Below are 101,600 nucleotides of genomic sequence, written 5' to 3'. Positions count from 1 at the left end.
AAGAAAAAGTGACTAGCTGCCGGGCTACCCCCGGCAAGCGTCCACGGAGTAGCTACAGTGTTATCAACCCGCAGGCCATTCTTGGCATGCCAAGACCTGTGCTCCGCAGCCCGTTAAATAGGGTCGGAGTCTGACCCCATTTGACTGCACGACCTCAATTTGGACGGCAAACCCTGCGCCCGAATTGGCTATTGAGACGCTGGCTTCTCGCTGCCATACGTGATTGCCAGGTACTCGCCGATTTGCTTTACCTGGTCGTCGCTCAACGGCGCCCCATAAGCATGCTGCATCTTCGTCACCTCCGCCGTCCACTGCGTCAAGGTCATCTTGCCAGGCTGCTGATTGATATAGTCAGCAGAATGGCAAATTGCACACATCTGCGTCGCAATCACATAGCCCGGATGAGAAGAAGGCCGCAACTGCGCCGTCTCCTGCGGCAAAGTAATCGTCACCGGCGCAGCCGATACCCCAAGCACCACACCAAGCAAACCCCCGCCCACCACCGAATTCAGATATTTCATGGCCATCCCCTAAGCGACATTGATCCTGGTGGTTTCAATCACATTACGCGCATAGCCCGCCGGATTCCAGGTAGCCTCCAGCGGCTGCACCTCGCCGCCGTTAGAGGTCGCCCTCACCATCAACGGCAACTCACCCTTGCGCAACGGCGTCATGCCAAAGCGCCACTCGCGGAAAGAATACTTGCCCAGATCCTTGCCCAGCACCGCACTCTTCCAGCTCTGCCCGCCATCCGCCGAAATATCCACCGTCCTGATACCCGTGCCGCCATCAAAGGCAATCCCCTTCAGCTCCAGCCGCCGCCCCGCATGCACCACCGAACCGTCATGCAGGCTGGTGATGAACGAACGCGTCTTCAAACGCGCAATCGGCCGCGTCTTGGCCGCCGTCGTCCCCGGCTCCACGCACATGCAATCGTTATCCGGCACCCGGTACGCCGTCGCCATGAAAAAACCGTCGAAGACATGGTCCAGCACCTCGATCTGGTTCAGGTGCTTGACCCAGTAGGTGCCGAAATAGCCCGGCACAATCAGTTTGAGCGGATAACCGTTCAGGAAAGGAATATCCGTTCCATTCATAGACCAGGCGATGATCGGTTCGCCGCTCAGCGCATGGTCGATATCCAGCGCCTTGATGAAATCCGGCGTAGTCGGCAGCACCGGCTCGTCGAGGCCGTTGAAGCTGACCTGGCGCGCATCGCCCAGCACGCCTGCATGCTCCAGCACCGCCTTCAAGGGCACGCCGGTCCAGCGCGCATTGCCCATGGAGCCATTGCCCAGCTGCGCGCCGAACACCCGCGGCGTCGAAAACGCCCGGCTGTTGCCGGAACACTGGTTGACCGCCACCACCTCCACCGCCGGCGCCAGCGCCTTCAGTTCAGCCAGCGACAAGGACAGCTCGCGCGTCACGCGGCCGCCGATCTTCAGCCGGTAGCTGTCGGCGTCGATGGAGGTCGGTATATTCGCCAGGTGATAACGCACGAAAAACGCATCGTTGGCGGTGATCGGCCCTTCATTGAAAACGCTGAACGGCGTTTCCAGGTGCGGCGGACGCGTGGTGATGCGCATCAGCGGCCGCTTTTGCGGATAAGCGACCAGGTCGCGCTCGCCGTTATCTACCGGGATGCTGGTGGTCGCCGCCGCAAAACCCTGCATGGGCGCGAGCGCCAGCGAGGTGGCGGCAAATCCGGCCTGTTGCAAAAACCTGCGGCGCGCATTGCCGCCTCGATTGAATTCCATGCTGGCCTCCTGCCATGTCAATATTGTTGTAACGGTCCGAGCCGATTTTCCGCCTCGATAACGAGCGGCCGCTCGCCCGGCAAGCGTCATCGGTTAACATGAGCGGAACTTTAGTACGATAATGGCAAGCGGTAAAGCGAATTGCAAAGCTAATATCTACCTGCCGGACAGGTAGATCGCAGACAACTGATTTCTGGAGAAAACGCATGTCCTCATCACACGCCAGCTTCCACTGGGACGACCCGCTGTTGCTGGAGCAGCAGCTCAGCAGCGAGGAGCGCATGGTGCGCGACAGCGCCGCCGCCTACGCACAGGACAAACTGGCGCCGCGCGTGCTGCTGTCCTTCCGCAATGAACGCACCGACGTCGAAATCTTCCGCGAAATGGGCGCGCTCGGCCTGCTCGGCGCGACTATTCCCGAAGAGTACGGCGGCGCCGGCCTCAACTACGTCAGCTACGGCCTGATCGCCCGCGAGATCGAACGCATCGATTCCGGCTACCGCTCCATGATGAGCGTGCAAAGCTCGCTGGTGATGCTGCCGATCTTCGAATTCGGCAACCTGGCCACCAAGCAGAAATACCTGCCCAAGCTGGCTAGCGGCGAATTCATCGGCTGCTTCGGCCTGACCGAGCCGGACCACGGCTCCGACCCCGGCAGCATGGTCACGCGCGCGCGCAAGGTCGACGGCGGCTACGCGCTGAGCGGCAGCAAGATGTGGATCACCAACAGCCCGATCGCCGACGTCTTCGTGGTCTGGGCCAAGGACGACGAGGGCGCGATCCGCGGCTTCGTGCTGGAGAAAGGCTGGCCGGGCCTGTCGACGCCGGCGATCCACGGCAAGGTCGGCCTGCGCACTTCGATCACCGGCGAGATCGTCATGGACCAGGTGTTCTGCCCGGAAGAAAACGCCTTCCCCGACGTCCGTGGCTTGAAGGGGCCGTTCACCTGCCTCAATTCGGCACGTTTCGGGATTGCCTGGGGCGCGCTCGGCGCCGCCGAATTCTGCTGGCATGCGGCGCGCCGGTACACCATGGAGCGCAAGCAGTTCGGCCGGCCGCTAGCCGCCAACCAGCTGGTGCAGCTCAAGCTGGTCAACATGCAGACCGAGATCACCATGGCGCTGCAAGGCTGTTTGCGGCTGGGCCGCATGAAGGAAGAAGGCAGCGCCTCGGTGGAAATCACTTCCATCATGAAGCGCAATTCCTGCGGCAAGGCGCTCGACATCGCCCGCCTCGCGCGCGACATGTTGGGCGGCAACGGCATTTCCGACGAATTCGGCGTGATCCGTCACCTGGTGAACCTGGAAGTGGTGAATACCTATGAAGGTACGCATGATGTGCACGCCCTGATCCTGGGGCGGGCGCAAACCGGGATCGCGGCCTTCGCCAACTAGAACTGGAACGTGTGCGGCTGGGACAACGCCGCACACCTGCAGCACCAGCAAGCGGCCGGCCGAATGCTCGCGCCGGCATCGCAGCGTTGATCAGCCGCGCTACTCCCAAGCTATCGCCAATCTCCCCCTTCCCCCATCAGCGGCAAAAATTTGTATAAATAATTGCCCGTTTCGTGTCCCCTTTTTCCATCTCGCCGGGCATAACAGATAAGACTCCATGCTTGAGAGTCGTGTCGCTGCAGCTGCTGTCCAGGACGAAATCCGTCCGTTCAATCCCATACCAATAACGATACGCTGCAACCGGCAGCGTGTCATAGAGGAGCTCGAACCATGAACAACCATATCAGGAATTTGTGCAAGGGCGCGCACGCCCTGTCGCTCGCCCTTGGCGTGGCGGCGCCGATGGCCGCCTCTGCAGCCGAACCGTCTCCCCCGCCAAACAAGACTCCCCAGACTGCTGCCGGCGATAATGCTGCTCGCCAGGGCGCGCGCGCTGGCGACGGTGTGGCGATGAAAGTTGAAGCGATGCCGCCGCTGGTCGCTGTCAAGGCCGCGGACGGCACTATTGTGGTGCAGCACTCGGCCGAAATCTCGGCGCCTCAGAAGAAAGCGGAGGTGCGCTGATGAAACGCCTTGTTCATTGCACAGCAATACTGGCCCTGCTCTGCGGCATGCAGGCAGCACAATCCGCCGAACTGGTCCTGGTCAACCAGGATCCCCCCGGCGCAGGCTTGAATGACCTCACCGCTGCCGCGCCGGTGGGCGGCAATCCGGGCGCAACCCTGGGCGAGCAGCGCCGCCTGGTCTATCAGTTCGCGCTCAATATGTATGGCGCGCTGCTGAACAGCGCGGTGCCGATCAGAGTCCAGGCCTCCTTCAAATCATTGGGCAAAAACTCGGCCGGCAACGACATCCTGGGCCAGGCCTACGCGATCTATACCTTTCGGGATTTCGCCAACGCCCCGCTCGCCAACACCTGGTATAGCAAGGCGCTGGCCAATTCACTGCGCGGCGTGGACAACGATCCGCAATCGGACGACATCCATTCCGAATTCACCACCGACATCGATGTCGGCGGCGCGGCCAAGGGCTGGTATTACGGACTGGATGGACGCACGCCGAAAGGCCAAACCAATTTCCTCGACGTCGTCACCCACGAAATCGGGCACGGCCTGGGTTTTGCCGGCAACAGCGCTACCGATCGTGCAGCCGCCGATCCCAGCAATATCTACAATCGCTTTGTCCGCAGCGCCGGCGGCGCCGACTGGATTGCGATGAGCAACGCCGAACGGGCCGCGGCCCGGATCGGCGACCATCTGGTGTGGACCGGCCCTCAGGTTACCGCCGAGGTGCCGATCAAGCTGAAACCCGAGCCGGCCTTTCAGATCACGGCGCCGGCAGCGGCGGCCGGCTATAGCGCATTCGTCATCGCCGATTTCGGTTCGCCGGCAACTGCCGCCGCCTTCACCGGCGCTGTGGTGCAGGCGGTCTACACGGACGCTGGCAATGTAGTGCATACCGACGGCTGCCAGCCCTTCACCAACGCCGCCGCGCTGCTGCAGCGGATAGCGCTGATTGACCGCGGCTCATGCAATTTTTCGCAAAAAGTCCTGTATGCCCAGCAGGCCGGCGCAGTGGCGGCGATCATCGCCGACAATGGCGGCTCGACTGTCGGCCTGATGGGTACCGGCAATGGCTCAGACCAGGTTGCCATCCCTTCGATACTGGTGCCGCAGGCGTTCGGCAAGCAGCTCCGCGCCAACCTGCAAGGCTTGGCGGCCGGCGGCATCGGCCCCTATGCGGACCGCCATCTGGCCGGCGTGCTTGCGGACGGCGTGGACCCTGCCGGCGCAGCGATCCGGCGCGCCAAGATCAATGCTCCGCCAGGATTCCTGCCGGGATCGACGTTCTCGCATTTCGACCAGAATCTCTTGCCGACCCCGCTGATGGCGCCGAGCGCCAGTTCCACCGTGATCGCCCAGGCCGACCTCGACCTGACGCCCGCGCTGTTCATGGATATCGGCTGGGGCGTCAACCGCGGCAACCTGAGCCTGCTGGACTGCAATACCAGCGTGCCGGTCTCCTCTCCGGGCGGCCTGATCCCCGGCGCCAACGCGGTGACCAATCTCAAACTGTGCGCCAAGACCTCAGCCAGCGTCAGCGATTACCGCGACTGCACCGGCCGCTACATCCAGTCGCGGCTGGAAGCCAAGCTGTTCAAGCCGGCGCAGGCGCAGAGCCTGAAGATGTGCCTGGTCGGCAGCAAGGCTGATGCGCAATATGCGGCATGGCACTGAACTGCTCTTGTCCTTTACCTTACCTTAGGGAATTTCGATGAAGAATAGCCGCACAAGAGATGGCGTATCCGGTCTTTCGCTGTTGCAGATGAGCCTGTGCATCGCCGCACTGGGCTGGTTGCCGGCCGACGCCGGCGCCCAAGCTGCATCTTCCTACTTTGATGCCAACGGCTTCAAGGACGGCAGCGACAACGCCAAGGCCACAGGCGTCGACGCCGTGGCCGCCGGCAACACCAGTGTCGCCTCAGGCGCACTGGCTACGGCCCTGGGCAGCGGCGCCCAGGCCATCGACCAGAACACCACTGCGGTAGGCGCCTATGCCGCAGCCGCCAAGGCCAACGCCTCGGCCGTCGGCGCCAACAGTTTTGCCGGCGAGGCCGGCAGCACGGCAGTCGGCGCAAATGCCAATGCCTTCAGCGTCAACGCTACGGTGGTGGGCGAATCGGCGCTGGTCAATGGCAAGAACAGCACCGCACTGGGGCGGCTGAGCCGCGCCAGCACCGACAACAGCGTGGCGCTGGGCGCCAACTCGGTGGCTGACCGCGCCAACACCGTATCCGTCGGCAGCGTGCAAAGCGTGACCGACAGCGACGGCAACATCACGACGCCGTTCCAGCGGCAGATCATCAACGTCGCCGCGGGCACGCAAGACAACGACGTCACCAACCTTGCCCAATACCGCAGCCTGGTGACGGCGCTGGGCGGCAATGCCTCGGTCAATGCAGCCGGCGCGCTGGTGGCGCCGTCCTATGTAATCCAGGGCGTCAGCTCTGCCAAGGTCGGCGATGCATTCTCAGCCGTGGATATCTGGATGACCGGCATGCGCTCCTCGCTCACCAGCCTGGATACACGCGTGGTCGGCATCGATGCCCGCGCCGCCAAGCTGGAACAGACCGCAGGAAGCAGCACGACCACGACTACCACCAGCGCCAGCAACTCGGCCCAGTACGGCAATGGCGGCAAGGCGCTGGTGCTGAACGCCAACAACGGCGCCGGCACCGTCATCAACAATGTGGCGGCCGGCATTGCTGCTACCGATGCCGCCAATGTGGGGCAGCTGACGGAGATGCAAAAAGCCCTGGTCTCGCTGTTCAACAGCGGCGCCTGCAAGATCGGCGCCAGCGGCAGCGTGGCTTGCGGCAACGGCGTCTCGGCCAAGGGCGCGAACGCCATCGCCCAAGGCACCAACGCCAGCGCCAATGGCGACAACACGGTGGCATTGGGCGCCGGCGCCACGGCCAGCTTCAACGGTTCGGTGGCGATAGGCGCCGGTGCGCAAGCGGTTGCCGACCCGGCCACGGCCATCGGCAACAATGCCATCGCCAGCGGCAATAACTCGGTAGCCGTGGGCGCCAATGCGGTGGCCTCGGCCTCCAATTCGGTGGCGCTGGGACAAGGTTCGGTGGCGACGCGCGCCAATACCGTATCGGTCGGCTATGCCGGCGGCGAACGGCAGATCGCCAATGTCGCTCCCGGCACGGCTGGCACCGACGCCGTCAACCTGAACCAGATGCAGGCGTCGGCACAGGATACGCTGAACCAAAGCAAGAGCTACGCAGCCCGCGCCACCGCCCAGGCGATGGCGATCCCGCACGTGTACATCGCGCGCGGCGACAGCAGCGGCGTGGCGCTGGGCACCGCCAGCTACGGCGGCTACGGCGCGCTCGGCATCGCTTTCGCTTCCAGTATTTCCCAGCATACCCAGCTGGCTTTTGGCGCCAGCGCCGCCAACGGCGGTCAGGTGGCGATCCAGGGCAGCGGCAGCTTCTCCTGGTAGCGGCAATAAAGAATGGAAGCCATTGGCAACTGGCTTCCATTCTTCATCCTGCACGATACTTCCCTGCGCTCAGAAAGCGATGCGTCCCTGCACGTACACCGTGCGCGGCGCGCCCACCAGCTTGCCGATATTCGAATCGGTGGTGCGGGTGAAATAGCGCTTGTCGGCAAGGTTGTTGACGCCGGCCAGCAGCTCGGTTCCCTTCAGCCCCGGCACCTTCCAGCTGGCTTGCGCATTCCAGGTGCGGAAACCGGGAATCTCGCCGTTGCCGCCGTTCGCGCTTTCGGCAATAGTGTTGGCGTTATCGGCAAACTGCCGGCTTTGATGCGTGGTCGACAAATCGAAACCCCAGGCGCCGACAGCGTAACGGGCGCCGATGGTGTCGGTATTGCGCGAGTAGAACGGCACGTCGAGGCCGGCGGTCGGGCCGGATTTCTGCAGCGCGCGGGTGTAGGTGTAGTTGGCGTAGAGATTCAGGCCGGCCAGCGCGCCCGCCTTGTCGAAGGCATAGTCGATCGCCGTCTCGATGCCGTCATGGCGGGTGGCGCCGATATTCTGGAACACCGCCGGCGAGCTGCCTGCCACTTGCTGGATCTGGTTGTCGAAGCGGATGTCGAAAGCGGTGATCTCCGCCGACAGCTGGCGGCTCTTCCAGCGCGCGCCGATTTCGGCGGTCTTGGCCACTTCCGGCACCAGCGGGTTGCCGGCGATCGCCGCATTCAGCTGGGTATTCTGGACCGGGCCGAAGGAAGTGCTGTAATTGCTGAACAGCGTCAGGTTCTGGTTCAGCAGATAAGCCACGCTGAGCGACGGCAAGGCCTTGTTGTTCGCCACCGGGAATACCGGACCGTTGAGGACGTCGGTGCGGGTCGAACGGATATGCTCATAGCGGACGCCGGGCGTAATGCGCCAGTCGCCCAGCGCAATCTTGTCGTCGATGTAGACCGCATGGGCGCCGGTGAAATTATCGAAAGAACTGGATGGCGGCGCGGCGGTGCCGGTTGCTACCGATGTGTTGTACACCAGATCATTGCCGGTTTCGCGGATATAGCGGTAGCCGACCGTGACATCGTTGATGCTGCCGCCAAGGTTGAAACGTTGCGTATAGCGTGGCTCGATTCCCAGCGTCTGGTAAGTGCGCGGCTGATGGCCGAGGACTTTGCCGCTGATCAGCGTGCTCTGGCGGAAACTCTCGTTGTAGTAGGTGCGGATCTCGAATTCCTGAGTATCGGAAATCGTATTCAGGTAGCCGATGTCGGCGCCCTTGCGGGTGCCGCTCCAGAAATCGGTGGGCCGGGTGTTCTGGAAAGGATTGGCGGCATACTGCGCCGCAGTCAGGCCGCCCGGCGTCTGCGAGCGCACGTCGTAGTAGGACAGCTTGCCGTAGATCTCCGAACTCGGGCTCAGCTGGTAGCGGTATTTCAAGGCGAAATCGTTGACTGTCTCGCCGCTGTCGGCGCGCCAGCCGGAGCCGTCGACGCCGGAATACAATACCGCCAGGCCGAGGCCGTTATCGAGCTGGCTGCCGACGAAGGCGCTGTACTGGCGGCTGGCGCCGCCGGCCTCGGTGGCGTTATTGGTGCGCACGGTGGCGTCGCCGTTGAAGCCCGGCTCGGTCGGCATCGAGCGAGTCTTGAAATTGATGATGCCGCCGACGTTCTGCGGGCCGAAGCGGACCGAGCCGGCGCCGCGCACGACGTCGATAGACTCGATGTTGTTGAGGCTGACCGGCGCAAACGACAGCTGCGGCTGGCCATACGGCGCGACCGCCAGCGGGATGCCGTCGAGCAGCACGGTGGAACGTGGCGAGAAACGTCCTGCCAGGCCGCGCACGCCGATATTCAGCGAAACGGAGCTGCCGGCGGAACTGGAATTGTCGCTCACCTGTACGCCGGGAATGCGGCGCATGACGTCGCCGATGCTGGCGGCGCCGGAATTTTCGATATCTTCTTTCTTGACCACCGTGCGCGCGCCGGGATAGCGCTTGACGCTGTTTTGCAGGCCGCTGCCGAGCCAGTCGCCGCTGACCTGGATCGACTCCAGCGCATGCTCTTCAGCCGCAGCGGCCTGCATGTCAGCCTGTTGCGCATGCAGCGTCGCCGGCAAGGCCAGCACTGCCAGCGCCAGGGTGACGGCGGCGGAGCACTTCAAGCGCGGGATGTTCAGAGTCTGGGGAAGTTCGAGGGCGGCCATGCGGTTTATTCTCCTGATACGCGTCATGTTCGCACTGGCTGTTCTATTGCTACGCGACATGGTCGGGAACGGAAGATACTGGCTGGCGCTGGGTTTGCAAAGGTCGAAACAATAATGATTCTCATTATATGTGTCAATGCAAACCCGGGAAATGTTGTTTTTCAGTTTCGCCGATGCCGCTCGTTACCGGACGGCATCGGCAGTACGGCTGCATTGCAAATAGCTGCCGCAACCCCTATGATCTGAACGTATCGGAACGGCATGCAGCCATCTGCGCGACCTAAGGAAACTTCATCCAGGGGGAAACGGAAAATGAAAACCATATTGGCGCTAGCCGCAGTGCTGCTGATGAACGCAGCCCCTTCTTTCGCCGCCGAGCCGCAAGCAGAAATCATCAAGCAAGCCGAAACCGCAGCCAAGGCATGGATCGCGCTGACCGATGCCGGCAAATATGGCGAGAGCTGGGAACGCGCCGGCACGTTTTTCAAGACGGGCATTTCCAAGAACACCTGGGAAACCGGCGTGCGCTCGTTGCGGGCGCCGCTTGGCAGCGTCAAGGCGCGCGAACTCAAAAGCACGGAATATGCGACTACCCTGCCCGGCGCGCCTGACGGCGAATACGTGGTGATCCAGTACGAGACCCAGTTCGAAAACAAAAAGTCCGCGCTCGAAACGATCACGCCCATGCGTGAAAAGGATGGCAGCTGGAAAGTCTCAGGCTATTTCATCCGCTGACGGCGAGAGCAGCCGCAGGCGAAAAACAGAGAGTGAAAAAAGGAGTATAAAAGCAGGGATATCAGCAGGAGTACAGGCGCGGCGTAAAGCGCAAGCAGCAACCGAGGCGCGGGCTGGGGTGATGTAACCCCAGGATCCGAAAGCCACCTTGTGAGGGCCTCGAAATCTCTAAAAACAGGGCGCCTTGTGGGCAAATCTGGACATAACCAGAAATCTTCAACTCCGCCGGCGGCAAAACTGGCAGCACATCGACTGGCAGCACATCGGCCGAAGCAATCATCGAACCGCGGCTCAATCAAAAAATCCATATGACAAACGTTGATTGCTGTGGTGCACAACAACATTTCAGTGCACACAGTGTTACAAGAATGGAATATCATGTCCACTCACAAATTCGTATGTGCCATAGCTGTTTGTTATAGCGGTTGCTGCCGCTGTCTCCGACGGTTTTTGTTGCAGCGCTTATTGCCTAACGGGGCCTTAGCAGCTCCATGCACTCACGAGACCGCACTCTTGCATTGACACCACATCATGATTCGTTTCCGCCAAATCGAAGCTTTCCGTTCACTGATGATCTCCGGCACCAGCGTCTCCGCCGCCCGCCGCATGCACGTCACCCAGCCCGCCATCAGCCGCCTGATCGCCGACCTCGAAGCCGATCTCGGCTTCCGCCTGTTCAACCGCGCCAAGGGCCGGCTGGAACCGACCAATGCCGGCGTGCGCTTCTACAAGGCGGTGGAGGAAAACTTCCTGGGCCTGGAGCGGCTGATGCAAGTGGCCGGCAACATCCGCCATGAAGCGCCGGAAGGCTTGACCATCGCCTGCCTGCCGGTGCTGTCCACCACCCTGCTGCCGGAAGTGCTGCAACGCTTCTTCAAGCAGCATCCGGATGTCTCGGTCAAGATCGACAGCTGCACCGTGCCGGAAATCCTGGTCAGCCTGCAGGATCTCAAGGTCGACATGGCGCTCAGCCTGGCGTTCCCGCCGTTCGCCGGCATCGAGGTCGAACCGATCATGGAAGCGACCGTGCTGTGCGCGATGCTGGCCACCCATCCCCTGGCGCAAAAGGACATCATCCTGCCGGAAGACCTGGACGGCGAAAACGTCATCGGCTGGATGCCCAACAGCGCGCAATCCTACGACCGCGAACTGTCGACCCTCAAGGCCGCCGCCATCCGCCCCAACTACACGATCCAGACGCACACCTCGCACACACGCTATGCGATGGTGGCCAACGGTTTCGGCGTCGCCATCGTGGAACCGTTCGCAGCCAAGATCTGGCGCCCGCACGGCGTCGTCACGCGACCCTTCAAGGCCGACATCACCTACAAGTACGTGCTGGCCTACCCGAGCGGCGGCATCCGCTCCGAGCTTGCCCACGATCTGCGCGAAGCTGCGCTGCACGTGGCAAAGAACTATTCCTTCGGCCTGTAACAGCCAGCTTGGCATCTAGACCCAAAAAGGCTGCAACCGGGCTTTTCGGCGCGCTTCACACATGAAGCTAACTAGGGTCGGGGTGTAGTTCTGCGCGCTTTTTGCAGAAACTTCACTCTGACCCCAGATGACTCCTGACCCCAGATGATTCTGTCAGCGCAATGCCGCGTTGATCAAATGCGATTCCATGGGCGCGGGAACGGCGCAACAATCAAGTCTTGGGCAAGACGATGGTCGCCACCAGGCCGCCGCCGGGGTGGTTGCGCAATAACAGTTCGCCGCCGTGCGCCTGCACGATATTGCGGGCAATCCCCAGCCCCAGCCCCATGCCGCCGGCATTCTGGTCGCGCCCGTGCTCCAGCCGGGTGTAGGGATCGAACAGGCTCAGCAAGGCTTCTTCCGGCACGCCGGGGCCATGGTCGCGGATCTGGATCTGGATATTGGCGCCGGACTCATTGATCAGGCTGGCCACCGAGATTTCCACCTTGTGGCCGTAATGCAGGGCATTGTCGAACAGGTTGCCGATAGCGCGCTTGAGCGCCAGCGGCTTGGCCATCACGGTCAGCCCGGATTCGCTAAACGCCACCTCGTGCCCCGCCATGCGGGCATCGCGGATCATGCGCAAGATCAGGGCGTCGAGCCGCACTTCGGTGCGGTTCTCATGGATGTCGCTATCCTTGACCGACTGCAAGGCGCCCTTGACCATCATGTCGAGCTCGTCCAGGTCCTCGTGAAATTCGCCGCGCAACTCTTCGTCGTCCAGCAGTTCGGTGCGCAGCTTCAATCGCGTGATCGGGGTCCGCAAATCATGCGAGATCGAAACGAACAGCCGCTCGCGGTCATCCAGGTAGCGTTTGATGCGTTCGCGCATGGCGCGGAAAGCGCGCGCTGTCTTGATGAATTCGCGGCTGCCGGTTTCCGGCAGTTCCGGCGGCGCCTCGCCCTTGCCGAAGGCGTCGGCGGCATCCGACAGCGCCGCCAGCGGCCGCGTGGTCCAGCGCACCACCAGGATGGACAGCAGCAGCACGGTCGCCAGCGACACGCCTTGCAGCAGCAGGCGTTCGGCCGACAGGGGGTTATCGCTATCGAGGAAATACGGATTGGGCATCAGGGCTGCCAGATACAGCCAGTTGCCGGGCTCGAGCTCAGTCTGGATCACCAGCACCGGCGCCGGATTGGGCTTGATCAGCAAGGTATGCTGCACCCAGCTGTCCGGCAGGTCCGCCACCTTCAGGCCGTCGGTGGATACCATCAGGTCGTCGGGCCAGGCAAACGCCAGGCGAAAACCGGGCAGGAACGGCAAGTCGGTTTTCAGGGTCGCGCCGATCTCGCCCAGCGCCATGTCGGCCAGCGGGTTGTCGGCGATCTTGCGAATGGTGATCGGGCCGTCGTTGGTGTTGACGAAAAAGCGCGTGCCGCCCATTTCGCGCAGCTGCTGGATCAGGATAGGCCGGTAATTGGCCGGCAGGCTCATGAAGAAACGGATGGCGCTGGCGGCGCTGTGGGCCAGGTGCTGGGACGCGGTCCTGGTTTCGACCTCAGCCTTGCTGCGCAGCTGCGCCGACCAGATCAGGCCGCCGGCCAGCTGCGTCACCAGCACGCCGAACACCATCACCACCGACAGCCGGCCCAGCAGCGTATGCGGCAACAGCCAGGACAGCAGCCGGTTGTAGCCGGCCGACCAGGTCGCTCGCGACATGGCTTCAGCTATGCGCGGCCGCCACGTCGGCCGAGAATACATAGCCGACGCCGCGCACGGTCTTGATCAGGTGCGGATCCTTGCCGCCGTCGTTGAGGCGCAGGCGCAATTTGCTGATCTGCACATCCAGCGAACGGTCCAGCGGACCGACATCGCGGCCGCGGGTTTCCTCGCACAGGACGCCGCGGTCGAGCACGTCGCCCGGATGCTCGACAAAATACTTCAGCAACTGGTAATCGAGGCCGGTCAGCGCCACCAGCTGGCCTTCCGGGTCGCTCAGGGTGCGCTCCACCGTATCCAGGGTGAAGCCGACGAAACGGTAGTAGCGCGGCGCCACCGCGCTGTCGATGCCGCTGCGGCGGTGGATGGCCTTGATGCGCGCCAGCAGCTCGCGCGGGCTGTAGGGCTTGGCGATGTAGTCATCGGCGCCCAGCTCCAGGCCGACCACGCGGTCGGTCTCGTCGGAACTGGCGGTGAGCATGATGATCGGCACATTCGACTTGCGCCGCACCGTCTTGCACAGGGCGAAGCCGTCGGTATCCGGCAGCATCACGTCCAGGATCACCAGCGACAGTTCTTCCGCGTAGCGCTGGAACTCGGCCAGGAAGGCTTCGCCGTTATGCGCCAGGCGCACTTCGTACTGGTTCTTTTCCAGGTAGGCTTTCAGCAGCGTCCGGGTCTTCTGGTCATCGTCGACTATGAGTATCTTGCGCATTATTCCAACTTTCCTGTTTTCGTCACGGTCCGCGCAATGCTGGCGAGCTTGCGCTGGACATCGCTCTCGGACATCTTGTCGTCGATGAAGTAACGATGCACTTCGGCGACGATGGCGTCCTTGGCGGTTTCGTCGGCGGCCATGCGGTGCACCAGGCTCGGCGCCTGATAGGCGCTGCCCTTGCTGAACGCGGCCCATGAGGCGCGCGCGCAGCTGTCCATCTTCGACAGATCCGGCGCACGCCACACCGGGATCGCGCCCTTGACCTGATTGTATGCGGTTTGCACCGGCGGCGACATGATGATCTGCGCCAGCTTTTCCTGCGCTGGCTGGTGCGAATAGTCGCCGGCGAACATGGCCAGGGTATCGACACTATACAGATGGTAGTCGGCGGTGCCCGGCACTGTGCTGCAGGCAAAGTCCTGGTCGGTGTTCAGGCCCCAGGCCAGCAGCTCGCCCTTGGCCCAGTCGCCCATCACGAACATGGCGGCCTCGCCGCTGGCCAGCTGGCGCGTCATCTCGGGCCAGGGCCGCTCCCTGAGCGGCGCCGGCATCCATTCCTTGAGCGCGCGCAAGCGTTTCAGCGCATGGGTCATGCGCTGATCGCCAAAGGCCAGCGGATTGAGATCGACGAACAGCGAGCGGTAATAGGCCGGACCGCTTTCCGCCAGCACCAGCGTCTCGAACAAGGTGGCGACCTGCCAGGCTTCGCTGCTTTGCGCCAGCGGCGTGATGCCGGCTTGCCTGAGCCTGTCGGCGACGCGGCTGAAATCGGCCCAGGTCTTCGGTGGCGTTAAATTCAGGCGATCGAAGATCTTCTTGTTGTAGAACAGGTTGTTGATGCGATGAATTCCCAGCGGCGCGGCCACCACATGGCCGCGGTTGAGCACCAGCGACCAGACGGTAGGGAACAGCAGCTTTTGCCAGTTGCCGGGCGTGGCGACATCGTCCAGCTCCAGCAGCAGGCCGAGATCGGCCCACTCGCCGAACACGACGCCGTTGAGCTGGGTCGCTTCCGGCGCTTTGCCGGCCAGCACCATGCTCTTGAGCACCTTGCTGGCGCCGAGGCCGGCGCCGCCGGGAATGGCGGCGTCGCGCCACTGGATGTTTTCTTCCGCCAGCTTGCCGGCGATGACGTCAACCGCCTTGCGCTCGCCAGCCGAGGTCCACCAGTGCAGCACCTGCAAGGAAGCCGGCGGCTGGCTGGCATTGACGGCAGGCGCCAGGCTGGCTGCGCCTGCCGCGCCGATCGTGCCGATCGTGCCGTTAAGCAGAAGGCCAAACGCCAGCAGCGCCAACCTGCTGCGATATGCTGTCAGCCACCTTCCCCTGTCATCCTTGCATCGCCCCGAGCGCTGTTCAAGGAGTCGCTTATCAATCATGTGTGCCTTGTTGATATTTTTATGAACTGCATACAAACACTAGCCTGGTCTCCCCACAACGCGTGTGACTATAGCGCAAGTCCTGCACGCAACGTTAGCGCTCTTCTCGTTTTGTAAAGAAACGTAAATTTTCGTAAAGTTATCTTTTCAACCAGCATCGCCTTCACGCAAGTATTCTGGATAATTGCCGTATGAGAGCATAAAATTTCATAGCCCATACTGTAAAGATATGTAATCGCCAAAAGCTGCCCACTCCGCCTTTTATCAATAAAATCAATAGATTACGCAAATCGTGCAGCCGATTAATGCGAAAGATGGCGGCACAATTTTTATGGTGCTAATGTCTGTTCGCGGCGGTTTGCTCTGCATGGAGGGCCGCAAAATCCAATCCGATAAAAATCCAAGAGGAGACTTAGATGCAAACGGTCAACCGAATTCGCACCATCCGCAACGCCGTACTGATCGCCCTGGCGGCCTGCGGCACGGCACAAGCCGGCACGCTGACCATCGAAAGCTGGCGCGTCGACGACAAGACCCTGTGGGAAACCGTGCTGATCCCGGCTTTCCAGAAAAAAAATCCGGGCATCGAAGTCAAATTTGCCCCTACCGCACCGACCGAATACGATTCCAGCCTCTCCGCGCGGCTGGCCGGCGGCACTGCCGGCGACCTGATCGCCTGCCGTCCGTTCGACGTCTCGCTGTCCCTGTACAAGAAGGGCAACCTGGAAAAGCTGGACGGCAAGCCAGGCATGGAACACTTCCCTGCTTCCGCCAAGACCGCCTGGCAGAGCGACGACGGCAAAGACACTTTCTGCATGCCGATCGCTTCCGTGATCCACGGCTTCCTGTACAACCAGAAGATTTTCAAAGACCTGAACCTGCAACCGCCCAAGACCGAAGCTGAATTCTTCAAGGTGCTCGACACCATCAAGAGCAACGGCAAATACGCGCCGCTGGCGCTGGGCACCAACGACCAGTGGGAATCCAGCCAGATCATCTTTACCGGCATCGGTCCTAACTACTGGAAGGGCGAAGAAGGCCGCAAGGCGCTGATCGCCGGCAAGGAAAAATTCACCGATCCTAACTTCGTCAACGCTTTCGAATACGAAGCCAAGCTCGGCAAGTACCTGTCCAAGGGCGCCAGCTCGCAAACCTATGGCGACAGCCAGAACCAGTTCGCCCTGGGCAAGGCAGCGATCTATCCTGCCGGCTCCTGGGATATCGCCTATTTCAACGACAACTCCAAGATCTCGATGGGCGCCTTCCCGCCGCCGGTGCCCAAGGCCGGCGACAAGTGCTATATCTCGGATCACAACGATATCGGCATGGGCGTCAACAAGAAGTCCAAGAACAAGGAAGATGCGTACAAGTTCCTGGCCTGGCTCGGCTCGCAAGAGTTTGCCGACATCTACACCAACAAGGTCACCGGCTTCTTCTCGCTGTCGGATCACCTGATCTCGGTCAAGGATCCGGTCGCCAAGCAGATGATCGACTGGCGCAAGTCCTGCTCCTCGACGATCCGCCTGAATGCACAGATCCTGAACCGCGGCGAACCGAGCATGGAAAACCAGCTGTGGAACGTCAATGCGCAAGTGCTGAACGGCAAACTGGCGCCTAAGGAAGCTGCAGCGCAGATACAGACCGGTTTCGCCAAATGGTACAAGCCGCAGCAATAAGCCTTTATTGCACTAATGCTATCGTCTGGCAATGGATGGGATTAAGACAGCCCCATCCTTTGCCGACAAGCCAGCTAGCGTAGCGCTTCGCCAGAAACACTACTCAAGAAGTACTACACTAGCATCCAAGGCTCGCTACGAAGGTGAGCCCGTGAAGAACGGCATCCGTATACAAGAATAAGCCGCCATCACGTTCGTATTTCAGAGTTCGCTCAGCGGGGCCGGAGTCGTCTTCACGTTCTTCCCCGTGAGATTGCTGCGCCTGCGGGTGAACTTGCATTCAAAGAAAACCAGAATGAATCTTCAAAAAAAGACCTTTCCCTGGCACATCGTGGTGTTCCTGGCGCCTGCGGTCATCATCTATTCCATGTTCAGCGCCCTGCCTTTGCTGGACACCCTGCGCCTCGGCTTCTATACCAGCAACGATGCCGGCGTCCACAGCTTCGTCGGCCTCGCCAATTACCACACCATCCTGTTCGATTCGGACTGGTCCAAGGCGTTCTGGAACGCCATGCTGAACAACCTGAAATTCTTCGCCATCCACATGCTGCTGCAGAATCCGATCGGCTTGCTGCTCGCCACCCTCTTCAGCCTCAAGGGGCTGCGCGGCGCGCGCACTTACCGTACCCTGATTTTCCTGCCTACCCTGCTGTCGGTGGTGATCATCGGCTTTATCTGGCAGCTGATCCTGTCGCCCTTGTGGGGCGTCGGCGAAGGCTTGATGCAGCACATCGGCCTGGGCGACTACTTTGCCCCTTGGCTGGGCCAGGAAAGCAGCGCCCTGCTGACGCTCGGCCTGGTCTCGGTCTGGCAATACGTCGGCATCCCGATGATGCTGATCTATGCGGCGCTGCTGGCGGTGCCGGAAGAAGTGCTGGAAGCCGCCTACGCGGAAGGCGCCAGCTCGTTCCGCATCTTCTGGCAGATCAAGCTGCCGCTGATCCTGCCGACCCTGGGCCTGGTGACGATCCTGACCTTCGTCGCCAATTTCAATGCCTTCGACCTGATCTATTCGGTCAAGGGCGCGCTGGCCGGACCGAATTACAGCACCGACATCCTGGGCACTTTCTTCTACCGCACCTTCTTCGGCTACCAGGCGCAGATCGGCAGCCCGACCATGGGCGCGGCGGTCGCCACCCTGATGTTCCTGGTGATCCTGCTCGGCGTCGCCGGCTATTTCTATCTTGTGCAGCGCAAGCTGACACGCTACGAACTGTAACGAGGACTGATCATGACATCCATCTCCTCGCTCTCTTCCGCCGCGGCTTCCACTGCGGCGCCGGTGGTTGCGCGCAGCCGCTTTGCCAACCTGGGCCGCATCTGGGTCCACGTGGTGCTGTGCGCCTATGCCGTGATCGCGCTGTTCCCGATCGCACTGATCCTGATCAATTCGGTCAAGTCGCGCGACGCCATCTTCGACAACCCGCTGGCGTTCCCGACGCCGGATTCGTTCTCGCTGATCGGCTTTGAAAAGGTGCTGCACAACACCAACTTCATGCTCTACTTCGGCAACAGCCTGGTGGTCACGCTCGGCTCGCTGGTCCTCATCGTGCTGTTCGGCGCCATGGCCGGCTGGGCGCTGTCGGAGTACAAGTTCCGCGGCAACCGCCTGATGGCGCTCTACCTGGCGCTCGGCATCATGATCCCGATCCGGCTCGGCACCGTCTCCATCCTGCAGCTGGTGGTGAGCCTCGACCTGATCAACACCCGGACCGCGCTGATCCTGGTCTACACCGCGCAGGGCTTGCCGCTGGCGGTGATGATCCTGTCCGAGTTCATCCGCCAGATCCCCAAGGAACTGAAGGATGCGGCGCGCTGCGACGGCGTCGGCGAATTCAAGATCTTCTTCCAGATCATCCTGCCGCTGATCCGCCCGGCCATCGCTACGGTGGCGGTGTTCACCATGATCCCGGCCTGGAACGATCTCTGGTTCCCGCTGATCCTGGCGCCTTCGGATGAAACCAAGACCGTGACGCTCGGCGTGCAGCAGTTCATCGGCCAGTATGTGACCGACTGGAATTCTGTGCTGGCGGCGCTCTCGCTGGCCGTGATCCCGATCCTGATCATGTACGTCATCTTCTCCCGGCAACTGATACGCGGCCTCACTTCCGGCGCGGTCAAGTAACAGACAAAGCAGACAAAGCAGAAACGAGACCTCCAATGGCAAATGTAAGCGTCAAGCAACTCACCAAATCCTACGACGGCAAGCAGAACGTGCTGGCCGACCTCAACCTGGAAATCAAGGACGGCGAATTCGTCGTGCTGGTCGGCCCTTCCGGCTGCGGCAAATCAACCCTGCTGCGCATGCTGTGCGGCCTGGAATCGATCACCAGCGGCGAGCTGTCGATCGGCGACCGCGTGGTCAACCACCTGCCGCCGGCCGAACGCGGCATCGCCATGGTGTTCCAGAGCTACGCCTTGTATCCGCATATGACGGTGTACAAGAACATGGCTTTCGGCCTGAAGATCGCCGGCGCCGACAAGGCCGCCATCGACCAGCGCATCCGCCACGCCGCCGGCATCCTGAAAATCGACCATCTGCTAGACCGCCTACCGCGCGAGCTCTCCGGCGGCCAGCGCCAGCGCGTCGCCATCGGCCGCGCCATCGTGCGCAAGCCGAAACTGTTCCTGTTCGACGAGCCGCTGTCCAACCTGGATGCCGCCCTGCGGGTGCAGACCCGGCTGGAAATCGCCAAGCTGCACAAGCAGCTGGAAGCCACCATCGTCTACGTCACCCACGACCAGGTCGAAGCCATGACCCTGGGCGACAAAATCGTGGTGATGAACGACGGCTTCATCCAGCAGGCCGGCTCGCCGCTGGAGCTGTACCAGCGTCCGAAAAACCTGTTTGTCGCGACCTTTATCGGCTCGCCGAAAATGAACCTGTTCACTGGCGCCGTCAGCGCTGTGGAGGCCGACTGCCTGCGCATCAAGCTCGGCAACGGCCAGGAAATCCGCGCCGACGTCGCCGCCGGCACAGCCAGGGCCGGCGATGCGGTCACAGTTGGCCTGCGCCCTGAACATATCCTGGAAAACGCGCATAGTGGTGAAGTATTCAACGGCAAGGTCAGCATCGTCGAGCACCTGGGCGAAGCCAACTTCATCTATGTCACCCTGCAGGACGGCCAGGACCTGCTGGTGCGCGGCGACGGCAACAATCCGGTGCATATCGGCGACAGCGTCACCCTGTCGGCGCCGAGCAACGCGTTTCACGTGTTCGATGCCGAGGGCCTGGCCCTGGAAAGACTGAAACCGGGAAATATGATTTCATCCAAACAATAGAAATAGAAATAGAAATGGATGAATAAATGGATACACTATGCGCCTTCAAAAAGGCGTGGGAGTTGAGTTGAAAACAGCATTCGAATATCTGATCGGGGTCGACGGCGGCGGCACCAAGACCGTAGTCCGGGTGGAACGCCCGGACGGCAGCCATGTCGCCGACGGCAGCAGCGGACCATCGGCCCTGATGCATGGCACCAGCAAGTCCTGGTGCGCCATCGTCACGGCGCTGGACAACGCCTTCCTGGCGGCCGGCATCGCGCGGCCGCCGTATGCGGCGATCGCCGCCGGCTGCGGCCTGTCGGGCATCAATAATCCACAATGGGCGAACCAGTTCACCGAGCAGAATCCGGGCTTCGGCGCGCTGGCCATCGGCACCGACGCCTTCACCACCCTGCTGGGCGCCCACCTGGGCCAGCCCGGCGTGGTGGTGGCGATCGGCACCGGCAGCGTCGGCGAAGTCTTGCTGGCCGACGGCAGCCGCCGTGAAGTCGGCGGCTGGGGCTTCCAGACCGGCGACGAAGCCAGCGGCGGCTGGATAGGCCTGCGCGCCGCCAACCACGTCGAACGGGCGCTGGACGGCCGTGCCGCAGCCGGACCGCTGGCCAAGGCCATCGTCCGCTTCTGCGGCGGCGCCGACGACTTCAGCAACAGCCAGAACCGGGAACGGGTGATCGCCTGGGTCAACAGCGCCAACCAAAGCATCTTCGCGCAGCTGGCGCCGCTGGTGGTGGCCCATGCCGGCGAGGACCAGGCAGCGCAGACCATCTTGCGCAAGGCCGGCGTCGAAATCGACCAGATCGCGCTGGCGCTGGACCCGTCGCAACAGCTGCCGATCGCGCTGTGCGGCGGCCTGGCCGCGCCGCTCCAGGCCTATCTGCCGGAACCATTGAAATCGCGCGCAATCACGCCGCGCGCAGGCGCCGCGGCTGGCGCACTGCTGCTGCTGCGCCGTCAACTCGCCACCGTCGCCGCCGAACCTGCAGGAGAACAAGCATGAATACCACCAGCAACCTGACGCAACTGCATGGCAATGTCCTGACCACCGAGGGCTGGGTCGCCGGCAGCATCGGCTTCAGCGACATGATCGCCGAGATCAGCGGCGAGGCGCTGGAACAGCCGCCGGAGCAAGGCGACTATATCCTGCCCGGCTTTATCGACCTGCACGTGCATGGCGGCGGCGGCAAGGACATCATGGAGGCCGGCGACGCCGTCCATGTGGTCTCGCGCCTGCACGCCCAGCACGGCACCACCAGCATGCTGGCCACCACCATGACGGCGCCGCTGGAAGAGCTGGAAGCAGCGCTGGGCGCGATCGGCAAGGCTTGCCGCGGCCGCCGCGCCGGCAGCGCGCGGGTGCTGGGGGCGCATCTGGAAGGCCCCTACATCAATCCGGGCAAGCTCGGCGCCCAGCCTGACTTCGCAATTGCAGCCACGGTCGAGCAGATCGACTGGCTGCGCAGCTTCGCGCCCTTGAAGCTGATCACCATCGCACCGGAAATCAACGGCCACATGGCGCTGGTCAAGACGCTGTCGAAACTGGGCATGCGGGTGCAGATCGGCCATACCCTGGGTACTTATGAAGACGGCGTCGCCGCCCTCAAAAACGGCGCCGCCGGCTTCACCCACCTGTTCAATGCGATGAGCTCATTCCATCACCGGCAGCCGGGCATGGCCGGCGCCGCCCTGGCGCATGCCGAATATGCCGAGCTGATCCCGGACCTGCTGCACGTCCACCCGGGCGCCATCAAGACCGCGCTGCGGGCGATCCCGCGCCTGTTCTGCGTCACCGATTCGACCGCCGCCTCCGGCATGCCGGACGGCGACTACATGCTGGGCCGCCAAGTGGTGCACAAATGCCTGGGCGGCGTGCGGCTGGACAACGGCACCCTGGCCGGCAGCACGCTGACCATGGACCAGGCGCTGCGCAACCTGGTGTCGCTGGGACTGGAAATCGCCGAAGCCTCGCTGCGGGTCTCCACCTATCCGGCCGACTACCTCGGCATGCAAGAACGCGGGCGCCTGAAAGAAGGCTGTTTCGCCGACATCCTGGTGCTCGACCGCCAGCTCAAACTCAAAGCCGTCTATGTAGAAGGAGAAAGAATTGACCTCGTTGATGCTTAAAGAAGCCCGCTCGGCGGCAGAACATGTCGCCTTGCAGCTCAGCTGCGACCGCGAGCGCTATGCCGAACTCGGCCAGCGCCTGCGCGCATCGCCGCCGTCCAGCATCCTGACCGTGGCGCGCGGCAGCTCCGACCATGCCGCCAATTACTGCGCCTACCTGATCATGGCGCGCCTGGGCCGCATCGTCGCTTCGCTGCCGCTGTCGCTGGTGACGCTCAACAAGGCGCCGCTGATCGCCCGCGATGCGCTCGCCATTGCGATTTCACAATCGGGCCAGAGCCCGGACGTGATCGAACCTGTCCGTTATTTCCGCGACAGCGGCGCCGCTACGGTGGCGCTGGTAAATGACGCCGCATCGCCGCTGGCCGACGCTGCCGAATGGGCGCTGCCGCTGCATGCCGGCGCCGAACTGAGCGTGGCCGCCACCAAGAGTTTTATCACCAGCCTGGTCGCTGCCGCCCGCCTGACTGCGCACTGGCAAGACGACGCCGCCTTCCTGGCCGCCATCGAAGCCCTGCCGCAAGCCTTGAGCGCCGCCACCCAGCTTGACTGGAGCCCGGCCATCGAGGTGCTGGCGCCCTCCTCCCGCATCATGGTGGTCGGCCGCGGCATCAGCTTGCCGCTGGCGCTGGAATCGGCATTGAAATTCAAGGAAACCTCGGCGATCCAGGCGGAAGCCTTCAGCGGCGCCGAAATCAAGCACGGCCCGATGGCCCTGATCGATGAAGGCTATCCGCTGCTGATCTTCGCCACCCGCGGACCGACCCAGGCCGGCTTGCTCAAGCTGGCCGACGAAATGCGCGGCCGCGGCGCCAAGGTGCTGCTGGCGGCGCCGGACGATGTGGCAGCGCGCGACCTGACTTTGCCTGTGGCCGCTACGCCGGACCTCGATCCGATCGTGGCGATCCAAGCCTTCTATGTGATGGCGGCTCAATTGTCGGTAGCACGCGGCATGGATCCCGACCAGCCGCGGCATTTGAGCAAAGTGACGAAGACGCAGTAAATCTTGCAGCCGTTTTTGTCGCGCCGGACACGCCGCTAAATAGGGTCAGAGTGAACTTTCTGCGCGCCTTTTGCAGAAACTTCACTCCGCCCCACTTAGCGGGCTACGGAGTGCGTGCCGCGGTGTCAGAAAAAATCCGGTCAACACGCTCCATCTCTCTCCGAATCCGTCATGTGGGGTCAGAGTCGAGTTTCGCGATAAAGCGCCGCGAAAGTCGACTCTGACCCCAGATGACTCCTCCCGGGCTCGCGCCTTGACAAAACCATGACCTGGTTTTCGTCGCGCCTGATGCATGCAGCTAACTGGGGTCGGAGTGAACTTTCTGCGCGCTTTTTGCAGAAACTTCACTCCGACCCCAGATGACTCCGCGCCTTAAAACACGTGCCGCATCCCCATGCGCAGCAAGCCCTGCGCGCTATTACTCGACGGCGCGAACGAATTTCCGATGACGCCATTCACGCCGCGCGACGTCCGTCGGTAATCGGCAGATACATACAGATCGCTGCGCTTGGATAGATGGTAATCCAGCCCCAGCGACAGCTGATTCGCCTTGGTCCCTTCGAAATGCATGCGCTGGTAGCCCAGCGTGCCGTCCAGCGCCGCGCTGAGATGGTAGCGGCCGCCGACCTCGATCAGGCGCAGATCCGATGCCTGGCCATAGCCGCGGAACGCGATATCCGCAAAATTCGCCATGGCGGTCAGGTTCCCGATGTCATAGGCGGCGCCGATGGCGAAGATCTTCTGGCTGTCGATCGCCATGTTCTTGAACGGAACGCGCTCGCCGCTTTCGGCATCGATGACGAAGGTCGGCTGGCCGAGGAAATGGGTCAGGCCCAGGCTTGGATAAGGTCCGATCGCCTGGGTGCCGCGCGGCGTGTTCAGACGCATGTAGGCAACGCCGGCGGCAAACGGCCCGCGGGCATAATGGGCGCCGATATTCCAGGCCGTGCCGCTGCCGGCGCCTTCGCTGTCATTTTCGTCCGGATGCAGGCTCTTGTCGGCAAATGAATACAGCGCGCCGAAGGTCAGCCCGTTGAAATCGGCGCTGGCGAGCTTGACCGAACGCTGGATGGCGTTGCCGGCAATGCGGTCGAAATTCCCCTGGTGCGCAGCGTAGCCGCTGGCGCCGGCGCTGATGTTGAAGGGCGTGACATAGTCGTTGATCAGATCGTACTGGGTGCCGAAGGTCATTTGCCCGTAGCGGTTGGCAAAGCCGACCATGGCCACCCGGTCGAACATCGTACCCGGCGAAGACAAGGAACCGTCGTCCAGATTGAAGCTGCTTTCCAATTGGAACACGGCATTCAGCCCGCCCCCCAGGTCTTCCACTCCCTTCACGCCCCAGCGGTTCGGTTCCATCACGCCGGTATCCAGCTTGGCGTTGCGATGCCCGTTGTCATTATTGACGAAGGTGACGCCGGCATCCAGCACGCCATAAAACACGACGGAGCTTGGTGCGGCGGCTTTCTTTTCGCTGACCGGGATCTCGGTTTGCGCCTGGGCGACGGGAGAAAATGCCAATGCGCAGCTGCCGCCGATGATGCTCAATAAAATTTTCATAATGTATTCCGATAATGTGTTCCACAGTTTTCAGATGCCGCAAACCTGCTGCCGGAGGTACTGCGTCCGGCGGCGGCTTGCTGTTCAAACAGGTATCAATGCAGGTTCAGAACCACTGCCCGTAACGGCGGATGTAGATGGTCTTCACGGTTTGCGCCAGGATCATGTAGCCGACCATGGTGGCGACCAGCCAGTAGAAGTACGATGTATCCAGCGCGACGAAGCCGATCGATTGCGCCAGCGGCGAGAACGGCAGGTAGCAGCCGATCGCAATCGCGATGCCGGTCGACAGCAGCACCGGCAGCGCCGCCGTGCTTTGGAAGAACGGTACCTTGCGGGTGCGCAGCATGTGCACCACCAGCGTCTGCGACACCAGGCCTTCGATGAACCAGCCTGAATTCATGATGCTCTGACCGGCGCTGCCGCCATCCGCCGCATACATCGCGCCGGCGCCGAACACGGTCCACATCAGGATATAAGTGGTGATATCGAACACCGACGAAGTCGGGCCGATCCAGATCATGAAGCGCCGGATATTGCCGGCATCCCATTTGCGCGGCTTCTTGAGGAAGTCTTCATCCATCTTGTCCCAGGGCAGCATCATCTGCGAGATGTCATAGATCAGGTTCTGAATCAGCAGATGCACCGCCAGCATCGGCTCCCAAGGCAGCCAGGCGGAAGCCACCAGCACCGAAAACACATTGCCGAAATTGGAGCTGGCCGTCATGTTCAGGTACTTGAGGATATTGCCGAAGGTCTCGCGGCCTTTGACCACGCCTTCTTCCAGCACCATCAGGCTCTTTTCCAGCAAGATGATGTCGGCGGTTTCCTTGGCGATATCGGCGCCGGTATCGACCGAAATGCCGACGTCGGCGTCGCGCAGCGCCGGCGCGTCGTTGATGCCGTCGCCCAGGAAGCCGACGGTGTGGCCATTGGCCTGCAGCGCCTTGACCACGCGCGATTTCTGCAGCGGCGTCAGTTTGGCGAACACAGTGGTGTACTTGACCGCCTCGTTCAGCTGCTGCTCGGACATGGCCTCGATTTCCTGGCCGGCCAGCGGCGTGCCGGGATCGAGGCCGACGTCGCGGCAGACCTTGAGCGTGACGATGGCGTTATCGCCGGTCAGCACCTTGACGGCTACACCGTATTCCTGCAGGGCGCGGATGGCCGGCGCCGCTGAATCCTTGGGGGGATCGAAGAAAGTGAGGAAGCCGCGCACCACCAGTTGCGCTTCGTCTTCGGTCTTGTACTGCGCCTTGGCGTGGGCGGGGTCGATCTGGCGCGTGGCGACGATCAATACGCGATAGCCCTCCTCATTGTATTCGCGCGCCTGTTCCAGCAGCGCGGTACGGGCTTTGGCATCCAGCACGCCTATCGCATTGCCCTGTTGCGTATGGCTGCATACCGCCAGCATTTCTTCGACGGCGCCTTTCGACACCATCAGCTGCGCACCGCCCTGGTCCTCGACGATCACCGACAAACGGCGGCGCACGAAGTCGAAGGGCATTTCATCGATCTTGCTGTATTGCAGCAGCTTGGCGGCCGGACCGCGCTCGTCGGCATGGCTGACGATGGCGATATCCATCAGGTTCTTTTGCCCGCTCTGGTGAAAACTGTTCAGCCACGCCAGCTGCAGGATGCTTTCATCCTTGTTGCCGCTGATGTCGAGATGGCGTTCCAGGATGATCTTGTCCTGCGTCAGGGTGCCGGTCTTGTCGGTGCACAGCACATCCATGGCGCCGAAGTTCTGCACCGAGTTGAGGCGCTTCACCACCACCTTGCGGCGCGCCATCGCCATCGCTCCTTTGGCCAGGTTGGCCGAGACGATCATCGGCAGCATTTCCGGCGTCAGCCCGACCGCCACCGCCAGCGCGAAGGTCAGGGCCGACATCCAGTCGCCCTTGGTGACGCCGTTGATCATGAAGACGATGGGAACCATCACCAGCATGAAGCGGATCAGCAGCCAGGAAACACTGCTGACGCCGCGGTCGAAACTGGTTTCGATACGCTTGTGGCTAACCACATTCTTGGCCAGCGAACCGAAATAGGTATTGGCGCCGGTGGCCACCACCACCGCAGTGGCGGTGCCGCTGACGACATTGGTCCCCATGAAGCAGATATCGGACAGATCGAGCAGGTCGGCCTGGCTGTCTGCCGCAAGATTGGCGTCGGCGGATTTCTGCGCCACCGCACCCAGCGTGTCGTATTTTTCCACCGGCAGCGCTTCCCCGGTCAGCACAGCCTGGCTGATGAACAAGTCGCGCGAGGTGAACAGGCGGATATCGGCCGGGATCATATCGCCGGCCTGCAGGCTGACGATATCGCCCACCACCAGTTCGCGCATCGGAATTTCCTGGCGCTGGGGATTGGCGGCGTCATTGGTCCGGCGCAGCACGGTGGCGGTGGTGCGCACCATCGATTTCAGCCGTTCGGCAGCCTTGTTCGAACGGTATTCCTGGAAGAAGCGCAGCAGGCTGCTGATGGTCACCATCGTCACCAGGATGATCACGCCCTTCCAGCTGCGCTCGTCCGGCTCGGCCAGGTGGACATCGAGGATATAGCTGATGGTAGCCAATATCAGCAGCACGATCACGAAGGGATTCTTGAAAGACAGGGCCAACTGCAGCAGGGCGTGCGGCGCCTTGTCGTGCGCTACTTCATTGGGTCCGGAGCGCTGCAGGCGTTCGGCGGCGTCATCGTTGAACAAGCCGAAAGGCGAGGTTTTGGTGCGGTTGAAGGTCGATTGAATCGGCTTGCCGGACTCTTCGACGACGCGCATCGAGATTTTCTGTTCCGGCGCAGAGGATCCGGAAATGAACCCTTTCTGCTTCTGCTTGGGCTTGCCCGCTTTGGTCTTGGGTGTCTGGTGCATGTGATTTTCCTGTGCCGCATGGACGGCACGGGAAAATCCTGTCTTTATTCAGACAATACGATCCCCTGCCGCGCCACGGCTAAGCGTGTTCGGTTGGTCAAAAATTTGGGACGAAGGTCGCCCGCTGTGGTTATCGCGCTGACTATCCAAGCGGGCGGCCTATCGCCACCTTCGCTGTCGTCTTCCATATGCTTCCTTGCATTGAAAAGTAGTTGAGTGGATGCCCCCGTAAAAACGGGAGCGGATTTTTACTGCGGCATGAAGAGGGGCGCCACGTGCGCATGCGGCCGGCTGTGCGCCGCCTGCGGCCACAACAGGTTCAGCAGAATGAACAGCCAGGCCAGCGCTGCCATCAGCGCCAGCAGTACGGCGCTTCTTGCGCTCAAAAATTGATGATGCATGCCGATTCCTTAGCGGCCGCTTATCAGCGTGCCGTACATGCCATAGCTCTGGGCTGGCTGGCGCTGTTGCCGCGAGCCCACGTCACCGGAATGGCGTGCATGGCTGGCGGCCTGGGAAGAAGTCCAGCCGAAAGTCCAGCCCTTGGACGGCGTTCCTGCGATGCGCTGTTGCTGAGCGTTGATGAATGATTTGATAGTCATGATTGGCCTCGATAGACGTGTTTGCATAGCGGCTCTCCGGAGGAAGAACCGTGATCGAAGGCAGGGGCGGCGGACTAGAGCCGTTGACTATGCAACAGGCTGAAATTGGAAACGCTGTGCGCCCTGCTTGCGTATTAAAGATGTTTTACGTAAGCGGCAACTGGGGGGACAGTCCATGTCAACATTCCTTTATAAACGCGCTGGAGCGGCAGCAAAAGCAGCCGGCAGCTGGTGGGCGGACTGGACGAGCGATGGCGCTCATGCAGCGTGGGGCGGCAACGGCGTGCCAGGAAAAATCGACCATGCCAATCTCCTCGAACCGAGATCCGGTAACGCAAGGACGCGATCAGTCAGCGCGAACACAGCCGCAAACGCGGGGCGCGAAGAATCTCGTCGCTGCACGGCAGAAACGACGGAATAGCCGGAACAAACGGATTAAATGACTGGATGGGGATGTAAAGTGCGGTCTTGCTGATCGCATCTACAACTCGGCGTGCGCAGAGTCGTAGCGGAGGGAGGTCTGCTACTGCTATGCGTGCTGTGCCGGGCTGATCGCCCATCCACTTCTACTATTAGAACCAGAGTCCACAGAGGACCTCCATATAATGCAATGCCCGAAGTTTATCGATGAAAGAATAGCCATGTCAAGCACAAATCCAGCTATTTCCAAAATCGCCCGCTGCCTGAAACATGGCTCCGGCTGTGGCAATCCAGCCCATGGCACTAAAAATCCGACAGTCGGATAAACTGTGCGGCTGTACTCCACTTTCGAAACCATCATGCAAAACATCCAAGCTGTAGAACTGGCCAAAGCCTATCGCCTGCTGAACCACGGCCCTACCACCATCGTCACCAGCGCCCATGCAGGCGCCAGCAATGTGATGGCGGCGGCGTGGGCCATGGCGCTGGATTTCGATCCGCCCAAAGTGCTGGTGGTGATCGACAAAAGTACGCTCACGCGTGAACTGGTGGAAGCCTCGGGCGAGTTTGCGCTGAACATTCCTACCCGCGCGCAGGCCGAACAGACATTGGCGGTAGGCTCCAGCTCAGGGCGCGACGGCGACAAGTTCGCGGCGCTGGATATTGCGACTTTTCCATCGCAGAAAATCGGCGCGCCGCTGATGTCCGGCTGCCTGGCGTGGCTGGAATGCAAGATCATTCCGGAGCCGCATAATCAGCAGCGCTACGACCTGTTCATCGCCGAGGTGGTGGCCGCCTGGGCCGATGCCGCGGCGTTCTCGGAAGGCCGCTGGCACTTCCCCAGCGAAGACCGGCATTCCGTGCACTACCTGTCCGGCGGCGCCTTCTTCGCCACCGGCGAAGCGTTCAACGTGCAGCTGAAGCCGTAGCGAGGATTCAATTCACGGCAAGCCTGCATCTGCGTGTACCGAGCTTAGCCGCGGCCGATAAATGGCATATTGGTCGCCATCACCGTCATGAACTGAACGTTCGCATCCAGCGGCAAGCTCGCCATGTAGAGCACCGCATTGGCGACATTCTCCACCGACATGGTCGGCTCTACCGCCACCTGGCCATTGGCTTGCAGAATGCCCTGCTCCATGCGCTCCGTCATGTCGGTGGCGGCATTGCCGATGTCGATCTGGCCGCAGGCGATATTGTATTTGCGGCCATCCAGCGAAGTCGACTTGGTCAGGCCCGTAATCGCGTGCTTGGTGGCGGTATAGGCCACCGAATTCGGCCGCGGCACATGCGCGGCGATCGAGCCGTTGTTGATGATGCGGCCGCCGCCCGGCGTTTGCGCCTTCATGATCTTGAACGCTTCCTGCGTGCACAGGAAGGCGCCGGTCAGGTTGACGTCGACCGATGCCTTCCACTGGGCGAAATCAACCTCCTCCAACGACGCCGATTTGGTGAAAATGCCGGCATTGTTGAACAGCAGATCCAGGCGGCCGAACTGTTCGCTGACCTTGGCAAACAGCGCCTTGACCGATACCGGATCGCTGACATCCGCCGATACCGGCAAGGCATGCGCCGCCAGCGCGCCGGCTGCCGCCATCGTCTCCTCCAGCGCTGCAATGCGCCGCCCGGCCAGCACTACACTGTAATCGTTGCGCAGCAGCGCCAGGGCGATGTGCTTGCCGATGCCGGAACCGGCGCCGGTGACTAATGCGACTTTCTTGCTGACTGCCATTTTCCACGCTCCTGACTAGTTATTTCCTTATTCTAACGATGTTTCGGTTTCGGCTCCTCGTTCTCCTGGAGATGGCTTCCAAACTTGTAATAATCAAATGCGACTTTGATCGTTCACGCGGTGATTTTGTTTTGTTAATCTGCCCTGCATGGCGCGCGATTTTTCGGGCGGCCTGAACGACGGAAACAAACGGGAACATCAACCAGGGACCACAACAATATGAAATCAACTGCCATCTTATTCGCAGGCCTGACGCTGCTGTCAGGCCTGGCCCATGCCGACAAGCTGGACGATATCAAGAAAGCCGGCGTGCTGCGCGTGGCTACCTTCGACGGCAATCCGCCGTTCGGCTTTGTCGACCAGAAGACCAATAAAATCATCGGCCTGGATGTCGATTACGCCAATGCCGTCGCCAGGAAACTCGGCGTCAAGGTCGAACTGGTGCCGACCAATCCAGCCAACCGGATTCCCTTGCTGACATCGGGCAAAGTCGACCTGGTGTTCGCCAATTTCACCATCAATCCCGAGCGCGCCCAGGTGATCGATTTCAGCATCCCCTACTTCGCTTCCGGCCAGCAGTTCCTGACCAGGAAAGGCGTGCTGAAAACGGCTTCCCAGATTCCTGATCTGCGCATAGGCACAGACAAGGGCACCACCATGGAAACCACCTTGCGCGAGAAATATCCAGCCGCCAAGGTCGTGCTGTACGACGATACCCCGTTCGCCCTGGCCGCCCTGCGCAATGGCAACGTGCAGGCGATCACCCAGGACGGCTCCAAGCTGATTGCGCTGCTGGCCAATATTCCGGACAAGGAAAAATATGAAATTCCGGCTTTCGCCATTTCCGAAGAATACGAAGGCGTCGGCGTGCCCAAGGGCGAAACCCGGCTGGTGAATACGCTCAACGACACCCTGCGTGAATTTGAAAAGGATGGCACCGCCCTCAAGATCTACGACAAGTGGTTCGGCCCTGATAGCAAATCGCCGCTGCCGCGCCTGTTCAAGATCGGCGACACCAGGCTGAGCCAGAACTGATCTTTCTGCTGCGATTTTTTTACGATTTTCTCTTGCTCTCTGTCTTGCGCTGGCGGTCTTTGCCGATCGCCAGTGTTTTTTTGTTCCTGGCCGTTAAGGGCCGGTGCCTGGCTGTAAAGTAAACATGACTGAGTTTCAATCGCTGCTGGGGCAGGCGCTGGCCCCCAAATACCTGGGCTGGCTGGTGGACGGCTTGTGGATGACGCTGCACGTTTCCGCCGCGGTCGTCCTGCTTTCCACCTTGCTGGGCATCGCGATCGCCGCAGCACGCTCCAGCGAACGCCGCTGGCTGGCGCTGCCGGCTGCTGCATTTCTAGCGGCATTCCGCAATACGCCGCTGCTGGTGCAATTGTTTTTCTGGTACTTCGGCGTCTCCAGCCTGCTGCCGGAGGGTTCGGTAGAGTGGCTCAATACGGTGCATAGCCTGGCGCTCGGCAGCTACCTGACGCTGCGCTGGCCATCCTTCGAGCTGCTCTGCGCCGTGATTGGCCTGAGCCTGTATTCCGCCGCCTATGTCAGCGAAGAAATCCGCGCCGGCATGCGTGGCGTCGCTGCCGCCCAACACCTGGCGGGCGCCGCGCTCGGCCTGACGCGCTGGCAGGTGCTGCGCCACGTGATCCTGCCGCAGGCGCTGCGGATTGCCTTGCCGCCGCTGCTGGGCCAGTACATGAATATCGTCAAGAACACCTCGCTGACCATGGCGATCGGCCTGGCCGAGCTGTCCTATACCTCGCGCCAGGTGGAGGCGCAAACCTTCAAGACTTTCCAGGCTTTCGGCGTGGCGACCTTGTTTTACATCCTTGTGATCGCCGCGCTGGAAGCGGCCGGGCAATTGCTGCAGCGGCGCCGGCGCCTGGCCATGACTGGGAACACGCGGCGATGAGCATGCAATTCAGCGTATTGACGGACAACCTGCCTTATCTGCTGTGGGGCGCTTATCCCGACGGGCCGCTGGGCGGCGCTGCCTTGACGGTGTTGCTGAGCCTGGGCTCGGCGCTGGCGTCGGCAGTGCTGGGGTTGCTGCTGGGGATAGCCTTGTCGATGTCGCGCGGCTTTCTTCATTTTCTGCTGACTGCGGTAATCGGCTTCTTCCGGGCGATTCCAGTGCTGATGTTGATTTTCTGGACTTATTTCCTGTTGCCGGTCGTGTTCCATGTGGACATGCCGGGGGTGTTGTCGGTGATGTGCGCCTTGGCGCTGATTGGCGGCGCTTATCTGGCGCATTCGGTGCATGCGGGGATCAGCGGCATCGGCGGCGGTCAGTGGGATGCGGGGTTGTCGCTGGGGATGACGCAGGTGGCTGTATTGCGGCATATCGTGCTGCCGCAGGCTTTGCAGATGATGCTGCCGTCTTTCGTGAATCAGTGGGTGACCTTGATCAAGGACAGTTCGCTGGCGTATATCGTCGGCGTGGGCGAGTTGTCGTTCGTGGCGGCGCAGGTCAATAGCCGGGTGATGATTTATCCGGCGGAGATTTTCATGTTTATCGGCTTCATTTATTTTGTGCTGTGTTCGGGGCTGGGGTGGTTTGCGCATTGGGTGGCGGACTATTTCCGCCCGACCCAGGATAAGCGCTTGCTTCAGGCCACCACTACCTGAGTGTGGCCGGTTGCATTCCGGCCGGCTTTCTTCACCACGATGTCGACGTCGCGCCCCAGACGGTTCAGACACTCCACCATCTTGGCCTGGCTGATGCCTCTGAATTTTCCTCGCAGCATTTCCGAGAGCTTGGGTTGGGGCATTCCCAACAGTTCGGCGGCTCTCTGCTGAGTCAAGTGCCGGCCCTTGATGATTTGTGCGATTTCATGAGCCAGCTTGGCCTTGACGAGCATCTCATCAGCATCAGGGAAACCCAGGTCGGCATAGGGATTGTCGCTGCCGATTTCAATATCGATGCCATTAAAAGTAACTTTCTGATTCACTCTCTGCTCCTTTGCATTGCGATTACAGCTTTCAATCGCGTTCGAATCAAATCCATATCCGGCTTGGGTGTGGCGCTACCGCTAACGGACTTTTTCTGAAAACAATGCAGTACGTAAAGCTTCTCGATATAGCGTACTGTGTATATGGCGCGATATGTATTCCCCTGGCAGTCTTCTACTATTTCCAGGACACCTGCGCCGCCAAAGCCTTTCAACGGCTTGGCCTGATCGTGCTTACTACCGATTTGGGCCAAATGCAGCGCATAACCAAAAGCAGCCTGAACTTCTACCGGCATCTCACCCAAATCTTTTTTCGCTGATCCGACCCAGCGCAAAGGCCGTAAAAAAGAAGATATCATGGATTATACCCAAATGTAGATAAAATACGACCCCACCGTTCAGTAATCAATGTGCAGATCAACCTGGATTGACTAACAGCAGATTGAATTTATACTGTACATACATACAGTATAATATCTGCTCTCATATACTTGGGCCTAATTCCATTTCGTCATGCCTCTCTCTGCCAACGCCTCATCCAGCCTCGCCGCTGCGGTTCAGTCGGTTGTTTCGACTTTGCCGCATGCCTTGTGGCGGGCGGATCAGATGGGGTCTTACCAGGGGGCGGTCACGGCTTCCGGGTATGCGGCGCTGGATCGGGAGTTGCCGAATGGCGGCTGGCCGCATTCGGCGTTGATTGAACTGCTGCTGCACCAGAGCGGCTGCGGCGAGATGCGGCTGCTGCAGCCGGCTTTGCTGCAGATTGCGCAACAGCGGCGGATCGTGCTGCTGCAGCCGCCGCATTTGCCGCAGCTGGCCGCCTGGGAGGATGCCGGACTGGCGAGCGAGAAATTGCTGTGGATTAAGACCTCTCGCAGCGTCGATGCGCTATGGTCGGCTGAACAGGTCTTGCGCAACGGCAGTTGCGGCGCGCTGCTGATGTGGCAGATGCATGTCCGTGGCGAAGCCTTGCGCCGCCTGCATCTGGCCGCGCAGGCCAGCGACACCATGCTGTGGATGATCCGCCCGCTCAGCGCCGCCCACGAATCGTCGCCCTCGCCCTTGCGTCTGTCCTTGCAGCCGGCCCGCAATGGCGTCGAGATCCAGCTGCTCAAGCGCAAAGGACCTCAGCATGAATACGCTTTCTACCTGCCGCTGCCGCCCATCGTCCCCGAAATCGCCGCGGCTACGCCCACTTTGTTAACCCCTTCGGCAACACCCCATCATGGCTCTCTGGATAGGCATACACCTTCCGCTGTTGGCACTGGAAACCTTGCGCCCGCGCTGGTCTAAGCCCTGCATGTTCGCGGTGCTGGAACATGAACAGGTGCTGGCCATGAGCGCCAGCGCAGCGGCCGCCGGCGTGCGTCCGGGCATGCGCCGCGGCGGCGTGCTGGCGCTGGCGCCGGAAGCCTTGCTGTGCGAACGCGAAACAACGCGTGAGCAAGGCGCGCGCGACGATATCGCGCTGACGCTGCTGCAGTACACGCCGGAAGTCGCGCATGCCGAAGAAGACTCGCTGCTGCTCGACGTCAGCGCCAGCCTGAGCGCTTTCGGCGGCCGCTTGGCGTTGTGCCGCCGCATCCGCGACAGTATCCAGGCGCTTGGCTTCAGCCTTCAGCTCAGCATGGCGCCGACCGCCCAAGGTGCATGGCTGCTGGCTCGCTTTCGACGACGCCATCGCAACCCTCCCTTGCCACGGCAACGGCGCAGCCTGGGCATGGCCAGCATGCAGCGCCGGCTGGATGCACTGCCGTTCGTGATCCTGCCGGCGGCCCGCCCTTATCAGGAATGGCTGGCCGGCATCGGCTGCCAGACCTTGGCCGATCTGCGCAAGCTGCCGCGCGCCGGCCTGCAGCGGCGCAGCGACCAGCAGCTGCTGGCCAGCATGGACCGCGCCTACGGCACGGCGCCGGAAATTTTCGCCTGGGTGCAGCCGCCGCCGACTTTTTCCGCCTGGCTGGAACTGCCTGACCGCATCGAGCATGCCGAGGCGGTGCTGTTTGCCGCGCGCCGCCTGGTGCTGCAGATGACAGGCTGGCTGGTGGCGCAGCAGCTGGCGGTTTCCTGCTTCCGGCTGTCGCTGGAACATGAACGCGGCCGCCAGGCGATTGCGCCGACGCCGCTGGAAATTTCGCTGGCCGAAGCCGCTTGGCATGATGAACATCTGCTGCGTTTGCTGAAAGAACGGCTGGGCCGATTGCAGCTGGAAGCGCCGGTGATCGCCTTGCGCCTGCAAGCCACGCAGGTAGCTCCCATGCTGCCGCCGACCGCCTCGCTGTTTCCCGAACCGGGCGGCACGCCGGGCGCCTACGCCCGCTTGCTGGAACTGTTAAGCGCGCGGCTGGGCAGCGAAAATGTGCTGCAGCCTGCAGCCCAGGCCGATCACCGCCCGGAAGTGGCGAATGCCTGGCAACCCGCTACCGCCCAAGGCCGCCGGACGCCGGACGAGAACAGACGCGCACTCCCGCCTGCGCGCCCGTTCTGGCTGCTGCAGGCGCCGCTGGCCCTGGCAGTGCGCAATCATCGTCCCTTCTACAACTCTCCTTTGCGGCTGCTGGCCGGCCCTGAACGCATCGAATGCAGCTGGTGGGACGGCGCGGCGGCGGTGCGCGATTATTTCATCGCGGAAGGCGAAGACGCCGCCTGCTACTGGATCTACCGGCAACGCAGCGGCGATGAAATCCACTGGTTCCTGCATGGCTTGTTCGCCTGATGACGGGGATGCAGAGCCATGGATGAAATCAGCGCCTCGCCAACCCCCATTCTGCCAGGCTCGCTACCGGAATACGCCGAGCTGCAATGCGTTTCCAATTTCAGTTTCCTGCGCGGCGCCTCGCATCCCGAGGAACTGGTGGAACGCGCAGCCCAGCTCGATTACCGGGCGCTGGCGCTGACCGATGAATGCTCGCTGGCCGGCGTCGTGCGCGCTCATGTGGCAGCCAAGGCACATCATTTGCAACTGCTGATCGGCAGTCAGTTTCAGCTGCATGAAGCCGACGGCAGCCCGGCCTTTTCATTGATTGCACTGGCGCAGAACCGCGAAGGCTACGGCAACCTGTCGGAACTGATCACGCTGGCGCGCAGCCGCGCCGGCAAAGGCCATTACCTGCTGACGCCGCAAGACCTGGACAACCCCGAGGCCGACCACGCCCATCTGCGCCAGCTGCCCGACTGCCTGCTGATCCTGCTGCCCGCGCATGGCATAGCCAGCGCCACGCTGATGCAGCAAGCAGCATGGCTGCGCGCCAATTTCCCGCAGCGCTGCTGGCTCGGCCTGACCTTGCTGCACCAGGCCGGCGACGAACGGCAACGCGCCGTCGTCGAGCAAGTGGCGCAGGCGCAAGGCTTGCCGATAGTGGCCACCGGCGATGTCTGCATGCACCGGCGCTCGCGCAAGCCGCTGCAGGATACGATGACGGCGATCCGCATCGGCAAACCGGTCGCCGCCTGCGGCTATGCGCTGGCGCCCAACGCCGAGCAGCACCTGCGCGCCCGGCTGCGGCTGGCCAACCTGTATCCGGCGGCGGCGCTGGCGGCCACAGTGAAGATTGCCGAACAATGCAGTTTCTCGCTGGATGAACTGCGCTATGAATATCCGGATGAAGTGGTGCCGGCCGGCCATACAGCCGCCAGCTACCTGCGCCAGCAAACCTATCTCGGCGCGCGGCGGCGCTACGCCGATGCCATTCCGGCAGCGGTGCAGAACCAGCTGGAGGACGAACTGGAGATCATCCATGCGCTGAAGTACGAATCCTATTTCCTGACGGTGTACGACATCGTCCAGTTCGCCCGCAGCAAGGAGATCCTGTGCCAGGGCCGCGGCTCGGCCGCCAATTCGGCAGTGTGCTACTGCCTCGGCATCACCGAGGTCGATCCCTCGCGCAGTACCTTGCTGTTCGGCCGTTTCATCAGCAAGGAGCGCGACGAGCCGCCTGACATCGATGTCGATTTCGAGCATCAGCGGCGCGAAGAAGTGATCCAGTACATCTATGAAAAATACGGCCGCCGCCGCGCTGCTCTGACCGCCGTGGTGATCAGCTACCGGCCGCGCAGCGTATTGCGCGATGTCGGGAAGGCGCTCGGGGTCGATCCCAGCCTGGTCGACCAGGTCGCCAAATCGCAGCGCTGGTGGGACGACAAGCAGCAATTGCAGCAGAACTTCCGCGAACTGGGCATCGCCCCCGATACCCCGATTGCCGAGCACTGGGCCGGGCTGTCGCATACGCTGATGGGTTTTCCGCGCCACCTGTCGCAGCACCCGGGCGGCTTCGTCATCTCGCGCGGCAAGCTGTCGCGGCTGGTGCCTATCGAGAACGCGGCGATGCCGAACCGCAGCGTGGTGCAATGGGACAAGGACGACCTCGATGCGCTGCGCATCCTCAAGGTCGACGTGCTGGCGCTAGGCATGCTGTCGATGCTGCAGCGGGCGCTGGCGATGGTTTCCCAGCAGCGCGGCGCTTCCTTTGAAATGCAGGACATCCCGCGCGAAGATCCGGCCACCTACGAGATGATTCGCAAGGCCGACACGATAGGCGTGTTCCAGATCGAAAGCCGAGCCCAGATGAGCATGCTGCCGCGCCTCAAGCCCAAGGAATTCTACGATCTGGTGATCCAGGTCGCCATCGTCCGGCCCGGGCCGATCCAGGGCGGCATGGTGCATCCCTACCTGCAAAACAGGAAGAAAGATCCGGAGCAGATCGTTTATCCGAGCAAGGAATTAAAAAAGGCATTGGAACGCACCCTGGGAATCCCGATATTTCAGGAACAAGTGATGCAGATCGCCGTCATCGCCGCCGGCTTCACCCAGGGCGAAGCGGACGAGCTGCGCCGTTCGATGGCGGCCTGGAAGCGCAAAGGCGGCCTGGAAAAATTCGAGCGCAAGCTGATCGACGGCATGGTCGCAAAAGATTATAAAAAAGATTTCGCCGAAGCCATCTTCAAGCAGATCCAGGGCTTCGGCGAATACGGTTTCCCGGAAAGCCACGCCGCCAGTTTCGCCCTGCTGGCTTACGCCAGCTCCTGGCTCAAATGCCACGAACCGGAAGCTTTCCTGGCGGCGCTGCTGAACAGCCAGCCGATGGGATTTTATTCGCCTTCGCAGCTGGTGCAGGATGCGCGCCGGCATGGCGTCGACGTGCTGCCGGTGGATATCAACCGCAGCAACTGGGAAGCCGCACTGGAGCCCACCGCATCGGCGCGGCCGGCGGTCAGGCTGGGACTCAGCCTGGTGCGCGGCTTGAGTTTCGACAATGCCGAAGAAATCGAAGCCGCGCGCGCGGTGCGCCCCTTCAGCGACCTCAAGGACATGGCTTTGCGTACCGGCCTCAGGCGCGACCAGCTGCAGGCGCTGGCCGCCGCCGGCTCGCTCGCGCCGATCTCCGGCAACCGCCGCCAGGCCTTGTGGCAGGCCTTGGTCAGCGCACCCGAAAAAGGCTTGCTCAGGCCCGCCCAGGTCAACGAGGAAGAACTGTTGCTGGCGCCGCCGGGAGAAGCGGAGAACATCCTGCACGATTACCACGCGCTGGGCCTGACCCTGGGCCGCCATCCGCTGGCGCTGCTGCGGACAACCCTGAACGCCAGGCGCTTTCTGCCGGCCGATGTGCTGAACACCTTTGCCGACGGCCAGCTGGCGCGCGCCTGCGGCATCGTCACGGTGCGCCAGCGCCCCGGCACGGCCAAGGGCGTGGTGTTCGTCACCCTGGAAGATGAAACCGGTACCGTCAACGTGATCGTCTGGCCCGACCTGGTGGACCGCCAGCGCAAGGAATTGCGGGGAGCAGCCTTGATGGGCGTATATGGGGTCTGGCAAACCCACGAAGGCGTCAGCCATCTGGTGGCCAAACGGCTGGTCGATCTGTCGCCGCTGCTGGGCAGGCTGAACACCAGCAGCCGCGACTTTCATTGAAGCGAAAGCACCCTATTTTTGCTGCGGCATGTGCATGTGGTCGGGATGCGCATCGAGCATCAGGTCGATGCCGGCGCCGGGATCTTCGCTGCCGTCTTCCTGCACCGCCACCGCGCGCTGCAAACCCTCCTCATGCGCCAGGTCGCGCTTGCGCTGCCAGTTGACCGCCGCCAGCCCGCCCACGCCCAGCACCGCCAGGCAGGCCGCCGGCACCAGCATCGGCGTCACATTGCTGTTGGTCAGCTTGCCGACATAGGGCATCAGGTTCTGGCCGAAGAAGCCGCCCAGGTTGCCGATCGAATTGATGGCGGCGATGCTGGCCGCCGCGCGCGCGCCCTGGAAGAACTTCGGCGGCAAGGACCAGAAACAGGGATACAGCAAGGTGATGCAGGCGCCGCCGACCACCAGCGCGCCGAAGCGCAGCACATTGGAATCCAGCAGCGCGCTGGAGGCGAAGCACACCAGCCCCAGCAGGCCGATCACGGCGATCGCCTTGTACACCACGCGGTCATGCCGCAATTTCCCCGGCAGCCACAGCAGCAGCAAGACCGCCAGGCCCCACGGCATCATGTTGAGCAAGCCATTGATGGTGGAACTGACGCCGAAGCCCTTGACCAGCGTCGGCAGCCAGTAGGTGACGCCGTACAGCGAAGTCGACATCAGCATGTAGGTGGCAGCAAACATCAGTACGCGCAGGTCCCACAAGGCCGCCAGCGGATTGCCGCGGGTGACGTTGGCCGGCGTGTCGCGCCGCATCATGTCGTTCAGCTTGATCTTCTGCGCCGCCGACAGGAACCTGGCTTCATCGATGGAACCCGGCAGGTATCCCATCACCACCAGCGTCAGCAGCACCGCCGGCGCGCCGGTGGCGATGAACACCCATTGCCAGCCCGCCAGCCCCAGCGTGCCGTTCAGGTTCAGCAGCAAGCCGCCGACCAGCGCCCCCAGCATGTTGGCCAGCGCGCTGCCGAGCGTAAACACGCCCAGCACCCGGGTCCGGTATGCCTGCGGAAACCAGAGCGTGAGGTAATAGATCACGCCAGGATAGAAGCCGGCTTCGGCCACGCCCAGCATGAAGCGCAGCACGTAGAACATCGGCAGCGAAGTGGTGAAGCCCAGCAGGATCGTCACCGCGCCCCAGGTGAACATGATGCGCGCCAGCCAGACCCGGGCGCCGTATTTGTGCAGAGCCAGCGTGCTGGGGATTTCAAACAGCAGGTAGCCGATGAAAAACAGGGAAGCGCCAAGGCCGTAGGCCGCCTCGCTCATGTGCAAGGCATGCACCATGTCCAGCTTGGCGAAGCCGACGTTCTGGCGGTCGATGAAGGACACCAGGAACATCACGATCAGCAATGGCATCAGGCGCCACGCTACTTTCTTCATCAACTGGTCTTCAGACAGCGCGGTATTTGACTGCACGATGGGTCTCCGTTTTCTTGTGTGAGTCCGTCGTCTGCGGCGACGGATGAAGTACTGCAAACATCTGCTGCGAAATCAGCCAGGCCAGTGACGCTGCCATATGGGCGCCACCTTGGGATGGGTTTCTATATTGTCGAGCAGCGCCAGGAAATCCGGCCGGGCTTTTCCCAGGTGTCCCCGTGCGCCCGACCATTTGCTCACCACAGCCGCCAGCAGGTCGAGCGCGCCGGGCTCGGCGCCGTTCAGGAATGGGCTTGCGGCATATGTATCGGCAAAGATTTCCCAATAGCGGTACAGGCGCTCGCGCGCCCCTTGCCGGATCCGCTCCTTGATCGCCTCGTCGGCGTTGAGACACCAGCGCTCCGGATAATCGATCACGCCGATGGCCGCATAGCAGTTAGCCGCGATGAACACCAGGCCGCGAATGGCCTGGGCGCGCTGCATTGCGTTGTCAGGCAACAAACGGGCGGAGGGATAGGTCAATCCGAGATGCAGCAGGATCGCGGCGCTTTCGGTGAGCACGCTGCCATCCGGCAGCTGCAAAGTGGGGATTTGCCTGAGAGGGTTGCATTGCTGCAGCTCGTCGACTGCCGAACCCGGCTCCCAGGAGGCCGCATCAACCAGCCGGCAGCCCTGCCCGGCCAGCTCCAGCGCGATTTCCACCACGGCAGAGCCGCAGCCCTTGAAGCCATAGAGTGTGTACATGCGACCCCGCCGTTCTATCTTTTGGAAGATAAATTCTAACAGGGAGTGAAGCCGTCAGATCGTCGGAGCCACTTCGAGATAGAACAGGAGTCCGGGAGGCTTCTTCTTTATCCACAGACGGCCATCATCGCCAGCATATCCAGGATGCGGCCAAACCTGCATGCCACGGTATTTATCCCACGGGGCGTTTTGCGATCCTCTATCCCGACGCTTATTTTTCAGCATTTTGGAAAATATCAAAAATTTAACTAAGTTCCATAATAACAATAGAATCGACAAGGTATGTTGACGTATTATTAACAAACATTGGCTGCACGCACTGCCGCTGGTTCTCCCACTCTTTGACGACTTGATTGAAGGAACACAACATGTATTTCGGCGTCGATCCACACCATCCCGAGTTAAACAGCCTGATCCAAACCACCATCAGCGCGACGATCGAGAAGCACGGCAAATTGCATGTTTATGCGCTGGTCGATGGCGTCTTCGACGACAACCTAGGCCGCCAGCTTTGGGAGTACAGCCAACAACGCGACAGCGGCGTCGTCTCGCTGTATGACAACACCGTGTTAAGCGGATACGAAGAATGCGCGCCGTTTCTGGTGGCGCTGTCGCCGGAGAATCTGCCGACTCTGCTCACATTCGCTGAAGACAAACCGATGCTGAGCATCCTGCAAAGTCCGCTCTCCATCGGCGCCCTGCAACAGCATTTTGCGGCATTTCTTCAGATCCGCACCACGTCCGACGGCTTGCGCATGCCACTGCGGTTTGCCGATGCCATGTGCAGCCAGAATGCCCTGAACATGTTCAATGACGCGCAGCGCAGCGCGTTCTGTGCCGGCTTCATCGCCTGGCATCTGATCAACCGCCAAGGCACGCTCAGCACCGTCGACGGCACTTGCCTGGATGCGACAGCCTATACGCAACCCGCCGTCGGCGAAGGCAATGCCATCGATATCACCGACCGGCAATACGTTGCGCTGATCGACGGCGGCGAGGCGGATTACATCCTGTGCAATTTTGCTGAAAAAGTACCGCAAATCACTACGGGTCGTAAAGCATCCGTACTGTACACGATGATTGCCGGGTTGCTGGTCGAGATGGATCAACGCCGCATCAAGAACGATGCCGACCGGCGCAATTTAATGGTAGAGGCATTATTGATGCCGGATCGACAGCAAGCCCTGTCCTTGTTGGATACAGCGCAAGAACACGGCGTCGAGGCTGCACTGCAACGTGCCACCTAATCAATTGAAGACTGGCCATGCCATCCAACTTCAATCAAAGGAAACCTATGCGCCTCAAACATGTACTGTTATTTACCGTAACGCTGGCACTTACCGCGTGCGCAACAACACCGCCATACGTCCCGTCAGAAAAGATAACAAAGCTGCTCAATCTTAAGTTGGTGCCGGTTGATATATCTTGTGCAGCCCATCCAGGCGTGGGTTACATCCACGATTTTTACGTAAAAGAGCCTTTTAGCTCGCGCATGGCAGGCGGACTCAGTTGTGGTGGCACGGTCGCAGCCGGTTACATGCTTCCCAAACAGTGGGAGCCGGGGATGAAAGTCAAGGTGCGCTGGAAACCCAATGGGCGCGACTGGATAGAAAAGACCACCACGATCAGGCGTTATGAAAGAGTCGGCACGCTGTTTGTCCATTTCTTTGCGAACGATGAAGTACGTGTATTGTCGGCTTTTGCTTATCCCGGTCCACATCATCCAATTCCAATGGATCTTACCGTTGCTCCACCGGAGGAAGAATAAATGAGCACTCCTATCCAATCAGCACCGCTGCACATTTCCGATAGCGCCGAAAATAAAATGCTGATGACTGCCGCCGAATGCCGCGCTGTGCAAGGCATGGATGGGCAGCCGGCAAAAAATGCGCCGCCATCCAACTTCAACCAAAGGAAATCTATGCGCCTCAAACAGGTACTGTTATTTACCGCAACGTTGGCGCTTACCGCCTGCGCAACAACACCGCCGTATGTCCCGTCGGAAAAGATAACAAAGCTGCTCAATCTTAAGTTGGTGCCGGTGTCGATAGCTTGTGCAACCCATTCTGGCGTGGGCTACATCCACGATTTTTACGTAAAAGAGCCTTTTAGCTCGCGCATGGCAGGCGGACTCAGTTGTGGTGGCACGGTCGCAGCCGGTTACATGCTTCCCAAACAGTGGGAGCCGGGGATGAAAGTCAAGGTGCGCTGGAAACCCAATGGACGCGACTGGATAGAAAAATCCACCACGATCAGGCGTTATGACGAGGCGGGGGATATTGTTGTTCATTTTTTTGTAAACGATGAGGTACGAATAGTCTCATCTGCTCGTTATGGTTCAGAAAGCCCAAACCATCCAATTCTTAAAAACATCGCCGTCGCTCCGCCGGAGGAAGAATAAATGAATGCTCCTATCCAATCAGCACCGCTGCGCATTTCCGATAGCGCCGAAAATGAAATGCTGATGACTGCCGCCGAATGCCGCGCTGTGCAAGGCATGGATGGGCAGCCGGCAAAAAATGCGCCGCCATCCAACTTCAACCAAAGGAAATCTATGCGCCTCAAACATGTACTGTTATTTACCGCAACGCTGGCGCTTACCGCCTGCGCAACAACACCGCCGTACGTCCCGTCGGAAAAGATAACAAAGCTGCTCAATCTTAAATTGATGCCAGTGTCGCTATCGTGTTTTTCCCATCCTGGAGTGGGTTACATTTATGCGTTTTATGTTCAGGAACCGTTTAGCTCCCGCATGGCAAGTGGGCTGGATTGTGGCGGCATTGTCGCAGCCGGTTACATGCTCCCCAAACAGTGGGAGCCGGGAATGAAAGTCAAGGTGCGCTGGAATCGGCCAATCAAGAGAGAAGACAATTGGATAGAAAAAACCACCACGATCAGGCGGTATGAACGAGCAGGAACGCTTACCGTTCACTTCTTTAAAAATGACGAAGTACGCGTCGTTTCTTCTCCTCTTTACTCATCAAGCAGTCCCCTCCATCCCATTCTTAAAGATGTCGTGATTGCCCCGCCGGAGGAAGAATAAATGAGTGCATCTATCCAATCGGCACCGCTGTACATTTCCGATAACGCCGAAAACGAAATGCTGATGACTGCCGCCGAATGCCGTGCCGTGCAAGACATGGACGGGCAGCCGGCAAAAAATGCACCGCCCTGCCAGAAATTTGTCCACATTGGTTTGTTCTTCGACGGCACCAACAACAACATGATTCGGGATGAGCCGTTGCAATCCCATACGAATGTCGTCAAATTGTACAAAGCCCATAAAGCTTTTGATCGCGATGGTGCTCTGCAAGAGCCGGGACACTATCGGATTTACGTTCCAGGCTTGGGAACACGCTTCCCAGAAAACCGCGAATGGCGTGAAACAGCAGAGGGCAAGGCGTTCGGCAAAGGAGGCCAAGCACGTATTTTGTTTGGCTTGCTCCAAGTGTATAACGCTGTTCATCACGCATTTAGCGACGGCAGGGTTATGTTTGAAGACGACGCTATCACCACCAAAATCCAGCAATACGCCAAAGACGTAGAAACCAACGACCCGCTGCGCGATGCCAACGCGCCGCGTCCCGACCGCCGCACCTGGTTTGGCGATCTCAGCAAGGAACTCAATGACAGGCTGGAGGCAGCGCGCGCACGCAGGCAGCGGCCAGATATCCCCAGCATCACCTTGAACGTGTTCGGCTTTTCCCGCGGCGCGGTGGAGGCACGGGCTTTCTGCTACTGGTTTGACGACGTGCTCAAAAACGGCAAGCTTGCCGGCATGCCGGCCGAGATCCGGTTTTTGGGCTTGTTCGATAGCGTGGCCTCGATCGGGCTGGCAAATTCCGCCGCGGAAAGCACGCCGCTGTTCTTTGCCGACGGCCATTTTTCCTGGGCCAAGGAGGTGCTTAACCCCTTGCCGGGCTGTGTCAAAAAAGCCGTGCATTACATCGCCGCCCACGAGCAGCGCCGCAACTTCCTGATCACGCGTGTGACTGGCCGCGATGTCTCCGAATACCTGTATCCCGGCGTGCATAGCGATGTCAGCGGCGGTTACGCCCCTGCCGATCAAGGGCGCGGCATGACCATGGGAACGATGCTGTCGCAGATTCCCTTATTGCATTAATCAATTGACGACAGACTACGCCATCCAACTTCAATCAAAGGAAATCTATGCGCCTCAAACACCTGCTGTTATTTACCGCAACGCTGGCACTTACCGCCTGCGCAACAACACCGCCATACGTCCCATCGGAAAAAATAACAAAGCTGTTCAATCTTAAGTTGGTGCCGGTGCCGATAGCATGTGCATATCACCCTGGAACAGATTACATCCACGATTTTTACGTGAAAGAGCCTTTTAGCTCGCGCATGGCTGGTGGACTTAGTTGTGGCGGCACAGTCGCAGCCGGTTACATGCTCCCCAAGCAGTGGGTGCCGGGGATGAAAGTCAAGGTGCGCTGGAATCGGCCGATCAAGGGAGAAGACAATTGGATAGAAAAAACCACCACGATCAGGCGGTATGAAACGGCTGAAACTCTTTTTGTCCATTTTTTTGCACATGATGAGGTTCGTGTCGTTTCCTCATTTTTTTACCCAGAGAGCCCAAACCATCCAATTCTTAAAAACGTCACTATCGCCCCGCCGGAGGAAGAATAAATGAGTGCATCTATCCAATCGGCACCGCTGCACATTTCCGATAACGCCGAAAATGAAATGCTGATGACTGCCGCCGAATGCCGTGCCGTGCAAGGCATGGACGGCCAGCCAGCAAAAAATGCACCGCCCTGCCAGAAATTTGTCCACATTGGTTTGTTCTTCGACGGCACCAACAACAACAGGGAACGGGATGAGCCGTCGCAATCCCATACCAATGTCGTCAAATTATACAAAGCCCATAAAGATGTCGATGAAAAAGGTTCACTCAAGGAGCCGGGGCATTACCGAATTTACGTTCCGGGCTTGGGCACACGTTTCCCCGAAAACCGCGAATGGCGTGAAACTGCAGATGGCAAGGCGTTCGGCAGAGGCGGCCAAGCACGTATTTTGTTCGGTTTACTCCACGTGTATAACGCGGTGCACCGGGCGTTTAGTGACGGTGCTCCGATGTTTAATAAAGAAGAACTCGCTTCCAAAATCCAGCAATACGCCAAAGACGTAGAAACCAACGACCCGCTGCGCGATGCCAACGCACCACGTCCCGACCGGCGCACCTGGTTTGGCGATCTCAGCAAGGAACTCAATGACAGGCTGGAGGCAGCGCGCGCACGCAGGCAGCGGCCGGATATCCCCCGCATCACCCTGAACGTGTTCGGCTTTTCCCGCGGCGCGGTGGAGGCACGGGCTTTCTGCTACTGGTTTGACGACGTGCTCAAAAACGGCAAGCTTGCCGGCATGCCGGCCGAGATCCGGTTTTTGGGCTTGTTCGACAGCGTGGCCTCGATCGGGCTGGCAAATTCCGCCGCGGAAAGCACGCCGCTGTTCTTTGCCGACGGCCATTTTTCCTGGGCCAAGGAAGTGCTTAGCCCCTTGCCAGACTGTGTCAAACAAACCGTGCATTACATTGCCGCCCACGAACAGCGCCGCAACTTCCCGATCACGCGTGTAACCGGCCCCGATGTCTCCGAATACCTGTATCCCGGTGTGCATAGCGATGTCGGCGGCGGTTACGCCCCTGCTGATCAAGGGCGCGGCATGACCATGGGAACGATGCTGTCGCAGATCCCCTTGCTGCATATGCACCTGGCGGCTACCGTTGCAGGCGTGCCGCTGGCAGCATATTGTGTGATGGACGATCGTTTGAAAAAGGACTACGACATTGATCCATCCCTGAGCCGTGCCTGGAACAGCTACATGGTCTATGGCGAAAGAGAATTCAAGAGCAATGACTACGACAACCTCGTGCGTGAACATATGCGCCTGCTGTATCTGTTCCGCGCCAGATGGCTCCATGATTTCGATAGCATCCCCCCGTATACCCGCGTCGCGGGTGCGCAAGAAGAAGAGGATCTGCGCAGCTACAACAACTTGCTCAAGGGCGATGTGGCGATACTGCGCAAGCGGGTGGCCAATGCCGGCCAGGGCATGCATTCGTTTGACGGTCCGCTCAATCGCATGAATCATCTCACTGCGGACGAGATTGCCCAGTCCAATAAATGGCAGGCAGATCTCTACCTTCGCAATGTCAAGCCGACAGCCGAAGAGCTACGGGCTTTGGCGCCGTTTACGCATCCGCCGGTGTCGTTTGACGAACCCTATATGCTGTTATTGCGCGACCAGGTGCATGATTCGCTGGCGGGATTTTCCATGGTGGGGTATGGCGGCAATGAAGAAAAAGCCGACAAAGTGCTGGAAATGGCGCGCAAATACGGCGACAACGGGGCCCCGGTTTCACCCTACGACCAGCAGGTGTGGAAGAACTACCAGGCCGTGCGCGACACGGATCCAGACCTGGCCGCCATGATGCAGGAAAAACTCGCTATCTATACAGCTGCTGAAAATACGCCTGGCTATCGCCTTGAAAAAATAAATGCCATGGAAGAAGCCGACCGCTTGACCCCGTTCGATCCGGCGCAACAGGAGAAATTGGCAGCGCTTTTCCCGCTGCAAACCGATACGAATGTCGCGGATTTGCGCAGCAAGGCCATCTCCCCGCAAACCAACAAGCGACGCGAGGGCAGCGGCTATTTGCGACAGCGGGTCGTGTTTCTGTCGAAAGATGCGGGAATGCGCCCGGAGTCAACGCCACCAAGCGACAATATACAGCCACCTCGATAGGCTCATTACCGAGGGCCGTGCACCCGTGCCGCTGGCGTTATCGCCGCATTTACAGGACGTGCCTCCTGATCGCTTCCAGGCGTTGCGCAGCCTGCCGGTGTGGGTCTCGGCCACCGTGATGGCGCTGGTGGTGGCGGCGACATGGGGCTATTGCAAATACCAGTTGGCGGGAATGCAGCATCAGGTGGTTGACACCATCGTTGCCATCGGCAAAATCACAGCCCCGCCAGCGGTGGCTATTTCGTCCAAATAATCAAGGAAAATCTATTAGACAAGGACGATGGACATGTCCAGGCCCAGCGCATGCCGCACCCGCCCGCAAAATTCGTCCGGCGAACGGGAAATGATCTCTTCCGGCACGCTGAATTTCTTGATCAGGCGCTTGTGGCTCTCAAAACCGTAGGACACCATGAAAGGGTGCATGCCGGAGCCGATCGCCGCCAGGTAATCCTTGTGTTCGTCGCCGCAGATGTAGCCGCGCGCCGGGTTGATGTCCATGCGTTCCCGGATCGAACGGAATTCCTGCATCTTTTCCAGGTGCAGCGGCACGTGGGCGAAAAAATCGAAACTGTCGATATCGATATCGTGGCGCCGGAACAGCAGCCGCAGCGTATGCTCCGGGTCGTTGGTCATGTTGCGCGTCACCAGGCCGACCGCGATGTCGGGCGCGGCGACCAGGCTTTGCACCAGTTCGGCGATGCCGGGATAGAGCCGGGCTTCTTCCCGGTAGACCTCGGTCAGGGTAGCGATCAGCTGCTTGCGGTTCTGCTTGCCGATCTGCTTTTTCAGATTGGCCGGAAATTCTTTCAAGCCGCCCAGGTATTTGAACAGGCGGCGCCGCTTCTGGAATCTTTCTTCATCGCCGATCTCCATGCCGTGGCGGGAAAAGGTCTTGTCGATGGCGCTGTAAGCGTCGATAGTGGTGCCGTCTGCATCGAGAATGATTAATCGCTTGTTGTTTTTGTACATTGTCTATCCGTCAGGGAGAACCAGGGCCTTCAAGGCCGTTCTTGACGTCAACATATAGCAGTCGTATGACAGGACGATGACTTCGCCCGCCCACCTGTCAGGTATGATAGCGGCTCGCCAACCAGCCATCTCCGACCATGAGCGCCATCACCGATCTCGACACCCTGCTCGGCTCCATGAGCCCGCTCGCCGGCGACGGCTTGTTCGTCTTCTGCTGCATTGCCGACGGCCGCTACGGCGCGCACGCGGACCTGGCACCGCTCGCCTCGTTCCAGGAAAAGGAAGGCCTGACACTGATCCTGCCGCAGCCGGCCGCCGACCGCGCCGGACTGGCCTACGAGGGAGTGTTCGCCATGATTACGCTGAACGTCCATTCCAGCCTGGCGGCGGTCGGACTGACCGCCGCGGTGGCGGCAGAACTGACCAAGGCCGGCATCAGCGCCAATGTGCTGGCCGCCTGTTTTCACGATCACATCTTCGTGCCGGCCGCGCGCGTCGGCGAGGCCCTGGCAGTGTTGAGCGCGCTGGCGCAGCGCCATGGAAGCAGCGGCGCGGGCTAGCACAAGCGGATAGCGAGCCGCGTCAGGCGCTCCGCAGCGCCCGTTCTTTCTGCAACAGGCGCACGCTATGCACCGCGGTCAGCGCCACCGCGCACCAGATCGGGATATAAGTCAGCAACTGGCCCGGCGCCAAAGCTTCGCCCAGGAACAGCAGCGCGACGCCGACCAGCAGCACCGGCTCGACATAGCCGAGGATGCCGAACAAGGCCATCGGCAGCAGCCGGCTGGCGCCCAGGTAAAGACCTAGCGCCACCGTGCTGAGCAAACCCAGGCCGGGCAGCAGCAACAGCCACAGGCCGGACTGCTGCGCCACCAGCGCCAAGGAATCGCGCGCATACAGCATGGCGGCGGCAAACGGCAGCAGCAAGGCGATTTCGAGGACGAAGCCGGCCACCGGATCGGCATTGATCTTGCGCCGCAGGATAAAGTAAGGGGGATAGCCGAGCGCCACCACCAGCGTCGGCCAGGCAAAGCTGCGCGTCATCCACAGCTCATGCAGCACGCCCACCAAGGCGCAGGCCACCGCCAGCCATTGGAAGATATCCAGCCGTTCGTGATAATAGAAGCGGCCGACCAGCACCATGCTCAAGGGCAGCAGGAAATAGCCGAGCGACACTTCCAGCGCGCGCCCGTGCAGCGGCGCCCACAGGAAAATCCAGAGTTGCACCCCGAGCAGGGACGCCACCACCACCAGCATCAGGCAAGTCAGAGGTTCGCGCCGCAGGCGCTGCAGCAGCTCGCGCGCTTGCGGCCAGCGCCGTCGCAGGAACAGCAGCGCCAGCGCGCCGGGCAGCGTCCACACCACGCGCCAGGCAAAGATGTCCAGGCCGTCGAGCGGCGCCAGCAGCTTGGTATAACCGGACAGCAGGGCAAACAGCATCGAGGCGCCAACCGAGAGGCTGATGCCGCGCCCTATTTCATGCTGGCTCATAGCCTCCGGCCCGGAGTCAGCGTGGCCGGCTTGGCCGCCGCGTTCAATCGGCCAACGCTTCTTTGGCAGCCTGTTCCGGCGTCAAGCCGTCATAAAACTGGTCGGTGAACCACTCCACCTGTTCTTCGATATGTTCCTGCGCCTGCTCCAGCGTCGCGCCGCCGGCGACCAGGAAGCCTTCTACTTCGATACACCAGTTGATCAGAGCCAGCGTTTCCGGATCCAGCTCTTCATTCTTCTTTGCCATTATTTTTCCAGTCAAAACCATCAGGTTGTAGCAGTCTGACAACAACCCGCCCGCGACCAGGCGCCGGCGGCAAGTTCTCTGCCGCCGGTATTTTACTCGCCTCCGGGCTGCTCAGTGCTCAGGACGGATTTTGGCAGGGCTGCTCGCGCAGATATCTTTCAGTCGAGGCAGGACGGCGCGCCAGCATGGCCGGCGGCCGGATCGGACGGGCGACGAAATTACCGCCGCAATTGGGGCATACGCCCTTGAACACCTGGCCGGCGCAATCCACGCAGAAGGTGCATTCAAAGCTGCAGATGCGCGCGTCCGCCGAGTCCGGCGGCAGGTCGCGGTCGCAGCATTCGCAATTCGGTTTCAACAACAGCATGGCCATCCCCTTTCTTGATTTTTTGATTTTTTGATTTTTTGATTTTTTAAATTCTTGAATTTCACCCGGCCTGATGGCTCCAGCTGCCCTGGATCGTGATCTCGCTCTTGACTGACCTGGCCAGGAAACATTCTTCATGCGCCTTGTGGTGCAGATGTTCCAGCGCCGCGTCGTCCGGCACTTTGGCGCCGCCGAAAGTCACGGCCGGCAGCAATTCCACCAGCGCCACCCAGCTTTTGCCGTCGGCGCCGCGCCGCATATGGCCCTGGGCGTTATCGACATAGCGCTCGACCAGGTAGCCGGCGCTCCTGGCGATATCCAGGAACCACAGCATGTGGCAGCTGGACAGCGCGGCGACATAGGCCTCTTCGGGATCGACATTGGCCGGATCCGACAAAGGCGCCCTGACCACGTGCGGCGAACTGGAGGCCGGCACCACCGCGCCGCCGTCGAACTGCCACTGATGGGCGCGGCTGTAGCGGTTATCGACGAAGGCGGCGGCGCCCCGTTCCCATGCGACGGTGGCGATATGCGTGGACATGAATTCTCCTTGGTTTTCCTGGAATTTTTTTGCGGAGCCCTGTAGTGTGTCTGGGCGGCTCCCGAATGATATATCTTCACATTATCGTTGAAAAATATTTTACTCGTCTGCAACAACAAACAGGAATTCGCCATGCAACGCAAAACCCATTTCTCCCGCTGTCTGATGTCAGCCATGCTCGCCATCGCCCTGTTTTCCGGCGGCGCCCGCGCAGAACAAATCAACGTCATGAATTCCGGCGGCTTTAGCGCAGCCTACAAGGCGCTCGCGCCTGGCTTCGAACAGGCCAGCGGCGACACTCTGAACACCGCCTGGGGCCCGTCCATGGGCGCCTCGCCCGAGGCGATTCCCAACCGGCTGCAGCGCGGCGAAGCGGCCGACGTGGTGATCATGGTCGGCTATGCCCTGGATGATCTGATCCGGCAAGGAAAAGTAAGCGCCGACAGCCGCCAGGACCTGGCGGATTCACGGATCGGGATGGTGGTCAAGAGCGGCGCCGCAAAGCCGGACATCAGCACCATGGACGGCTTGCGCCAAGCCTTGCTGAACGCCAAATCGATCGCCTATTCGGACAGCGCCAGCGGCGTCTACATAGAAAGCAAGCTGTTCAAGCTGCTCGGCATTGAAGAGCAGGTCAAAGGCAAGGCGCACATGATTCAAAAGACCCCGGTCGCCAGCCTGGTGGCCAAGGGAGAATATGAGCTGGGACTCCAGCAGGTCAGCGAATTGCTGCCGGTGAGCGGCGTCGATTTTGCCGGCAAGATGCCGGAGCAGGCGCAAAGCATCACCACCTTTGCCGCCGGCATTCCCAGCAACGCCCTGCATCCCGAGGCCGGCAGAAAGCTGATCCGCTACCTGGCTTCCCCGGCAGCTCAGGACGCGATACGGGATAGCGGACTGGACTCCCTGTCTTCATCGCCCCGATAAAGCAGGCCGGCGCCGGCGCGAGCCCTGCTATTGCTGGCGCCAATAAACACTGCCGCCGTCGGCGCCCGGATACAGCTTGGTGTGATTCACATGGTTGAACGCCAGCGGAACCTGGACGGTATCGTAATGCAGCATGAACTGGCGGGCATGCAGGCTGGCGATCAGATCGGCAAGGCTGATTTTCGCCGGCGCATAGCCGCGTAAAATGTAGTATTGCATCTGCCACACCTGAGCCCAGGCCCAGTTGTCATGCCAGGAAAAATCACGTTCCGACCATACCGATACGTGCGCCTCGGAACGCACATTCTCGACCGAATTCTGAATCGCCGCCTCAGGCAAGACCACTACCGTGTAAGCAGAGCGATAGGTAAGGAAATTCAGCAAATCCTGGCCCGCCGATTTCGGCAAATGCTCGATGCAGTCGCCGATAATGGTCAAGTCGAACATTTCATCGGTCATCGTGGCAGGAATGTCGACCGCGCTCATCACATGCAGCGGCGAGTAAATATTCTGCAAGCCGAATCTCTCTACGTAGCTGCGCTCTATTTCCACGCCTTCCACAATGGCATGCGGCAAAACCTGTTTCGCCAGGCGGCCGTACTTCCCTTCGCCGCAACCGATATCCAGGACGCGCTCCGGCGCAAGCGCGCCAAGCAGCGCACCGGTAACTTCGTCAAAAGAACTCGCGGAAAATGGCATGATCGATATCCTGGCTAAATAAAATCAATTATCGGATTGCGTAGCATTGCGTTGAAAATGTATCGCGGCAGCTCAGCGGGAGACTGAGGGAGCGCTAGCTTGCACCTGCTCGATATCGGCCGCCGCCAGCCAGTGGCAGTAGCCGGCGAGCGTATTGCGGTCGATTTCGCCTAGCGGAATATGGTCATATTTTCCGGCGCGGAAATCGCGCTTGGACCAATACTCCTCGGTATGCCATGCATGGATATGCAGGACATCGCTGCCCAATGGGCGGCCGGCATGCGGAAAATGATCGAGGAAGCCCTGCGAACAGCGCTGCGGATAAGTGCGGCGCAGCGCCAGTTCTCCGGCGTACATGGTCAGGACGTTCTTGCACCAGCCGGGCCAGGCGCCCTCGAAGTCGCGGAATTCCTCGTCCAGAAGTTTCTGGCAATAGTCCATCTGGGCGATAACGAAATTGCCCACGAATTCGCTTGGCCCAAGCAGCGAGGCGCCGACGTTATGCAGGCCGGAATGCGGAAAACCCCAGCGCTGGCTGCATTCAACCAATTTCTTGCGGACTTCTTCCGTATAGGCGTAAGCGCCAAATCCGAAACACAATCCGCTCGGACGGAAATCAGCCATCGCGGAGGTGACGAAGGTGTCGCAATCGGTCTTCAGTATGTATTGATATTTCTTGCAAAGATCGAGGACTTCCGGCTGGCACAAATTTGCAACCGAATTGATGTAACCATACCCGGTCCATTCGCTATGGCTGTCCGCATAAGGCGCGCTTGGCAGCAGCTTGATCCGCGCATCCGCCGGCAGCGCGCCGATGGCGTCCGGATGGCACACGGCGATAATCTCTGCGCGGGCAAACAGATTGGAATAAATCATGCTCTTGTAGAGCCAATGAAATTCCTCGATCGTTTCGTCCCTGTTGTCGACATACACCAGCACACCTAAATCCATCGCCCATCCCTCAATCAGCCATGCAGAATCGATAACAAACCAGCATCCGGCGATGCCAGGCACCGAAGGATATATATTAATTGATTTCAATAGCAACAAGGCAAGCGCGCAGGTTTATATCTGCAGCGGATTCCTCTCTATGCTTGAAGACGGCCGGGATGGTAGTGCGAACGGGCGACGGGCAATGCCTGCCGCCCGCTGCGAGATGAGTTAGTTGTAGATAGGCATTGCCAGGAACAGCTTGATCACGATCGCATTGGCGATGTCGATGAAGAACGCGCTCACCATCGGCACCACCAGGAACGCCAGCGGCGACGGCCCGAAGCGGTCTGTCACCGCCTGCATGTTGGCGATCGCGGTCGGCGTCGCGCCCAGGCCGAAGCCGCAATGGCCTGCCGCCAGCACTGCGGCGTCGTAGTTCTTGCCCATGATGCGGAACGTCACAAACACGGCATAGGCAGCCATCGCCGCCGCCTGCACCGCCAGGATCAGCAGCACCGGCAAGGCCAGCGACGCCAGGTCCCACAGACGCAGGCTCATCAGCGCCATCGCCAGGAACAGCGACAGGCTGACATTGCCCAGCAGCAGGATGGCGCGCTCGAAAATCTTGTAGCCGACCAGCAGCGACAAGCCATTGCTCAGCACCACGCCGACAAACAGGACGCAGACAAAGGTCGGCAACTCAAACGCCGTGCCGTTGAGCTGATTGGCGATCAGGGTGCCGACCGACAGGCTGACAGCGATCAGGGCCAGCGCTTCGATGAAGGCTTGCGGCGTAATCAGCTGCTCCGCCTTGGGCTGCTCGAAACTCAGCGGCGCGTGGTCAGCCGGCACTGCCTGGGCGCCCGGCAATTTGACGCGCTTGACCAGGAAGCCGGCCACCGGGCCGCCGATCAGGCCGCCCAGGATCAGGCCGAAGGTAGCGCAGGCGATCGCGATTTCAGTCGCCGCCGCCAGGCCGTGGCGCTCGGAAAACACCCGGCCCCAGGCGGCGCCGGTGCCATGCCCGCCCGACAAGGAAATCGACGCGCCCAGCAAGCCGATCAAGGGATCGAGACCCATCATCTTCGCCATGCCGATGCCGATGGTGTCCTGCAAGATCAGCAAACCCACCACCACGCCCAGGAACAAAGCCAGGGTTTTGCCGCCGGCTTTCAGGCTGGCGAGATTGGCGTTCAAGCCGATGGTGGCGAAGAAAGCCAGCATCAGCGGCCCTTGCAGGGTATTGTCGAACTGCACCTGGACATCGGAAAAACTGCGCAAGCCGAACAGCAGCAAAGCCACCAGCAAGCCGCCCACCACCGGCTCGGGAATGCTGTACGTTCTCAGCAGCGAGGAAGAAGACACCAGCTTGCGTCCCAGCAGCAATACCAGCGATGCGGCGACTAATGTTTCCAGGGTGTCCAAGTTAATCATCTATTTCCTTTCGTTTCTAAACAAGTGCCGATGCCGGCAGCGTCGCTTACCGGGAACGGTTTCGCTCCGAAGCCGGATACAAGACAGGCAGCATCTGCGGCCATGCTTGCAATCTCCCGGCATGGGAGAAAGATCTCTTTGAATTCAGCACACAATTTCCCCTTGGCAATTGCTGAGAGTAACGCATTGCCGTTTGCATCGCTTACACCGCAGATTATTTCAGCGCTGAACCGCGTCGGAGGATAGGCAGGAATGCCTGGGTTGCTGACAAGAATTAATGCAATATGCCGAACGCCGGGTTCGGCGGCGACAAAAAATGCCGGGCCAATGCTGTCATAAAATCATTGACAAGGCAACATCAAATTCAATGTGCAACGCGCCGGCGAAGGTCGCCCGCCGTCAATTTTTGCTTCTTGCCGATCACTTTTAAGGACCGGGAATTTTGATGAAAAATTGACGCAAAGCGATGCCAGTTTTTCCTACGAAAATTCTCTCTCCGGAATTTGACCCGGCGCGAAACAAGCCGATTTTCGCGCCCGTCCTGTGGCATGCATCGCCAGTCAACATCAGCGCGCATGTCATGCGATCACTAACCAAAAAAACAATCAATATCTCCCATTCTTAGGTATTTTTTGAAACCACAAAGTCACTCCATTTAGGAAATATTCATGTATTTCGTCACTTCTCCTCCATTCCGAAAAAATAGCGACAAGTCCACATGCAAAAACAACAGATCCTACAACTTGAATAAAAGCCAATGCAAACAACGGTTTATGAGCGCATTTGAAAAACCGTAATAGAAGTGATATTTCTATATGTCAATACCACTTTAATACGGGTTGACAACCACTTTTCGGATCCCTAAAGTCCATCAATAAGAAGTTTCCGCATGGAAATTTCATTGCCCTACGAGCAAGCGCAGCGATCAATAGCAACCGGCATCCAGGCATGAATCGAACACTCTGCGAACACCCTATTTCCCCACGATTGTTCGCTGCAGTTTTCGATCACGATTTCACACCGCGGCTCCAGGCAGCGCACTGCTCTGCACCAGCCGCCCACTCTATCCAGGAGAAGAAATTGAAACTGAAGATGATAAAAGGCTTGGCAGTCTGTCTTTCATACACCGCGCTGTCGGCGCATGGCGCAGGGCTGCAGGCTTCTGCCGGCGGCAGTGCAGACATCGCCCAGGCCGGGCAGAGTGCGGCGCCGGCAGCCAGCTGCCAGTACAGCACCTGGACCGCCGGCGTCAACTATGCGATAGGCGCCATCGTCCAATATCCGGCCAACGGTTCTTTCTACAAAGAGGTGAACGCCGGCAGCAACGGCAGCGACGGCACCGATCCGACCATCAGCACCTGGTACTGGCAGCCGACCACCTGCAGCGGTTCGCCGACGCCGTCGCCGTCAAGCGGACTCATCTACAGCCCTTATTTTTACTCCGGCGACACCAGCGGCGACCAGCTCAATACGGCCGTCACCGGCAGCTCGCAACCCTTGCTCAAAGCCATGCCGGCCAAGCTGACAGCCGTGACCTGGGCCTTCGCCACCGGCAGCTGCGGCAGCGAAAACTGGAATGGCGTATCGGCGGCGGCGTTTGCCAAGGCCAACGTGGCCAGCTTTGTCAGCGCCGGCAAGAAATACATCGTTTCGACCGGCGGCGCCGGCGCCAATTTCACCTGCACCTCGGACGCCAATTTCGCCAAATTCATCAAGACCTACTACAGCGCCAACCTGCTCGGCATCGACTTCGATATCGAGAACACCCAGACCCAGAGCGACATCAACAACCTGGTCGCGCGCGTAGCGGCGGCGCAGGCGGCTTATCCCAAGCTGCGCTACAGCTTCACGCTGGCGACCGACGGCGGCAATGAAAGCCAGAGCCTGGGCGACATGGGCGTGAAGGTGATGACGGCAATCCAGAATTACGGCTTGAAGAATTACACGGTCAACCTGATGACCATGGATTTCGCCAATTCCGGACAGGAAAATTCCGCGCTGTGCACGCTTGACGGCAGCGGCAAATGCGATATGGGCAAGTCAACCATCAGCGCCGCCGAAAGCCTGCACAACCACTGGAAAGTGCCCTACAGCCAGATCGAGGTCACGCCTATGATCGGCGGCAACGACAGCATAGACGAAACCTTCACCCTGGCCGATGCCGTCACCGTCTCCAACTATGCCTTGTCGAAGAAACTGGGCGGCGTGCATTTCTGGGCTTTCGCCCGCGACCGCGACTGCGCTCCGGCGACGTCGGACAACAACTCCTCCGACACCTGCAATAACTACGGCAAGGCAGGAACCCTGGGCTACACCAACAAGTTCCTCTCCGCGCTCGGCTTCTAGGCAGCGCATTCGTCGATAGCGCCAGCGCGCCCATACCCGGCGGCAAGCCGGGTATGGCAACCCCTGTTTGCGCGCGGCTCCCTGCGGCGCTTCTCCGATACTTGAAGCACACTTTTTACTGGAACGACCTTGAAAACTTCCTCCGTTAAATATCTCGCCATCAGCGCCGCCTTTTCCCTCGCCAATGCGGTAGTCCTGAGCGGCTGCAGCTGGGCCGCCGGCTTCAAGCATCCCGGCGTGCTGGTCGACCTTGCGCGCCTGAACTACATCAAGAGCCAGGTCAATGCCGGCGCCGAGCCCTTTGCCTCGGCCTATGAAGCGGCCAAAAACACGACGCAAGGATCGCTCAGCTACCGGGTGCAAGGGCCGCCCGCCAGCCACGTGATCGAATGCGGCTCCGGATCGGTGCCGGATCACGGCTGCTCGACCGAAGACAGCGACGCCGCTGCCGCCTATACCCAGGCGCTGCTGTGGTTCATTTCGGGCAACGCCACCTACGCCAAGAATGCGATCGCCATCATGAACACCTATGCACGCAACCTGAGCGGCGGGCATACCGGTTCCAACGCTCCCCTGCAGTCGGCATGGACAGCAGAAAAATGGCCTGCAGCGGCGGAAATCATCCGCTACACCTATGGCGGCTGGGCGGCTGCCGACGTCACGGCGTTTCAAAAAATGCTGACTACCCAGTACCTGCCCAATATCAACAACAACCAGGGCGCCGGCAAGAACGGCAACTGGGAACTGAGCATGATCGACGGCATGCTCGGCATTGCCGTATTCACCGAAGACAAGGCATTGTTTTCCTCGGCAGTCGGCTTGTGGAAGAAATGGGTGCCCGCTTATTTCTACAACCAGGCGCAAGACGGCAGCGCGCCGGTGAAATTCAGCGGCAGTCCCAGCAGCTGGAACGGCCAGACCGTCTTCAACGCAGCCACCAGCGGCGTATCGCAAGAGACTTGCCGCGACACCCAGCACGTGCAGCTCGGCATGGCGGCCGCCTTCAATGGCGCCGAAACCGCCTATATCCAGGGCGCCGATCTATACGCAACTATGCAGGCGCGCCTGACCACGACGCTGGAATACCATGCGCGCATGCTGCAAGGCGTGCGCAACACTTCGCAAACCGACAGCGTCCCGATCCCGGCAGGCTTCCCCGGCCTGTGCGACGGCAGCTATATCCCGGTGCTGAAAGGCACCATGGAACGGGGTTATAACGCCTATCACAACCGCCTCGGCGTTTCACTGCCGCAGACCTTGAAGCACCTGGTCAACGATGTCAGGCCAAAAGCCAGTCCCGACGATTTGCACGACGTCATCCTGGAAACCCTGACGCATGGCGGCAGCCCCGCAAAATGACGCCCGCCGCGGGAGTTGCGCATGGAGCAGCGCCAGACTTCGGCTTGAACGGCACCATGTTCCACAACATGACGACGGTCTCGCTGGGCGGCGTCGGCGAGATCACGCACGTCATCAACCAGTATGGCAATAGCGCCAACGCCGGGTCCAGCGTAGTCCGGCTGGCGCAATAAAGACACGCAGGTTTACCTGCTCGGGGATTGTTCTAGTTGACAAATGCTTGGCTTAAAAGCTTGGCTTAAAAATTGATCAACCGCGACATCATTCAATCTGGAGAATACTTTGCCTAATTTACCCATGAAGAAAATATCGACAGCCCTGCTGCTTTCCTGCAGCCTGCTGGCCTTGTCCCTTAACGCCGGGGCGCACGGCCAGGCTGCCGGCAGCCAGCCCAGGCTGGACGCCAGAATCGCCCCTTGCGACGCCGCCTGGACAGAAGGCGCGGTGTACACGGCCGGCAGCAAGGTCAGCTACGGCGGCGTCAACTACAGCGCTGCCTACTGGACCCAGGGGAACAATCCGGCCGGCAGCAGCGGCGCCAGGGAAACGGCGCAGCCGTGGATCAGCGGCGCCAGCTGCCAGCAGGCCAAGGCGGCAGCCAACGATCACGATGCGAACTTCTCGCCGGCCACGCTGCAATTCCTGAAGACCAATACCGGTCTGGACGGCGAGCAGTGGGACAACATCATGAAGCTGATCAACAAGCCGGAACAGGATTCCCTCAACTGGACCAAATACTACGGCTACTGCGAAAACATCAATGACGACCGCGGCTACACCATCGGGATTTTCGGCGCCACCACCGGCGGTCCCAACGATGAAGGTCCGGACGGACCGGCGCTGTTCAAGGAATTCGACGCCGCCAGCGGCGCCGCCAATCCGACAATCGCAGGCGGCCTGGCGCGCGCCGGCGCGCATGGCAACATGCAAGGATCGATCCTGAAGATCACCGACAGCAAGGCGGATTTCTACAAGAAGATCGAGGCGTTGCAAAACAACCCGGCGTGGCGCGAAGCCATGTGGCATACTTTTTACAATGTCTATATCAAGTACAGCCTGCAGCAGGCGCGCCAGCGCGGCTTCACCTCGGCGCTGACCATCGGCTCGTTTGTCGATACGGCGCTGAACCAGGGCGCCAGCGGCGATTCCGGCACGCTGGAAGGCGTGCTGTCGCGTTCGGGCAAGAGCACCGATGAAAAAACCTTCATGACCAGCTTCTACGCGCAACGCAGCAAGATCGTCGACACCAATCAGTACAACCAGCCGCCTAACGGCAAGAACCGGGTGAAAGAATGGAGCACCCTGCTGGGCCTGGGAGAAGCCGATCTTAAGAATGCCGATGCGGATGTGGTCAAGGTAACCAACTGGATCATGAAGTAAGCCTGGGGACGCCCGGGTCTTGACCGGCCCGGGCGCGGTGCGCTGATCCGGCTAGTCGATGTCGATGCAGCATCACCATCAGGAGATAGCGATGAAACTCAAGGGATCCTGTCATTGCGGCGCCGTCCGCTTCAGCCTGGACAGCGCTACGCCCTATCCTTACCAGCGCTGCTACTGCTCGATCTGCCGCAAGACCCAGGGCGGTGGCGGCTACACCATCAATATCGGCGGCGATGCCGGCACCTTGAAAGTGACCGGCGGCGACGACGTCAGCGTCTACCACGCCAAACTCAAGCGCAAGGGCGAACGCCGGGTCCATACCAGCAACGCGCAACGGCATTTCTGCCGGCGCTGCGGCAGCGCCTTGTGGCTGTTCAGTCCGGAATGGCCGGAGCTGGTGCATCCGTTTGCCTCCGCCATCGACACGCCGCTGCCGACGCCGCCTGAACACACCCATCTGCTGCTGGCCTACAAAGCGCCCTGGGTTGAAGTCAAGGCCGGCCGCAAAGACCAGCAGTTCGCCGAATTCCCGAATGAGTCATTGGCTGACTGGCATGAGCGGCTGGGCTTGCTGGACGCTGACTAAGCATGCTTGTTTTTGACTCGGCATGGGCGGCGTCAAAAGCGTTGATCAACCCGATCATGTAATCCATGCGGAGCTGTTCCTGCGCAGTAGTTTTACGCCCCCACAGACAATCAAATTCCGCCACGATCAGCAGATAGTCCTGCTCGCAAATAATAGCTTTATCCATGTCATCCCCGGCAAAGTTGTATGTCAGCCGCCCGCTTGATCAGCCGGCGTCCTGCTCGCGCCACCAGCGCCGCCCGGCCTGGGGCGCGGCGACGCTCAGCATTTCACCCATCTGCGGCGTGCTGACCGGCACGCCCTTCTCCGCCGCCAGCGCGACGATGCGCTCGAACGGGTCTTGCCACGGGTGCAGGGCAAGATCGAAGGTGCCGTTGTGCACCGGCAGCAAATGCTTGCCGCCCAGGTCCAGGTGGGCTTGCAGGGTCTGTTCCGGCTGCATGTGGACGTCCGGCCAGTCGTGGTCGTAGGCGCCGGTTTCTATCATGGTCAGGTCGAACGGGCCGTAGCGCCGGCCTACCTCCTGGAAGCCGTCGAAATAGCCGCTGTCGCCGCTGAAGAACAGGCGCAGGCCGTCATCGATGATCACCCAGGAGGCCCACAATGTACTGTTGCCGTCGCTCAGGCCGCGTCCGGAAAAATGGCGCGCCGGCGTCGCCGCCAGCTGCAAGCCGCCGACCCGCGTGCTTTGCCACCAGTCCAGCTGCTGCACCTTCTCCGCCGGGATGCCCCACTTGATCAACGTGTCGCCCACGCCCAGCGGCGTCAGGAAGTGCTTTACCTTGCCGGCCAGCTGCAGGATGGCGGCATGATCCAGATGATCGTAATGATCATGCGACAGGATCACGCCCTCGATAGGCGGCAAATCGGCGATGCCGATCGGCGGCTGGTGGAAGCGCTTGGGGCCGATCCACTGCAGCGGCGAGGCGCGCTCGGAAAACACCGGATCGGTCAGCCAGAACGCGCCGCGCAGCTTCAGCAGCATGGTTGAATGCCCGAGGCGGAACAGCGAACGGTCCGGCGCCGCCAGCAGCTGCGCCGCGCTGATCGCCTGCACCGGGATCGGCCGCGCCGGCACGGTGCCGGCCGGCTTGTCGAAAGCGAAGCGCCACAATATCTGCAAGGTCTTGCGCAAGCCGTTCTTGTGCATCGGCTGGCGGTTCCTGAACTTGCCGTCGCGCCGCATTGAATATTGGATGGGGAGAGCCGTATCAAAGGCCTCGAGGGTTTCGCTTGCCATGCTGGTTGTCCTGTCCGGATATCGGTTATCGGTTATTTGACGATTTCTGCTGAAAACTGGAATACATTACACTATAATTACACTACACAGTGTAGTTTATAACATAAAAAAGTAAACTTGGCAGTGCAAATAATTCATATCCGGGACATGGCAGCCATGGCAAGCACCGAATAGTCACTGTTTCTATCGCGTCATCCGGTGCCGCACCGGCGCCACGGTCCACGACACGGTGTCCTGGACTATCATTTCGTGCACCGGCGAATCGGCCAGTTCGTCCATCAGCCGCTGCATGGCATCCGTACCGTGGGCGACGCTGTCCCAGATCAGCATGTCGACGATAGTGCCGTCCTCCCGCTCAGCCAGGCGGCGCGACTGGAATCCCGGCTGACGCTTGAGCCAGGCATTGACGCCGGCATTGGCGATGATGAAGTCTGCGCAGGAATAAGCTGCCAGCTTGAAGGTGGTGATTTCTATTGCTTCGTTCATGTCGTGCTCCTGGTCAGTCTTGCAGTGAGGCGATGTCGATCACAAAGCGATAGCGCACATCGTTTTTCTCCAGCCGCTCGTAGGCATCGTTGACATCCTGGATGCGGATGGTTTCAATGTCAGCCACAATGCCGTGGCGGCCGCAGAAATCCAGCATTTCCTGGGTTTCCTTGATCGAACCCATGAGCGAGCCGCTGAGGGAGCGCCGGCCCACCACCAGCGACAAGGCGCTGACCGGAATGGCCTTTTCAGGAATACCGATAATCACCAGCGAGCCGTCGATGGTCAGCAGATTGAGATAGGCGTTCCAGTCCAGCTCGGCGGAGACGGTGCAGATGATCAGATCAAAGCTGCCTGCAAGCGTCTGGAAAGTATCCGCCATGCCGGTCGCGTAGCAGTGATCGGCGCCGAAACGCAGGGCGTCATCCGCTTTCGACAGCGACTGGCTCAGCACCGCTACCTCGGCGCCCATGGCATGGGCAATCTTGACCCCGACGTGGCCGAGGCCGCCCATGCCTACGATAGCGACGCGTTTGCCGGGGCCCGCTGCAAAGCGGCGCAAAGGCGAATACATGGCGATGCCGGCGCACAGCAGCGGGGCCGTCGCGTCCAGCGGCAGCCAGTCCGGGATCGCCAGCACATAGCCCTCCTTGACGACGATGGATTCAGAGTAGCCGCCGTAAGTCAGGCTGCTGCCGTCGGCTTCCGGGCTGTTGTAGGTCTGCACCAGGCCGGGCATCAGATGTTCCAGGTCGACGTTGCGCGTGGCGCAGCTGGTGCAGGAATCGACAAAGCAGCCGACGCCGACCCGGTCGCCGGCCTTGAATTTCCGCACCTTGGCGCCGACCGCTGTCACAATGCCCGTGATCTCATGGCCGGGCACCATGGGAAACATCGAAAATCCCCAGGCATTGCGCGACATGGAAACATCTGAATGGCAGATGCCGCAGTACTTGATCGAGATGGCGACATCATCGTCCGCCGGCAGGCGCCGCTGTATCGTGAACGGGGCTAGGGGGCTGCGCGCGGCGGCAGCGGCGTAGGCTTTGGTGTAATTCATTGCGTGCTTTCTCAGGTGACAAGGCGGGATGACTTGATGTGCTCAATCCTACGGCAGAGGAATGCCCCATCGTTATCATGATCCTGTGCATCTCATGCACGATCCTGCAAATGGATGAGGGTTAGCGGGCGGCAACCGCAAGAGTCAGGTAGCATCACTGCAGCTATCCCGTAAAGAGAAAGACACACGTCAATGAATCCGCCATCCGAACGTTTCCAGGAGATCGCCGCGATCATCGGCCGCCATGCGACGGCTGACAGCGAATATGCGACCGCGATCGGCAGCCTGTTCTTCAACCGCCGCTCATCACCCACCCTGCCCCTGCATGTCAGCCAGTGGCCGTGCTTCGCCTTGGTGGCGCAAGGCGCCAAGAGCATCATGCTGGGCGCTGACACCTTCAACTACGGGGTCGGCCAGTTTCTGCTGGTGTCGCTCGACCTGCCGGTCGTATCGCGCGTCATCGAGGCCAGTCCGGAACTTCCGCACCTGGGTCTGGGCATGGCGATCGACGGCGCCAAATTGGCCGAGCTGATGAGCCGGATCGACGTCCCGGCCGCCGCCGCGGATACCGGCAAAAGACTGGGCGTGGCAGTCAACACGGCATCGCCAGACCTGCTGGAGGCGACGCTGCGGTTGCTGGACCGGCCGGTGGATATTCCGGCCCTGGCGCCGCTGATCGAGCAGGAAATCCTGTATCACTTGCTGACCGGCCCCTGCGGCGCGCAACTGATCCAGATCGCCATGGCCGACAGCCCCGGCAACAAGATCGCGCTATCCATCAGCTGGCTCAAATCCAACTACGGCGAACAGCTGCGCATGGCGGAACTGGCGCAACGCGTAGGCATGAGCGTGTCGTCGCTGCACCATCATTTCAAGGCGGTGACCGCCATGACGCCGGTGCAGTATCAGAAACAGCTGCGCCTGCACGAGGCCAGGCGGCTGATGCTGGTCGAGAAGCTGGATGTAGGAACCGCCGGTTATCGCGTGGGCTATCAGAGCCCGTCCCAGTTCAGCCGCGAATATGGGCGGCTGTACGGCATGCCGCCGCAGCGGGATGTGGAACGGTTCAGGAAAGCGGCGGCGGGATAAAAATCGAATTCAAACTCGGATTCAACCTTAGAACCAAGCCGGGCAAAAATCATTTTTTCTCGGAGTAATAGTGCTGGCTCAGCGTACGCGAGAAAACCAGCGTGGCGCAGACAATCACCGCCGGCAGCCATACCCATGACAGCTCAGACATCATCACCGTTATCCCCCGCGGGCTAAGGATGCGATTGAGGCTAAGCGGCGACACTTCGATGACCTGCCATGGCATAAAGAAGCGCTCGCTCGACCACGGCCACAATATGGCGACGCCAAGCCCGCCGTTGGTAAACATGTCCAGCACCCCGTGCGATGCGGCGCATATGGCAACGAACAGAAATGCCGTACGGCGCGGGGCATGCAGGCGCGCCGCAAACACTGCGGCCAGCGCTGCCAGCAGGATTGCAAACACGACAGAGTGACTAATCCCACGGTGACCGAAAGCATCGGCATATGGCACGTGAAAGCGGAATGCCAGCACGTCGAAATCGGGTAGAACCGAGGCGAGAATGCCGGCGACGAGCAGACGGCGGGGAACTATGCGCGCGCCCAATCCAAGTCCGAGAGCGAGTGGTATCGCAGCATGCGAAAGGATAGTCGGCATAGTTATAAAGTTTTGACAGAGGATTATGTGTGTGTGGGTTGGCTGACTTCGACTAGTCGTGGCCCCCTCTAAGGGATATTGCAAAAAAGAAATTACTGCCGTATCCTGCCATGGATATATTGAAATGACAACATTGAATTGATGGCGTCCCTCCCCGCCACCAATCATCCCTGAATGGAGTCCGACGATGAATGCTCGCAGCATTCTTGATCACTGGCAGGACAGCGGCGCGCTCGACCAGCCGGGCTATCGGCGCGCGCTGCTGGCTTTGCATCTTGCGCCTGACGCCGAGCGCTGGCGCCGGCTGGCGGCATTGCTGCTGTTGATCAGCGGCGCCTTGTGCCTGCTGGCCGGCACCGTGATGGTATTCGCTTCCAATTGGCTGAGCTGGCCGCGCCTGGCGCGGGTCGGCGTCGCCGAAGCCGGCTGGCTGGCGCTGCTGGCCTGGGCTTTCCTGGCCCGGCCTGACAGCGACGGCCGGCGCTGGGCGCTGTTTGCCGTGGCTGCCATGTCCGGCATCTGGCTGGCGGTGATCGGGCAAACCTATCAGACCGGCGCCGATGCCTGGCAGCTGTTTGCGCTATGGGCGGCGCTGGCCTTGCCATGGGCGCTGCTGGACAATTTCGCGCCGCTGTGGGGCCTGTGGATCGTCATTGCATCGCTGGCGCTGCAGCTGTGGCTGCCACATGCGCCGTGGCGTCCGGCGCTCTCGTCCTGGAGCCTGTTCGATGAAGCCAACCTGCCCTTGATCGGTTTCTGGCTGGCGGCGCTGGCCCTGGCCGAACGGCTGCAAAGCGCGGCGGCGCCATGGACCGCGCGCATCCTGCAGCGCCTGCTGGGACTGGGATTGGCGCTGCTGCTGACGATCCAGGCCAGCATGGTGCTGGCCGGCGCACATCAACATGTTTTCGGGCTCCCGGCAGCCAGCAGCAATCCCGTAATCCTGACCTTGTGGCTAGCCTGCGTGGTTGCAGCGCTCTATTTTTATTTACAGCGGCGCGATCTGTTGCTGCTGGCGCTGCCTTTGTTTTCTGCCTGGGTCGCCGTGCTGGCCTGGGTGGTCGGTTCCGCCCATGGCGACAACTGGCTGTATCCGGTTTCCATACTGGCGATTGGCGGCCTCGGCGCCATCGGCTGGTGGCTGCACGCCCGCTACCAGGAATGGCAAGCCGCGCCGCAGCCTGCGCTAACGGGAGCTACGCAATGAACCGGCCAAGCAACCAGATTGCCGGCTGGGACAGCGTGATCGCCGGTTTGCGCGAGAGCGGCGCGCTGCGCCAGGACGCTGCACTGCCCGGGCACGATGATGCCCTGCCCTGGTCGGTCTTGATCCTGCAAACCATCGCCGCCTGGATTGCCGCCGCCTTGCTGGTGGCGGCAGTGGTAGTGCCGGCCTTCATCGCCCGCAACGAAAGCGCCTGGATTGTTTGCGGCGTGCTGCTGGTCGCCGCTGCGACAGCCGTGATGCGGCTCAACCGGCAATCGTTTTTCCTGCCGCAGATGGCGGTGCCGGTAGCGATTGCCGGCGCGGTGCTGGTCGGCGCCGGCCTGAAGCCGGATTCGTGGGAACTGCCGGCCTTCGTACTGGCGCTGATTTTGTTCGCACTGTCCGGACATCGCCTGCTGCGCTTCATTGCGGCCGGCGTCATGCTGGCGGTGCTGTGGTACTGGATGACGCCATGGCTGGGTCGTTACAACTATGGCCTGCGAGAACACGCCACATGGATGTGGCAGCTGGCGCCGCTGCGCAATCTGCTGTTTTCTCTGGCGCTATGGTGGCTGTGGGCTCACCCGCTGAAGCTGTTCGGCTTCGGTCCGGCAGTTTGGCAGCCGGTGCGCCATGCCCTGTTGTGGTTCTGGCTTGGCGTGCAGATATGGCAGGCCACCGGCTGGAACGAAGTATTCGTGGCGCCGTCCGATGCCGATCAATGGCTGGCGCCAAATGGGCTCTGGCTTGCCTACCGGCTGCTCGATCTGCTGCCGTTGCTGCTGGCCGTGTTCATCACGCTGCGCCGCAACCCCGGATTGGCGGCCAGGGTCTGGCCGCTGGCGGTGCTGTTGCCGCTCTGCGTCTTGTCGCCGGCTTTGGCGACAGCGGCGCTGGCGCTGTGGATCGGCCTGGCTGAAGGCCGCAGCTACCTGACGGCGCTCGGCATTGCTGCTGCACTGGCCGGTTTCGGCGCCTTCTATTACAACCTGAACTGGCCCTTGCTGCACAAAGGATTGCTGCTGATGGCGAGCGGCGTCGTGCTGTTGCTGGTATGGCTGTTCATGTCGAGGAGAGCAGCATGATGCGCTGGCGCCTGCCTCTTTTCATCGTCGCTGCGCTGATCACCTTGCTGTTCCTGAACGGCATCGTCTGGCGGCACGAGCAAACCCTGGCGCAGGGCCGCGCCATACTGCTGCCGCTGCGTCCGGTCGATCCGCGTTCGCTGATGCAGGGTGATTACATGGCGCTTGACTATCAACTGACACAGCAGCTGACTAACCAGCTGGCCGCCGCCAAAACACCCCCGGCGCCAGGTCAGGCGCTGAGGGTAATCCTCGGCACAGACGCCGACGGCGTTGCGCAGTTTCTGCGGATAGCCCAGGCCGGCGAACCGCTGCAAGCCGGTGAAACCCTGGTGCGCCTGAAATGGGAAGACAATGGCGCGCACCTGCCGAGCAACAGTTATTTCTTCGCCGAGGGGGAAGGCGCGCGCTTCGCCCAGGCCCGCTACGCAATCTTCCGCGTGGCGAGCGATGGCACGGCCTTGCTGGCTGGCCTGGCGGACCAGCAGCACCAGGCGATTCCCGATCGCATCAAGAAAACACCGACAACTACCGACAGCAAACAATGACGCCTTATTTCCTGAAACGCCTGGCCCAATCAGCCCTGCTGATCCAATTCGCCTTTGCACCACATGCGCAAGCAGAGGCAGGCCAAACGGTCGCCCGCAAACCGGAATGGGCCCAGGCGGTGGACACCTCGGCCAATCTCTATTTGGTCGACAAGAATTTCTATCGCAGCGCCGCCTTGCGGCCCCAGGACATCAAGACACTCAACCAGCTGGACATCAGAACGGTGGTCAACCTGCGCTCATTCCACTCGGATGACGGCTTGCTGAAAAATACCGGCATCAAGGCCGTGCATGTCGGCATCAACACCTGGGAAATCAACGATAAGAACGTGATCGATGCCTTGCGCGCGATACGCGCCGGCGCCAAGGAAGGCCCGGTCTTGCTGCATTGCTGGCATGGCGCCGACCGGACCGGCCTGGTCACCGCCATGTACCGCGTCGTATTCCAGGACTGGACCAAGCAAAAGGCGCTGGAAGAGCTGACTGACGGCGGCTACGGATACCACTCGCTTTGGAAAAACATTCCGAAATACATGGATGCCGTAGACATTGAAAAAATCCGCGCAGGTGTTGAGAGCAATGATTGAGCAGCGTTCTGCCACATCCCATGTTCCAGCCAGCCGCCAATCACACCCGCTGCAGCCCCAGTGAAAACACCACCCCATCCGCGACATTTTGCGCGGTGATGGTCCCGCCCATCTTGGCCATATAAGTCTTGGCGACAAACAGCCCTTGCCCCCGGTTGCCGTTGGCGCCGGCGTCAAGCTGGTCGGACACGCCGTATTCGAAAATCTTGTCGATCAGTTCATCAGCGATATTCGGCCCGTAATTATGAATGGCGATGGTGGCTGCGGTTTCGGTGGTTTTCAGGTCGATGGAAATCATGGTGCCGGCTTCGCGGCAACGGTCGGCATTGCGCAAGACATGAGTTACCACATCCTCCAGGGAATAATCATCCGCCCTGACCATCACGCCCTGCTGGCCGCCGGAGAAGCTGACATCCGCGATGCCGACCAGCGGCGCATTGTCGGCGACGTTGCCGAGAAAGGCGCCGATGTCGATGGCCGTCACCTGCAGCACCGTGGACTGGAACGCCTCGCTGGGAGAGGCGCTGCCATACAGCACCCGCACCGCCTGCTGCATGCGGTTGATGTAGCGGCTGCTCTGGCTTTCGGCGGCGCCGTGCAAGGCCATCAGCGACTGCAGCGGCGACATGATCTCATGGCCCACCGCATGCCACATTTCCTTTTCCTGCTCGGCCCGGATTTCCTCCCGTTCGAGGTCTTCCTTGACGCGCCTGAGCAGGTCATGCAGGCAGCTTGCCAGCACGCCAAGCTCATCGGCGCCGCGCAGATCGGTCAGGTCGAACTGGTCGAGGCCGCCCGAACCTTTGACGATCTTCGACACCTTGGCTGCGCGCCGGGTCAGCAATGTGATGCGGCGGATGATGCCGATCTCGATGATCAGCCAGGCGACGAACAAGGCCAGCAGCATGGCGCCGACAAACCACGATACCCGCGCAGCCACCACGCCCAGGCTGCGGTTGACGCTGCGCTCGTCGCCCGTCAAGGTCACATCATAGATTCCCGCCGCCGTCACCACGGATTCCCGGCTGTCGTTCGGCGGGCCGACTTCGTCCACCGGCAGGCGGCGCACCAGGCGGCTTAGCAGGCGCGAGCTGTCGTCCGGATGATCTTCGGCCCCGCTCAGGCTGACAAGATCAGCGCCGCCTGCCGCGCCGCGCTTCCTGATGCGCAAGCTCTCGCCCGGCAACAGCAGCGAGGCAAGGTCGCTCACGGCAAATGCCCGCGCCGCGCTCGCGCTTTTGCTGTCGAGCAGCAGCGGGCCGTCGCCCGGGGGCAAGACCTCGATGCGCACCTGGATCTTGTCCAGGTCGGCCGGCGGCCAGACCGGATTTTTTTCCTGGAACAGGGCATCCTGCAGGACGCCTACCGGCAGGCGCAGCGAGAAAAACGAACTGCGCGGGCAATCGGCATCGCCGTCGCCTTGTCCGGGCTTGCTGCATAAGGTGCTTTGCCAGATCCAGCCGCGAAAATCCTTGACCGGCCTGGCTCCCACGCGGCCGCTATCGTCATCGAGAAAGCCGGTCAGGCGGCCATGCGCGCCGCGCGTCTGCACGGCATTCGGATCGCCGTTCTTTTCAAACGGCGCAATCCAGCGATAGGTCTGCCCGCGCAGCGTTACCGTCACCCGCAAGCGATGGGCGTCGCCGATATCCTGTTCGCCGCGCTGGTGCGGCACCAGTTCATCGCTGACGAAACTGCCGGCCGCATAAATGAAGCCGCCGGCCCAAGGATTGTTGCCGACGGCCACGCATAGCGCGCCGTCGTCGCCATACTGGACCAGGCAGCCGGACATGGTAATGGCCTGCCGCACCTTGTTCTGGTCGTCGAAATCGAGCGAAGGAAACGGCAGCAATACCGGATGCAACGCCGCCGCGCCGCCATTTTCGGCGCGTGGATTCAACAGTGCCAATTGCCCGGCGGGATGACGCAAGGTGGCCATGATCTGGTCGCTGGTCTTACGGAAGCTGACCTGGTAATTCTTGTAGCTCAGCTGCTTTTCCTGCTGCAGCACATACAGCGCCAGCGCAACCGTAGCCACCGCCAGCAGCAGGAAGGCGCCGCGAAACAGGATGCGCAAGCGGTATTGGGCGAGATTCGGAAAGCTGATTTTCATGGGCAGTCATTCCCGCTGTTGAAGTGGCTGCGCATCATTTTTCCTGGTCGACCCAGCGAAAGCCGCGCATCGGAATATTTTCAATGCAGGAGAACTCCGCATCGACTTCGCGAAACGCATCGCGGATGGTGCTGACGTGCTTGCGGATATTGTCCCGGTTGCGCCCGCTCTTGACCACCTGGAACAGCTGCTCATAGGTCACCACCTGCCCGCGGTGCTCGTACAGCGCCGCCAGCAGGCGTTGCGCCGTCAGCGGCAGGTTGATGCGTTGCGCGCGCCAGATCGGAGTCTTCTGGCGCAGCGGGTCGATCGACAGTTCATTGCTGCTGGCTGGGGGCACGCTTTCCTTCGCGCCGTTGCGGTCCTTGGCGGCGCGCAGGATTTCCAGGAAGGTATCGATGAAATCGGATTCCTCGAAGGTCGCCTTTTGCAGGTAATCCCAGGCGTCCAGCGCCTTCATGATGCTGCGGTAGATGGTAGCCGGCATGGCCGACACCACCAGCACCGGCGTCGCCTGGCCCTTGTTGATGGCATTGATGATGGCGACGCCGGCATGCCGTTCGCGCCCCAGTTCGATGTCGAGCACCACCAGGTCGTAATTTTCACGCGCCAGCGCCGCCTCGGCGTCATCGCGCGTGTACCACTGGTCCACCTGGATGCCAGGCTTGGCCGCCTCGATCCAGCCCTTGAGCTGGTTGCTGGTCGGGATGTCGTCTTCGATCACCGCTACTCTTTGTGCCTGCTTTGACATTTTTTCTCCGCTGCTTCTGCTATCAATGACCCCCTCGCCCCCATTTCTTGGGTCGGCCGCCCCTGCCCTGTGCATCGGCGAGGCGAGGTTCCCCTTTTGCGGGATTGAGGATGCATGAAAGTATCCACGCTTTCCCATGAAAAGTCTGCGCCGCGCTGTGAGTATTTCTTCACACGGCTTACCGGACTGCGACGTTGCGGAGCATTCACCACCCTCGGATAACGCGACTGCCCCTGCCTGCCCATTGTTACTTCCGCCACCTGGAGCGCAAGATTCTTCCCAGGGAAAAGCACTGCATGCCGCTCCCGACCATCGAATTGCCACATCAACCAGGGGAAATATCATGTCTGAACGGCTCGAATCACTGCTGCAAGGTTTGCTTGCACTGCTCACCACAACCATCTCGGCAATCGGCGCCACGCTGACCGGCCTGGGCCGTGCCGCGCGGCGCGCCTGGATGCTGTTGCTGGCGATCGGCCTGATAGGCGGCGCCGGCTACGAACTGATCACCCACCCGCCGTTCAAGACCCTGGAGCCCGGCGAAGTCGGCATCCGCTCCAACAAGCTCACCGGCGGCAGCACCGAGGTCAAAGACGGCCTGGTGGTGATCATCCCCGGCCTGCATGAGTTGCGGCGCTACTCGCTGCTGGACCAGGTATACCGCCCGGTGCGCAGCAGCAAGGCCAATGGCGAAGCACCGTTCCAGTCGATCGAAGGCCTGTCGCTGGGCGTTGACCTGACCATACGCTACGCCATCGATCCGGCCAGGCTGGCAAGCATCGCCAAGGAGCTGCCTGCCGATATCAACGGCGAGATCGTCGAGCCCATGGTGCAAGGCGTGATCTACAAGTCCTTCACCCGCTATTCGGTGCGCGACATCTTTTCCACCAAGCGCGGCGAGATCCAGAAAGAAATAGAAAATGAGTTGAAACCGAAGCTGGCGGCCGACGGCATCATCCTGCGCGGCGTGCAGATGGGCCAGGTCGACCTGCCGCCGGAATACCGCCAGGGCATGGAGAAACTGCTGGCCGAAGAACTGGAAAGCGAAAAAATGAAATACACGCTGGAGCTGAAGAGCAAGCAAGTCCAGCAAACCGAGCTGGAAGCCGAAGCCGAGAAGGTCAAGCGCGAAAAATCGGCCGAAGCGGCCGGCAACGAGCAAATCATCGCCGCCAAGGCCCAGGAAGAAGCCATGAAGCACGTGCTGCCGTTCAAGCAAAAGCAGATCGAGCAGCGCCAGTATGAAGCCGAAGCAGAAAAGGTGTCGCGCATCAAGACCGCCGAAGGCAGCGCAGAAGCACGCCGCATCGAAGCCACCGGCGAAGCCGATTCGCGCCGCAAACTGGCCGACGTCGAAGCCTATCGCCTGGAAACGGTCGGCAAGGTCACCAGCGCCCAGCTGGAACGCGATGGCGCGCTGATCACCAAGAATCCCTTGCTGATCCAGAAAACCATGGCCGACAAGCTGTCCGACAAGATTTCGGTGATCATCGCCCCGCCCCCAGCGAGCGGCGGCTTCATCGGCTCGGCCCTGCTCGGCAGCACGCAGGCGGCCGCCTCCCAAAACCCGCAAACCGGCGCTGCCGCTGCTGAGGAGACACAACAATGATGCTCGCCGCCCTGGCCTTGGTCGCCATCGTCACCCAGGATAGCGCCGCCCTGCGCGCCGCGCCGCGCGAATCTGCCCAGCAGCAGGCCGTGCTGTGGCAAGGCGACAGCCTGGAAGTGCGCGGCGAGAAGATGGATTACCTGCAGGTCTACGACCACCGCCGCGAACGGGGCGGCTATATCCGCGCCTCGCAAGTACGCACCCAGTCGCTGGAACCGAAGGACGCGCCCGACTTGCTGGCCGTCGTGCGCTTCCTGCGCGACACGCCGGGCGCCGAGGCGCTCGGCATCAGCTACGCGGCAGCCTACCTGAAAGCGGCGCCGGCCGAAGCCATCGGCCCCGAACCGTTCGATGCGCTGGGAACCATGGCGGACCGCCTGGCGCGCCGCGCCTCCGCCAAACGCGGCAAAACCGACGACACTGTATTGTCGGCCCATCTGGAAGTGGCATCCAGCTATGGCATCGGCATGCAGGGCTTCGAGCGCGACGGCCGCGTCCAGCTGTGCTACAACGGCGAAGCCTTCCGCCGCGTGCTGGCCATGAAATCGAACGACGGCCAGCGCGCCCGCGCCGCCCTCGCGCTGACCCGCCCCGAATGCGTAGACCCTAACATCACACCCACCGAGCGCAACAGCCTGGATGCCTGGCGCGCCGACATCCTCGACCGTGTGCAACTGACCGATTTGCCAGAATACGAGAAAAACCGCCTGCGCCTGCGCCGCGCCGGCATCTGGGCCAGCATCGCCTTCGAGCGCGCCAGGCAGCACCAGCCGGCGCAGGAAGCCGCCAACCGTGCCTTGCAGGAACTGGCCGGCGTCAACAAGGAAGAAATCGCCGAACCGGACGCAACTGCCTATACCGACGCCGCCGTGCGTGTCGCCGCCTCGCGCTGGGCGGCGGAACCCGAACCCGTCACCGCCAGCGGCGGCAGCCTGACGGTCGTCACCACGCCCGGGGAAAGCGGCGAAACCTGCGTCGCGCTGGTAGACGCCAAGCACGATCAAAAAAATCCGCTCGTCAAACGCTGCACCTACGGCCTGGTCTGGAAAGCCTCGGCCAGCGTCAACGCCCAGCAAAGCGCACTGGCGCTCGCCGTGCAGCCGCTAGCTTCATGGCGCGAGCTGTGGGTATTCCATCAGGGAGAAAAAGGCTGGACCGTCGACATCCTGCCGCCGGCCGCCAACGCGCCCGATGTCGGCTACCTGGAATTCGCCGGCTGGGTGCCGGGCAGCGCCAAGATGCTGGCAGTGCGCGAAGCGCGCGTAGATGGGCGTTTCAAGCGCAGTTTTGAAGTGATACGGATGGATACCATGGATGTCGAGAAACAGGCAGACAATCCGCGTTCGCTGAGCCTGTTTTATCGCTGGCAGGATCCGGCGTGGAAGCGCGGAACGCTGAGTATGCGGTAATGGCGGACAGCTAGGGAAAGCGGTTTCGCAATAGCGCGGCGGGCGCAGCTAAAACGCCCGCAACGCCTGTCCGGCAAGGTCCGCAGAATAGGCTGTCCATCATGGGAAACAAGTCATTTGCGGTGGTCAATCATCCATTTGACCTTGCGCTTGGCTTCGCTAAATGCGGTTTCTTCGCTGTCCAGGAGCAGGTCCTTGCATTTGCAAACCGGCCCATTCTGAATTTGATAGGACCAGGTCCATCCGCCACTCCTCACCTCTGAAACATCGATCGAATAGTGGATGCCTTTGTATTCAAATTGATGCGTCATGTTCGCCATGCTGCCGGGAAGAGAGTTCTGGTACAGCCAGCCTTGCAAGATCGTGATGACAGCATGGGATCACTTACCTGCGTCGATCAGATGTTTTGCGAACGCCAATCCTTGATCGCGAGCGCCGTGCCATGTATTGGACAGCTCAAGCGCCGGCGCTTGCTGCAATACCCCGTCTATCAAAACGGCCCAGCAATACTTCCCGCCTCGGGCAATCGTGCTGGTGACTTTGATCACGCTTCCTTTATGTTCCGTCTCGAATTGCGGCATGTATTTCCCACGGATAGTTTTCAAAAGGAAAATTTACCATGTCAAACAGTCACTTCATACTGGTAAAAATACAAGCTATTGCTGCCGAAAACGGCGCCGATTGCTGTTTCTCGTCGCTTTGACATTCCCGATGATGACAGATTTCCCCGGCATACCGTCAGACATTTGTTCAACGCCGGCTGAATGAGTGTGATGGAGTCAACCATTTCAACGTGCTGGAAAAATCTCACCGCTCTCAACCATCGGCACTATGCGGCCGCCCGCCGAAACGGTGATGGCTGGGAAGTCATCGCTCCCAATGCGGGTTTTGCCGGACAACCGCTTGCCGGTATTGCCGTTTACCGGCGGATAAGCCGATCCGTTTTCCGGCTTGATTGCCTGAACACGTGCGAAGGAGTTACCAGGATCATTTTCTTATATCTAAGACCACTTGTCGGGACCGCGAAAAGTGGTATCTCCTATGCTTGATGCGGCATTCCTTTTTCGTTTAGCCCCTGCGCTCATGTTTATTCCTGTTTATTACGGACACTGAAGGAAAGAAGAGTTTTGGATTGCATCTCGCCGTCTTACGGCATGAATTTACGCAAAAAAAATTCCACTTGTTTTCAAATTCATCAAATTTCTCGAGTTGAAATTTCAGGTACTTTGCAAGTGGCATCGTAGTCATAGTAAATTCCTGAAACCACTTGACTACCATTTTTGATGATCTCATCCTCGGTCGGGCTGCAAGTTTGAAAATTGTATAAATATATTTCATCATTTCCGACGCAGATGCCTTGTCGGCGTGGGCCAAAGCGAACGGGCTTGCCGGCTTGCGCCATTGGTCGTTCGGCCGTGATACAGGCTTGTCATGCACCAGCGCGTTCATCCGGACTCTCGGACTTTGATGGGAAGTTGCTTTAGTACGGAGCCGGCTCGCGCGAGCCGGCTTTTTTGGTGTCTCAGCTTACGCCAATCCAGGTTCACTCTATTTAACAGCCCCTAGGAAATCATGACAAAATCGGCACTTTCCTCTCTCCCCAACGAATGGCAAAGCTGGATTACGGAAAACCTTGCCCGTTCCTGCGAACCGGATGGCATGGTCAGTTTGCTGGTGCGCGACGGCCGCTTCGGTATCGGCCTGGCGCGCGCGGCAATCGAAGAAGCCAGCAATGGCGCCTTTAGCGCCAACGTTCCTGCTGCCAAGGAGATGCCCTACATCGATACATCGGCAAATATCATCCGTACCGCCGATCGCGAGGTAAGGGTTTTGCTGACCCTGCGCCAACCGCATATTGTATTGCTGGGCAACGTGCTGAGCGACGAGGAATGCGACGCGATGGCGGCCTATTGCGAGCCGCGCCTGGTGCGCTCCCCGGTGGTCAATGACGCCGACGGCAGCATGCAGTTGCATCAGAATCGCAGCAGCCGCGGAGCGATGATACAGCGCGGCGAAACGCCGCTGGTCGCCCGGGTGGAGGCGCGCCTGGCTGCGCTTGCCCACTGGCCGGTCGAGCGCGGAGAAGGCATGCAAGTCCAGCATTATCAAGCCACCAATGAGTACCAACCCCATTTCGACTGGTTTGATCCTGCATTGCCGGGTCCACGCAAACACATGGATCATGGCGGACAGCGCCTGGGCACCTTTGTTTTGTACCTGAGCGAAGTGGAAAGCGGCGGCGGCACGTCATTTCCCTCGATCGGGCTGGAAGTCTTTCCGAACAAGGGCGGCGCCGTATTTTTCCTGAACACGGACAAGCAGCATCTTCCCGATACCTTAACCTTGCATGCCGGCAGTCCGGTGATCGAGGGTGTGAAAGTCATCGCCAACAAATGGCTGCGAGCGCGCAATTATTGATACGCTTAAGAGCCGGCTCTTGCGAGTCGGCTCTGCACTGGGATTACCTTGACTACAAACCAAGATCGCTCAGGAATGCCTTGGTAAAGCCCAGCGTTCCTGCCGATCCGTAGGTATTGCAGGTCGGCGAGGCAGAACCTGGCGCGCAGTCTGTGTCGCGATCGACAGACCAGAAATGCACGCCGGCCAGTCCGTTTTGCTTGGCAAAGCTGGCCAAGGTCGCGGCGTCGGTGATCGAGAAGGTTTCATTGCTTGAGTCATTGCCGCCAATCATCGGCGTTACCTCAATCTGGCTGTACGGGACGCTGTACTGGTTGTGCAGATCGATTGCCGCCTGCACCGCTGACGCTCCCATATCGCAAGCACCGCTGCTGTTGGTCATGCAATTGCCGCCAGCCGGGCTGCCGTAATCCATCGCCATCAGATTGATGATGTAGTTGGTCATGCCATAGGTCTTGATGGCACTCATCACCATGCCGCCGTAATAGCCGAGCGCCGGTGAAACATTGCCCCCCAATGTCGCCACGGTGAAGCTGAAGCGCAGGTTCGGATAGGTCTTCTGAGCAGTCACTGCGCGCTGGACAAGATTGTTGACATCGGCCTGCGATTGACCTGCTTCGATATCGAAATCGACTCCCACCATGTTGGCGGAATAAAAGGTTTTGATGAAAGCCGCAAATGCAGCATCGCTGGTGCAAGTGAACGAACCGGCCGAGCCACCGGTGGAGACGATGTATTTTTTACCGGCGCTGACCCAGGCCGGCACGTTGGACGCAACCATGGACGATGTCATATTGATTGCGCCGTTGTTGGCGGTGCCCCAGATTTCACTGCCGCACGCGCCGGTAGCGAACGCCCAGGTCACGGCGGTGAGATTCGATGGCATCGCAGTCAGCAGCGGCTGGGAGGCGCCGGTCACGTTCGTACTCAGCACGTTTGTAGTGGCATTGAAAGCCAGGCTGGTGTCCTTGTATGGACTGAAGACAAATGCCGTTGGCGTTGGCGTTGGCGTCGGTGTCGGTGTCGGTGTCGGTGTCGGTGTCGGTGTCGGTGTCGGTGTCGGTGTTGGTGTCGGTGTTGGTGTCGGTGTCGGTGTGCTGCAAGTACCGCCTGCTTTCCATAAGGTCGGCGATGCAGCCGGATTCCAGCCCGCGCCGGCATAATCGGTTTGAGTGACCAATGCTGTATATGTCGATCCGTTATAGCTGACTACTTCACCGGCCGTATAAGAACCGCCGTCAGTCCAAATCACGCAGCCGGGTGCCGAGGTAGGCGTCGGTGTGGGAGTTGGGGTGGGAGTTGGCGTCGGTGTGGGCGTTGGAATTGGGGTGGGCGTTGGCGTTGGAGTAGGCGTCGGGGCTGGTGCGCCGCAGGCGCCTTGAGAGGTCCATGGTTGTCCGCTGCCGGTAACGCCGTTGCTGGTAGAAGGATTATTCCCTTGCGTCCACCAGTTTGCCTTGTAGTTGACGCTGCTGTAGCTGGCTACCGCGTCGGTTTGATAGGCGACGGCGGCATCCCACGCGGCGGCGCAAGCCGGCAAGCTGGCCTTCGCGCTGGAGACGAATTGCTTCTGGCTGCTGCTCGCGGCGTCTTGCGTACCACCGTCGCCGCAAGCTGCCAGCAGGCTGCCGATCAACCCCATCAATACGGTATTGCATACTTTTGTTTTCATGCGTCTCTTCTCCTCGATCAATAATGATGCGCCAGCAGCAAATCAGGATAGGAGAATGAAGACAAACATATGCGATGGAAACCGGGCTTCGTCTCACAAAGGCACAAAGACCGGAACATATTTTTCCGTAACTTGGACAGAGTACGCCGTCACTAATCAAGCAAACAGCAGATCGCCCCTAAGCTCTGTCCCCGACCGCACCGTAGTCAATTTTCTGCGAATCCGACAAGCGTCTACGCCCCTAAGCAAAGTCATTTATATTTTTAAAGTTTGCAGCTGGCTGAGGATGCGACCTGCGAAATTGAACGTCAAGTGGTTTGGAATATTTTTCGGGAACACCATGCCACTTGCAAAGCATCCGAAATTTCAGCTATAAATTTCTGCCAACCCCAATATATGGAAGAAATTTTTCATCCGTGATTCGGCGTTGCTCAGCTATGCGCTTCCATCCAAAACGCACTCTGTTCCATCCATCGGACGAAAATGCCGACAGCAGCGGAAAATGAGGAAAGATCGTGGCGGCAGAGCCTGCCATACCACTTTCTTGATTTCATGATGTGGTCTTAGGGCCGGTTAACAGGCCCTAGATATGGAAATGTCATCCAGGATTGTCTCGATATGCAGCATCGGCCAATATTTTGTTTGGCGCACTGGCGTGGAGCGCATAGGCTTATATGCCCTGGCTGAAATGCCACCGAATCAATCCTTCGGTTTAAGCTTGCGCGCTGTATCGATCGCCTTCAAGACCGGCAAGGTGCGGATATGCGCCACCTCCTCCATCGATACCTCGCTGGAACGGCGCGCGAATTCCAGCACCGTGCGCAACTGTTCTTCATTGAACTGCGCCCATACGGCCTCGGTACGCTGAGCCAGACGCTCATAGTAGATACCCATCTGACGCACGCGCTCTTCGCAGGCCACGACGCGCACCTTGCGGCGGTCGGTGGGGTCGGCTTCGCGCCTGACGAAGCCGGCCTTCTCCAGCCGGTCGACCAGCCCCGTGATGGCGCCCGTCGTGAGTCCGGTCGCTGTCGCCAACTGGCTCGGCGTCAACGCATCAGCGCCAGCCATCACGATGAAGTCCAGGCATTCCAGGTCTGTGCTGGACAGCCCCACCCGCTCGGCCACCGCGCCGCTCAACAACACGCCCTGCGCGCTCATGCGGCGAACCTCCAGCCCTAGTGCCTGCAGCAAGGCTGCCTTCTTTGTTTTGACGCTTGACATGGCCGCCCCAAATATCTTAGAGTAAAAGTATCTTAGTTACTAAGTAATATACAATCAATTGCATGAATGTTACCAGACGGGCGCATTCAACGGACATCCTGGAGAAAAACATGGCAAAAATCAGAACGGCCTTGATAATCGGCGGCGGCATCGCCGGACCCCTGACGGCCCTGGCGCTGCGTAAAGCAGGCATCGAAGCCACAGTCCACGAGGCGTACCCAAGCTCGGCGCAAGGCGTCGGCGGCACCCTCATGGTCGCGCCGAACGGCCTCGACGCACTGCGCATCATCGGTGCGGACGAGGCTGTGCGCGCCATCGGCCAGCCGATTACGCGCATGGTGATGGCGAACGGGCGCGGCAAGCCTGTCGGCGAGTTTCCCGGCCTGCCTGGCATGCCGTCAAGCCTGCTCCTATGGCGCTCTGAGCTGTGCCGCGTGCTGCACCGGCACGCAGCAGCACATGGCATCTCCATTGAATACGGCAAGCGACTGACTGGGGTCGACCAGACCGCTGCGGGCATTACCGCACGATTTTCCGACGGCAGCAGCGCCAGTGCGGACGTGCTGATAGGCGCTGACGGGATCCGATCCGCAGTCCGCACGCTGATCGATCCGCAGGCGCCAGGACCGCAGTACACCGGCCTGCTCGGATTCGGCGGGCGCGCGATAGGCAGCGGCGCAATTGGCCTTCCTGGCGCCATGCACTTCGCGCATGGAAAGCGCGCATTTCTCGGCCATTGGACTGAAGCGGACGGCAACACCATGTGGTTTGGCAATCTGCCGCACCCGACGCCGTTGACGGCGGCAGAGGCAAGGGCCGTGCCGGCGGCGCAGTGGCTGGAGACATTGCGCGAGGTCTATCGCGACGACATTCCCGGAGGCGCATTGCTTGCCCACACGAGTCCCGAGCAGTTGCTCGTCACAGGCGCGGGAGAAATCCTGCCGCCGGTGCCGCACTGGCATCGCGGCCGCATGGTGCTGGTCGGCGATGCCGCGCATGCGCCATCGTCGAGTTCAGGCCAGGGCGCGTCGCTCGCCATGGAGAGCGCCATCCAGCTGGCGCGCTGCCTGCGCGACCTGCCCGACCTTGCGACGGCCTTTCTCGCCTACGAGCGGCTGCGCCGGCCCAGGGTCGAGAAAGTCGCCGCGGACGCAGCGAAGACCAACAATAGAAGAGCCTCCGGGCCGATGGCCAAGGCATTGTTCAGCCTTTTGATGCCGATTGCGATGAAGACCTTCTTCACACCGGAAAAGATGTTCGGTGCCTTGCATGGCTATCGCATCGATTGGGACGATGTCGTGACAGCATAATTGCTGCACGCCCGATTGACGCTGCAATGGCCTGCCCCAACGATCCTGGATAGAAGAAACGCGCGGCGCGTTGAATATCCCTGCGCGGTAGACATAAGCCTGCCGTGTAAGTAGACTTCACCAGTCTCGCCTTGCTTATCAGCCATCCACATTACATTCCGGCCCGTTCTGCCTGCATGAGCATCTGCCGGACGTCATCTATCACTTGCCCGGAAAAGGAAGAGAAATATGATTAGGAGCGAACCGGCGGCAGCTACCGACGCCCCGAGTGCACAGAGGTTCTACCATGGCACACGTGCTGACCTGAAGCCGGGAGACCTCATCGAGCCCGGCTACACCTCTAACTACGGCAAGGGGAAGACGGCGACCTACGTCTACCTGACCGCCACCCTGGATGCAGCCACCTGGGGAGCCGAGCTGGCGCGCGGCGAAGGTCGCGGCAGAATATACATAGTGGAACCGACCGGCCCGATGATGGATGATCCCAATCTGACGGACAAGAAATACCCGGGTAATCCGACGAAGTCGTACCGCTCCCGAGAGCCGCTACGGGTCACGGGCGAAGTCACGGATTGGCAAGGGCACTCCCCCGAAGCACTCCAGGCCATGAAGGACCACGTTGAGGGACTTAGGCTGCTTGGTGTTGAAGCAATCGACGACTGAGTTGCTCCCCCGCATCCTCGGGCGCTTGATGCGCTTTCGGATGCGAGCCGAATCGATTTCAGCGATCTGAGCAAGCGAACGCCCCCGCCTCGGCGCGCGCAGCGCTGTAGCCACCTCGCCATTGCGAGATTTGGCGGTGTGGTTACCGACAAGGCTCAGTCGTCAATGATCGATTTGCTTACCAGGAGAAACCAGCCCCGGCGCCAATCGATACTGTGCCGCGTGTCGAAGCAGAGCCGCCCAGGTTCAAAGTCCGCGTCCCTTTACCCAGCACACGCTGATAGCCCAAGGCAAGCGCTGATTGGCCATTCTGCGCACCGATGCCGACACCGAGACGATGCGTGCCCGCCAGGCCGGCGGTGGAAAGCGCCATCTGTGCGGCAGCAGTGCTCATCGCGCCCATTTCGTCGACGCGCTTGTCCAGCCGGTCGATACGGCTATTCATGCCGTCCATGCGGTCGTTCACGCCGGCGATGGCGCCGTCCAGCTGACGCTTGTTGACAGCATCGGTGGCTTGCGTACCGTCGGCCACGTTGGTCAACTGACGCTCGCTGCCTGCGGAACCGAACGAGATACTATTGTCGCGATCCGCCACCGAACCTGCGCCGATGGCGACTGAGTTGCTGCCCGTTGCCGATGCGTTGGCGCCCAGCGCCGTACTCTTGTCGCCGGTGGCTGATGCGTCTGCGCCAACCGCTGTGCTGTTGTCGCCGGAAGCAACCGCGCCGCTGCCGATGGCGGACGAATTGTTGCCTGAGGCCGAGGCGCCGTTGCCGATTTCCGCGTTGCCTTGCGGATTGACGCCGGAGCCGCCGCCACCGCCGATGGAGCCGTCGGCGATGCCGGTTTCAATCAGGCCGACGCGGTCGTTGACCTCGCCTAGCTGCTTGCCTTGATCGGCTACCGTACCGCTCAGATCGTCGACTTTCAGCTTCAGATCGGCCAGCGCGACATCCGACGAATCGGCCAGATCCTGCAATTTCTGATCCCATGCCGCCTGCATGTTGAACAACTGGCTGCCGTTGACCGCCTGCATGCTGGAGGCCGAGATGATACCGTTGTTCAAGTTGTCGATCATGGTGCCGCCAGCGCCGCCCAGCGCCACCATCGAGCGATCGGCGTTGTAGCTCACCGCGCCGGTCATTGACGAACCAAGGTCGGCCAGCGCGCCGTTGATGTTGGTGATACTGGTTTCCGTGGCGCCGACGCGGGTGCCCAGCGCCGATACCGCATTGTTGGTGTTGAACAATTGATTGCCCGTCACCGCTTCGCTACTGCCGGCTGCAATGCTGCCGTCGGCCAGGCCGCTCAGGGTACGCACGCCGGCGCTGCCGCTGAAGTCCACTACCGAACCGCCGGTTGCCGCGGCGACCGAGATGCGGCCCGAGACGGCGTCTTGCTGCACCAGGCCGGCGGCGCCGTCGCCGATGTCGACCAATTGCTGCTTGATGCTGGTGATATCGCCTTCGCTCACGGTCACGCGGTCATCGAGGATGCCGATGTTGCTGGTGTTGGCCGCAATATTCGTCGTGTTGGCGGCAACGTTGCTGTTGGTGGTGCTCAATTGGCTCATGTTCACGGCATCGGTGTCGGCCACGCCGGCTGTAACGCCAGACAAGGTACGGGTGCCGTCGGTGCCACTGAAGTCGACCACCGCACCGCCGCTTGCCGCAGCAACAGTAACATTTCTAGTCGTCGCGTCTTGCTGCACCAGACCGGCTGTACCGTCGCCGATGTCAACCAGCTGTTGCTTGATGTTGGTGATGTCGCCTTCGCTCATTGTCACGCGGCCATCGAGGTTGCCGATGTTGGTCATGTTAGTTGCGATATTGGCCGTGTTCGCTGCAATGTTCGTTGTGTTGGTTGCAACGCTCGCATTGGTGGCGTTCAACTGGCTCATGTTCACCGCATCGGTAGCGTCGACGCCCGCTGTCAAGCCTTTGAGCGTGCGCGTGCCGCTCGTGCCGGCGAAGTCCACCGCTGTGCCGCCGTGACTCGCAGCCACGGTGATATCGGCAGTTGCCGAAGCCTGCTGTACCAGACCCACAGCGCCACTGTTGAGCTGAGTGGTCAGGTTGGTGATAGCTGTTGCGTTGGTGGCGACACTGCTTTTGGTGACATTTAATGCCGTGTCCAACCCGCTTAGCGCACCGTCGACTGTGGTCTGGCTGCCGCCGTTGGTCAGCGAGTATATTGGGCCAGTCACAGCGCCGGTCGTTGGATTGACTGAAGCACCACCACCTAACGCAGTCACAACTGGCGTGAGCTGCGACACGTTTACCGCGTCGGTGGCTGCCGTACCGTTGGCAACGTGCACAATTTGGCGCTGCTGGGCAGATGAGCCGACTGACACAGCGTTAAGGCGATCTACGACCGAGTTACTACCCAGCGCAATGCCATTGCCCATGTTGGCATTGATCTTGGCGCCAGCGCCAATGGCAGTTCCACTGATGGCCGTGGCATCCACGTTGGCAGTATTACCTATGGCGATGGAGCTAGTCGCGGCGGCAGTCGCGCCGGTGCTGATGGCAACCGCATTGGCGCCCAAGGCTTTTGCGCCATACCCAGCAGCTAAGGCCTGTGTTGCGGCGGCTTGGCTGGCGAGTCCAAACGTCAAAGAATATTGCCCCGATGCCGTACCGCCAACTGCAGTAGACCCGTAACCGGATGCTACCGAGCCATTACTGCCAATTGCCGTTGCGGCGTCGGCTGTAGCACTCGCGCCAGTACCAAGCGCAATGGTGTTCAGACCAGTAGCAGTTGCACTGGTACCAATACCAATCGCCGGATAGGCACCAGCACTTGAACTGCCATTCGAAGAATTACCAATGGCAATGTCATTGGCATTGCCTGTAGTAGCACTCCCGCCAGAAACAATGGCAAGACCCGGCGATGATGGCATGGTTGCCGAAAAAAGGCCGATGTCGCTCATCAGCGACATATCTGCTGCACACACCCCATTAGCACCCATTGTGCCGCTCGTGCCATCTGGCAACTCACACACTTCGCCGGCCATGGCCGCGGCAGCGCCCATGGCCAACACGCCGGCAACCGCAGCGCGGCGCAAGGTGCGGCTCAACGAGCGCTTGCCTTTGCTCTTGGCGGTTTCCGCAACCGCAGTGAAAGTACCGGTGGTTTCGTTCCACAGCACACGATGGATTTGGTTCATGACTGGCTCCTATCTGGATGAAAATTTGATAGGAGCGAGTATGAGGATTAAGACTTTCCCTACATATTGGACTAGTCTTAAATGCAATTAATGAATATTAGTATTAGTCATAAAAACGAACATTAGATAATAGTTAAGCAATATTAAAGTTACACTCCAGAAATTTCAATCTGGCTTCCCAGCCATTTCGATTCTGTAAATCCGAAAAAGCGACGGCCTCGTTCGCTTCGCAGCGAGGGCCATCGGATTCATATCAACAGCTGTGCGGCGGACGATCAATCCGCTTTCATGCCTTCCACCTGGATCTGCAGCTTGGTGAGCATGCTGAAACCTTCCGACTTGCCATAATCGACGCCGAAATCGGCGCGATTGAACTGCGCGGTGGCATTGGCGCCGCACACTTCGCGCTTGAGCATCGGATCGATGGCGCACTTGAAAGCATCGATCTTCAGGTTGAGCGGCCTGGTGACGCCGTGCAAAGTCAATGCGCCCTGGATTTCAACCGGCTGTTCGCCGTCGAAGCGGATCGCGCTGCCCTTGTAGACGGCGGTCGGGTATTTGGCGGCATCGAGGATCTCAGCTGAGCCGACATGCTTGTCCAGCAAGGCATTGCCAGTACTGATCGATGCCGCGTCGATGACGACTTCGGCGCTGCCGGTCTTGGCGGCGCGGTTGAGCACGATCACTCCTTTCGATTTGGTGAACTTGCCGCGCCAGACGGACATGCCGCCGTGGTCAGTCTCGAAGCTGGGGTAAGTGTGGGATGGGTCGAGATTGTAGGTGGAAACGGCAGCGAAAGCCGATCCGGAGACAACAGCAGCGGCAGAGGCAATGGCGATGGCGATGAGAGCGTGCTTTTTCATTGGATGATCCTTGTGTGGATGGGTAAGATGATTAGATGATTACTTGGCAGGTACCACAAGATGGAACTTGATCTGGACGTCGTCGGCCACCAGGCTGGTGTCTTTCCAGTCGCCGCTGCCGATGTCGAATTGCAGGCGCTTGATCGGCAGCACGCCGTCGAAAACCTGGATGCCACCTTCCTTGCGGTATTGGACCGGGATCACGACGTCAGCCGACTTGCCCTTGATCTTCAGGGTCCCGGCAACACTGTAGGCATTGGCGCCGGCTGCCTTGATCTGGGTCGAAACAAACGAAGCGGTCGGAAAGGCCGAGGCATTGAACCAGTCCTTGCCGGCGACTTCCTTGTTGTACTCGGCCGAGCCGATGTCGAAACTGGCGATATCGAGGTCGATCTTGGCGCGAGCTGCCGCGAGATTGGCGGGGTCGAACTGGACGTCCGCCCGCACTTGCTTGAATTTGCCTTCGACCGGCACGTTCATCTGCTTGAACACTACGGCCACATCGGTTTTTGCAAGGCCGGCGGCAGCGCAGGCGCCGCTTGCCGCCATGGCGCCGGCCAGGACAAATGTGGAGAACAGCGCGATAGTGCGCAGGCCGGGAATCGGATAAATGGTATTCATCATCAATTTCTCAAAAAATGGGGATGGTTAGCGTGGGTATAACGCAAGTAAGCCAGGCCGCGGTCATTTACCGAACGGCAGCATGCGCGCCAGCAGGCGCTGCCGGTCCAGCACTTCATGCTTGATCACGCCCAGCAAATGGGCCGCTACGATCGCCAGCAAGCCGTAGTTCATCCAGATATGCACAGTTTTCAGGGAGGCGGCGAGCGCCTGGTCTGGTGCGATCAGGGTCGGCAGCGGCAGGATGCCCAGGTACACCACCGGGATGCCGGCTGCCGCGGTATAGAAATAACCGCTGACCGGGATGCCCAGCATCAGGACGTAGAGCAGGAAGTGCGCAGCATGGGCGGCGAATTTCTCCGCCGTATGCATGGCGTTGCCGAGCGCCGGCGCCGGGTGGCCGAGGCGCCAGCCGAGACGCACCAGGGCCAGCACAAAGACGGTGACGCCTAGCCATTTGTGCCAGGAAAAATACTTCAGCTTGGCGGGCGTGATGCCAGGGATATCCGTCATGACCCAGCCCAAGGCGAAGCCCCAGACGATGAGGAGCGCGATCAGCCAGTGCAACGCGATAGCAGTATTGTTATAACGCAATATATTTGAACGAATAGCCATATTGATACGAGGTTGGTGATATCAGGGTTATCAATATAGCCACGCAACGTCATCCAAACAATCAGATAGAATGAATCATTAATATCGATTTTTTGGATATCCATGGCGAACTCTCCCAGCATCGACCAGCTGCGCACATTCATTATTGTCTGCGAAACCGGCAGCTTTTCGGCAGCCGCAATCCGCCTCGGCCGCGCCCAGTCGGTGATCAGCTACACCATCGCCAGCCTGGAAGCCGAACTGGGCATTGCGGTTTTCGAGCGCAGCAAGCGCCGTCCGACGCTAACCGCAGCGGGCCGGGCGATCTTTGCCGATGCGCGCAAGCTCGACCTGCTGATGAGCCAGCTGTCGGCCAATGCCGCCGGCATGGCGCAAGGCCTCGAGGCCGAGATATCGCTGGCGGTCGACGTCATGTTCCCGTTCCAGAAACTGACCGCGGCGCTGCAGGCCTTCACCAGCGCGTTCCCGACCGTGGCCCTGAACCTGACCATGGAAGCACTGGGCGGCGTATTGAAGCTGGTGATGGATGGCGAATGCTGCCTGGGCATCAGCGGCCCCAGCAGCAACTGGCCCGACGTCATCGAAACCGATTCCCTGGGTGGCATCCAGCTGGTGCCGGTGGCGGCCGCCAGCCATCCGTTGGCACAGCGCACGCAGATACGCATTGCCGAAGCGCGCGAACATACCCAGCTGGTCCTGACCGACCGCAGCCGGCTGACCGAGGGGCAAAATTTCGGTGTGTATGGCGCCCGTATCTGGAAGCTGGCCGACCTTGGCGCCAAGCACCGCTTGCTTCTGGCCGGCCTGGGCTGGGGCTCGATGCCGCTGCATCTGGTCGAGAACGACCTGGCGGCAGGCACGCTGCTGCGCCTGAACCTGATTGACCGCTTCCGCTCGGACTACAAGCTCTCGCTGATCAATCGTATCGATGCGCCGGTCGGGCCGGCGCTGCAGTGGCTGAAACAGTACTTGCAGGAAGAAATGACTTAACAAGCAGTCCCGAGAAGAAAATTCCGACCATCCTTTCCTGGTCAGTTTCAGCGCCATCGCCGATTTCAAATCCGATTGATTCATCAAATATTTTCCAAGGAAACGATTTCGCCAGGAATGATGCAGATGACAAACGTGAGCCCAGGATGGGAGCAAGCGGAAAATTGATTGGAACGAATGGCATCACGGTCTGGGCGCCAATTTCATATTTCATATTTCATTAAAATCATGCTTATTAAAAAAAATGAGCGCCCGAGGACGCTCATTCGAAGCACATGTAAAAACTAGCTTTTCGTTACCATGAAAAGCCAACTCCAGCATTGATCAATGTGCGCGTACCGGATGTCGTGCTGACACCGAATTTGATAACGGCGTTCTGGCTGACGCGGGCGCTGGCGCCGATCGACAGAGCCGTGTAACCGGCATAACTACCGATTCCCGCACCCAATGCAAACGTCTTGCCGGTATCAACCTGTGGAAGACCTGCCAGAGCCCCTGCCATCGCCACTCCGCTAAAGGCGATACGCTGCACGTCTCCAACCTGGCTTTGCACAGCAGACAACTGCGAGACATTGACGGCATCGGTTGGATTGACACCTGCCGCCACGTTGGTGATACGACGCTCGCTGCCGGGAGCCCCCACCGACACGGTATTGGCTTGATCCGCTATCGAACCGGCGCCCAAGGCCACCGCATTGTTCCCGGTGGCTTGCGCCCCTGCACCGGTGGCGACAGAGTTATTCCCGGAGGCCAGCGAATTCTGACCAATCGCGACAGTAGGATCGCCAGTCGCCTGAGCGTTATTGCCAATCGCCACGGATCCGGCCTGCGACGCCAAGGCACGGAAGCCCACAGCAGTGGTATTGGCATCGGTTGCCTGGGCGTTGGAACCGAATGCCGTGGCGCCATCTTTAGTGGCCTGCGCGCACAAGCCTGAACCCGTTGCATCCACACCCTTGACTGTGGTGCAGGTTGCCGGCGTCACATTGTTGATCACCGTGCCGTTGGTGCCGCGCGTCTGCACCGTGCCGTCGCTGTTGGCGCCGCCGATGGTAGTGACACCAATCGTTGAACCGTTGGCAGCAGCACCACTAGATGCATCTGCAAGCGGTTTCAGCGACGTCGATAATGAACCGACACCGACCATGCTTGTTGAAAGCGTAGTCAATTGTTGCAGCCCGGTTGATATCGACGCCACGCCGGTTGACAAGGAATTGATACCGCTCGTTGCTACGCTCAAGCCGCTTGAAGTTGAGGTCGACAGCGACGATACGCTGCTGTTGGTGGAACTCAGGCCGGTTGACAACGAATTGATGCCGCTAGCCGCCGTGCTCAAGCCCGTCGAAGTCGACGTCGATAGCGCCGACACATTGCTGTTGGTTGTACTCAGCCCCGTTGACAGTGAATTGACGCCGCTTTGCGCCGTACTGATCCCTGTTGACGTCGAGGTCGACAACGACGTCACGTTACTGTTCGTCGTACTCAAGCCGGTTGACAGCGAATTGATGCCAGCCGACGTTGAAGTAGACAAAGACGACAGCTGACTGAAATTCACAGCATCGGTTGGCTTCACACCAGCAGCCACATTGGTAAGAGTCACCGGCGTTGTAGCTCCAACTCCTCCCAGAGTAACGCTGGTGTGGCCAGGATTGTCATACTGAACTGAGTTGGCAACTCCCGTCGACAGTGAAGCAATGCCAGTCGAAGTTGCGGTCGACAGCGAGCTCACGTTGCTGTTGGTCGTGCTCAGCCCTGTCGACAACGAACCGATGTTGCTGGCGTTGGTGCTGATGCCCGTCGAGGTCGAGGTCGACAACGACGTCACGTTGCTGTTGGTCGTGCTCAGGCCAGTCGACAACGAACCGATATTACTGGCGTTGGTGCTAATGCCGGTCGAAGTCGAGGTCGACAGCGAGGTCACGTTGCTGTTGGTCGTGCTCAGACCCGTCGACAACAAACCGATGTTGCTGGCGTTGGTGCTGATGCCGGTTGAAGTCGAAGTTGACAGCGAGGTCACGTTGCTATCGGTCGTGCTCAGACCTGTGGACAGCGAAGTCACGTTGCTGTTGGTGGAGCTCAGGCCAGTCGACAGCGAACCGATGTTGCTGGCGTTGGTGCTGATGCCGGTCGAGGTCGAGGTCGACAGCGAAGTCACGTTGCTATTGGTCGTGCTCAGGCCCGTCGACAACGAACCGATGTTGCTGGCGTTGGTGCTGATGCCGGTCGAGGTCGACGTTGACAGCGAGGTCACATTGCTGTTGGTCGTGCTCAGGCCCGTCGACAACGAACCGATGTTGCTGGCGTTCGTGCTGATGCCAGTCGAGGTCGAGGTCGACAACGAATCCACGTTGCTGTTGGTCGTGCTCAACCCTGTCGACAACGAACCGATGTTGCTGGCGCTCGTGCTGATCCCGGTCGAGGTCGAGGCCGACAGCGAAGTCACGTTGCTGTTCGTTGTACTCAGGCCTGTCGACAATGAACCGATGTTGCTGGCATTCGTGCTGATGCCGGTCGAAGTCGAGGTCGACAGCGAGGTCACGTTGCTGTTGGTCGTGCTCAGGCCAGTCGACAACGAACCGATGTTGCTGGCGTTCGTACTGATCCCGGTCGAAGTCGACGTCGACAACGAAGCCACGTTGCTGTTGGTTGTGCTCAGACCCGTCGAGGTCGAAGTCGACAACGAAGCCACATTGCTGTTGGTCGTGCTCAGGCCTGTCGACAACGAACCGATGTTGCTGGCGTTCGTGCTGATCCCGGTCGAAGTCGAGGTCGACAACGAGCTCACGTTGCTGTTGGTCGTGCTCAGGCCTGTTGACAGCGAACCGACGTTGCTGGCATTCGTGCTGATGCCCGTCGAGGTTGAGGTCGACAACGAGCTCACGTTGCTATTGGTCGTGCTCAGGCCTGTTGACAGCGAACCGATGTTGCTGGCGTTCGTGCTAATGCCGGTCGACGTCGAGGTTGACAGCGATGACACGCTGCTGTTGGTCGTGCTCAGGCCTGTTGACAGCGAACCGATGTTGCTGGCGTTGGTGCTGATGCCGGTCGAAGTCGAGGTTGACAGCGACGTCACGTTGCTGTTAGTGGTGCTCAGACCTGTTGACAGCGATCCAATGTTGCTGGCATTCGTGCTGATGCCGGTCGAGGTCGAAGTCGACAGCGAGGTCACGTTGCTGTTGGTCGTGCTCAGGCCTGTCGACAACGAACCAATGTTACTGGCGTTGGTGCTGATACCCGTTGAAGTCGACGTCGACAACGACGTCACATTGCTGTTGGTCGTGCTCAGACCTGTCGACAGCGAACCGATGTTGCTGGCGTTGGTGCTGATGCCCGTCGAGGTCGAGGTTGACAGCGATGACACGCTGCTGTTGGTTGTGCTCAGCCCCGTCGACAACGAACCGATGTTGCTGGCGTTGGTACTGATGCCGGTCGAAGTCGACGTCGACAGCGAAGACACGTTGCTGTTCGTTGTACTCTGGCCTGTCGACAACGAGCCGATGTTGCTCGCGTTCGTGCTGATACCCGTGGAGGTCGATGTCGACAGCGAAGTCACGTTGCTGTTGGTCGTGCTCAGCCCTGTCGACAGCGAGCCGATATTGCTGGCGTTCGTGCTGATGCCCGTCGACGTCGAGGTTGACAGCGAGCTCACATTGCTGTTGGTTGTGCTCAACCCTGTCGACAGCGAACCGATGTTGCTCGCGTTCGTGCTGATACCGGTCGAGGTCGATGTCGACAGCGAATCCACATTGCTATTGGTCGTGCTCACCCCTGTCGACAGCGAACCGATGTTGCTCGCGTTCGTGCTGATACCGGTCGAGGTCGAGGTTGACAGCGATGACACGCTGCTGTTGGTCGTGCTCAGGCCAGTGGACAGCGAACCAATGTTGCTGGCATTCGTGCTGATGCCGGTCGAGGTTGAGGTTGACAGCGAGCTCACGTTGCTGTTGGTCGTGCTCAGCCCTGTCGACAGCGAACCGATGTTGCTAGCGTTCGTGCTGATACCCGTGGAGGTCGATGTCGACAGCGATGACACGCTGCTGTTGGTCGTGCTCAGCCCTGTCGACAGCGAGCCGATATTGCTGGCGTTCGTGCTGATGCCCGTCGAGGTTGAGGTCGACAGCGATGACACGCTGCTATTGGTCGTGCTCAAGCCAGTGGACAACGAACCGATGTTGCTGGCGTTCGTACTGATCCCGGTCGAAGTCGACGTCGACAACGAGCTCACGTTGCCGTTGGTCGTGCTCAGCCCTGTCGACAACGAACCAATGTTGCTGGCGTTCGTGCTGATGCCCGTCGAAGTCGAGGTTGACAGCGATGACACGCTGCTGTTGGTTGTGCTCAGGCCAGTCGACAGCGAACCGATGTTGCTCGCGTTGGTACTGATACCCGTGGAGGTCGATGTCGACAGCGAAGTCACGTTGCTGTTGGTCGTGCTCAGGCCAGTCGACAACGAACCGATGTTACTGGCGTTGGTGCTGATGCCAGTCGAGGTCGAGGTTGACAGCGATGACACGCTGCTGTTGGTTGTGCTCAGCCCCGTCGACAACGAACCGATGTTGCTGGCGTTCGTGCTGATGCCGGTCGACGTCGAGGTCGACAGCGATGACACGCTGCTGTTGGTCGTGCTCAGCCCTGTTGACAGCGAACCGATGTTGCTGGCGTTGGTGCTGATGCCGGTCGAGGTCGAGGTCGACAGCGAGGTCACGTTGCTGTTGGTCGTGCTCAGCCCGGTCGACAGCGAACCGATGTTGCTGGCGTTGGTGCTGATGCCGGTCGAGGTTGAGGTCGACAGCGATGACACGCTGCTATTGGTCGTGCTCAGCCCTGTCGACAGCGATGACACGCTGCTGTTGGTCGTGCTCAGCCCTGTCGACAACGAACCAATGTTGCTGGCGTTCGTGCTGATGCCGGTCGAGGTTGAGGTCGACAGCGATGACACGCTGCTATTGGTCGTGCTCAAGCCAGTGGACAACGAACCGATGTTGCTGGCGTTCGTACTGATCCCGGTCGAAGTCGACGTCGACAACGAGCTCACGTTGCTGTTGGTCGTGCTCAGCCCTGTCGACAACGAACCAATGTTGCTGGCGTTCGTGCTGATGCCGGTCGAGGTCGATGTCGACAACGACGTCACGTTGCTGTTGGTCGTGCTCAGCCCGGTCGACAGGGAGCCAACATTGCTGTTCGTGGTGCTCAGACCGGTAGACAACGAACCGATGTTGCTGGCGTTCGTGCTGATACCGGTCGACGTCGAGGTCGACAACGAGCTCACGTTGCTGTTGGTCGTGCTCAGACCAGTCGACAACGAGCCAACATTGCTGTTCGTTGTACTCAGACCTGTTGACAGCGAACCTATGTTACTGGCGTTCGTACTGATGCCGGTTGAGGTAGAAGTTGACAGCGAGGTCACGTTGCTGTTGGTCGTGCTCAGCCCAGTCGACAGCGAGCCAATGTTGCTCGCGTTGGTGCTGATACCCGTCGAGGTCGAGGTCGACAGCGACGTCACATTGCTATTGGTTGTGCTCAGCCCTGTCGACAACGAACCCACATTGCTGTTCGTGGTGCTCAGCCCAGTGGAAAGCGAATTCACACCGCTTTGTGCCGTACTGATGCCGGTCGAGGTCGACGTCGACAGCGAGCTCACGTTGCTGTTGGTGGAGCTCAAACCAGTCGACAGCGAGCCAATGTTGCTCGCGTTGGTGCTGATGCCAGTCGACGTCGAGGTTGACAGCGATGACACGCTGCTGTTGGTTGTGCTCAGACCAGTCGACAGCGAGCCAACATTGCTGTTCGTGGTGCTCAGACCGGTGGACAGCGAATTCACACCGCTTTGCGCCGTGCTGATGCCGGTCGAAGTCGAGGTCGACAACGAGGTCACGTTGCTGTTGGTCGTGCTCAGGCCAGTCGACAACGAACCCACATTGCTATTCGTTGTACTCAGACCTGTGGACAGCGAATTCACACCACTTTGTGCTGTGCTAATACCGGTCGAGGTCGAGGTCGACAGCGATGACACGCTGCTGTTGGTCGTGCTCAGACCTGTCGACAGGGAGCCAACATTGCTGTTCGCTGTGCTCAGACCGGTCGAAGTCGAGGTCGACAACGAGGTCACGTTGCTGTTGGTCGTGCTCAAGCCTGTCGACAGCGAACCCACATTGCTATTTGTTGTACTCAGGCCAGTGGACAGTGAATTCACACCACTTTGCGCCGTGCTGATACCGGTCGAAGTCGAGGTCGACAGCGAGATCACGTTACTGTTGGTCGTGCTCAGCCCCGTCGAGGTCGAAGTCGACAACGAAGTCACGTTGCTATTGGTTGAACTCAAGCCCGTCGACAACGAACCCACATTGCTATTCGTGGTGCTCAGCCCAGTGGAAAGCGAATTCACACCGCTTTGCGCTGTGCTGATACCCGTCGAGGTCGAAGTCGACAACGAAGTCACGCTGCTATTGGTTGAACTCAAGCCAGTCGACAACGAACCCACATTGCTATTCATTGTACTCAGGCCAGTGGACAGCGAATTCACGCCACTTTGTGCCGTGCTGATACCGGTCGAAGTCGACGTCGACAGCGACGTCACGTTGCTGTTGGTCGTGCTCAGACCCGTCGAGGTCGAAGTCGACAACGAAGCCACGTTGCTATTCGTTGTGCTCAGACCAGTAGACAGTGAATTCACGCCGCTTTGCGCCGTGCTGATGCCCGTGGAGGTAGAAGTTGACAGCGAGGTCACGTTGCTGTTGGTCGTGCTCAGGCCGGTCGACAACGATGCAATTCCACTGGTTGCAGTACTCAAACCAGTTGACGTCGAAGTCGACAAAGAAGTGATATTGGAGCCCACCGTGCTTGCCACGCTATACAATTGGCTCCCGTTAACAGCGTCTGTACTACCGGCGGTAATCAGCCCGGCGGCGACATTCTGAATCCGGCGCTCTGTTCCGGGCGCACCTACGCTCACTACACCTGCCGTGGCACTGGCACCAGCGAACCCGCTATAAGTGGTGGTCCCTATCGGGGCAGTACTTATACTAGTTGTCCCACCAGTCGCAGCCGTTAACGTTCCGGTCGTCGTAGCTCCTTTGCCAAGCGCTATCGAACCAGCTACGCTGGCTGCAGCACCATCGCCTTCGGCGACGCCATAAGCGGCTGTAACCGTGGCGCCACGTCCAATGGCAATACCCGAAGTACTTGTAGTTGATACGGAAGATTGACCACCTAGGGCTATGCCATCCGAGGCTGCCGCAACTGCAGCGGTAGTGACGTTATCACCAATCGCAATAGCACCAGCGCCGGAAGCATTGGCGTAATTGCCAACCGCAGTAGCAAAACTACCAGACGCGTTGGCATTATAGCCAAGCGCAGTGGCGGCAGAGCCTGTTGCGTTCGCAGCACTACCAACCGCTGTAGCATTGCTGGAAGTTGCATTGGTACCGTAGCCAACCGCAGTAGCACCAGCTACTGTTGCGCTCGAACCACCACCGACCGCAGTAGCATTACCGACCGCAGTAGTATACTCGCCGAAGGCTGTTGCATTGGTGCCGGTAGCATTGGCGCTAGCCCCCACAGCGGTAGTAACTGTGCCATTAGCAACAGTGTTATCGCCAATAGCGATCGCACCAGATCCAGTGGCTGTAGGGGCTACGTTGTTATCTCCAATAGCAATTGAAGCGGCAGTTGTGGCATTGCCCCCACCCGCACTATAACCAGCAGCGTGAGCTGCTCCCTCGCATAGCATTATCACAGCTGCGATTGCTCCCAGAACAACCCTCTTCTTTGATTTGCCACGAGCAGTCGAATTTTCAGACACGGCTGTCCACACGCCTGTAGCTTCGTTCCAGATGCTCCGATAATTTTTATTCACGACGTTTCCCTTTAGTTTCGATTTGTTCTGTAATCCGACTTTCCCGCGCTCGACAACGATGTTCTAGCGCCCACAAACATCCAAGCGCCCCAGGTCGACATCCCAGAATCGATCAAACTAATTTCTGAATTTCACTTTCGTGAATTTGATGGACTCATCGAGATGACTGCTACAAATTCATTTGGATGAAATTAATCTGCATTTCATCGGCGACCCACTTTGGATATTTACAAATATAGATGTGAACGCCTTAGAAAAAAGGAGACCCAACAATCATTAACCAAACCATCAGGAAGTCGTAAGGATTTGTTGTTTTTACATTAAAGGCTGATGAGAAGGGCAAAGCCTTCTGTCAACAACCATTGGCAATCTAGCTAATAGCTGACGAAAGAATCCTCGGAAAAAAGCCGAATTCAGATACGTTGCCTTATGGATATTTTGAGGATGTAGATTTAGCGATGCAGAAATGCCGCTGAAGAAGAGTTACAACAAACTTTGGCTCTTAATATTGAAGTGCTTTGACTTGAGCGCTCGCCACAGGATTCAGTAAGCCCTTACAATCATCGTTCATATATTGGACGGCGGATCGGACAGCGGCTGATGCGAAAATATGCGCGCAAGAATGGCGGGATATTCTTGACGCTCTCTAAGCGCAGAATTTTCAACGCATCTCAACAAAATCGGCAAATGACCACACCCAGCGTGCATGGCCGCTTTCACTCTAAGCACCGCTTCGTCCCCCAGATTCAGGGTAATCAAAGCCGCCAGGTGCGTTACGCGGATGCTGGCGCTGGCCGTTGCCTGTGCGGCAATCAGTTCCAAGGCGCCTTCCCTGTCGCCGCATTGTGCGAGAACATAGGAGATGGTGCCGGCAGCGTAGATCCAGGAAGAGCGGCTTAAGCTTATCTGCCGCGCGGCGTGCGCCAGTTCCGGCTGCGGATCCGCAAACGCCAGCATGCCCAGCAAATACAGATACACTTGCTGGCTGTCCGGATGAATGCGATATGCCTCGCGCGCGTGCTCGACTATATCGCTGGCGCTTGCGCCGGCAGCAGCCAGGGACCGCGCATGCATGATCGATTGCTCGGGCGAGAAGGGATTCAATTCGATGGCGGAGCGGAACGCCGTGACGGCATCGGCGGCTGCGCCAGTCGCGAGCAGATGCAAGCCATAATTGAAATGGGTGGCAGGATTTTGCGGCGCCAGGAGCAATGCCTGCTCATGCATGAGCCGAGCTTCATTGAACTGCCATTTGCCATCGAGAAGATTGGCCTGTTGTGACTGCAAACCCGATGCGCCAGGCTCGGTGTGCTCGACAGACGTCAGTATCTTCAGCGCTTCGTCAATCAATTGCGGGCCGCATGGCACTCCGCTGAACGCCCGATTAGCCATGCATTGGGCCAATGCCAGTTTCGCCGGAATGTAATCAGGGGCTTGATAGATCACATGATTGATGATCGATTCCGCCCGATCATATGCCGCAGGCGAATGTTTCTGGAGAACTTGCTGCGCATAGAAACACGCCGCCGTTACTGAAGGATGCACCTTGACCGTACCGGATTGATGGTCGCGATCCGATGGCAACTGAGCCGATGCACCAACATCCTCTGTCTGGATGGTCAGGCGATATCCGAGCCCGTACAGTGAATCGATCTTTATCATGCCAATATGGGAAAGCACCCGTCGCAGCTGCGCCATGCAGCGCGCCAGACTTTCATTAGACATCCGCCCATTCCATACATGCAGGGCAAAGTCTTTTTTAGAAACCGACTTTGGCCATGCGTTTAACAAAAGACTTAATGCCCCCCTCTCCTTAGGCGGCAAATCGAGTATCGAATCGTTATAGGCCACAAATCCATATTGGTCGACCGTAAGCCCAACAGATGCGGGAGCAATACCCGAAATTTTCCGACGCCAGGGCTGCATTTTCTCTTCTTGTAATATTCGAGAACAACTATTGCTTTATCTCTTACCGCTCAATATTTTCAATCCGGGACCGACCTCGCAGTCGGCGGCATGGAATTTATCATCGAATTGAAATTGAAAATTGCATTACCTTCAGTCCCGTTCTGAAGCAGATTTGGAAAGGAAAGTTATCCTCACCTTTTCATACGCTATCGAGATTTTTGCCAATGTTATATGCGCTTTTCGCCTTTGTCTCCCCAATAAGCACCCGCTTACAAAATCATCATGAAGACGTCATCATTGATCGTGTGCCCCATCTGCCGGACACATATCCGCCGCCAAGTTCCTGCCAGCCTGCGATGTCAACAATCGCGAATACCAAGCAAGGCTCCTCTACCATCCCTGCTTCTAGCTGGCGTTCCACTCAGCCTGGCGTTGCCGGATTTCTTCCAAGGCGTCTTCAAGCATCCGTCGCGCCTCGACCTTTTTTCTCGCGACAATTTCGCACTTCTCTCTATCCGCATGCACATACGCTCTGGCGCCGTCATCCTGATCCGCGCTCTGAAAATAGGTCGTCAATTTTCCTCCTGTTTTTCGCACTAACGATATGTGCAAAGCTCTTTATTCCGCTTCGAAATGCTGACTTCAGAATTAGTCAAATGGCGTCCACCAGCGACAGCCAATGACTTCCTGACTCGCTTTCGTCAGGCGCCTGCGTTTCTTTTCCAGCATACGTTGTCGATGCGCTATAAACCTCGCGCTTGGCTCTCCTGTCTTTTCTTCTCACCGCACTTTGCGTCTGCTCATCGGCATACGCAGCGATGCGCTTGATTACGCCAGACAGTTCTTTGTCGTCGCGCAGATCTTCAAGCATCTGGCGCCAGCAGCCGCTCTGATTCCAACGCCTGAATCGCATGTAGACGGAATTCCATCCGCCAAATTCAGATGGCAATTCGCTCCAGCAGCATTTACCGGAGATATGCCAAAGCACTGCTTCGATAAATAAGCGATTATTACGCCCGCTGACTCCAGGATTACCCTTTCTGCCAAGCATGAGCGGCTCCAATTTTCCCCACTGATCATCTCGAAGAAACATGACTAGAATCCATTCATAAGAGAGACAAACCGACCGTCACGCGGCCGACACTGAATGTAATATAAATGATTCTTTTCTTCGTGTGACATACGAAAACAATGATTAACGAAATCATCAAGAAGACGTAAACATTGATGAATTCCCGCCTTCAGCGCAGTCGGCGTAACGCCTGCAGACAATAAAAGATGCGCCGAATACTTGTCGCCGAGAAAATATTATTACCGAATACGATTGGAATTGATAAGCTTTGTGAAAGATCGAACAAAGCGATGGACTGATGACAGCTCGATCTCTAGGATGATTTCCTTCATCATCATGCGGCAAAAATTACATGAAAATAATCTCCGGCGACAAAGTGCTCGATGAATGCATCGATAAAATCTCAAACCTGGCAGCGCTTACGCTTTACGGCATGAATGTCGTCGGCCAGGTGCACGTCGCGATCAATGAGGTTTGCCGCTATCTGATTCTGAAAAAATTAGGAGATCCCGAATTCAATCTCATGGCTTTCAAAAATAGATTGCTGACCTTGAGCCATCTCACGCATCCAAGCCTGCCGGATTACAGAAAAACCCTCAACTATGCGGCGTCGCTGATCGTTATAGAGGCGCCTTAATTTTTCGCTCTACTGAAAATTCGTGGCATCGCTCGTTATAGCGAGTACATATTGAAAAATTCCACTGCGAATGCTCATGACGTTCGTCATCGCCGCCATGCCGTCCACCCGACTCCGGACGACAACGGCGGGTTGGCCAGGCGCAAATTATTACGGGATGGGAGATGTTGATATACGGCGAAAAACTGGCTGACGACCACTGGGAAAAATTAGACTTCATTCTATCGCTTCCCAAAAGTTCACATCATTTCCGAAAAGACAATCGCCTGTTCATTGAAGCAGTATTGTGGATAGTGTTAAACCATGAATCCTGGCGCAATCTGCCATCCAGGTTTGGCAAATGGCCTGCCCATTACCTTCGCCTGCTCGACTGGCACCAACGTAAAATATGGCGTGCTTTGGCGCACAGTCAGATTGAAGATCAAGAACTGCAATTTCTATTGCATCAGATTGTGTTGTTCTGCGAGCGCTTTGATCAAAAAAAGCAGCAATGAAACACAGCATATTTCTCCCGCCGGAATCGCTCATTCCGCCGGCATGCGGGAAAACACCTTGGCGTGCACCTGGGCGTAATCCGGATGCTGTTTCAAGGCTGCATTTTCTGGAACGTTGAGTAAAAAAGGCAAGACGCCAAATCCGGTTTCGGCAGCTGCCTTCACTTTTATCATCGCTTCGTCAATCATTCCCATGGCAATTAACGCCGCCAGATGTATGCCATGAATGCTGCTATGCTCCTTAATGATTTCCAGCGCTCCCGCATGATCGCCGCAACGCGCAAGTATGTATGCCACGGCCCTGGACGTGAGGGCATGCGCATAGCGGTTCTTTTGCACGAAATGACGTGCGGCGTGGGCGAGTTCCGGTTGCGGGTCTACCCAGGCTAAGGTATAGAGCAGAACCACGTAAGTCCAAGGACTATCCGGATGAGACGAATATGCTCTGCGCGCTTGCGCCAGTACTTCGGCCGGATCCATGTTTGCGCAAGCGCAGGCGCGCACCAGCATGGTGGCGATGTTCGCTGAGAACGGATTGAGTTGCGCCGCGAAACGGAAGGCGTTAACGGCCTCGGATCCGGCATTGGTGTAGATCAGATGATATCCATAGC

The 101,600-nt window shown here is 59.7% G+C and carries 90 protein-coding genes and 2 pseudogenes (1 of these 92 only partly in view); 49 read left to right on the top strand and 43 right to left on the bottom strand.

All coding sequences use genetic code 11. The features are described from left to right. Positions 1–188: 188 nt before the first annotated feature. Entirely contained in the window at positions 189–521 is a 333-nt protein-coding gene (sorB, locus tag AC07V8_RS18035; RefSeq protein ID WP_494680350.1) for a SorB family sulfite dehydrogenase c-type cytochrome subunit, read from the bottom strand. A 9-nt stretch (positions 522–530) separates the two neighbouring features. Next, positions 531–1,757: a SorA family sulfite dehydrogenase catalytic subunit gene (sorA, locus tag AC07V8_RS18030; protein WP_494680351.1), complete on the bottom strand. Its 1,227-nt coding sequence runs from the start codon at positions 1,755–1,757 to the stop codon at positions 531–533. A 206-nt stretch (positions 1,758–1,963) separates the two neighbouring features. On the opposite strand from sorA, the gene AC07V8_RS18025 reads away from it, so the two are divergent. The 4 genes from AC07V8_RS18025 (at position 1,964) to AC07V8_RS18010 (ending at position 7,225) form a co-directional block, all read left to right on the top strand. Further along, positions 1,964–3,151, top strand: coding sequence for an acyl-CoA dehydrogenase (locus AC07V8_RS18025; RefSeq protein ID WP_494680352.1), 1,188 nt, complete (start codon positions 1,964–1,966; stop codon positions 3,149–3,151). Positions 3,152–3,481: 330 nt separating this feature from the next. After that, a complete protein-coding gene (locus AC07V8_RS18020) occupies positions 3,482–3,775 on the top strand; it encodes a hypothetical protein (protein ID WP_494680353.1) in 294 nt (97 codons plus the stop codon). After that, a complete protein-coding gene (locus AC07V8_RS18015; RefSeq protein WP_494680354.1) occupies positions 3,775–5,448 on the top strand; it encodes a PA domain-containing protein in 1,674 nt (557 codons plus the stop codon). Before AC07V8_RS18020 ends, AC07V8_RS18015 begins: the two co-directional genes overlap by 1 nt. 37 nt (positions 5,449–5,485) lie before the next feature. Further along, complete coding sequence (locus AC07V8_RS18010; protein ID WP_494680355.1) at positions 5,486–7,225, top strand: YadA family autotransporter adhesin; 1,740 nt, start codon at positions 5,486–5,488, stop codon at positions 7,223–7,225. A 69-nt stretch (positions 7,226–7,294) separates the two neighbouring features. On the opposite strand, the gene AC07V8_RS18005 is transcribed toward AC07V8_RS18010, so the two are convergent. Further along, the gene (locus AC07V8_RS18005) at positions 7,295–9,418 is read right to left on the bottom strand and encodes a TonB-dependent receptor family protein (RefSeq protein WP_494680356.1); all 2,124 of its coding nucleotides are present in this window, start codon (positions 9,416–9,418) and stop codon (positions 7,295–7,297) included. A 312-nt stretch (positions 9,419–9,730) separates the two neighbouring features. Between AC07V8_RS18005 and AC07V8_RS18000 the strand changes: the two genes are divergently transcribed. Both AC07V8_RS18000 and AC07V8_RS17995 read left to right on the top strand, forming a co-directional pair. Continuing rightward, on the top strand, positions 9,731–10,153 hold the full coding sequence (locus AC07V8_RS18000; RefSeq protein WP_494680357.1) for a DUF4019 domain-containing protein: 423 nt from the start codon (positions 9,731–9,733) through the stop codon (positions 10,151–10,153). Positions 10,154–10,684: 531 nt separating this feature from the next. Further along, positions 10,685–11,587: a LysR substrate-binding domain-containing protein gene (locus tag AC07V8_RS17995; RefSeq protein WP_494680358.1), complete on the top strand. Its 903-nt coding sequence runs from the start codon at positions 10,685–10,687 to the stop codon at positions 11,585–11,587. Between the two features lie 211 nt (positions 11,588–11,798). On the opposite strand, the gene AC07V8_RS17990 is transcribed toward AC07V8_RS17995, so the two are convergent. Genes AC07V8_RS17990 through AC07V8_RS17980 form a run of 3 tightly spaced genes read right to left on the bottom strand, consistent with a single transcriptional unit; the run spans position 11,799 to position 15,383 of the window. After that, positions 11,799–13,286 carry an ATP-binding protein gene (locus AC07V8_RS17990; protein ID WP_494680359.1) on the bottom strand — a complete coding sequence of 496 codons (1,488 nt, stop codon included), beginning with the start codon at positions 13,284–13,286 and terminating at the stop codon, positions 11,799–11,801. Positions 13,287–13,290: 4 nt separating this feature from the next. Beyond that, positions 13,291–14,004 carry a response regulator transcription factor gene (locus tag AC07V8_RS17985; protein WP_329956562.1) on the bottom strand — a complete coding sequence of 238 codons (714 nt, stop codon included), beginning with the start codon at positions 14,002–14,004 and terminating at the stop codon, positions 13,291–13,293. Then, positions 14,001–15,383 (bottom strand): ABC transporter substrate-binding protein, encoded by a 1,383-nt coding sequence (locus tag AC07V8_RS17980; RefSeq protein WP_494680360.1) that lies wholly within the window; start codon positions 15,381–15,383, stop codon positions 14,001–14,003. Before AC07V8_RS17980 ends, AC07V8_RS17985 begins: the two co-directional genes overlap by 4 nt. Before the next feature lie 416 nt (positions 15,384–15,799). Here AC07V8_RS17980 and AC07V8_RS17975 point away from each other — a divergent pair, with 416 nt between their 5' ends. From AC07V8_RS17975 to AC07V8_RS17945, 7 genes are all read left to right on the top strand, one after another. Then, positions 15,800–17,059 (top strand): ABC transporter substrate-binding protein, encoded by a 1,260-nt coding sequence (locus AC07V8_RS17975; protein WP_494680361.1) that lies wholly within the window; start codon positions 15,800–15,802, stop codon positions 17,057–17,059. Positions 17,060–17,354: 295 nt separating this feature from the next. Continuing rightward, positions 17,355–18,278, top strand: a complete 924-nt coding sequence (locus tag AC07V8_RS17970) for a carbohydrate ABC transporter permease (protein WP_494680362.1) — start codon at positions 17,355–17,357, stop codon at positions 18,276–18,278. A gap of 12 nt (positions 18,279–18,290) precedes the next feature. Continuing rightward, positions 18,291–19,184 (top strand): carbohydrate ABC transporter permease, encoded by an 894-nt coding sequence (locus AC07V8_RS17965; RefSeq protein WP_494680363.1) that lies wholly within the window; start codon positions 18,291–18,293, stop codon positions 19,182–19,184. A 35-nt stretch (positions 19,185–19,219) separates the two neighbouring features. Further along, positions 19,220–20,341: an ABC transporter ATP-binding protein gene (locus tag AC07V8_RS17960; RefSeq protein ID WP_494680364.1), complete on the top strand. Its 1,122-nt coding sequence runs from the start codon at positions 19,220–19,222 to the stop codon at positions 20,339–20,341. Positions 20,342–20,378: 37 nt separating this feature from the next. Beyond that, entirely contained in the window at positions 20,379–21,341 is a 963-nt protein-coding gene (locus AC07V8_RS17955; RefSeq protein ID WP_494680365.1) for a glucosamine kinase nucleotide-binding domain-containing protein, read from the top strand. Then, a complete protein-coding gene (gene nagA / locus AC07V8_RS17950; protein ID WP_494680366.1) occupies positions 21,338–22,465 on the top strand; it encodes an N-acetylglucosamine-6-phosphate deacetylase in 1,128 nt (375 codons plus the stop codon). Before AC07V8_RS17955 ends, nagA begins: the two co-directional genes overlap by 4 nt. Continuing rightward, the gene (locus AC07V8_RS17945) at positions 22,446–23,468 is read left to right on the top strand and encodes an SIS domain-containing protein (RefSeq protein WP_494680367.1); all 1,023 of its coding nucleotides are present in this window, start codon (positions 22,446–22,448) and stop codon (positions 23,466–23,468) included. Before nagA ends, AC07V8_RS17945 begins: the two co-directional genes overlap by 20 nt. A 372-nt stretch (positions 23,469–23,840) precedes the next feature. Here the strand turns inward: AC07V8_RS17945 and AC07V8_RS17940 are convergent, their stop codons facing one another. The 4 genes from AC07V8_RS17940 to AC07V8_RS17925 all read right to left on the bottom strand — a co-directional run bounded on the left by AC07V8_RS17940 (position 23,841) and on the right by AC07V8_RS17925 (position 28,502). Then, positions 23,841–25,028 carry a porin gene (locus AC07V8_RS17940; RefSeq protein ID WP_494680368.1) on the bottom strand — a complete coding sequence of 396 codons (1,188 nt, stop codon included), beginning with the start codon at positions 25,026–25,028 and terminating at the stop codon, positions 23,841–23,843. 106 nt (positions 25,029–25,134) lie between these two features. Continuing rightward, complete coding sequence (mgtA, locus tag AC07V8_RS17935) at positions 25,135–27,900, bottom strand: magnesium-translocating P-type ATPase (RefSeq protein WP_494680369.1); 2,766 nt, start codon at positions 27,898–27,900, stop codon at positions 25,135–25,137. A 248-nt stretch (positions 27,901–28,148) separates the two neighbouring features. After that, entirely contained in the window at positions 28,149–28,301 is a 153-nt protein-coding gene (locus AC07V8_RS17930; protein WP_494680370.1) for a hypothetical protein, read from the bottom strand. A gap of 9 nt (positions 28,302–28,310) precedes the next feature. Continuing rightward, positions 28,311–28,502: a hypothetical protein gene (locus tag AC07V8_RS17925; protein WP_494680371.1), complete on the bottom strand. Its 192-nt coding sequence runs from the start codon at positions 28,500–28,502 to the stop codon at positions 28,311–28,313. Between the two features lie 779 nt (positions 28,503–29,281). On the opposite strand from AC07V8_RS17925, the gene AC07V8_RS17920 reads away from it, so the two are divergent. Next, on the top strand, positions 29,282–29,851 hold the full coding sequence (locus tag AC07V8_RS17920) for a flavin reductase family protein (RefSeq protein WP_494680372.1): 570 nt from the start codon (positions 29,282–29,284) through the stop codon (positions 29,849–29,851). A 44-nt stretch (positions 29,852–29,895) separates the two neighbouring features. Here the strand turns inward: AC07V8_RS17920 and AC07V8_RS17915 are convergent, their stop codons facing one another. Continuing rightward, complete coding sequence (locus tag AC07V8_RS17915) at positions 29,896–30,654, bottom strand: SDR family oxidoreductase (protein ID WP_494680373.1); 759 nt, start codon at positions 30,652–30,654, stop codon at positions 29,896–29,898. Positions 30,655–30,873: 219 nt separating this feature from the next. Between AC07V8_RS17915 and AC07V8_RS17910 the strand changes: the two genes are divergently transcribed. From AC07V8_RS17910 to AC07V8_RS17900, 3 genes are all read left to right on the top strand, one after another. Continuing rightward, positions 30,874–31,689, top strand: a complete 816-nt coding sequence (locus tag AC07V8_RS17910; protein WP_494680374.1) for an ABC transporter substrate-binding protein — start codon at positions 30,874–30,876, stop codon at positions 31,687–31,689. A 124-nt stretch (positions 31,690–31,813) separates the two neighbouring features. Continuing rightward, positions 31,814–32,572 carry an amino acid ABC transporter permease gene (locus AC07V8_RS17905; RefSeq protein ID WP_494680375.1) on the top strand — a complete coding sequence of 253 codons (759 nt, stop codon included), beginning with the start codon at positions 31,814–31,816 and terminating at the stop codon, positions 32,570–32,572. Between the two features lie 2 nt (positions 32,573–32,574). Further along, complete coding sequence (locus tag AC07V8_RS17900) at positions 32,575–33,288, top strand: amino acid ABC transporter permease (protein ID WP_494680432.1); 714 nt, start codon at positions 32,575–32,577, stop codon at positions 33,286–33,288. Here the strand turns inward: AC07V8_RS17900 and AC07V8_RS17895 are convergent. Then, positions 33,270–33,611 (bottom strand): helix-turn-helix domain-containing protein, encoded by a 342-nt coding sequence (locus AC07V8_RS17895; protein ID WP_494680376.1) that lies wholly within the window; start codon positions 33,609–33,611, stop codon positions 33,270–33,272. The two genes, AC07V8_RS17900 and AC07V8_RS17895, sit on opposite strands and share 19 nt — an antisense overlap. Then, a complete protein-coding gene (locus tag AC07V8_RS17890; protein ID WP_494680377.1) occupies positions 33,608–33,970 on the bottom strand; it encodes a type II toxin-antitoxin system RelE/ParE family toxin in 363 nt (120 codons plus the stop codon). The genes AC07V8_RS17895 and AC07V8_RS17890 overlap by 4 nt, the downstream gene beginning before the upstream one ends. A gap of 154 nt (positions 33,971–34,124) precedes the next feature. Here AC07V8_RS17890 and imuA point away from each other — a divergent pair, with 154 nt between their 5' ends. Genes imuA through AC07V8_RS17875 form a run of 3 tightly spaced genes read left to right on the top strand, consistent with a single transcriptional unit; the run spans position 34,125 to position 39,519 of the window. After that, positions 34,125–34,904, top strand: a complete 780-nt coding sequence (gene imuA, locus AC07V8_RS17885) for a translesion DNA synthesis-associated protein ImuA (protein ID WP_494680378.1) — start codon at positions 34,125–34,127, stop codon at positions 34,902–34,904. Beyond that, on the top strand, positions 34,837–36,327 hold the full coding sequence (locus AC07V8_RS17880; RefSeq protein WP_494680379.1) for a Y-family DNA polymerase: 1,491 nt from the start codon (positions 34,837–34,839) through the stop codon (positions 36,325–36,327). Before imuA ends, AC07V8_RS17880 begins: the two co-directional genes overlap by 68 nt. An 18-nt stretch (positions 36,328–36,345) precedes the next feature. Then, positions 36,346–39,519: an error-prone DNA polymerase gene (locus tag AC07V8_RS17875; protein ID WP_494680380.1), complete on the top strand. Its 3,174-nt coding sequence runs from the start codon at positions 36,346–36,348 to the stop codon at positions 39,517–39,519. A gap of 12 nt (positions 39,520–39,531) precedes the next feature. On the opposite strand, the gene AC07V8_RS17870 is transcribed toward AC07V8_RS17875, so the two are convergent. Both AC07V8_RS17870 and AC07V8_RS17865 read right to left on the bottom strand, forming a co-directional pair. Continuing rightward, positions 39,532–40,902 (bottom strand): MFS transporter, encoded by a 1,371-nt coding sequence (locus tag AC07V8_RS17870; protein ID WP_494680433.1) that lies wholly within the window; start codon positions 40,900–40,902, stop codon positions 39,532–39,534. Positions 40,903–41,013: 111 nt separating this feature from the next. Continuing rightward, entirely contained in the window at positions 41,014–41,643 is a 630-nt protein-coding gene (locus AC07V8_RS17865) for a glutathione S-transferase family protein (protein WP_494680381.1), read from the bottom strand. A 368-nt stretch (positions 41,644–42,011) separates the two neighbouring features. On the opposite strand from AC07V8_RS17865, the gene AC07V8_RS17860 reads away from it, so the two are divergent. The 8 genes from AC07V8_RS17860 (at position 42,012) to AC07V8_RS17825 (ending at position 48,670) form a co-directional block, all read left to right on the top strand. Further along, positions 42,012–42,890, top strand: coding sequence for a DUF4123 domain-containing protein (locus tag AC07V8_RS17860; RefSeq protein WP_494680382.1), 879 nt, complete (start codon positions 42,012–42,014; stop codon positions 42,888–42,890). Positions 42,891–42,937: 47 nt separating this feature from the next. Continuing rightward, on the top strand, positions 42,938–43,411 hold the full coding sequence (locus tag AC07V8_RS17855) for a DUF3304 domain-containing protein (protein WP_494680383.1): 474 nt from the start codon (positions 42,938–42,940) through the stop codon (positions 43,409–43,411). Next, entirely contained in the window at positions 43,412–44,044 is a 633-nt protein-coding gene (locus tag AC07V8_RS17850; RefSeq protein WP_494680384.1) for a DUF3304 domain-containing protein, read from the top strand. After that, the gene (locus AC07V8_RS17845) at positions 44,045–44,686 is read left to right on the top strand and encodes a DUF3304 domain-containing protein (RefSeq protein WP_494721479.1); all 642 of its coding nucleotides are present in this window, start codon (positions 44,045–44,047) and stop codon (positions 44,684–44,686) included. It abuts the gene before it with no gap. 63 nt (positions 44,687–44,749) lie between these two features. Beyond that, entirely contained in the window at positions 44,750–45,766 is a 1,017-nt protein-coding gene (locus tag AC07V8_RS17840) for a T6SS phospholipase effector Tle1-like catalytic domain-containing protein (protein WP_494680386.1), read from the top strand. Between the two features lie 47 nt (positions 45,767–45,813). After that, entirely contained in the window at positions 45,814–46,299 is a 486-nt protein-coding gene (locus AC07V8_RS17835; protein WP_494680387.1) for a DUF3304 domain-containing protein, read from the top strand. Then, positions 46,300–48,417, top strand: coding sequence for a phospholipase effector Tle1 domain-containing protein (locus AC07V8_RS17830; RefSeq protein ID WP_494680388.1), 2,118 nt, complete (start codon positions 46,300–46,302; stop codon positions 48,415–48,417). A 58-nt stretch (positions 48,418–48,475) separates the two neighbouring features. Continuing rightward, a complete protein-coding gene (locus tag AC07V8_RS17825) occupies positions 48,476–48,670 on the top strand; it encodes a hypothetical protein (RefSeq protein WP_494680389.1) in 195 nt (64 codons plus the stop codon). Positions 48,671–48,684: 14 nt separating this feature from the next. Here the strand turns inward: AC07V8_RS17825 and AC07V8_RS17820 are convergent, their stop codons facing one another. Beyond that, positions 48,685–49,386 carry an HAD family hydrolase gene (locus tag AC07V8_RS17820; protein WP_494680390.1) on the bottom strand — a complete coding sequence of 234 codons (702 nt, stop codon included), beginning with the start codon at positions 49,384–49,386 and terminating at the stop codon, positions 48,685–48,687. A 137-nt stretch (positions 49,387–49,523) separates the two neighbouring features. On the opposite strand from AC07V8_RS17820, the gene AC07V8_RS17815 reads away from it, so the two are divergent. Next, positions 49,524–49,946: an ACT domain-containing protein gene (locus tag AC07V8_RS17815; protein ID WP_494680391.1), complete on the top strand. Its 423-nt coding sequence runs from the start codon at positions 49,524–49,526 to the stop codon at positions 49,944–49,946. Between the two features lie 22 nt (positions 49,947–49,968). Here AC07V8_RS17815 and rarD read toward each other — a convergent pair whose 3' ends face one another. The 4 genes from rarD to AC07V8_RS17795 form a co-directional block, all read right to left on the bottom strand. After that, positions 49,969–50,877, bottom strand: a complete 909-nt coding sequence (gene rarD, locus AC07V8_RS17810; protein WP_494680392.1) for an EamA family transporter RarD — start codon at positions 50,875–50,877, stop codon at positions 49,969–49,971. Between the two features lie 43 nt (positions 50,878–50,920). Beyond that, positions 50,921–51,124 carry a hypothetical protein gene (locus AC07V8_RS17805; protein ID WP_061941816.1) on the bottom strand — a complete coding sequence of 68 codons (204 nt, stop codon included), beginning with the start codon at positions 51,122–51,124 and terminating at the stop codon, positions 50,921–50,923. 118 nt (positions 51,125–51,242) lie between these two features. Beyond that, on the bottom strand, positions 51,243–51,491 hold the full coding sequence (locus tag AC07V8_RS17800; protein ID WP_494680393.1) for a DUF1272 domain-containing protein: 249 nt from the start codon (positions 51,489–51,491) through the stop codon (positions 51,243–51,245). Positions 51,492–51,552: 61 nt separating this feature from the next. Beyond that, a complete protein-coding gene (locus AC07V8_RS17795; protein ID WP_494680394.1) occupies positions 51,553–52,032 on the bottom strand; it encodes an OsmC family protein in 480 nt (159 codons plus the stop codon). A 132-nt stretch (positions 52,033–52,164) separates the two neighbouring features. On the opposite strand from AC07V8_RS17795, the gene AC07V8_RS17790 reads away from it, so the two are divergent. After that, positions 52,165–52,959, top strand: a complete 795-nt coding sequence (locus tag AC07V8_RS17790) for a substrate-binding domain-containing protein (protein ID WP_494680395.1) — start codon at positions 52,165–52,167, stop codon at positions 52,957–52,959. A gap of 27 nt (positions 52,960–52,986) precedes the next feature. Here the strand turns inward: AC07V8_RS17790 and AC07V8_RS17785 are convergent, their stop codons facing one another. The 3 genes from AC07V8_RS17785 to gltS all read right to left on the bottom strand — a co-directional run bounded on the left by AC07V8_RS17785 (position 52,987) and on the right by gltS (position 56,025). Continuing rightward, on the bottom strand, positions 52,987–53,658 hold the full coding sequence (locus AC07V8_RS17785) for a class I SAM-dependent methyltransferase (protein ID WP_494680396.1): 672 nt from the start codon (positions 53,656–53,658) through the stop codon (positions 52,987–52,989). Between the two features lie 72 nt (positions 53,659–53,730). Further along, positions 53,731–54,609 carry a DUF7164 domain-containing protein gene (locus AC07V8_RS17780; protein WP_494680397.1) on the bottom strand — a complete coding sequence of 293 codons (879 nt, stop codon included), beginning with the start codon at positions 54,607–54,609 and terminating at the stop codon, positions 53,731–53,733. Between the two features lie 210 nt (positions 54,610–54,819). Next, positions 54,820–56,025, bottom strand: coding sequence for a sodium/glutamate symporter (gltS, locus tag AC07V8_RS17775; protein ID WP_494680398.1), 1,206 nt, complete (start codon positions 56,023–56,025; stop codon positions 54,820–54,822). A gap of 1,080 nt (positions 56,026–57,105) precedes the next feature. On the opposite strand from gltS, the gene AC07V8_RS17770 reads away from it, so the two are divergent. The 5 genes from AC07V8_RS17770 to AC07V8_RS17750 all read left to right on the top strand — a co-directional run bounded on the left by AC07V8_RS17770 (position 57,106) and on the right by AC07V8_RS17750 (position 61,696). Beyond that, positions 57,106–58,371 carry a glycosyl hydrolase family 18 protein gene (locus AC07V8_RS17770; RefSeq protein WP_494680399.1) on the top strand — a complete coding sequence of 422 codons (1,266 nt, stop codon included), beginning with the start codon at positions 57,106–57,108 and terminating at the stop codon, positions 58,369–58,371. A 129-nt stretch (positions 58,372–58,500) separates the two neighbouring features. Next, positions 58,501–59,730, top strand: coding sequence for an alginate lyase family protein (locus tag AC07V8_RS17765; protein ID WP_494680400.1), 1,230 nt, complete (start codon positions 58,501–58,503; stop codon positions 59,728–59,730). Continuing rightward, positions 59,727–59,903, top strand: coding sequence for a hypothetical protein (locus AC07V8_RS17760; protein WP_494680401.1), 177 nt, complete (start codon positions 59,727–59,729; stop codon positions 59,901–59,903). Before AC07V8_RS17765 ends, AC07V8_RS17760 begins: the two co-directional genes overlap by 4 nt. A gap of 109 nt (positions 59,904–60,012) precedes the next feature. Beyond that, positions 60,013–61,110: a chitosanase gene (locus AC07V8_RS17755; protein ID WP_494680402.1), complete on the top strand. Its 1,098-nt coding sequence runs from the start codon at positions 60,013–60,015 to the stop codon at positions 61,108–61,110. Positions 61,111–61,201: 91 nt separating this feature from the next. Further along, positions 61,202–61,696 (top strand): GFA family protein, encoded by a 495-nt coding sequence (locus AC07V8_RS17750; protein WP_494680403.1) that lies wholly within the window; start codon positions 61,202–61,204, stop codon positions 61,694–61,696. A 205-nt stretch (positions 61,697–61,901) separates the two neighbouring features. On the opposite strand, the gene AC07V8_RS17745 is transcribed toward AC07V8_RS17750, so the two are convergent. The 3 genes from AC07V8_RS17745 to AC07V8_RS17735 form a co-directional block, all read right to left on the bottom strand. Continuing rightward, positions 61,902–62,936, bottom strand: a complete 1,035-nt coding sequence (locus AC07V8_RS17745; protein WP_494680404.1) for an MBL fold metallo-hydrolase — start codon at positions 62,934–62,936, stop codon at positions 61,902–61,904. A 183-nt stretch (positions 62,937–63,119) separates the two neighbouring features. Then, a complete protein-coding gene (locus AC07V8_RS17740) occupies positions 63,120–63,422 on the bottom strand; it encodes a hypothetical protein (RefSeq protein WP_494680405.1) in 303 nt (100 codons plus the stop codon). 13 nt (positions 63,423–63,435) lie between these two features. After that, positions 63,436–64,482 (bottom strand): NAD(P)-dependent alcohol dehydrogenase, encoded by a 1,047-nt coding sequence (locus AC07V8_RS17735; RefSeq protein ID WP_494680406.1) that lies wholly within the window; start codon positions 64,480–64,482, stop codon positions 63,436–63,438. Between the two features lie 192 nt (positions 64,483–64,674). Here AC07V8_RS17735 and AC07V8_RS17730 point away from each other — a divergent pair, with 192 nt between their 5' ends. Next, a complete protein-coding gene (locus AC07V8_RS17730; protein ID WP_494680407.1) occupies positions 64,675–65,571 on the top strand; it encodes an AraC family transcriptional regulator in 897 nt (298 codons plus the stop codon). 49 nt (positions 65,572–65,620) lie between these two features. Here the strand turns inward: AC07V8_RS17730 and AC07V8_RS17725 are convergent, their stop codons facing one another. Next, positions 65,621–66,169 carry a metal-dependent hydrolase gene (locus tag AC07V8_RS17725; RefSeq protein ID WP_494721478.1) on the bottom strand — a complete coding sequence of 183 codons (549 nt, stop codon included), beginning with the start codon at positions 66,167–66,169 and terminating at the stop codon, positions 65,621–65,623. 187 nt (positions 66,170–66,356) lie between these two features. On the opposite strand from AC07V8_RS17725, the gene AC07V8_RS17720 reads away from it, so the two are divergent. The 4 genes from AC07V8_RS17720 to AC07V8_RS17705 are packed head-to-tail and all read left to right on the top strand — an operon-like array spanning position 66,357 to position 69,596. Next, a complete protein-coding gene (locus AC07V8_RS17720; RefSeq protein ID WP_494680409.1) occupies positions 66,357–67,376 on the top strand; it encodes a DUF2157 domain-containing protein in 1,020 nt (339 codons plus the stop codon). Further along, on the top strand, positions 67,373–68,461 hold the full coding sequence (locus AC07V8_RS17715; protein ID WP_494680410.1) for a DUF4401 domain-containing protein: 1,089 nt from the start codon (positions 67,373–67,375) through the stop codon (positions 68,459–68,461). The genes AC07V8_RS17720 and AC07V8_RS17715 overlap by 4 nt, the downstream gene beginning before the upstream one ends. Then, positions 68,458–69,009, top strand: a complete 552-nt coding sequence (locus tag AC07V8_RS17710) for a GDYXXLXY domain-containing protein (RefSeq protein WP_494680411.1) — start codon at positions 68,458–68,460, stop codon at positions 69,007–69,009. Before AC07V8_RS17715 ends, AC07V8_RS17710 begins: the two co-directional genes overlap by 4 nt. Next, on the top strand, positions 69,006–69,596 hold the full coding sequence (locus AC07V8_RS17705) for a tyrosine-protein phosphatase (protein WP_494680412.1): 591 nt from the start codon (positions 69,006–69,008) through the stop codon (positions 69,594–69,596). Before AC07V8_RS17710 ends, AC07V8_RS17705 begins: the two co-directional genes overlap by 4 nt. Before the next feature lie 40 nt (positions 69,597–69,636). Here AC07V8_RS17705 and AC07V8_RS17700 read toward each other — a convergent pair whose 3' ends face one another. After that, positions 69,637–71,709: a sensor histidine kinase gene (locus tag AC07V8_RS17700; protein WP_494680413.1), complete on the bottom strand. Its 2,073-nt coding sequence runs from the start codon at positions 71,707–71,709 to the stop codon at positions 69,637–69,639. Positions 71,710–71,743: 34 nt separating this feature from the next. Continuing rightward, on the bottom strand, positions 71,744–72,460 hold the full coding sequence (locus tag AC07V8_RS17695; RefSeq protein WP_494680414.1) for a response regulator transcription factor: 717 nt from the start codon (positions 72,458–72,460) through the stop codon (positions 71,744–71,746). A gap of 343 nt (positions 72,461–72,803) precedes the next feature. Between AC07V8_RS17695 and AC07V8_RS17690 the strand changes: the two genes are divergently transcribed. After that, the gene (locus AC07V8_RS17690; RefSeq protein ID WP_494680415.1) at positions 72,804–74,069 is read left to right on the top strand and encodes a prohibitin family protein; all 1,266 of its coding nucleotides are present in this window, start codon (positions 72,804–72,806) and stop codon (positions 74,067–74,069) included. Beyond that, on the top strand, positions 74,066–75,478 hold the full coding sequence (locus AC07V8_RS17685; RefSeq protein ID WP_494680416.1) for an SH3 domain-containing protein: 1,413 nt from the start codon (positions 74,066–74,068) through the stop codon (positions 75,476–75,478). The genes AC07V8_RS17690 and AC07V8_RS17685 overlap by 4 nt, the downstream gene beginning before the upstream one ends. A 113-nt stretch (positions 75,479–75,591) precedes the next feature. On the opposite strand, the gene AC07V8_RS17680 is transcribed toward AC07V8_RS17685, so the two are convergent. Together AC07V8_RS17680 and AC07V8_RS17675 are read right to left on the bottom strand one after the other, a co-directional pair. Then, positions 75,592–75,789, bottom strand: a complete 198-nt coding sequence (locus tag AC07V8_RS17680) for a hypothetical protein (protein ID WP_494680417.1) — start codon at positions 75,787–75,789, stop codon at positions 75,592–75,594. A 69-nt stretch (positions 75,790–75,858) separates the two neighbouring features. Then, on the bottom strand, positions 75,859–76,059 hold the full coding sequence (locus tag AC07V8_RS17675) for a hypothetical protein (RefSeq protein WP_494680418.1): 201 nt from the start codon (positions 76,057–76,059) through the stop codon (positions 75,859–75,861). Between the two features lie 991 nt (positions 76,060–77,050). Here AC07V8_RS17675 and AC07V8_RS17670 point away from each other — a divergent pair. After that, complete coding sequence (locus AC07V8_RS17670; RefSeq protein ID WP_494680420.1) at positions 77,051–77,896, top strand: 2OG-Fe(II) oxygenase; 846 nt, start codon at positions 77,051–77,053, stop codon at positions 77,894–77,896. A 52-nt stretch (positions 77,897–77,948) separates the two neighbouring features. Here the strand turns inward: AC07V8_RS17670 and AC07V8_RS17665 are convergent, their stop codons facing one another. After that, positions 77,949–79,568, bottom strand: coding sequence for a carbohydrate-binding protein (locus AC07V8_RS17665; RefSeq protein ID WP_494680421.1), 1,620 nt, complete (start codon positions 79,566–79,568; stop codon positions 77,949–77,951). A gap of 699 nt (positions 79,569–80,267) precedes the next feature. Further along, positions 80,268–80,792, bottom strand: a complete 525-nt coding sequence (locus tag AC07V8_RS17660) for a MarR family winged helix-turn-helix transcriptional regulator (RefSeq protein ID WP_494680422.1) — start codon at positions 80,790–80,792, stop codon at positions 80,268–80,270. Between the two features lie 110 nt (positions 80,793–80,902). Between AC07V8_RS17660 and AC07V8_RS17655 the strand changes: the two genes are divergently transcribed. Further along, positions 80,903–82,102, top strand: a complete 1,200-nt coding sequence (locus AC07V8_RS17655; protein ID WP_494680423.1) for an FAD-dependent oxidoreductase — start codon at positions 80,903–80,905, stop codon at positions 82,100–82,102. A 228-nt stretch (positions 82,103–82,330) separates the two neighbouring features. Further along, entirely contained in the window at positions 82,331–82,765 is a 435-nt protein-coding gene (gene arr, locus AC07V8_RS17650; protein ID WP_494680424.1) for an NAD(+)--rifampin ADP-ribosyltransferase, read from the top strand. Positions 82,766–82,943: 178 nt separating this feature from the next. Here arr and AC07V8_RS17645 read toward each other — a convergent pair whose 3' ends face one another. The 4 genes from AC07V8_RS17645 to AC07V8_RS17630 form a co-directional block, all read right to left on the bottom strand. Further along, on the bottom strand, positions 82,944–85,934 hold the full coding sequence (locus tag AC07V8_RS17645; protein WP_494680425.1) for an ESPR-type extended signal peptide-containing protein: 2,991 nt from the start codon (positions 85,932–85,934) through the stop codon (positions 82,944–82,946). A 275-nt stretch (positions 85,935–86,209) separates the two neighbouring features. Continuing rightward, positions 86,210–86,797 carry a YceI family protein gene (locus AC07V8_RS17640; protein ID WP_494680426.1) on the bottom strand — a complete coding sequence of 196 codons (588 nt, stop codon included), beginning with the start codon at positions 86,795–86,797 and terminating at the stop codon, positions 86,210–86,212. 39 nt (positions 86,798–86,836) lie between these two features. Further along, on the bottom strand, positions 86,837–87,421 hold the full coding sequence (locus AC07V8_RS17635; protein WP_494680427.1) for a YceI family protein: 585 nt from the start codon (positions 87,419–87,421) through the stop codon (positions 86,837–86,839). Between the two features lie 60 nt (positions 87,422–87,481). Next, positions 87,482–88,033 (bottom strand): cytochrome b, encoded by a 552-nt coding sequence (locus tag AC07V8_RS17630; RefSeq protein WP_494680428.1) that lies wholly within the window; start codon positions 88,031–88,033, stop codon positions 87,482–87,484. A 102-nt stretch (positions 88,034–88,135) separates the two neighbouring features. Here AC07V8_RS17630 and AC07V8_RS17625 point away from each other — a divergent pair, with 102 nt between their 5' ends. Next, positions 88,136–89,023, top strand: a complete 888-nt coding sequence (locus AC07V8_RS17625; protein ID WP_494680429.1) for a LysR family transcriptional regulator — start codon at positions 88,136–88,138, stop codon at positions 89,021–89,023. Then, the gene (locus tag AC07V8_RS17620; RefSeq protein WP_494680430.1) at positions 88,987–89,247 is read left to right on the top strand and encodes a hypothetical protein; all 261 of its coding nucleotides are present in this window, start codon (positions 88,987–88,989) and stop codon (positions 89,245–89,247) included. The genes AC07V8_RS17625 and AC07V8_RS17620 overlap by 37 nt, the downstream gene beginning before the upstream one ends. A gap of 71 nt (positions 89,248–89,318) precedes the next feature. Here the strand turns inward: AC07V8_RS17620 and AC07V8_RS17615 are convergent. The 5 genes and pseudogenes from AC07V8_RS17615 to AC07V8_RS17595 form a co-directional block, all read right to left on the bottom strand. Beyond that, positions 89,319–96,206, bottom strand: a pseudogene (locus tag AC07V8_RS17615) (YadA-like family protein); the annotation flags it as partial. A 561-nt stretch (positions 96,207–96,767) separates the two neighbouring features. Further along, positions 96,768–96,878: pseudogene (locus AC07V8_RS17610) on the bottom strand (ESPR domain-containing protein); the annotation flags it as partial. A gap of 567 nt (positions 96,879–97,445) precedes the next feature. Beyond that, complete coding sequence (locus AC07V8_RS17605; protein ID WP_494680254.1) at positions 97,446–98,804, bottom strand: winged helix-turn-helix domain-containing protein; 1,359 nt, start codon at positions 98,802–98,804, stop codon at positions 97,446–97,448. Positions 98,805–99,191: 387 nt separating this feature from the next. Next, on the bottom strand, positions 99,192–99,362 hold the full coding sequence (locus AC07V8_RS17600) for a hypothetical protein (protein WP_494680253.1): 171 nt from the start codon (positions 99,360–99,362) through the stop codon (positions 99,192–99,194). Between the two features lie 76 nt (positions 99,363–99,438). Further along, on the bottom strand, positions 99,439–99,879 hold the full coding sequence (locus tag AC07V8_RS17595) for a transposase (protein ID WP_494680252.1): 441 nt from the start codon (positions 99,877–99,879) through the stop codon (positions 99,439–99,441). Positions 99,880–100,210: 331 nt separating this feature from the next. On the opposite strand from AC07V8_RS17595, the gene AC07V8_RS17590 reads away from it, so the two are divergent. Both AC07V8_RS17590 and AC07V8_RS17585 read left to right on the top strand, forming a co-directional pair. Continuing rightward, positions 100,211–100,495, top strand: a complete 285-nt coding sequence (locus AC07V8_RS17590; RefSeq protein WP_494680251.1) for a hypothetical protein — start codon at positions 100,211–100,213, stop codon at positions 100,493–100,495. Between the two features lie 164 nt (positions 100,496–100,659). Further along, positions 100,660–100,989, top strand: a complete 330-nt coding sequence (locus tag AC07V8_RS17585; protein ID WP_494680250.1) for a transposase — start codon at positions 100,660–100,662, stop codon at positions 100,987–100,989. A 30-nt stretch (positions 100,990–101,019) separates the two neighbouring features. Here AC07V8_RS17585 and AC07V8_RS17580 read toward each other — a convergent pair whose 3' ends face one another. Continuing rightward, positions 101,020–101,600, bottom strand: partial view of a winged helix-turn-helix domain-containing protein gene (locus tag AC07V8_RS17580; protein ID WP_494680249.1) — the final stretch only. 757 nt of this gene lie beyond the right edge of the window; only the last 581 of its 1,338 coding nucleotides appear in the window; its start codon lies beyond the right edge, outside the window; the stop codon is at positions 101,020–101,022.

The sequence above is a fragment of the Collimonas sp. GW821-FHT02H07 genome, assembly GCF_059421505.1.
Note: the sequence above shows the minus strand (reverse complement) of the source record. Positions and strands in the feature narration are given on the sequence as shown.

What these genes read in the sequence shown, in the direction of transcription:
- sorB (WP_494680350.1), bottom strand. Translation starts at nt 521, where the DNA reads ATGAAATATCTGAATTCGGTGGTGGGCGGGGGTTTGCTTGGTGTGGTG.
- sorA (WP_494680351.1), bottom strand. Translation starts at nt 1,757, where the DNA reads ATGGAATTCAATCGAGGCGGCAATGCGCGCCGCAGGTTTTTGCAACAG.
- AC07V8_RS18025 (WP_494680352.1), top strand. Translation starts at nt 1,964, where the DNA reads ATGTCCTCATCACACGCCAGCTTCCACTGGGACGACCCGCTGTTGCTG.
- AC07V8_RS18020 (WP_494680353.1), top strand. Translation starts at nt 3,482, where the DNA reads ATGAACAACCATATCAGGAATTTGTGCAAGGGCGCGCACGCCCTGTCG.
- AC07V8_RS18015 (WP_494680354.1), top strand. Translation starts at nt 3,775, where the DNA reads ATGAAACGCCTTGTTCATTGCACAGCAATACTGGCCCTGCTCTGCGGC.
- AC07V8_RS18010 (WP_494680355.1), top strand. Translation starts at nt 5,486, where the DNA reads ATGAAGAATAGCCGCACAAGAGATGGCGTATCCGGTCTTTCGCTGTTG.
- AC07V8_RS18005 (WP_494680356.1), bottom strand. Translation starts at nt 9,418, where the DNA reads ATGGCCGCCCTCGAACTTCCCCAGACTCTGAACATCCCGCGCTTGAAG.
- AC07V8_RS18000 (WP_494680357.1), top strand. Translation starts at nt 9,731, where the DNA reads ATGAAAACCATATTGGCGCTAGCCGCAGTGCTGCTGATGAACGCAGCC.
- AC07V8_RS17995 (WP_494680358.1), top strand. Translation starts at nt 10,685, where the DNA reads ATGATTCGTTTCCGCCAAATCGAAGCTTTCCGTTCACTGATGATCTCC.
- AC07V8_RS17990 (WP_494680359.1), bottom strand. Translation starts at nt 13,286, where the DNA reads ATGTCGCGAGCGACCTGGTCGGCCGGCTACAACCGGCTGCTGTCCTGG.
- AC07V8_RS17980 (WP_494680360.1), bottom strand. Translation starts at nt 15,383, where the DNA reads ATGATTGATAAGCGACTCCTTGAACAGCGCTCGGGGCGATGCAAGGAT.
- AC07V8_RS17975 (WP_494680361.1), top strand. Translation starts at nt 15,800, where the DNA reads ATGCAAACGGTCAACCGAATTCGCACCATCCGCAACGCCGTACTGATC.
- AC07V8_RS17970 (WP_494680362.1), top strand. Translation starts at nt 17,355, where the DNA reads ATGAATCTTCAAAAAAAGACCTTTCCCTGGCACATCGTGGTGTTCCTG.
- AC07V8_RS17965 (WP_494680363.1), top strand. Translation starts at nt 18,291, where the DNA reads ATGACATCCATCTCCTCGCTCTCTTCCGCCGCGGCTTCCACTGCGGCG.
- AC07V8_RS17960 (WP_494680364.1), top strand. Translation starts at nt 19,220, where the DNA reads ATGGCAAATGTAAGCGTCAAGCAACTCACCAAATCCTACGACGGCAAG.
- AC07V8_RS17955 (WP_494680365.1), top strand. Translation starts at nt 20,379, where the DNA reads ATGCGCCTTCAAAAAGGCGTGGGAGTTGAGTTGAAAACAGCATTCGAA.
- nagA (WP_494680366.1), top strand. Translation starts at nt 21,338, where the DNA reads ATGAATACCACCAGCAACCTGACGCAACTGCATGGCAATGTCCTGACC.
- AC07V8_RS17940 (WP_494680368.1), bottom strand. Translation starts at nt 25,028, where the DNA reads ATGAAAATTTTATTGAGCATCATCGGCGGCAGCTGCGCATTGGCATTT.
- mgtA (WP_494680369.1), bottom strand. Translation starts at nt 27,900, where the DNA reads ATGCACCAGACACCCAAGACCAAAGCGGGCAAGCCCAAGCAGAAGCAG.
- AC07V8_RS17930 (WP_494680370.1), bottom strand. Translation starts at nt 28,301, where the DNA reads ATGCATCATCAATTTTTGAGCGCAAGAAGCGCCGTACTGCTGGCGCTG.
- AC07V8_RS17925 (WP_494680371.1), bottom strand. Translation starts at nt 28,502, where the DNA reads ATGACTATCAAATCATTCATCAACGCTCAGCAACAGCGCATCGCAGGA.
- AC07V8_RS17920 (WP_494680372.1), top strand. Translation starts at nt 29,282, where the DNA reads ATGCAAAACATCCAAGCTGTAGAACTGGCCAAAGCCTATCGCCTGCTG.
- AC07V8_RS17915 (WP_494680373.1), bottom strand. Translation starts at nt 30,654, where the DNA reads ATGGCAGTCAGCAAGAAAGTCGCATTAGTCACCGGCGCCGGTTCCGGC.
- AC07V8_RS17910 (WP_494680374.1), top strand. Translation starts at nt 30,874, where the DNA reads ATGAAATCAACTGCCATCTTATTCGCAGGCCTGACGCTGCTGTCAGGC.
- AC07V8_RS17905 (WP_494680375.1), top strand. Translation starts at nt 31,814, where the DNA reads ATGACTGAGTTTCAATCGCTGCTGGGGCAGGCGCTGGCCCCCAAATAC.
- AC07V8_RS17900 (WP_494680432.1), top strand. Translation starts at nt 32,575, where the DNA reads ATGCAATTCAGCGTATTGACGGACAACCTGCCTTATCTGCTGTGGGGC.
- AC07V8_RS17890 (WP_494680377.1), bottom strand. Translation starts at nt 33,970, where the DNA reads ATGATATCTTCTTTTTTACGGCCTTTGCGCTGGGTCGGATCAGCGAAA.
- imuA (WP_494680378.1), top strand. Translation starts at nt 34,125, where the DNA reads ATGCCTCTCTCTGCCAACGCCTCATCCAGCCTCGCCGCTGCGGTTCAG.
- AC07V8_RS17880 (WP_494680379.1), top strand. Translation starts at nt 34,837, where the DNA reads ATGGCTCTCTGGATAGGCATACACCTTCCGCTGTTGGCACTGGAAACC.
- AC07V8_RS17875 (WP_494680380.1), top strand. Translation starts at nt 36,346, where the DNA reads ATGGATGAAATCAGCGCCTCGCCAACCCCCATTCTGCCAGGCTCGCTA.
- AC07V8_RS17870 (WP_494680433.1), bottom strand. Translation starts at nt 40,902, where the DNA reads ATGAAGAAAGTAGCGTGGCGCCTGATGCCATTGCTGATCGTGATGTTC.
- AC07V8_RS17865 (WP_494680381.1), bottom strand. Translation starts at nt 41,643, where the DNA reads ATGTACACACTCTATGGCTTCAAGGGCTGCGGCTCTGCCGTGGTGGAA.
- AC07V8_RS17860 (WP_494680382.1), top strand. Translation starts at nt 42,012, where the DNA reads ATGTATTTCGGCGTCGATCCACACCATCCCGAGTTAAACAGCCTGATC.
- AC07V8_RS17855 (WP_494680383.1), top strand. Translation starts at nt 42,938, where the DNA reads ATGCGCCTCAAACATGTACTGTTATTTACCGTAACGCTGGCACTTACC.
- AC07V8_RS17850 (WP_494680384.1), top strand. Translation starts at nt 43,412, where the DNA reads ATGAGCACTCCTATCCAATCAGCACCGCTGCACATTTCCGATAGCGCC.
- AC07V8_RS17845 (WP_494721479.1), top strand. Translation starts at nt 44,045, where the DNA reads ATGAATGCTCCTATCCAATCAGCACCGCTGCGCATTTCCGATAGCGCC.
- AC07V8_RS17840 (WP_494680386.1), top strand. Translation starts at nt 44,750, where the DNA reads ATGACTGCCGCCGAATGCCGTGCCGTGCAAGACATGGACGGGCAGCCG.
- AC07V8_RS17835 (WP_494680387.1), top strand. Translation starts at nt 45,814, where the DNA reads ATGCGCCTCAAACACCTGCTGTTATTTACCGCAACGCTGGCACTTACC.
- AC07V8_RS17830 (WP_494680388.1), top strand. Translation starts at nt 46,300, where the DNA reads ATGAGTGCATCTATCCAATCGGCACCGCTGCACATTTCCGATAACGCC.
- AC07V8_RS17820 (WP_494680390.1), bottom strand. Translation starts at nt 49,386, where the DNA reads ATGTACAAAAACAACAAGCGATTAATCATTCTCGATGCAGACGGCACC.
- AC07V8_RS17815 (WP_494680391.1), top strand. Translation starts at nt 49,524, where the DNA reads ATGAGCGCCATCACCGATCTCGACACCCTGCTCGGCTCCATGAGCCCG.
- rarD (WP_494680392.1), bottom strand. Translation starts at nt 50,877, where the DNA reads ATGAGCCAGCATGAAATAGGGCGCGGCATCAGCCTCTCGGTTGGCGCC.
- AC07V8_RS17805 (WP_061941816.1), bottom strand. Translation starts at nt 51,124, where the DNA reads ATGGCAAAGAAGAATGAAGAGCTGGATCCGGAAACGCTGGCTCTGATC.
- AC07V8_RS17800 (WP_494680393.1), bottom strand. Translation starts at nt 51,491, where the DNA reads ATGCTGTTGTTGAAACCGAATTGCGAATGCTGCGACCGCGACCTGCCG.
- AC07V8_RS17795 (WP_494680394.1), bottom strand. Translation starts at nt 52,032, where the DNA reads ATGTCCACGCATATCGCCACCGTCGCATGGGAACGGGGCGCCGCCGCC.
- AC07V8_RS17790 (WP_494680395.1), top strand. Translation starts at nt 52,165, where the DNA reads ATGCAACGCAAAACCCATTTCTCCCGCTGTCTGATGTCAGCCATGCTC.
- AC07V8_RS17785 (WP_494680396.1), bottom strand. Translation starts at nt 53,658, where the DNA reads ATGCCATTTTCCGCGAGTTCTTTTGACGAAGTTACCGGTGCGCTGCTT.
- AC07V8_RS17780 (WP_494680397.1), bottom strand. Translation starts at nt 54,609, where the DNA reads ATGGATTTAGGTGTGCTGGTGTATGTCGACAACAGGGACGAAACGATC.
- gltS (WP_494680398.1), bottom strand. Translation starts at nt 56,025, where the DNA reads ATGATTAACTTGGACACCCTGGAAACATTAGTCGCCGCATCGCTGGTA.
- AC07V8_RS17760 (WP_494680401.1), top strand. Translation starts at nt 59,727, where the DNA reads ATGACGCCCGCCGCGGGAGTTGCGCATGGAGCAGCGCCAGACTTCGGC.
- AC07V8_RS17750 (WP_494680403.1), top strand. Translation starts at nt 61,202, where the DNA reads ATGAAACTCAAGGGATCCTGTCATTGCGGCGCCGTCCGCTTCAGCCTG.
- AC07V8_RS17745 (WP_494680404.1), bottom strand. Translation starts at nt 62,936, where the DNA reads ATGGCAAGCGAAACCCTCGAGGCCTTTGATACGGCTCTCCCCATCCAA.
- AC07V8_RS17740 (WP_494680405.1), bottom strand. Translation starts at nt 63,422, where the DNA reads ATGAACGAAGCAATAGAAATCACCACCTTCAAGCTGGCAGCTTATTCC.
- AC07V8_RS17735 (WP_494680406.1), bottom strand. Translation starts at nt 64,482, where the DNA reads ATGAATTACACCAAAGCCTACGCCGCTGCCGCCGCGCGCAGCCCCCTA.
- AC07V8_RS17730 (WP_494680407.1), top strand. Translation starts at nt 64,675, where the DNA reads ATGAATCCGCCATCCGAACGTTTCCAGGAGATCGCCGCGATCATCGGC.
- AC07V8_RS17725 (WP_494721478.1), bottom strand. Translation starts at nt 66,169, where the DNA reads ATGCCGACTATCCTTTCGCATGCTGCGATACCACTCGCTCTCGGACTT.
- AC07V8_RS17720 (WP_494680409.1), top strand. Translation starts at nt 66,357, where the DNA reads ATGAATGCTCGCAGCATTCTTGATCACTGGCAGGACAGCGGCGCGCTC.
- AC07V8_RS17715 (WP_494680410.1), top strand. Translation starts at nt 67,373, where the DNA reads ATGAACCGGCCAAGCAACCAGATTGCCGGCTGGGACAGCGTGATCGCC.
- AC07V8_RS17710 (WP_494680411.1), top strand. Translation starts at nt 68,458, where the DNA reads ATGATGCGCTGGCGCCTGCCTCTTTTCATCGTCGCTGCGCTGATCACC.
- AC07V8_RS17705 (WP_494680412.1), top strand. Translation starts at nt 69,006, where the DNA reads ATGACGCCTTATTTCCTGAAACGCCTGGCCCAATCAGCCCTGCTGATC.
- AC07V8_RS17700 (WP_494680413.1), bottom strand. Translation starts at nt 71,709, where the DNA reads ATGAAAATCAGCTTTCCGAATCTCGCCCAATACCGCTTGCGCATCCTG.
- AC07V8_RS17695 (WP_494680414.1), bottom strand. Translation starts at nt 72,460, where the DNA reads ATGTCAAAGCAGGCACAAAGAGTAGCGGTGATCGAAGACGACATCCCG.
- AC07V8_RS17690 (WP_494680415.1), top strand. Translation starts at nt 72,804, where the DNA reads ATGTCTGAACGGCTCGAATCACTGCTGCAAGGTTTGCTTGCACTGCTC.
- AC07V8_RS17685 (WP_494680416.1), top strand. Translation starts at nt 74,066, where the DNA reads ATGATGCTCGCCGCCCTGGCCTTGGTCGCCATCGTCACCCAGGATAGC.
- AC07V8_RS17680 (WP_494680417.1), bottom strand. Translation starts at nt 75,789, where the DNA reads ATGACGCATCAATTTGAATACAAAGGCATCCACTATTCGATCGATGTT.
- AC07V8_RS17675 (WP_494680418.1), bottom strand. Translation starts at nt 76,059, where the DNA reads ATGCCGCAATTCGAGACGGAACATAAAGGAAGCGTGATCAAAGTCACC.
- AC07V8_RS17670 (WP_494680420.1), top strand. Translation starts at nt 77,051, where the DNA reads ATGACAAAATCGGCACTTTCCTCTCTCCCCAACGAATGGCAAAGCTGG.
- AC07V8_RS17665 (WP_494680421.1), bottom strand. Translation starts at nt 79,568, where the DNA reads ATGAAAACAAAAGTATGCAATACCGTATTGATGGGGTTGATCGGCAGC.
- AC07V8_RS17660 (WP_494680422.1), bottom strand. Translation starts at nt 80,792, where the DNA reads ATGTCAAGCGTCAAAACAAAGAAGGCAGCCTTGCTGCAGGCACTAGGG.
- AC07V8_RS17655 (WP_494680423.1), top strand. Translation starts at nt 80,903, where the DNA reads ATGGCAAAAATCAGAACGGCCTTGATAATCGGCGGCGGCATCGCCGGA.
- arr (WP_494680424.1), top strand. Translation starts at nt 82,331, where the DNA reads ATGATTAGGAGCGAACCGGCGGCAGCTACCGACGCCCCGAGTGCACAG.
- AC07V8_RS17645 (WP_494680425.1), bottom strand. Translation starts at nt 85,934, where the DNA reads ATGAACCAAATCCATCGTGTGCTGTGGAACGAAACCACCGGTACTTTC.
- AC07V8_RS17640 (WP_494680426.1), bottom strand. Translation starts at nt 86,797, where the DNA reads ATGAAAAAGCACGCTCTCATCGCCATCGCCATTGCCTCTGCCGCTGCT.
- AC07V8_RS17635 (WP_494680427.1), bottom strand. Translation starts at nt 87,421, where the DNA reads ATGATGAATACCATTTATCCGATTCCCGGCCTGCGCACTATCGCGCTG.
- AC07V8_RS17630 (WP_494680428.1), bottom strand. Translation starts at nt 88,033, where the DNA reads ATGGCTATTCGTTCAAATATATTGCGTTATAACAATACTGCTATCGCG.
- AC07V8_RS17625 (WP_494680429.1), top strand. Translation starts at nt 88,136, where the DNA reads ATGGCGAACTCTCCCAGCATCGACCAGCTGCGCACATTCATTATTGTC.
- AC07V8_RS17605 (WP_494680254.1), bottom strand. Translation starts at nt 98,804, where the DNA reads ATGCAGCCCTGGCGTCGGAAAATTTCGGGTATTGCTCCCGCATCTGTT.
- AC07V8_RS17595 (WP_494680252.1), bottom strand. Translation starts at nt 99,879, where the DNA reads ATGTTTCTTCGAGATGATCAGTGGGGAAAATTGGAGCCGCTCATGCTT.
- AC07V8_RS17590 (WP_494680251.1), top strand. Translation starts at nt 100,211, where the DNA reads ATGAAAATAATCTCCGGCGACAAAGTGCTCGATGAATGCATCGATAAA.
- AC07V8_RS17585 (WP_494680250.1), top strand. Translation starts at nt 100,660, where the DNA reads ATGTTGATATACGGCGAAAAACTGGCTGACGACCACTGGGAAAAATTA.